We start from the raw sequence: 115,343 nt of genomic DNA on the forward strand, positions 1-115,343 counted from the left end.
AGGTTCCTGCATAGTTTCGTTTCTCCACGTCATTTCATGGTACGGCTCAGCGGGCTAATTGTCAGTGGTTTAAATAAAAATGGCCTGCCCCATCAAGAACGAGGGATAAGCCAATAAAAAGTGCCATTAAAGGCTGAGGGGAAGCGGGGTCGAGCGTGCGAGAACAGAGGAGCCGACCGAAAGCACGCAACGCTACCTTCGACTTTTGGGCGTATATAAAGCCTACCCGCTGAAGCAGATAGGCCCGTAAAAAGTGCCCTTGAAAGGATTCGAACCTTCGACTTCTTGCTCCGGAGGCAAGCGCTCTATCCACTGAGCTACAAGGGCTGACATATGAAATTTTGGTGACCGCCTTGGTGCCTCGACCGAAAACTAGGCGTTTCAGCCGCATACGGCGCACAAGCGAACCTCTATATCCTATCAGATGTTGCTAGAATATGTAGCTATGACTCCCGAAGAATTATCAGCAGCAATTGCTCAAGAACTCGATAAAACTATCGCATCCGGTCAGCTTACCCTCGCAGATAACGCAGAGCTTCCCCTCGCGCGCGTGGAACGCCCGAAATCTCGCGAACACGGTGACTGGGCGACTAATATTGCGCTGCAGCTCGCCAAGAAAGTTGGCAAGAATCCTCGCGAAGTAGCAGCCGTTCTTGCCGATAAAATTGCCTCAATTCCGGGAGTTTCAACGGTAGATATTGCCGGTCCAGGCTTCCTCAATATAACCCTGGATGCGGCTGCGGCAGGCACCCTCGCCGCCACCATCGTCGAAACTGGAAAAACATACGGAACCAGCGATAAATTCGCGGGAAAAACCATTAACCTTGAATTCGTCTCGGCTAACCCCACCGGCCCCATCCACTTGGGTGGAACCCGCTGGGCGGCCGTAGGTGATGCGCTCGCCAATATCCTCGAAGCCGAGGGCGCAAATGTGGTGCGCGAATACTACTTCAACGATCACGGCACTCAAATTGATCGGTTCGTAAACTCGCTTCTTGCTGCAGCCAAGGGAGAGCCTACCCCTGAAGACGGCTATGCGGGCGCCTATATTACCGATATCAAAGATCAGATTCTCGCCCAACGCCCAGACGCGCTCGACGCCGAAAACCCCGCAGAAGTTTTCCGTGAAATCGGAACCGAGCTTATGTTCACACAGATTAAAGAGTCTCTGCACCGTTTCGGTACCGACTTTGATGTCTTCTTCCACGAAAACTCGGTATTTGAATCTGGCGAGGCCGACCGCATCATTGAGCAGATGAAACAGGATGGTCAGCTTTTTGAATCCGAGGGCGCGTGGTGGATGCGCACCACCGATTACGGCGATGATAAAGACCGGGTGGTCATTAAATCGGATGGTAATCACGCCTATGTTGCTGGAGATATTGCGTATTTCCGCAATAAAATGACTCGTCCTGAGAACCCTGCGGACATAGCCATCTATATGCTTGGTGCAGACCATAGCGGCTACGTGGGACGACTCAAGGCTATCGCTCAAATCTTGGGGTACCGGACCGAGCAGATTGAGGTCATGATTGGGCAGCTGGTGAACCTTGTCAAGGACGGCAAACACGTGCGTATGTCGAAGCGCGCCGGTAATGTCGTCACCCTTGAAGACCTTGTAGAGGCTGTGGGTGTGGATGCGGCACGTTACGAACTGATCCGCTACTCGGTAGACAGCACAATTGATATCGATCTTGATCTGCTGGTGCAGAAGAGCAGCGATAACCCTGTCTATTATGTGCAGTATGCGCATGCCCGCACTGCGGCTGTAGAACGTAATGCCATTGATGCTGGCGTGCATCTTGCCGATGGTGTGGACACAGGGCTTCTGAATACGCCCGCAGATACTGAGCTTCTTGCAGTGCTGGGGCAATACCCGGCAACCGTGCGTACCGCAGCGGAATTCTACGAACCGCACCGCGTGAGCCGTTATCTGGAAAATCTTGCGGCGGCCTACCACAGCTGGTACGGCCTCTCGCGCGTGGCTCCGAAGGGCGATGAGCCAGTGACTGATCTGCACCGTACCCGTTTGCTTCTCAACAATGCAACACGTCAGGTACTCGCCAACGGATTGGGTCTGCTGGGGGTCACCGCCCCCGAGCGTATGTAACGCCGAACCGACCGGAAGCCGCGTACCCGCCAAGACGATGACGGGGTACGCGGCTTTTATTTATTGGTTTATCCGCTATCTGAACACCACCTATGAGCAGCATCGTGACGGCGAGGCGTTCCGATATAGTGGTGATGGGATCACGAATCTGTGACCGTGACACAAGACCCGAGGACTTCTGCATGAGCGACGCACAATCCCTGTACGCCCCCGAATGGCTTACCTGCCCCGAACATCCGGCTGAGCTGAACCGTACCATCTGGACGGACTCATTTCAGCGTAATCATGGGGGAGAGCTAACTATTGACGGCATTGCAGCGAGTGAGCTTGTCAAAAAGTTTGATACTCCGCAGTACGTATTTTCGGAAGATACATTCCGAGCTAGGGCACGCGGGTACCGCCAGGCATTCGAGGATGCTTTCGCCCGGCATGGCGCGCAGGTGAGTGTCTACTACGCGGGAAAATCATTCCTGTGCACGTCCGTGGCGCGGTGGGCGTATGAGGAAGGTTTGTGTCTTGATACGGCATCGGGTGGGGAACTGGCGATTGCCCTGCGGGCGCAGGTTCCCGGGCAAAATATTGCGCTGCACGGTAATAACAAGTCGTATGACGAGATTAAGCGCGCTATTAAACACGGGGTAGGGCGTGTTGCGGCAGATTCCGTTGACGAGCTTAAACTCATCGCGGATGTACACGCCGAACTGAACGCAGAACGCGCCGCAACGGGGCAGGAGCCGTATCCGGCGGTTCCCGTGCTCATCCGGATTACACCCGGTGTGCACGCCTCCACCCACGAATCTATTGCCACGGCGCATGAGGATCAGAAGTTTGGGATGTCGCTTCAGCCGGGAACTGCACGTCTTGCCGGGCTGGAGGCCGACGAACTTGAGTATTGGTCAACCACCGAGGATGAATCCTACGCGATGCTCGCCGCCGGTATTCTTGCCGCCACGGATTCCCTGGAATTTCGGGGTATTCACTGCCATATAGGGTCGCAGATTTTTGAGGCGCAGGGTTTTGAGCAGGCGGCAGATACTGCCCTCACTTTTATGCATGCTGTGAACCAGAAATACGGTCTTAGCCTGCCGGAGCTTGACCTGGGCGGCGGCTACGGTATCGGTTATACCGAGGCCGATACCCCGCGCAGTATTGAGCAGATTACTGTCTCGATTGCGGATGCAGTCGCGGCAACCTGCGTACGTCTTGGCCTGGCGATTCCGCATATGTCTTTTGAACCTGGCCGCTCGATTTCAGGCCCCTCAGGGGTGACGCTTTACACCGTCGGCACCATCAAAAACGTGAGTATTGAGGACGAGCATGGTCAGATTCGAGTGCGCCGGTATGTCTCGGTGGACGGCGGTATGAGCGATAATGCGCGCCCGGTGCTCTATGACGCCGACTACACGGTTACCCTGGCGAACCGCGCCCCGGCGGGAGAGCAGGTGCTTTCACGTGTGGTAGGTAAACACTGCGAATCGGGTGATATTGTGGTGCGGTATTGCTATCTTCCCGCCGATCTTTGTGCGGGGGATATTCTCGCGGTGCCAGCTACCGGTGCGTACTGTTATGTGCTGGGGTCGAACTATAACTACCTGAGCCGTCCGCCGGTTATTGCTACGTCGGCGGGGGAGGCGGCGTATCCTATTATTCGTCGACAAAGCGAAAATGAGATGCTTGCTCTAGACACGGGTTTCTAGTACGGGCACTGAATCTTTTCCGCATGATGACACCGCATGGCGCATGTTTGGGGAAGAAGCTGCACGTAATATAACGACACCCCCGTAAATGGCGGTAATGTTGGCGTCTTGACCGCGTCCAGGCGCCGCTCTCTTGATACAGTTGATGATGACGTCGCCCGTTCGTACAGGCGCGTTCACCACTCGGTCAAAATGTAGGAGATAACGTGACTGACACCATTAAGGTTGCTCTGCTCGGCGCTGGGAACGTTGGTTCTCAGGTAGCGCGTATTTTTAGTGAGGATAGCGCGGTTCTCAAAGAACGTATAGGGGCACCTGTTGAGCTGATCGGTATAGCCGTGCGTGATACTGCGGCTAAACGCCACTGGGATGCCGACCCAGGGCTGTATGCCACCGACGCAGACGCCTTGATTGACGCTGCCGACGTGGTGATCGAGCTGACCGGCGGTATTGAACCTGCACGAACCCGCATTCTGCGTGCTCTAGAATCTGGTAAATCGGTGGTTTCGGGCAATAAAGCGCTTCTGGCAAAACATGGTGTTGAGCTTCAGGCTGCTGCCGATAAGTCTGGCGCACAGCTTTCTTATGAGGCAGCGGTCGCCGGTGCAATTCCGATTTTGCGTCCCCTGCGTGATTCTTTGGCAGGCGATACCGTCACACGTGTGCTGGGCATTATGAACGGCACCACCAACTACATTCTGGATCAGATGGATACCACCGGCGCAACCTTTGCCGATGCACTCAAAGACGCCCAGGAACTCGGCTATGCCGAAGCAGACCCTACCGCTGACGTTGAAGGTCATGATGCCGCATCAAAGGCTGCTATTGTAGCCTCATTAGCGTTCCACTCTGATTTCACCATTGATGACGTTCACATAGAGGGTATTACCGCCGTAAGCGCCGATGACGTTGCCGCCGCAGATGCCGACGGCTACGTGATTAAACTCCTGGCCATTTGTGAGCGCGACGGTGACGGAGTCAATATCCGTGTGGCTCCTACGCTTATTCCGCGGCAGCATCCACTGGCAGGTGTTCATGGCGCATTTAATGCCGTGTTTGTACAGGCACAGAACGCAGGCGAGCTGATGTTCTATGGCCCTGGTGCTGGCGGAGCACCGACTGCTTCCGCCGTTCTGGGTGATTTTGTGTCGTTAGCGCGCCGTCTGGTATTGGGTGGTCCGGGTGTCCCCGAGTCCTCTTACGCGCAGCTGCCTGCTACCGGATTGGGCGACATTATCTCCCGCTACTCGGTAGGCATGCTGGTTGATGACAAATTGGGCGTGCTCGCAAATATTGCTCGTATTTTCGCCGAACACGGTATTTCGGTGGATTCTTTGCGTCAATCTACTCCGCGGGATGGCGCCGCACAGATTCGCCTGGTGACGCACTCTGCCAAAGACTCTGACTTGCGCCGCGCGATCGCGGTGATCGACGGTTTAGATACTGTGCGTGAGATTATTTCCGTGATTCGCGTCGAGTCCGGTAAATAGATCAGGAAGACTAGAATTTCAGCGCGGAAATTCTCAAGTCCGCGCGAGTAAAACCATCAGCAGAAAGTAGGAGAATCCCATGGCACATGTGTGGCAGGGCGTCATTAACGAATACCGCGATCGTCTTCCGTTCGGGGACGAGGTAAAACCGGTAACTCTAGGCGAAGGCGGAACCCCGCTGATTCACGCACCGGCGCTGTCAGCGCAGACTGGCAATACGGTATACCTCAAATTCGAGGGGATGAACCCCACCGGATCTTTCAAAGACCGTGGCATGACGAGCGCTATTACCGCCGCTAAACGCGAAGGTGCGAAGGCTGTTGTGTGCGCTTCGACCGGTAATACTTCAGCGTCGGCAGCGGCATATGCGCTTCAAGCGGGGATGCGTTGCGCGGTACTCGTGCCGGACGGTAAGATTTCGATGGGTAAACTATCGCAGGCCATCGCCCACGGTGCCGATATTATTCAGATTGACGGAAACTTCGATAACTGCCTCGAAATTGCCCGTAAACTCAGCGAGAATTACCCAGTATTCTTGGTGAACTCGGTGAACCCCTACCGCATTGAGGGGCAGAAGACCGGTTCTTTTGAGGTCGTCGACACTCTGGGAGACGCCCCCGATTACCACTTGCTCCCGGTAGGTAACGCGGGCAATATTACCGCTTATTGGAAGGGATACAAGGAGTATTCCGAGCCTTATACGAACCGTGACGGCAAGGTTCTAGAGCCGGTTACCACCAAGCGACCTATCATGTGGGGTTTCCAAGCAGCTGGCGCGGCTCCGATTGTTGCAGGGCACCCGATTGACACTCCCGAAACGATTGCGACCGCAATTCGCATCGGCAACCCTGCCTCGTGGGAGAAAGCTGAGGCGGCACGTGATGAATCCGGCGGCGTGATTGAAGCTGTCACCGATGAGGAGATTCTTGAGGCGCACCGCTGGCTCTCTTCCCGCGAGGGCGTTTTCGTTGAGCCCGCTTCAGCTGCTGGTGTTGCGGGTCTGCTCAAGAAACATCGCGCGGGTGAGGCTCCCGAGGGCAAGACCATTGTCATTACGGTTACGGGTCACGGTTTGAAGGACTCGCAGTGGGCGTTGGAACCGGTCAACGGTGCGAAGGTTGAACCGACTAAGGCAGCCTTCGATGTTGTGGCTGTGGCAGATATTCTTGACCTGAACTAACCACCCGATAGCCTGTTAACCGATAGGTCGATGCGCCCTTGTCCGAGAAAATTTTCTTGGGCAAGGGCGTCTTATTCTGTCCGTAACCCGCTCAATGCTAGGATAAATTCTCGTAAAGTAAGTGACATTAGTGTTGTTCCACCGATTGAACAGCACAGTATGCGCTCCTAACATCCACATGCACCCGAGGTTTCCATGTCGAATTCCGATACCCCTATCACATGCGCAGATATTCCTGTCGGTAAAACCGTCACCGTCAAGGTTCCGGCATCAAGTGCTAACCTCGGGCCCGGCTACGATACTTTAGGCTTGGCTTTAGGATTTTATGATGAACTTAGGGTTGAGCGTATTTCTGAAGGTTTAGAGTTTGAGCTTTCAGGCGAGGGCAGCGAGGCCGTACCGCGCGATGAAACCCATCTGGTGATTCAGGCGATGCGTTCCACTTTTGAGAAGGTCGGACTTCATGATTTCCCAGCCCTCAGGCTGACGGCACACAATCGTATTCCGCATTCACGTGGCATGGGCTCATCTGCCTCCGCTATTGTTGCGGGCGTTGCGGCGGCCTCCGGGCTGCTTCCCGAGCACGCTCAATTGAGTCGTGACCAGATTCTTCAAGTAGCTTCAGACCTTGAAGGACACCCCGATAATGTGGCGCCTTCGGTGTATGGTTCGCTGTCAATATCCTGGGGCGAACTGGGGAACTGGCGCTCGCTGGTCGTACCGGTTCATTCTGCCGTTGTACCTATCGTAGCGGTGCCCGATTATGAAGTTTCTACAAAACTTGCGCGTTCGCTTATTCCTGCCGAGATTCCGCATGAGCAGGCTGCGGCAAACTCAGGTCGTGCCGCTTTATTGATTCAAGCCCTTTCGCAGGCACCGGAGTATCTTATGGATGCAACCGTGGACTATCTGCATCAGGGCTACCGTATTCCTGCGATGCAGCCGAGTGCGGCGCTGGTCGCCTATCTGCGTGATCGGCAGCTTCCCGCCGTAATTTCGGGGGCCGGGCCTACCGTATTAACCTTCTCCCGTAGCTGTGAAGAAGTCGCAGCAGCACAGCGAGCGATCGCTGAGTTTGAGGCTACTCATGAGGGAAGCGAATATGAGGGGCGTCGCCTGTCATGGCGCGTCATGCCCCTTGAAATCGATGCAGAAGGTGTTATAGTTACACAGTAAGGTGTTTTTCACCTGACATGGTTTGTCGTGTTTATTTTATCTCCCGGTCGCACGAAGAACCGCCACATCCGGGAATGGAAAGTATTTTCTTTGAACCACGTCTTTTTGTGTGTTCGCGTATGCTTCTTCTTCCGTGGGGAGCTCGCGAGGAAATATTTTTCTGTGGTTATGTATTTTTTGCCTCACTTCGCAAGGACTTTGCCGTTTCTTGACCTCACGTAACGACGGTTCAAAAGTGAGTGCCTCGGATATATATGAGGCAGTATAGCGTAGCGCGATACCGCGCAGTATGTGGTATGTAGTTTCTACACTGTACGCATGATGAGAAAAACCCGATCCTCAATTCTGAGAGGATTTTCTGGGTGTCCCTGACTAAAAGGATAAATCGTTTGGCAAAGAACATTGTCGTGATCGAGGATAATGGCACCGGTTCCGGTGACGCTTTCTCCGAATTCAGCGGCTTGAAGGTCGCACAGCTTCGTACTCTCGCTCAGCAGCTCGGTATTCGTGGATACCTGAAAATGAAGAAGGCTGAGCTTGTGGAAGCGTTAACCCTGCATCAGCGCGGCGGCACCACCGAAGGTGCCGAGGCTGCCTCGACTCAAGAAAGCACGAAAACTTCTAAAAACACTCGCTCAAAGTCGCAAGATTCTCAAGCGCAGGATGAGACTCCGGCACAGAAGCGCGCGCGTAGTCGCAAGGCCGCTAAGGCAGCTTCTGAAGAAGCCGCTAAACCTGATGAGGCTTCCTTAACAAAGAAATCTTCCGAAGAAGCAGCATCTGGCGAGAGTACCGAGACCCCCGAGCACGAGGAACGTACCACTCGCCGCACTCGAAATTCACGATCTCGGAAAGACCGTGAAGCTAAGAACGGTCGCGGTCCCCAAGAGGGTAAGAATGCGGATTTGCCTCCCTTAGATGTGAAAGCAGAACTGGCTTCTGAAAGCATCGGTTCGCGTTCTGCACAGCGTGATCTTCCCGAGAATTCCGCCGATTTGAAAGCCACAACTTCGGACGGCTCTACTACCCTGGACTCCATTACGGCGGCTCTGGATATGACTTTCGGCTCTGAACCTGAGAAGCCGACTAAACGTACACGCACACGCGAGCGGAATAACCGTCGTAAGGGCGAAGAAGAGGCCGAAGAGCGCACTAGCCGCCGTAACAAGCGTGACCGTTCTGAGAAGAATGAGCGTTCCGAGAAAAACGATCAACGATTCGAAAAACAGAATCAGAATCGTGAGGAGCGCACTAGCCGCCGCAATAAGCGTGACCGCTATGAAAAGAACGATCGTCGTAACCGTCGTGGGGACTCCGATGAGCCTCAGGTGAATGAGGACGACGTACTGGCACCGATTTCCGGTGTCCTCGATATCCTCGATAATTATGCTTTTGTGCGCACCTCCGGCTATCTGCCTGGTCCGAACGATGTCTATGTATCCCTGGCTCAGGTTAAGCGTTACCACATGCGTAAGGGTGACCATATTCTGGGCGCTATTCGCGTGCCGCGCGAGGGAGAACAAAACTCGCGCCAGCGTTTCAACGCGCTTGTGAAAGTTGAGGCTATTAATGGGCAGCCTGTGGAAGAAGCTTCCAGCCGTCGTGAGTTCTCGAAACTTACCCCGCTGTATCCCAAGGAACGTCTGCGCCTAGAGACCACCCCGAAGAAACTGGGTACCCGTGTTGTTGATCTGGTATCTCCGATCGGTAAAGGTCAGCGCGGTCTGATCGTTTCGCCGCCAAAGGCCGGTAAAACCCTTATGCTGCAATCGATCGCGAACGCTATTACTGCCAACAACCCTGAGGTTTACCTCATGATGGTTTTGGTGGATGAACGCCCTGAAGAAGTAACCGACATGCAGCGCACGGTCTCCGGCGAGGTTATAGCTTCAACCTTCGACCGTCCTGCTGAGGATCACACCACCGTTGCTGAGTTGGCTATCGAACGCGCTAAGCGCATGGTTGAGCTGGGTTACGATGTGGTTGTGCTGCTGGATTCCATGACTCGCTTGGGGCGTGCCTACAACCTGGCGGCTCCCGCCTCCGGACGTATTCTCTCCGGCGGTGTTGATTCTGCCGCTCTGTACCCACCGAAGAAATTCTTCGGTGCCGCTCGTAACATCGAAGAAGGTGGCTCGCTTACTATTCTGGCGACGGCTCTGGTAGAGACCGGCTCGAAGATGGATGAAGTTATCTTCGAAGAGTTCAAGGGTACCGGTAATATGGAACTGCGTCTGTCACGTCAGCTCGCGGATAAGCGTATTTTCCCGGCGGTGGATATTAACGCCTCCGGCACACGCCGCGAAGAGAATCTGCTCTCTCCGGACGAAGTTAAGATTATGTGGGGTCTGCGCCGTGCTCTGGCTGGTATGGAACCCGAGCAGGCTCTAAATATTCTTACGAACCAGCTTCGGAAGACTGAGAGCAACGTTGAATTCTTGCTGACCGTTCAGAAGAATGGGCTGCGCCTTGTGGATTAGCAAGGTAACCGTCTCGTAGCGGTTATCGCACAGCATTGTTCGCCCCGTACCGCCCAAAAGATTGTGCGGTACGGGGTGTGCGGTGCCTAGACCCTGTAATAATGAGTGAAGATATACGCGAGTCCCGAAAATCGGCGCGTATACAAAGGTAAGAGAGCAAAAATGTTTGAGTCTATCCAGGTGCTCCTTGACGAGCACACTGAGCTTCAGGAGCAGCTGGCTGACCCCGCCGTTCAGGCAAATCAGGGGAAGGCTCGCCGCGTGGGGCGGCGTTATGCGGAACTCACCGGTATCGTGACCGCATATAACAAATACAAGTCCCTGGCGGATGACTTAGAAGCGGCGCGTGAAATGGCCTCAGAGGACCCTGATTTTGCGGCTGAGATTCCTACTCTTGAGGCCGAGCTTGAAGAAGCCCAAGAGAGGCTACGCCGTCTTTTGATCCCTCGTGATCCTGATGATGGTCGCAACGTTATTCTTGAGGTCAAAGCGGGCGCGGGCGGCGATGAGGCGGCTCTTTTCGCAGGTGATCTTTTGCGCATGTATCTGCGTTATGCCGAGCATAAGGGCTGGAAGACTGAGGTTATTTCCTCCACCAGTACCGATGTGGGTGGGTACAAGGATGCCCAGATAGCAATCAAGGGAGCCTCCAACGAACCTGCCGAAGGCGTATGGGCACACATGAAATATGAAGGCGGCGTGCACCGAGTTCAGCGTGTTCCCGCGACTGAATCGCAGGGGCGCATTCACACGTCGGCTGCGGGCGTGCTCGTATTTCCTGAGGTTGATGAACCCGAAGAGATCGAGATCAGTCAGAACGACCTGAAGATTGATGTTTACCGTTCTTCCGGTCCCGGCGGACAGTCTGTGAATACAACCGACTCTGCCGTGCGTATTACTCACCTTCCTACGGGCATTGTTGTGGCTATGCAGAATGAGAAATCACAGCTGCAGAACCGCGAAGCTGCAATGCGCGTGCTGCGTGCCCGTTTGCTGGCGCATCAGCAGGAGCAGATCGACGCTGAGAACGCCGCGCATCGTGCCTCTCAGGTGCGTACGATGGACCGTTCGGAACGCATACGTACCTACAACTTCCCCGAGAACCGTATTGCCGACCACCGTACCGGATACAAAGCATATAACTTAGACGCGGTTTTGGACGGCGACCTTGATCCAGTTGTGCAGTCTGCCATCGAAATGGATGAGGCTCACCGGCTGGAACAGGTTGGCCAAGAGCAGGAATAATCCGAGGCAACGCAGAAGTGACAGGATTACGGGTCACCCCAACAGCACACCGCGGCGAAGGGCTTGATGAAGCCTTGCGCCGCGGTGCTGACGTACTGCGTCGCGCTGGGATAGAACAATATCGGGCAGACGCCGAACTTCTTGCCGCATATCTGTTAGATACGGATTCTCAAGGTATTCAGGGCGGTAGCTACGGGAAAACCCATGTAACTCGTGCGGACGTGCAGCGGTTCGCCCTGATGGGGCGTAGGATTACGCCACAAGATTCAGTACGCTATATGGAACTGCTAGAGCGCAGAGCTCAGCGCGTTCCGCTGCAGCATATTACGGGGGTCGCACCTTTTTATCACCTGGAGATGAAGGTAGGTCCGGGCGTTTTTATCCCCCGTCCTGAAACTGAGCTTCTAGTGGAGGAAGCTCTGCGGGTCTTGGCGACATACGAGTCTAACGCTCGCCCTCGCGTCGTGGATTTATGCACGGGATCCGGGGCAATCGCCGCAGCGATTAAAGAAGAGAATCCTCAAGCGGAAGTTTTTGCGGTTGAACTTTCTGAGCAGGCTCTCCTTTGGGCACGCAAGAATCTTGATCCTCAGAACGTACATCTTATTCCGGGCGATATTCGTACCTCGCTTGAAGACCTGCCCGGATACTTTGACTTGGTGCTTTCAAACCCTCCGTATATTCCTTCCCACAGCAAACCCCAGGCTCCTGAAGTCGCCGAGTATGACCCGCAGATGGCGCTTTATGGCGGGGGAGAAGAGGGCATGGAAATTCCTCGGGAGGTAATCGCTCGGGCTCATTATCTTTTGCGTCCCGGCGGTTTCTTTATGATGGAGCATGATGATTCACAAGAGATCCGCGTGGCTGAGACATTGGCGGCACAGGGGTTTGTGAGCATATACTCAATCCAAGATTTGAACGGCAAACCCAGACACACTGCGGGATATAAACCCCGGTAGAGAGCGGTATATTCGGGCGTGACCACTCGCTTATTGCGTAACCTTGTCACACCATCCACCGCCTCGTACCAAAACATGAGAGAATAAGGCACGTGAACGCAAAGCTGTACCCAGTAACGACTGATACCGAGACCACGGAGGCCGTCGAAGCCGCTCGTGAGGCATTGAATGCCCACGAAACTATCGTGATTCCTACCGATACCGTCTACGGCATCGCCTGTGATGCTTTCTCGCATCAGGGCGTTTCGAAGCTTCTGGCTGATAAAGGCCGTTCCCGTACCATGCCTCCGCCTGTGCTGATATTCGACCTTGCAGCTCTTGCGGGCGTTGCTGACGAAATCCCCAACGATGTATATGATTTGGGCAATAAGTTTTGGCCCGGAGCTCTAACGATTATTCTGTATTCCTATCCATCGCTGACGTGGGATTTGGGCGAAACTCAAGGGACGGTTGCCGTACGTGTGCCCGACGATAAGTTTGCGCTCAAGCTTCTGACTGAGCACGGTCCATTGGCGGTGTCTTCGGCTAACAAGACAGGACAGCCTGCGGCAGCTAATGCCGAAGAAGCGCTTAATCAGCTGGGTGAGGACGTCACGCTTGTTGTGGACGATGGCCCTCGTCCTGCACCGCAGGAAGACGGAAGCGTTGGCGATAGCAAGCCGTCCACAATTCTGGACTGTACTTCGACCCCTTATGTTGTGGTTCGTGAAGGTGCTATTACCGTTGAAGAGCTTCGTGAGGTTGTGCCTTCAATCGTGACCCGTAGCGAGCTCAATGCTCGTAACGATGAGAAAGATAAGCAAGAAACCTCCACTCAAGAAGATACTGAGCAGAAACCTACCGGTCAGGAAGACCTTGATGAAGCATATGACCAGTGGGACGCAGAGCATTCCGGCAGCGGCAAAGAACCGGAACGGGCAGCATCACCAGTAGCCGGTTCCATTGCAGATATGTTGTTGGGCGCCGTTAATACCGCAACCTCGCTTGCTGCCGATAAAAAGCCTGAGGTTGATCAAAAACGTTCGCGCGGCTACCGCAACAACACACCTCAGCCGGTCAAGACAGCGCAGGCTCCGGTTAAGCCGGTATCGACGGATGCTGCTCGCGCCCTTGTGCACGGCGAGGCGAAATCAGAATCTTAGAGGGCAGATAATTCTCACAAAAAAAATACTGTTATTCAAAAATGGGTGAGGGAATCGAGATACTAACTCTCGAATCCCTCACCGTTGCTTATTCTGTGTAGAAAAGTGTAAGGGCCTGTAGCTAGGCGTTCTTAAACCGCTTATCTTTCTTTTTACCGAGTGCAGTATGGGCATTGCGCAGCACTTCACGCACTCGCGGCTCGGGTAGAAGACCATTTTCACGAGCCCAGGAATCGTCGAGTTCTTGTCCAAACCACATGAGCTCGATTTTGCGAACGGAACCTTGGAACCTATCATTCATCATTTCGGAGACCGTATACCCGGTCTTAACCGCCAGATGGCACAGCCATTCAGGCAGGTGCACGGGCTTGCGGCGACCGGCATCCGTCATGGTAGAGGCTACCGTCTCGCCTTCCCACGGCTGCAGCACAATAGAGGGCAGCTCACCCTTAAAGGAGCCGACTTTAACCACAAATTCAGCCAGTGCATATGAGCTCGATACGGGGGATTTGCGGGTTCCTGCACCTGCTACAGAAGCTAACGGGGAAGAGGCTATTTTGGCGAAGACCTCGGTAGTGCGGCGCCCGCGCCCCTGCACGCTGGTGGCACGCAGGATGCACAGCTCAACAGATTCAGAGGCTTCGCCATGCGAGGCCTCGTGGAACCTATCTTGCAAGTCTAAAAGGGCTTCTTCACCCAAGGCTTTTGAAAAGGAGTATGCGCTGAAGGGAGCTGTGTATTCGCTCGCATCAAGAACAGATTTTGCGCCCTGAACTGCTGCCGAACTGAGGTGAATAACTCGGCGTACTCCGGTACGGTGTGCTGCTATAGCGATAACCGCCGGTAACAGAGCATTAGCACCCACTAGCGCAGGTACGTCTTGCATATTGGGGGCAGCAAGACCTGCTGCGTTAACAACAACCTGAGCCCCGGCAAACGCATCCGCTAGGGAATCGATGATGCCTTCAAGGAGCTGAGCTTCTTCGATAATAGTTCTTGAGTCGAGTGTTCGGGTTGCTAAACGGGGTGCCTCAATGGGATCTACGCTGATTCCTTCGGCATTTAGTCGTGCCACGATGGACGACCCCACGAAGCCACTTGCACCGATAACTTTCCATTTAGACTCGGACACGTCTTTTCACCTTTCTCACCCCAAACTGTTACGGAGTGTGTATTTCAACTTTCGCATATTCGGTGGTGTTTAAGAAACAGAAATAACGTTTTAGAGTAGTACTTCAGGGCAGAAGAGAGCTAAAGCATAGTCGTGGCACAGGAGCACGTGGCGGAGCTAACTTTTTGGTCTCTAGTCGAAACTGAAGCTGGAACGTAATGTTTAGCTATAGAGCTTTCGACGGGTAGAATAGCTATCTTGGGATGTCTCATATATCCGTGTGTTTATAGGTCCGCCTGAAAAGTGCGTGCTGGGGGAGGAAGCGTCGATGCCTGATGAGAGCGAAAACTCGGTGAGTGCGCCTGTCTGCGGTGTGGCACAGCTCGGTAGGCCGCGTGTTGTAGCGGTTGTTGTGACCTATAATCGTCAAGATTTATTACCCATTACCCTTGCAGGTATCGCCGCAGGACAGGTTGTGCCGGACGCTGTTGTCGTGGTTGATAACGCCTCTACCGACGGCACGGCCGAGTATCTAAAAAATCTAAGCTATTCGCTTCCGCTCGATGTCATCACATTGTCTCAGAATATGGGAGGTGCGGGTGGATTCGCCGTTGGAATCGATCGAGCGTTAGCGCGCCACAATCCAGATCTTGTGTGGGTTATGGATGATGACACTGAACCAACCGAAAACACCCTGCATGAGTCTGTTCAAGCGTGGGAATCATATTCGCCGGACCGCAGCCGTCGTCCCGCCTTGATAGCTTCACGGGTTGTGTGGACCAATGGGGAAGACCATCCCATGAATACGATGCGCACTATGTTCGGTGCTGGCTCTGGGCGGCATCGTCGTGCACAAGCGGTGGGGGGTCGGCCTATACGCAGCGCCTCCTTTGTATCTTTGGTGATGGACGCTCAAGTTATTCGTCAGAATGGCGGCCTACCGATTGCGGATTTTTTTATCTGGAATGATGATTTTGAATTTTCGACCCGTCTTGCACATCATCGAGATGCCATTGCTGTACCCGCCTCGGTGGCTCGTCATCATACGAAAACTTTTGGGACGACGAATGCGAAGCCAGGTCCGCGGTTTTATAACGATGTTCGCAATAAATTGTGGGTTTTTACGCGAGCTCGTACTCTCAGCCCGCTTGAGAAGTTGTTATATGGCGGGTCGGTAGCAAGACTTTGGGCTTCGACAGTTCTGCGTACGGACGAAAAATCTATCTATTTGGGTTATTTCCTGGGGGGCATCAAGGATGCGCTGCATGCCCCTCGCCTTAATCGTGATGTGCTTCGTGGAGTTTATGACCTTGAATTTCCAGGGCATTATGGTACTCAAGAAAACCATGATTCCTTTGGTGCACCACATTCTCAGGCGGAGTTCTCTGTTCTGATGAGTGTTTACGCTCGGGAATCTGCTGATCATGTGGAGGCGGCTATTGCCTCGAACGCTCAGCATCAGACCCTTCGGCCTGCTGAACTGGTTTTGGTTCAGGATGGTCCGTTGCCTTCTGAAGTGCGCGAGGTCATTGACCGTTGGGTCGAACGTAGCAGGGCGGGGGAATGCGCTCCTATCGTCACAGTCAAACTGCCTCAGAATGTGGGTCTTGCCGCTGCACTCAACGAGGGGCTGAATGCTTGTTCTTACGGCATCGTTGCCCGAGCGGACTCTGACGATATTTCGGAGCCAGACCGATTTGCAACCCTAATTCCGGCGCTTATCGAGAGCGACTGTGCGGTGATGGGCTCTGCCATGTACGAAGTTGATGCGCAGAATACCACAGTAGAGGCTACCCGCCAGACGGTAACTGACGCATCTCGGTTGGCTGACATGATGCCTTCGCGCAATCCCCTGTACCACCCAACGGTGGCTTTCTACAAAGACGTTGTTCAACGTTTAGGCGGGTATGAATATGTACCAGGGGCCGAAGACTGGTGGCTGTGGTCGCGGGTTATCTCAGCCGGTTATAAGATTGGTAATGTGCCTGAGCCATTAGTCCGTTATCGTGTGGGTGCAGGTGCCTACACACGGCGGGGCGGACTTAACGCTTGGAAGCAGGATTGGGCGATTCAACGTCGACTATATACCGGGCACGCGATCTCAAAGCTCGGGTGGATTAAGAATATGAGCGTTCGAACGGCGTACCGGTTTATTCCGGAGAGTACGCGCCGTAAGGCATTTCGAGCGCTCACCGATATACGACCTAGTAGGAATGTAGAGAACAGTTTGCAGGGGAAGGACGCATAAGTGGAGAACTATCCCACGACTCAGCCGATTGCGGTGGTGGATCGCCAACGCCCCTACACCCCTAAAAGCTGGTGGCTTCTCGTTCAGATTGCATTAGATTCCGTAGCCTGGATTATAGGGCTTGTTATCGCGTTTATGCTACGATACAGCCTGCTTCTGAACCAGAATTCTGTCTTTGATGTGATTGATCTTCAAAGCGTGGCGCTCAGTATGGGGTTTGCGATTATTCTGCAGATTCTTGTGGGCTACGGTATGAAGGTGTACCGAGGTCTGTATTCTTACGGTTCTTTCGAGGAAGTCTGGCGTACGGGCGCAACCGTAGGTATCGTCTCGGTGGCGCTTTTCCTCTTCAGCTACGTAGATGAAACTCTAGGACTAGTACATGTGCCTCATGGTGTGCCGCCTATTTCGGTGGGTATTACATTGCTATTCATGGCGGCGATGCGCATGGTTAAGCGTATTTATGTTGAGCATAAGACTTTGCGTAATCTTGATGGTGAGCCTGTTATCGTCTATGGCGCCGGGTTTACGGGTCGCACAGTTATCGAAGCTCTTATGCATGATGACTCTGCATATATGCGGCCTGTTGCGGTGGTGGATGATAACCCTCAGCTACGCGGTATTAATATTCACAATGTGCCGGTTTATAACACCGGTAAAGAGCTGGATGCGGTCATCAGGCGCTATGCCCCTAAAAAAATGATCGTCGCTATCACCAACATGCCGCATGATCGTTTCGACCGGGTCTGGGCACGCATGCAAAAACATGGAGTCGAAGTAACTCGTGTAGCGAGCGCCAGCGAAAAGCTCTTCGGCAACAACGTGGTAGAAACCGACGATAACGAGCTCATGAAGCTTATCCGCGGTGAAATCAACTACGATGTCGATACTGAAGTTTTGCGCAGCTACCTTCAAGGTAAGCGGGTCTTGGTGACCGGTGCAGGAGGATCTATTGGTTCTGAGCTATGCCGTCAGATCCACGAATACGACCCTGAGCTGCTCATGATGCTCGATCGTGACGAAACCCTGCTGATGGAAACAAAGCTCTCGATCACTGGCGAGTCCAGCCTGGATGATGAGCGTATTATTCTCGCGGATATTCGTGAGGGGGAAAACCTGCGTAATATCTTCCTTGAACGAAAACCGCAAGTGGTTTTCCACGCCGCAGCTTTGAAGCATGTTTCTGCACTGGAGGCATACCCTGAGGAAGCATGGAAAACAAATTCGCTGGGCACCCTTAACGTTTTATATGCTGCACAAGCGGCGGATGTTGAAACGTTTGTGAATGTTTCAACAGATAAAGCTGCAGATCCTAAGACCGCTTTGGGGCAGTCAAAACGAACCGCTGAATGCTTAACCTCGTGGTTTGGACAGCAGACAGGGAAGACTTATGTATCGGTTCGATTCGGTAACGTTTTTGGCTCGCGCGGCTCTATCAAACCTCTGTTTACGCAGCAGATTCTCAACGGCGGTCCCATTACACTTACTGATGAGAACGCTACCCGATACTTTATGCTCATCACGGATGCTTGCCTGCTGGTGATGCTGGCAGGGGCTATTGGTCATCCGGGTGAAGTTATGGTGCTTGATATGGGTGAGCCTGTATTTATCTACGATGTTGCACATGAGATGCGTAAAGCCTATGAACGTTACGATGTTGATATTGTAGTGACCGGTCTGCGTCCTGGCGAAAAATTGGATGAAACCCTCTTTGGTGCTAATGAGCAACACACTCGAAGCACTCAAAACAAGTTTATTTCTCACTCGACGGCACCAGCTCTCAACCCTGAGGATTTGGATTATGATCAGTGGATTCAGAATTATGAAGCGCATCGTTCTTATGAGCGTCATGGATTTACCCGCGTAGTAGATCCGCGTCAGGGTCGTCTTCTGGAAGAACACAGGGACTGAATAGTGAACGATGAAATTTTGCCCCGTTAACGTCTACATAGGCGTGTACTACGTGATGAATTCGTCTTGTAGAACCAGCAGCGGGGAAGTAGAATCCCAAATTACACCCTGTTACGAGGTTTTACCGTCTAGAGGAGAGACATGAACCAGGCATCTCTGGTGCTTATACTAGCGTTTGTGTTGGGAGCGCTTCTGCCTTTTGCGGTACGCCCCCTGTTGCACGCGCTAAATATGGTTGATATACCCAATGAGCGTTCCTCGCATACGATTCCGACGTACCGGGGCATGGGGCTGGCAACCGCTAATGCTACCTGTTTGAGCTTCGCGGTCGCTACCCTCATGGGGTGGACTGTAAATCTCCCCATCTCGTTAACTTTTTTGGCAGGCGGCGGTCTTGCTTTGCTTTTGGGATGGACCGAAGATGTCTACGGAGTCAGCGTTGCCAAGCGTGCCGGGATGCAGCTTGTTATAGGACTCGGTATTGCGCTTTCTCTCGCTATTATTCAAGAGGCATCATTGCTGTGGGTTCCTGTAGCAGGGATCTTTATTGCGGGGTATATAAACGTTACAAACTTTATGGACGGCATCAACGGTATCTCCGGATGCCATGGGCTGGTTGCTGGGCTTGCCTACGCCTATATGGGTGGCGTAAGTAGTTTGCCGTGGATGACGATAGGCGGTCTGGCAATTGCAGGTGCCTATACGGCTTTCCTACCTTGGAATTTACGCACGGGTCACAATGTTTTCCTAGGTGATGCTGGGTCTTATTTCCTGGGTGCCTCTCTTGGAACAATTGCCGTTGGTGCTTTCTATGCTGGAATTCCGTTCCTTGCGTCGATAGCCCCGCTTCTGGTTTATCTTGCAGATTCTGCGATGACTCTTATACGTCGTATGGCTGCTGGGGAGCAGTGGTACAAACCGCATCGAACCCATGTGTATCAGCGTCTGACTGACGTCGGATTGGGACATATCAGCGCAACAATTATGGTGAGTTCTGCGACTGCGATTGTATGGGCTTTTGTACTCTTTGCCTCAGATCTTTTCCTAACAGGTGCCTTTTTCGCTGGTGTTGGCGTTCTTGCCCTTGCTGTAGCTGTCATTGTTTTATACCTGCGACTTCCCGAACTACTGGATACGCGTCTGCAGCCTGCCGAGCAGAGGCACGCTAATTCCAAGCAGAATATTGCAGATCTGAACGCAGAGACGCACTCTGTGAGCGAGCAGAAGTCTGAGGGTTCACAGGAGTGAAACAACGGCGGCTAAATTCGATTCGGAGGGCTCTGTGGAACCCAAAATTTATCTATGGTATAGGTAAGAAAGACAATAAGCAAAATAGGGTGCAAGGCTTTTCCTGGGGGCTTTTAGCCTATCGCGAGACCATAATGTCTGCACTGGTTTTAGTTCTTTGTTTACCGATTCTGGGAATCATATTGGGCATTCGCGGGTCGGCGGGATTTATGGTTGGGTTTCTGGTAGTCTATATATGTTTCACCATGGGCGTAGCAACTGCTTTGGGGGCACACCGTATAAAGATTGGGATTCCTCAGGCTTTGCTTGTAAGTTATGTGGTGAAGGTGTTACTCATGGCGATGGTGCTTTTACTAGTACCTATGCCAGAGGCACTTAAACACGGTTGGACGCTTGGTGGTGCCGTCATAGGAGCGGTACTGTGGTTAAGTGTCGAGGCTGTAACCATTATGAATTCAAGGATTTTGTACTTCGATCCTGAGTCTTAGCACACACAAAGGCTTACTCAGAAGTAGATAGGGAAATTTTTGACCGATTCTGAGAAGAAATGGTGGGACGGAGATAAGAAACTCCGTACCACAGGAGAACTGGTATCCGGCGGTGGATTATCCGGCGGCGTGATGTCTGTTTTGTATCTTATTATTGGCATGGCTTTTTGGGGATTGGTCGGCTTTGGAGCTGACTGGCTCCTCAATACCCGGTGGTTTGTATGGGTTGGTGTTCTGATAGGTGCTTGCGGAGGCATCTACCTGGTATATCTGCATACGAGTCGCTCTAAATAAATAGCCTAAAAATTTTAGGTTTTGCACACATTCCATCCAGTTAGTTGAGCATAGTTTTGCACCAGCAAGTAGCCAGCTAACGGCAAGAAAGGACTTGCTTTGAACGAGAACGGGTCTGTACTCGCAGAAGGCTATACGCCGCCGACACCGGCCGATATGCATCTGCCTGACTTCTTCCAGGTTGATTCTCTTGGGTTCGGCTTTGGTAAACAGATGCTGCTCGTCATCCTGTCTGTCGTAGTCGTTTCCCTATTCTTTATGATGGCTGCACGCAAGCGTGCAATGGTTCCGGGTAAAGCCCAGTTCATTGCAGAATCAGGCTATCTCTTCACCCGTAATTCACTTGGCAAAGACCTGATTGGCGCACAGCATTTCAAGCCTTTCGTGCCCCTGCTCTTTACTTCTTTCTTCTTTATTCTGATTAATAACCTTTACGGTTCAATTCCCCTTATTCAACTTCCTTCTTTTTCTCACCCAGGCAGTGCATATGCATTGGCTATCGTCGGCTACCTTACCTGGGTTGGCGTAGGTATCAAGCGCAAGGGACTGGTTGGATTTTTTAAAGATCTGACGATGCCCTCCGGAGTTCCGGGGTGGGTGTACGTTATTTTGGTGCCGATTGAGTTCCTCTCGAACCTTATTATTCGTCCCGTGACCCACGCGCTTCGTCTTTTCGCTACGATGTTCGGCGGTCACATGGCAATGATGGTGGCAGCATCCCTAACTCAGTTCCTAGTGATGAGCGTCGGCGGGGCTGCAGCTTTGGGCGGTATCGCCTCTGGGGCGTTGGGTCTATTCCTCTACTTCCTGGAACTGATGATTCAGGTAATCCAGGCTTATGTCTTCACACTGCTCCTCGCGGTATACCTGCAAGGGTCAGTTTCCGAAGGACATTAAAAATAATAGGTTTTCGTAACTGGCTATCCAGTTGCGAAGAAAGCAACCCGTTTTACGGGTCGAATACACATAAGTAGCTCTGTAACTTCGGTATTTTCACTGAAGCACACACTGTTGAAAGGAATCAACATGAACGTTATTGGTTACGGCCTCGCAGCTATTGGTGGCGGCATCGGCGTGGGTCTAATCTTCGCTGCCTACATGACGAGCGTTGCACGTCAGCCCGAGTCCCAGCGTACCCTGCAGCCAATGCTGTTCATGGGTTTTGCGGTGGTTGAGGCTCTGGCGATTCTGGGCCTCGTTCTGGCATTCATCATCTAAGCTCAGATATAGCTGTTAACGAACCAACCTAAAGAACAGGAAATCCCTCAATGACTTATCTGGCAGAAGGAGGGGGCGCAGAGCACAGCTCTAACCCTCTAATTCCCAATCTCTGGGAATTGGGCATCACCGTCGTTGGGTTCGTGATTCTCTATTTCATCGTTCATAAATACGTTGTCCCGGCGTTCGAGAAGATCTACCAGGACCGTAAAGAAGCAATCGAGGGTGGTCTTGCCAAAGCTGAGAAAGCTCAGGCGGAGGCCGCAGCGGCTCGCGAAGAGTACAACCAGCAGCTTGAAAACGCTCGTTTGGAAGCTCAGAAGATTCGCGAGGAAGCGCGTACCGAAGGCGAATCAATTATCGCAGCGGCTCGAGAACGCGCAACCGTTGAGGCTCAGCGTATTACTGATAATGCGCAGAAGACTATCGAGGCTGAGCGCCTAGCTGCTTCAGTATCTCTTCGTCATGAAGTTGGTACTTTGGCGACTACTCTTGCAGGAAAGATTGTGGGCGAAGCCCTTGACGATGATGAGCGATCGGCCCGCGTGGTAGATCGTTTTCTTGCTGACCTTGAAACCGAGCAACAGAACGCAGGTGCAACTCGGTAATGGCAGGAGTATCTACTGAATCACTGAGCAAGGTGGAAGCGGTTCTTGAAGCCAACGCTTCGTTGAACCCACTCAACCTAGCTAGCGAGCTTTTCGCCGTGGTCGATGTACTTGACCACGATGGCGGTTTACGCCGTGGTTTGACCGACTCTTCGCGTGAAGGGAAGGATCGAGAAAATATTGCACAGGCTATTTTTAGCGGCAAAATTTCTTCTCAAGCACTCAAGGTGCTGACTACGGCGGTAGCACTGCGTTGGTCTCAAGAGCGTGATCTTGCAGACGCGCTTGAGAAGGCTGCGGTACTCGCATCCATCGCATCCGCTCAGTCTCGTGGTGGTGCTGATGCCCTTGAAGAGGTTACCAACGAGTTGCTGACGTTTGTGCGCAACGTTGATGGTACCCCCGAAGCGCAAGCGGCGCTGTCCGACAATTTGGCAAGCAAAGAAGCAAAGAAGAAGCTCGCTGTAGCATTAGGCGGTCCAGCCGTCACTGCGGAAGGCGTACTTCTCTTGGAACGAATTGGTAGCGAATCCCGTGGTCACCATGCCGCTCGCCTCGCTGATGAATTCGTGGAAATCATCGTCACGCGACAGAACCGTTACATCGCAAAGGTGACTTCTGCAGTAGCGCTGTCGCAGGCACAGCTTGAACGCCTGAGCCGGACCTTGAACAAGATCTATAATCGTCAGCTTAAACTCGACGTATCTATAGATACAGCTGTTCTAGGCGGTATGCGCGTACAGATTGGAGATGAGGTTATCGACGGAACCGTTGGTACCCGTCTTGATGATCTTGAACGTGACCTTCAAGCATAGAGATTAGCTGAACATTTCTGCGATACGTCGCAACGGTGATTTAGAAGATACCTTGGGAAGCAGACAAATTTTTAGAATATTGTTCCTTCCCACGAAGCAAGTTTCGGTTGTTCCGAGAGGTGCAACCATAATTAGGAGAGCAGGGACATAAGATGGCCGATTTGACCATCAACGCCGATGATGTCCGTAACGCGCTGAACGAATTTGCAGCGTCTTACGAACCCGGCAACGTGGAACGTGTTGAAGTGGGGCGCGTTGTAGCAGCCTCCGATGGTATTGCGCGCGTCGAGGGTTTGCCCTCGGTGATGGCGAACGAACTACTTCGTTTTGAGGATGGCACCCTTGGCCTCGCGCAAAACCTTGATACCCGCGATATTGGCGTCATTATTCTGGGCGACTTTACCGGTATCGAAGAGGGACAGCCAGTTCACCGTACCGGTGAGGTGCTTTCGGTCCCGGTAGGCGATGCTTACCTCGGTCGTGTAGTCGACCCACTAGGTAATCCTATTGACGATCTGGGTCCTATTAAGGACGAAGGGCGCCGTGCTCTTGAACTGCAGGCACCTGGTGTAACGCAGCGTAAGTCTGTGCATGAGCCCCTACAGACCGGTCTGAAAGCTATTGACGCTATGATCCCGATCGGTCGAGGGCAGCGTCAGCTTATTATTGGTGACCGTCAGACCGGTAAAACCGCGATTGCAGTCGATACGATTCTGAACCAGAAGGCTAACTGGGAAACTGGTGACCCCAGTAAGCAGGTTCGTTGTGTTTACGTGGCAGTTGGACAGAAGGCCTCCACCATTGCTGCTGTTCGACACACCCTTGAAACCAGGGGAGCGTTGGAATACACCACGATCGTTGCTGCCCCCGCATCTGACGCAGCAGGCTTTAAATACTTGGCTCCCTACACCGGTTCTGCCATTGGTCAGCACTGGATGTATGGCGGAAAGCACGTCCTGATTATCTTTGATGATCTTTCAAAACAGGCAGAAGCATACCGCGCCGTGTCGCTATTGCTTCGCCGTCCGCCAGGGCGTGAAGCATACCCCGGTGACGTTTTCTACCTGCACTCTCGTCTATTGGAGCGTTGCGCTAAGCTCTCTGATGAGTTGGGCGCAGGGTCGATGACCGGTTTCCCCATTATCGAAACCAAGGCAAATGACGTTTCTGCCTTCATCCCGACCAACGTCATTTCTATCACTGACGGTCAGATCTTCCTACAGTCCGATCTGTTCAACGCTAACCAGCGCCCCGCCGTTGATGTTGGTATTTCCGTCTCTCGTGTGGGTGGTGCAGCGCAGACCAAGGCTATGAAGAAGGTCTCCGGTACTTTGAAACTGGACCTTGCTCAGTACCGTGCTATGGAAGCGTTCGCAATGTTCGCCTCCGATCTCGACGATGCTTCCAAGGCACAGCTGACTCGCGGCGCCCGTCTTACCGAGCTGCTTCGCCAGCCGCAGTACACCCCGTATGCGGTAGAAGAGCAGGTTGTCTCCATCTGGGCAGGTACCAATGGTTACCTTGATGATCTTGAGGTTTCTGACGTTCTCCGCTTCGAGGCAGAGTTCATTGACTATCTGCGTCACCGGACCTCGGTGTTGAGTGATATTGCCGCATCCGGCAAGCTTGAGGATGAAACCCTAGATGCCTTGAAAGCTGCCGTTGCAGATTTCAAGAAGGGATTCCGCTCGGAGGGTACAAGTCACCTTGTTGATGCAGGTCATGAGGAGCATAAAGCGGCTCAGGATCGTGACATCACTCAGGAAACCATCGGTTAGCGATTAGTCCTAGGTGTTAGCCCCGCTCTGAACTTTCAGAGTTATGGGCGGGGCAGATGTCCAGGAGAAAGGAAGCTCTATGGGAGCCCAGATTAGGGTTTACCGACAGAAAATTGCTTCGACATCGTCTATGCAGAAGATCTTCAAGGCGATGGAGATGATCGCGACCTCCCGTATTAACAAGGCGCGTCGGAGCGCTCAAACCACGGGTCCTTACGCAAACGCATTGACCCGCGTTGTGACTGCTTTGGCAACGCAACAGTCCGTGCAGCATCCTCTGATCCATCGTCCTGATACATTCGGCAAGCATGAGCATAAGCGCTCTGCAGTCTTGGTGATGACGAGTGATCGCGGTCTTGCAGGTTCGTATTCGTCGTCTGTGCTGAAGAAAACAGAGGAGCTTATCGAGAGGCTACGCGGCGAGGGGCGCGAAATACAGCTGTACTTGGTGGGGCGTAAAGCGAAGTCTTATTTTGAATTCCGGGAACGTCCCTATGAACGTGCTTGGGAAGGACACACCGATAATCCGCATATTGATACCGCAGTTGAGATTCGCGATGTGTTCTTGGAGGAGTACGAAAAGGGACATGAAAACGGCGGGGTAGACGATCTGCATATCGTATACACCGAATTCAAGTCCATGGTGACTCAAGAGACCAAGATTCTTCGTTTGCTTCCCATCCACGTGGCAGAAGCAACTAAATTGGGCGAGGAAATCGTACCTGACGAAGAACTGTCTTCGGCCGATTATCAGCAACCCGCATCCTTTGAATTTGAGCCTTCTCCTCAGGAAGTGTTGGATGCGCTGCTACCGCGTTATATCGCTTCTCGTATCTTCGCATGCCTGCTCCAAGCCGCTGCAAGTGAACTTGCGTCGCGTCAGCGTGCGATGAAGACTGCGGGCGATAACGCTGAGACTCTGATCAAGAAGTACACTCGACTGATGAACAACGCTCGTCAGGCCGAGATTACTCAGGAGCTCTCTGAGATTGTGGGCGGCGCAGACGCTCTCGCCTCCTCTTAAGAACACTGCTAACTCGAAGCTATCTACTTTCAACTTTTCAAGGTAAGTGAGAAACATGACTACTACCACCACCCAGGGCGCGACGGGTCGTATTGCCCGCGTGATTGGCCCCGTGGTTGACGTTGAGTTCCCCGCTGGTCAGGTGCCGGATATCTACAATGCGCTGACCACTGAACTCACCCTCGACGGGAAAACCTACACCATCACCTTTGAGACTGCTCAGCATTTGGGTGATTCGATTGTTCGTGCCATCTCTATGCAACAGACCGACGGTCTTGTGCGTGGGCAGGCTGTCCTAGATACCGGGGCTCCTATCGCTGTACCCGTGGGCGATGGCGTGAAGGGGCATCTCTTCAACGTTCTTGGTAACGCACTAGATGTACCGAACTCCGATATCGATGCTGACGCATACTGGCCTATTCACCGCGCCGCTCCCGGCTTCGCAGAGCTAGAGGGATCGACCGAGATGCTAGAGACTGGTATTAAATCTATCGACCTGCTCACCCCTTACATTAAGGGTGGTAAGATCGGTCTGTTCGGTGGTGCTGGCGTTGGTAAGACAGTGCTGATTCAGGAAATGATTACCCGTGTGGCGCGCAACTTCGGTGGTACCTCGGTGTTCACCGGCGTTGGTGAGCGTACCCGTGAAGGTAACGACCTGTGGGTTGAGATGGAAGAAGCAGGGGTTTTGAAAGATACTGCCCTTGTCTTCGGACAGATGGATGAACCCCCGGGAACTCGTCTGCGTGTGGCACTCACCGGCTTGACTATGGCGGAATACTTCCGCGATGTGAAGAACCAGGATGTGCTGCTCTTTATCGATAACATCTTCCGCTTTACTCAGGCAGGTTCTGAAGTTTCGACTTTGCTCGGCCGTATGCCCTCTGCTGTTGGCTACCAACCTAACCTGGCGGATGAAATGGGTCTGCTTCAGGAACGCATTACCTCGACTCGCGGTCACTCCATTACTTCAATGCAGGCAATCTACGTTCCTGCAGACGATTACACCGACCCTGCACCGGCGACAACCTTCGCACACTTGGACGCGACTACCGAGCTTTCGCGTGAGATTGCATCGCGCGGTCTGTACCCGGCAATTGACCCGTTGACCTCGACCTCTCGTATTCTTGATCCGCAGTACATTGGGCAGGAACATTACGACACGGCTATTCGCGTGAAGGCTATCCTGCAGGAAAACAAGGACCTTCAGGATATTATCGCGATTCTGGGTGTTGATGAGCTTTCTGAGGAGCAGAAGGTCGTTGTTTCACGTGCACGCCGCATTGAGCAATTCCTTTCACAGAACACCTATACCGCAAAGCAGTTCACTGGCGTTGAAGGATCCACTGTTCCGTTGAAGGATACCATCGAATCATTCCAGATGATCTGCAATGGCGATGTAGACCATATTCCTGAGCAGGCGTTCTACAACATCGGTGGCATGGATGACGTGATGCGTCAGTACGAGGAAATCAAGGCACAGACCGGAGCCAAGTAATTATGGCACTAACAGTTGAAGTTGTTTCTCGCGAAAACGTTGTGTGGACTGGTGAAGCCTCCTATGTACGGGTACGTACTATGAACGGCGATTTGGGCATTTATCCCGGACTCATCCCCACCTGTGCGCTTCTTGCGGAGGACGGAGAACTTCTGATTCGACCCGTCAATGGTGGTGAACTCACCACGCGTTTGCATGATGGGTTCTTGACCGTCTCAAACGATAAGGTAACGATCGCGGCAAAGCATGCCGAGATCGCTACCCCTACGACGGATAAGAAGTAAACCGTTAATAAGGTAAAAGCCGGTACAACCAATTGTTGGTTGCACCGGCTTTTACCTTCCCGAATACTTGAGTTTTAGAGTCGCGAAGATCTCTACAGCGCATAAATGTTGGCTTAGAAAAGCCGATCTGCAGCGTCGTCGATACCGCGCATCGCATCGTAATCGAGAGAGATGCAGCGAATACCGCGATCTTCGGCAAGAGTCCGTGCCTGGGGCTTGATCTTTTGTGCAGCAAAAACACCCTTGACGGGTGCCAGCCGCGGGTCGCGGTTGAGCAGATCGAGGTACCGAGTAAGCTGTTCAACCCCGTCAATATCACCCACGCGCTTGAGCTCTACAGCAATACTGATACCGTTGGAATCTTTCGCCATAATATCCACGGGCCCAATGGCCGTAGGGTATTCACGGCGTACTAGAGAGTAACCCTTGCCGAGTGTTTCAATCTGTTCTGCAAGAAGACGCTGCAGATCGGCCTCTACACCGTCTTTGATGAGTCCGGGATCGGATCCTAAATCATGGGCGTGTTCATGGATAACTTCGTACACGCATATGAGAAGGCGGTCATCACTTTTAGCGGCTTGTACCGTCCACAACTGCTGTACATCCGTATCAAGATCTTCACGGGTGCTTTCTGGAATTTCGTCATAGTCTGCGACAAGGAGAGAGCATGGCGGGCTCATCCAGTTTAGCGGCTTATAGGAACCACCATCGGAATGGATAAGCACAGAACCGTCATTCTTCACCATAAGTAAGCGGGTAGCACGGGGGAGATGGGCACGCAAACGCCCTTCGTAATCAACAGAACAGTCAGCTATAACGATACGCACCCCATCTACTCTACCGAGGAAGAGTATGACATGCCAGCTGTAGAAACCGCTGACTGACGCATCATAGCGGATAAAAGATGGGTAACCGCATTGCGCAGTCAGACTGAACGCTAGAATAGAAAGCATGGCACGCAAGAATCACCCCGGTAAACGTTCCTCGGGCACAACCTCCAACAAATGGACGCGGTCTGCACCCGGTGGACGTGATATATCTCGTATTCTTGACCCGGCGCCGCGTATTGAACGTGACCGTTTTGGTGATTGGCTGGTGCAATACGTTCCCGCCGTAAATGCTCTGAAAACCTATACGTGCCCGGAATGTAACTGTCCAATTCCGCCAAGAACAGCGCATCTTGTTGTATGGCAAGAAAGCCATACACTGGGGCGTTCTCGTGCTATTGATGAGCGCCGCCACTGGCACCAACATTGTTGGCGTACCAGACGCGCTTAGAACTATTACAAAATCGGAATACCTATCGTGGGCGCGAAGACCTGTTAGAACGAAGAAAGTGACACTATGGCGACTGAAGAGTCCTCTGGAAAACTCCGAGAGTTTGATCCCTCACGGTATGTTTTCACCCAATCTGATCAGCCTGTTCTCATTAAATCTCGCACAGTACTTCCTGCACGCCGTGAAAACTTTGAGGTTACAACTGCTGACGGAAAACGCCTTGTGGGTGAACTGGCACTTCCCGAAGGGGAAATTAAAGCTACTCTCGTGACTTTTCACCCGCTTCCAACGCACGGCGGATATATGGATTCGCATGTGTACAAGAAGGCTTCATTCCGTCTACCAGCGCTTGCAAATATTGCGGTTCTGCGGTTCAACACCCGTGGTACTTCTTCGATCCGCGGTACAAGTGAGGGCGTGTTTGACGGAGGATTTGCCGAGAAAAAAGATTTTGACGCGATCTTAAAATATGCCGTAGAACGCCAGCTGCCGAATATCTGGTTAATTGGGTGGTCTTTCGGTACAGAACTTGTGCTCAAGTATGCCCCAAAACATGCATCAGAATTTGTGGGGGCTATTCTGCTTTCTCCGCCTCTGCACCGAGTGCATCCCGCTGAACTGGACGAATGGAATAAAATCTCAAATCCGCTCTATGCCTTTATCCCGGAGTTTGACGATTATCTACGCCCCGCCGAAGCGCGCGAGCGTTTTAAATCAATAGCCCGCACTCAGGTCGTGCCTTTTGAGAACTGTAAACACCTTTGGGTGGGTGAAAAGTCGGTAAACAGCGTGATCAACGCCCTTGTCTCTGTGGTGACGGGTCAGCAGACCACACTTCCTACCGAATACAACGGCCCGGTCGCAGAAGAGATTACTGAACCATAATCTGTCTCTACTCCGTCTATACGAAGGATGCGCCTGCCGCTTTTCTCAACGGCGGGCGCATCCTTATATTTCTAAGAAAAGGGTTTTACCGATGGTCTTGGCGGGGAATAAAGACTTCCTTCACCAGAATCAGTAATGATGCGGCAACAGGAATCGCGATAAGCGCGCCCAAGACGCCCCACAGTGCACCGCCTGCAGCGACAGCGATAATAGCGAAACCGCCGGGAACCGAAACAGCCTTTGACATAATACGCGGCGAAATTACGTACGCCTCGATCTGCAGGTAAATGAAATAGGCGATCGCGAATGTGACAGACATTTGCCAGCCTTGCGTCAGAAGAATGAGAGACACCAGAACAAGCGCCGCTACGCCGCCAACCAATGGGATGAAGGCCAAAATCAAGACGAACACAGCCACAAGTTGAGGGAATGAGAACCCCAAGATAATCATGGTGATAAGCGCAAAGGTTGCGTTGAGAACAGCGACAACTCCCTGCCCCATCACATAGTTACCAACGGCACCCGTGATACGTTCGGTAAGTTCCTCAACACGTTCCCGCTTGGAAGCCGGAGCCAAACGCGACCCCCACGCCTTAATAGTGCGCATTGATGAGAGGAAATAGAGCGAGAGGAACAGCACAATAATAGTGCCGGTCAAAATCTGCGCAATTGTGGAACCCGCAGTAATTAGGTTGCTCATGAATCCGCCGACCGCAGAGCTTGATGTAAGAGACTCTAGGAACTTTGGAACGTTGTTATTAACCCAGTCGTTAACATGCAGAACGTCATCAATGCGTTTGAAAGTATCAGAATCGATGAAATCCTGATAAATAGCGGGTGCCCGATAGACAAAGCTGCTGGCCTGTGCGCTGATAATAGGCACAATCCACACCACAAGTCCGCTAATGATGGCTGCGAAGGAAAGAACCACAATCACCACACCGGCACCGCGTTTAACGCCGAAACTCTCAAGTTTACGAACAATGGGGTCAAGCCCAAGCGCGATGAAGATAGCGCCAGTGACCCAGCCGACAAGCGCGCCGACATTGGTAAAAGCGTAGTAAGCCAGCAGGGCCAGACCAACACCAACCGTCGTCAGGAAACCGAAAGATACAGGATTATGCAGCGGTGAGCTTTTCTCATAAATATGAAGTTCAGAAGCCTCATCGACTTTTGGAGCGATACGGGGAGGAAGAGAGGCTTTGCGGCGTTGTGAGCGTGCCTGACTGATGCTATCGGTCAAATCGCTGATGGTACCCGTAATATGTGAAGTCAGGGATTCGCGCTTTGTAGACGATGCGGAACCGTCCTGTTCAAACATGTGTTCTTCTTGCTCCGGCTTTTTCCGCGGAACCCGGGGAACTGGGGGAGGAGTCTGCTGGGCTTGCGGATTCGAGCTATCGGACATAGTCTGCCTTTCATAAAGCTTACCTGGCTATTCTACCGGGCATCTCTGAAAACTGTATGCGCTCGCAACATTCTTGAGGCAGAAAGCTACCGAGTAAGCCTATCTGAAATTTCGCGCACCTCGAACGATTGCCGAGAATCCTGTAAAACAGCGGGTCGCGCGGGATAATTAGGGAGTACGTTAAATTTCTCTGAGGCTCGCAAAGGATTCTCGATGACAATTCCTCCCACCCCGAACCAACTGCCAACAAACCCCCAAAGCTCAGCAGAACAAATTCCCGCGTCGGTACGTAGCGCTCCAGTGCTTGGCGGTCACGATATCAGTACTTCTACACCCACTGCAGCACAAAGCAATTCGGCGAAAAGCTGGCGTTTCGATGTTGCAACACCTGAAGATTTTCAGAAGTACGTACAACTGTCTACTCAAGGTGCCGTGATCTTTGGGCTATATGCCCCGCATTCTCCAGCGTCGCTTGAAATGCTAGACGCCGTCGAAAACCTAGTCAATGCGGCGGAAGGTGCGATGCTGCTTGCCGCCGTCGATATTACGAAACTTCCGGAGGCTGCCCAAGCGTTTGGCATGGACGGCGTACCGGCAAGTGTGGCCGTTATCGCCGGTCGCCCGGCCCCTCTTTATAACGGTCAGATTAGCCCGCAGGATCTTTCAGAAATGTTGAAACAGGTCTTGCAGCTTGCCGTGCAGTATCAGCTTCCCGGTGGGTTTGAACCTGCACCTTCAGAGGAAGAGAAGACGCTGCCGCCTCTGCACGCTAAAGCTTTGCAGGCCCTTGACGAACGCGACTATGAAGGAGCACGAGCCGCCTATCGCGAGGCTTTGACAGAGAACCCGGGTGACCATGATGCTAAAGTTGGGCTTGCTCAGGTTGATTTATTAGCTCGTGTGGCAGATTTGGATCTTGCCCAAGAGCGTGAAGCAGCTGCATCCGATGCTCTCAATATTGAGGCTGCCTTTAACGTTGCCGATCTTGACGTTATAGGCGGGCATGTTGAAGATGCCTACGCACGACTGTTGCGACTTTTTAAATCTGTTTCTCCGGAAGATAAGACCCGAGTACGTGAGCGTCTTGTGCAGCTCTTTGATGTTGTGGGTGCTACAGACCCGCGGACAGTTAAAGCACGAGCTGAGCTGACGACGGCAATTTTCTAGACCCCATAGAAGAGAAAATAAGGCGGGATGTGTGTATCTTATGGTGCATCCCGCCTTATCTACACCTTCAACGTGAGGTTCATAGAAAATACTCTAGTCATCCTTATAGTTCATGCTTTAAAAAGTTTTAGAGAATTATTGATGATATAAGCCCAAGATATGGTTCTGAAGTATTCCCAAACTGGTACCGTTGTGTGTATGAAAGAACACAATTCTGTGCCTGGGACGGCACCTGAGGACTACGGCTATTCACCAGAGAATACACAAGCTGGTACACCGGCGTATGATGCTGGGTGGTCAATGACCGAACAGAGTTATGTAAACGCGCAGCCGGGGAGCTTGCCTCAAGTCACCCGTGAGGCTCTTAGTCACCAACCTGGTGCGCACCTTGTTAATGCCATCGAAATTCATGGTTTGACGAAGGCGTTCGGCATGACTGTTGCCGTTAATCGCATTAATCTTTCCATTCCTACCGGCTCTTTTTACGGTCTGGTAGGGCGCAACGGTGCCGGTAAGACGACGACTATCTCAATGGTTTCGGGTATGCTGCAGCCCACCGAAGGCGTGGCATTGGTTAAGGGAACCGATATGTGGCAGAACCCTTTGGAAGCCAAAAAGCACTTGGGTGTTCTGCCGGATGGCGTGCACCTTTTCGATAAACTCACAGGTGAACAGCTTATTACCTATTCGGGGTACCTGCACGGTCTCGAACGTGACACTGTTGCCGAACGTACCAAGGATCTTCTGCAGGCTATGGATTTAACCGATGCAGCAGGTCGCGCGGTCGCCGACTATTCAGCAGGTATGACTAAGAAGATCGCCCTCGCAGCAGCGCTGATTCATGCCCCTTCAGTCTTGATCTTGGATGAGCCCTTTGAAGCGGTTGATCCGGTTTCAGCGGCTAATATTCAGGATATCCTCAAAGGATTCGTCGCCTCAGGCGGAACAGTTATTCTCTCATCGCATGTCATGGACTTGGTGCAGCGTTTATGCGATCACGTCGCCATTATGGATGAGGGACGGATTCTCGCTGCGGGTACGGTTGATGAGGTGCGTGGGGAATCTACTTTGGAAGAACGTTTCATACAGCTCGTGGGCGGACGCACCACCTCGGAAGGACTGTCATGGTTGCGCACCTCGTCTCACTAAAATGGCGGTATGTGCTTGCCTCGCTCAAACGTAGTGTGTGGGCGATTATTGGTATTGCTTTTGGCGCCCTGTACCTGCTTGGCGTACTGACTGGTTTGGGATTCACTTACGTTGGTTTAGGGATTGATGGTAGTTTAGATGGTCCTGCACTCGCCCTATTCCTCGGGTTTCTTGTATCTCTTGGCTGGGCTCTTATCCCCATTGTCTGGACTGGCCTAGACGGAACCCTTGATGAAAGCCGCTTCGTGTTATTCCCGCTAGAGGCTAAGACGCTGCAGAAGGGGCAATTTTTCGGTGGGTTTATAGGTCTTCCAGGTATAGCGACGATTATCCTAATCCTTCTGGGAACCCTTGGATTTATTGGTAATCCTGTGGGACTAGCAGCCTATCTGCTGAGCATAGTGTTGGGGCTGGCTTTGCTGATGACAGTGGCGCGCCTTGCCAATCAGCTTGGCGTTTATTTGAATGCTAACCCCCGTATTGATCTTATCTTCAAGATTATTCTGGGCGTGCTGTTGGTAAGCTCGGGCTTCATATTCAGTGGAGCTATGTTCTATGTGATAGATCATTTCCAGGAGATCACTCAGAAAGTTCAATGGTTGGGGTATACGCCTTTCGGGTCCGCTTTTGCGATTGCATACCATGTGGCGGCGGGTAACTGGGCTCTAGCAGGTCTAAGTCTGGTACTTTCCCTCATATACCTGGGTGGTGCTTGGGTATTGTGGGGTCGTAGCCTCGAACGCTCAATGCGTAATGTCAGCGGTGAACAAAAACGGGGCAAGGCTAAGAACCTGACGGCAGGAGATATTGGTATTTTTGCGAGGTTCCCAAACACTGGTTGGGGTGCTGTGGCTGCACGTACCATTCATAGCTACTTCAAAGATACGCGCATGACTTTGCTGATCGTCATGACTGCCATGCTCTATGTACTCTTTGCTCTCGTGATGCCGCTCTTCACGAGCAGCATGGGGTCTCGTGTTGCGACGACGGGAATCCAGCTCGCTAATTCCGGGGCTGGACCTGAAACGCTCTTTGGCTTCTGGGTTTATTTCTGCAATGTCTTCACAGGATTCTACATAGCGTATATGGTCTCGTACGATAACACGGCTTTTAGTCTGCACGTGCTCTCGCCTCTGTGTGGGCGTGATGATAGGCTCGGGCGTGCACTCGGACATTCCATCGTAATGCTGCCAATCGTCGTGGTGATGTCCTTTATTATGTGCGCTGTCCACGGGCTTATAGCCTATTACCCGGTCGTGCTTTTGCATCAGCTGGGAGTCTACGCAGGAACCGTAGGGTTCGGATTGATGCTTGATACAGTGCTTTCACCACCGGTCGCGCCTCCTGGAGCCAACCCCTTCAAAACGCCTAAACAGCCAGACGGCTTTGCGAAGCAGCTTTTGCTGATGGGCAGCATGATTATCTGCATGCTAATCGCTCTTCCCGGTGGGATTGGCTCGTTCATCTACATGGTCGGCGGCAAGGACGACATGGTGCTGATTATCTCTGGCGTTATCCAGCTGGTTATCGGTGCTGCACTATTCATTATCGGAGTTTCTGCAGGGGGTAAACTCTACGATCGCCATAGCTCGATGATGCTTCAGCGGGTTGCAAAGTTCAATACGAACTAGAACCTATAGAGAATATGGGGGGCGGCGTTATGGGACAGTTACACGTATGTTTCCAAGCGTCGCCCTTGTTCTCTATGGAATAACTCGGCATCCCTTCCCGTTGTTACACTAGTCTCTACAATAGAACTAATAGCACTAAGACGGCGAGAGCATACTTGGAGGAGAGAACATGAGCTCCATTGAAGGCGTTGAAGATCCCTTTGGCCCCGAGACGGCGGGCGGTACAGCACTACTTGAGCGGGAAGAAACCCAGCTTTCTGAGCCGGGCGACCATGAACGCTTCTCGCACTACGTGCGTAAGGAAAAAATCATGGAATCCGCCCTTACCGGTGAGCCCGTTCGCGCGCTGTGCGGTAAGGTGTGGACTCCTGGACGCGATCCCCAGAAATTCCCAGTCTGCCCAACCTGCAAAGAAATCTACGAGGGTCTTAAGCCTGGTAAAGATAATTCGGATAACGGCGACAAATAACCGAAGTTTCGCTCCGGAATCTGAAGAGTATGTGCCTGCATCCCCATCATGGGAGCGCAAGCACATACTCTATTTTTGGGCTCAAACAGACTTCGCGTCGGGCAAAATAATTGCGCGAACCCTCGCGGACGTATCACGACACGGTGGTAGAATTTATAATCTGTGTTTCTGTAGGGGCCTTTGTACACAGGAAATACTGAATCAAAGGTAAACCAGAGAAAATATGGGGGAGAAGAGCATGAGCGAGTACGAAGAACCTACATTATTTGACAGTATGGTTAAGCCAAAGCTCTCCCCGGCATACCCTGACCGTGCACCCTGGGGTACTTCCGTCAGTCTGCGTGCCTGGCAGGCCGAGGCGATGAAAAAATATTTTGAGACGAACCCTCGGGACTTTATGGCTGTAGCAACCCCTGGTGCGGGCAAGACAACCTTTGCTCTCACCTTGGCACGCGAACTCTTCGATCGCGGGGTTGTGCGAAAACTTACCGTGGTAGCACCCACCGACCACCTCAAGAAACAGTGGGCGGATGCCGCTGCTAAGGTCGGTATTCCGATCGATCCTAATTTCAAAAACGCCGATGTTCACGTTGGACGCCAATACAAAGGCGTAGCGCTCACATATTCGCAGGTTGCTAATAAGCCGCAGCTACACGCCCGAAATACCGAAAATGACAAGACTCTTGTTATTTTCGACGAAATCCACCATGCAGGTGATGCTTTATCTTGGGGCGATGGTCTGCGTGAAGCTTTCGATGAGGCCACACGTCGCCTTGCGCTGACCGGTACACCATTCCGATCTGATGCCTCACCTATTCCATTTGTTACCTATGAGCAAGACCATGAAGGTATTCGTCGATCGCGAGCCGATTACTCCTATGGTTATGGCCCCGCACTGAAAGACCACGTGGTGCGGCCAGTTATCTTCATGGCATATTCCGGACAAATGCGCTGGAGGACCTCTGCCGGAGAAGAAATGGCGGCGAATCTAGGGGAAGGATTCACTAAAGATATTACCGCCCAGGCATGGCGCACCGCACTTGATCCTCAGGGTGAGTGGATTCCCACTGTGCTCTCTGCGGCCGATAAACGACTCACCGAAGTGCGCCGCGCTGTTCCCGACGCGGGAGCGCTCGTCATCGCAACTGACCATGCCGACGCCAAAGCCTATGCCGAAAAACTGCACAAGATTACGGGGGAGAAGCCGACCGTAGTACTTTCTGACGATCGTGAAGCATCCGCTAAAATCGACGATTTTCGTGAAAGCAACAAGCGGTGGATGGTCGCGGTACGCATGGTGTCCGAAGGGGTGGACGTACCCCGCTTGGCGGTGGGTGTGTATGCTACCAGCACCAGCACACCTCTCTTCTTCGCACAGGCGATTGGCCGTTTTGTACGCGCCCGTAAACGTGGGGAAACCGCATCTGTCTTTCTGCCGTCTGTGCCGCAGCTGATGATGCTTGCCAACGATATGGAAGTTGAGCGTGACCACGCCCTCGACCGCCATACCACCGACGACGATATCGATCCAATGGCTGAAGGGCTGGACGATGAAGCGCTCGAAGAAGCAAACCGCGAGGAACGCGCTTCCGAACAACTAACGCGCGGTAAATTCGAGGCGATTGGTTCGCAAGCTTCCTTCCACGGCGTGCTCTTCGATGGCTCCGAATTTTCGTCAGGTGGTCTGGAGATCGGTTCGGAAGAAGAACAAGACTTCCTCGGTATTCCCGGTTTGCTGGACGCCGACCAGGTGGGTACTCTGCTTCGTGCACGCCAGCGTGAACACGCATCCCGCCGCCCAGCGACAGCAGCTCCCGCGATTGTGGACCACCGCCAGCTCAAAGAGATGCGCAATAAACTGGCGAAAAACGTGGCAGCCTGGTCTATCCGTTCAGGCAAACCACACGGCGTTATCCATAATGAGCTGCGTAAAATTTGCGGTGGTCCCGCAGTTGCACAGGCATCCGCGGAGCAAATTCAGGCTCGCCTGGATAAATTGGCGGATTGGTTCGTGGGCAGGAGCTTGTAGAATAATCTCTCCCCTGGCTAAAGCGCTTCTGTGACGGTAATACCGTCATCCTCCATGTCGGCGATAACATCATCCAGTTTGTCTTCATGAACCGGCGCCGTGAGGTCAATCAGAACGCGAGTTTCGTACCCGGCGTCTACTGCATCCTTTGCCGTCGCTAGTACACAGAAGTCGGTCGCGATCCCGACAATATCAACATCTTTAACATCATGTTCGTCGAGCCAATCGGCGAGCGGGGTGTTAGGTGCCTCATCTTCCAACGATGCTTCGGGATCGTGCTCACCGGTCATCACGGAATCTTCGGCAGCTTGAAGACCCTCGAAGCCCGAATATGCCGCCTCATACTTGCCTTTGCGGAAATATGCTTCGATATAGTCGGTATCAAGATTCGGGTGAATCTCTGCCCCTTCGGTGTTGGCGACGCAGTGTACGGGCCAGGAATTCACATAATCTGGATTTTCTGAGAAATGATCGCCCGGATCAATGTGCCAGTCTTGAGTTGCCACAATGGCATCGTACTGGTGGTGGTGTTCCTCAACGTATTCGCTAATTAGCGATGCCACGTTGGCGCCTTGCTGTGTTGCAAGGGCTCCGCCAGGGCAGAAATCATTTTGAACATCGACAATAATAAGCGCTTTTGCCATGTGTATAGTCCCTTTCTTGGCAATATCTGGATGGGCTGTGGCTAGATAAATTCGGTGGGAATAACGGGTTCGCCTTCTGAAAGGCGACGAGCGGATTCGGGAAGTTCCGCTAGGGATGCGCTATGTCGTTTGGTTGCGGTGCGTACCGCCTCCTCGCCAGTAAAACCGGGCAGGAGCTCGCCAGAAACCACAAAATCGCGAATAAGATCGCGAGTATTTTCGAGGGCAGCGGGATTGTTCCCCGTTCCGATAAGCTCAGCAGTAGCGATGCCCAAGGAATTGTGGCGGCGCGCAGCTTGCTTTGCACCACCTAGAGAACGTTTGCCAGCAGAGGTTTTAGCGACGGGTTCCAGCTCGCCAGCAGTATTTTCACGTTCCACCAGCTTGTACACCATTGCAGAGGTAGGGGCACCGGAACCGGTTACCAGCCTGGTGCCCACACCATAAGAATCTACCGGCGCGGCGGCTAAGGAAGCGATAGCATATTCATCAAGATCACTTGTCACTGTAATCTTGGTGTTGTGGTTGCCCAAAGAATCGAGAAGTTCACGCACGCGCTGCGCCGATGCTACCAGATCACCTGAGTCTAGGCGGATTCCGCCGAGCTCTTCGCCCGCGAGTTCCACGCCAAGGCGTACCGCATTCTCGACATCATAGGTATCAGCAAGAAGGGTCGTGCGTGCCCCTAACGATTGCAGTTGCGCTTCAAAGGCTTCACGCTCAGAGTCGTAAAGAAGGGTAAAGGCGTGGGCGCTGGTACCGAGAGTGTGAAGCCCATAGCGCCTGCCCGCTTCCAGGTTAGATGTTGCAGTGAAGCCTGCAATAGCAGCGGCACGTGCCGCCGATACAGCGGCACGTTCGTGCGCACGGCGCGAGCCCATCTCAATACAGGGACGGTGGCCCGCCGCCGCAGTCATACGTGATGCTGCAGAGGCAACAGCTGAATCATAGTTCAAGATAGACAACAGGTAGGTTTCTAAGACGCAGGCTTCTGCGAAAGTTGCTTCGACCTGTACAACGGGGGAGTGCGGAAAGAAAATCTCTCCCTCGACATAGCCTCGAATATTGCCGGTAAACCTAAAGTTCTCAAGGTATTTTAGGGTTTGCGCATTCACAACATTGCGAGAGGCTAGAAAAGATAGATCTTCGTCATCGAAGCGGAAAGACTGAAGCCCTTCGAGAAAGCGTCCTGTACCTGCGAGCACGCCGTAGCGGCGGCCCGCGGGCAAGCGACGTGTAAAGACTTCAAAGGTGCAGCGGCGATGCGCAGTTCCAGAGGCGAGCGCTGCCTGGAGCATCGTAAGTTCGTAATGGTCGGTTAGAAGCGAGGTAGTTGCCATATGTCTCATTTTAGTTGTCTGTTAGGCAGGTTACTACCTTTACGGGATGTGTTGTCCGCGACATAATGTAAATTTGACTTTAATATATTTATGATTATTTGAACGGAATCAATCCCGCAGGAACAAAGCCCCCACGAGTATAATCTTATGCATGACCAACAAGCTCACCCATCTTTCCAACCACACTGTGACGGCTGTTCTTGCGACCGATACTCTAGATGCCACTGAGCTTGATGCGACGATTGACGAAAATCTTGAAACGCAGACGCCGTGGCAGGTAATCGTCTGGAACGATCCCGTTAATCTTATGACCTATGTTTCCTATGTTTTTCGCGCTCATTTCGGGTTTAGCCGTCGTCGTGCCGAGAAACTGATGCTCCAGGTGCACAATAATGGCAAGGCTGTTGTGTTCACCGGTAGTCGTGAGGATGCGGAAAAGCATACCCAGGCCATGCACGCGTGGGGTTTGATGGCGAGCTTTGAAAAGGCGGAGAACTAATTTATGGCGCAGGGTTTTCGACATACACCGCATGGCTATGCCGCTCGATTTGAGAAGGCTGAATTTGATCTTATTCGAGATCTAGCTGAAGACGTGATTGCTCTTCTGGAATCTCCGGATTCGGAAAATCATGATCCTCTTGAAGCTCTCATCGGTATTGTCGAGAATCCCAGCATCCCAGACGATCCAGCGGTGGCACGAGTACTGCCGGCTGGAAGTAGCGATCCTGAGGCAGCGCTGGAATATCGCCGGTACACCGAACAGGATTTACGCGCCACGAAGGTGGCAAATCTGAGTCTCCTCGCTTTCGATATTGAAGCGGGAGACATTGTGCTTAGTGATGAGCACGCGCATGCGTGGGCGTCTGCACTTAACGATATCCGTTTAGTCTTGGGAAGCCGTTTAGACATTATCGATGAAGAACGTGCAGACCAGGTGCACCATCTCACGGACTGGTCAAAGGTTGAGAACGATGACGATTATTTGGCGGTCGTGTACAACTTCGTGACCTGGGTACAGGACTCGCTTATGGTTGCGATGCTCGATTCGATGGAAACCCCACAGTCTTAGAAACGTGCTGCTCAGAGGCAAGGTAAACGCATCGCACGATGCCCTCCAGATTAACGGATCCAGTACCGCATGCGATATGAAACATCACTGCCCGAACCTTGATGTGGCTCATCCTATAGGGTGGTTTAGGACTCAGAGACGGCTATCTAGAACAGGACAGTATCTGTAACACCTTAGAATGAAAATAAAGTACATCATATGCTGAAGGACAACAGGTAAAGTTCGTGAGTGATAACTTAGATACCTCAAATCCATATCGTACCCGCACCCCGTGGGGAACCCCCGCGCCACCGGCTGGTCCAACATCAAGCGCACCCATCGGAGTTTTTGACTCCGGGGTAGGTGGTCTGACCGTTGCGCGCGCTATTATGGATCAGTTGCCGCATGAGCGCATTATTTATGTAGGCGACACCGCTCATGGACCCTACGGCCCGCTCAAAATTGCTGAGGTTCGTGCCAATGCTCTGCGCATTATGGACGAGCTTGTTGATTCCGGTGTAAAAATGCTGGTTATTGCGTGCAATACTGCCTCTGCCGCCGTGCTTCGGGATGCGCGCGAACGCTACACCCGCCACTACGGTATTCCCGTGATTGAGGTAATTCAGCCCGCCGCGCGTCGAGCACTAGCCGCGACCCGCAACCGTAAGATCGGGGTTATCGCCACAGAGGCAACGGTAACCTCACGCGCTTACGAAGATACATTTGCGATTGCCCCGAACCTTATGGTGCAGTCTATCGCATGTCCTCGATTCGTCGAGTTCGTGGAGAAGGGCGTGACATCCGGACCCGAACTTTTGCGTACTGCCGAAGAATATCTGCAGCCCCTTAAAGGTTCGGGAGTAGACACGCTGGTACTTGGCTGCACTCACTACCCTTTGCTGACGGGCATTATTTCCTACATCATGGGGGAGGACGTAACTCTTGTTTCTTCGGCAGATGAGACTGCCAAAGACGTTTATCGGGCACTTCTTACCGAGAATATTGAGAACCCTGACCTTGAAACGAATCCGCATCATGAATTCTTAGCGACCGGCGAATCTGAGACTTTCGAGAACCTAGCGCGCAGGTTCTTGGGTCCAGAAGTTCACAATGTGCGGCACACGGCATCTGTGGCAGAACGATTCCCCACGGGCTCTTTGGCGGCTCTTCCCGCACCAGCAGGCAGCGAAAAGGCCACTACGAAAGACTCCAACTCCGAAGAAGCCTCAGGACTGCCTTCCGTCACGATCGACTCAAGTCTTGCTGCTTTCACACACACCGAATAGGAAACACCCCGTATGCGCTTGACGATTATCGGCTGTACCGGCTCGTTTCCCGGACCAAATTCTCCGGCGAGCTGTTATCTGCTCTCAGCAACCGACTATGCTGGGCGCACGTGGCGTGTGCTCATGGATATGGGCAACGGCTCCCTAGGCGTACTTCAACGGTATATTGACCTAGCTGAGATTGACGCTATCCTGATATCGCATCTTCACCCTGACCACTGTATTGACCTCTCCGGTTTGCATGTCGCCGTGAAATGGGATCCCCGAGGCTGGCCCAAAGGTAGGATTCCTCTCTACGGACCTGCCGCCATTAACGAATATCTTTCGGCAACGCACGGGCTTGACCCAGACCCGGGCATGAGTACCGAGTTTGAATATCATACTTGGGACGAAGGGCATAAAGTCGAAATTGGACCTTTCACGGTCGAGCCATTCAGGGTACTCCACCCCGCTAAAGACCCTTACGCCCTGCGTATTACCTGCAATAGCCGGGACGGCAGAACACTTTTTGCATACTCCGGTGATACCGATACATGCGATGGGCTCATCAAAGCTGCCCGCGGTGCCGATCTTTTCCTGTGCGAAGCGGCGTATCAAGAAGGACGTGACGATGCGTTGCGCGGTATTCACCTGACCGGTAAGCGCGCCGGTGAAGCAGCCCAAGAAGCCGGGGTACGCAACCTTTTGTTAACGCATCTGCCCGTGTGGAACGACCCCGATATCGCCCGTGCCGAGGCACAAAGTGCATTCGACGGGCCGGTAGGCGTCGCCGAGGTTGCAGCAAGCTATCGCGTGCATCCTAGGCCAGCACCCACGCATCCGCCAACCTCAACCCTGAACGTTATCGAACTGCTCGATCCACCTATGTCAAACATATCTCTTCCACCGGAAGAAGAGTAGGAGAACTATGACTTCTGTAGCCCGTGCCGACGGTCGTGCCCTCAACGAACTGCGCCCCATCACCATCACTCGCGGATGGTCAAACCAAGCCGAAGGTTCGGCGCTGATAGAGTTCGGCGATACCCGGGTGCTGTGCACCGCATCCTTTACGGAAGGGGTGCCGCGCTGGCTTAAAGGAGAAGGAAAAGGCTGGGTGACCGCAGAATACGCTATGCTTCCGCGCGCTACAGGAACCCGGTCTTCGCGCGAATCCGTCAAGGGGAAAATTGGCGGTCGTACACACGAAATTTCCCGTCTTATTGGGCGATCCCTACGTGCCGTTATCGATATGAACGCGCTGGGGGAGAACACTATCGTTCTGGATTGCGATGTGCTTCAGGCAGATGGCGGAACCCGTACCGCTTCGATCACGGGTGCCTATGTAGCGCTCGCCGATTCTATCGCGTGGGCACAGCGTAATGGTCTGCTTTCACTCGGTGCTACGCCTTTGAAAGACTCTGTGTCAGCTATTTCCGTGGGTATTATCGACGGTACTCCCATGCTTGATTTGCCCTATACCGAGGACGTGCGCGCTGAAACTGATATGAACGTGGTCGTGACCGGATCCGGGAAATTTGTGGAGGTTCAGGGTACGGCAGAAGGCGCACCGTTTGACCGTGATGAGCTGAATGCTTTGCTCGACCTTGCTTTAGAAGGCACCGCCGAACTTGCTCGGATACAGCGTGAATCTCTTGAAGAGGGGTAATACTTTTATGGTTAAGGTTGTCTTAGCGAGTCGCAATCAAGGTAAGCTGCGCGAACTTCGCGAAATTTTGCGTAACCGTATTGTTGGGCTGAACGTGGATACCGATGTGGTCGATGCCGCCAGCATCAATGCCCCCGATGTTCCAGAGACCGGGGTAACATTTGCCGAGAATTCATTGCTCAAGGCGCGTGCCGTGGCAGAATCTACAGGGTGTATCGCTATTGCCGATGATTCGGGTCTTTCCGTTGAGGTTCTTCACGGCGCTCCCGGCATTTTTTCGGCGCGCTGGGCGGGGGAGCATGGGGACGATACCGCGAACCTCACCCTTCTTTTGGAGCAACTTCGCGATATTAGCGATGAACATCGTGCCGCTAAATTCTGCTGTGCCGCCTCCCTCGCTGTTCCTTCAGCGCTCGGTGGGTATGAAGCAGTTGAGTACGGCGAGCTTCCTGGAACACTTTTGCATGCACCGCAGGGGGACGGCGGGTTTGGGTATGATCCTATTATGATGCCGGTGGAGCTTAACGGTGACAACGCGCTTTATGATGGAGCCTATGCGGACCAGTCGTGTGCCCAGATTCCGGCGGAGATCAAAAATTCAATAAGTCACCGGGCGCGTGCCTTTGAAGCATTAGTTCCGCATCTGCAGCAAGCTCTTGAGCATAAATAATCATGCGTCCTACGAGGTTCTTTCATAAAGACACATGATCGGAGTGTTTTAGCACATCAATCGGGTATGTACGACATCTTCTGAAGAAAGAACGTTGCGGTCATCTCTTTCTCAGCTTCGACCGTGAAGATCGTATAAAACGATTCTGGTACAAGGCACAATGGTAAGTAATATATACGGCAACAGATATGCTTTGAGGCCCTGATGATTGTTCTCTTTGCTGTAATGATTATTCTGCTGATTCCCGCGCTGTGGGCATACTCTTATATCTGGCGCGGGCTCAATCGGCGTGTTATCGCCGCTGTTAAAGTAGTTGATCCAGTGATAACTCTCGGGCCCTATGCCATGGGATGCTGGGGGTTCTTAACAGCATGGGTGGGCATCAATATCTGGGCGACAGGTACCGCAGCACTGGTTGGAAGTATCGTAACTCTGAGCGGCGCAGCTTTATGCTTTCTCTGGGCAGGGTTTTGGGTCTTGATGCACTGTTTGGGCGGGCAAACCCCCGGTAAACGGCCCCTTTGGTGGCGCGAAGCAGTTGCCGCAAAATACGCATGGCGCAATCTGGAAAGGATGCCCGCCTACTTCGGTGGACGCACCAGCATTCTTCCGGTGCAGAACCCGCGCATCGTCAAACCCTATTCAGGATCATGGACTCGACCGGTGGGAGCAACTCTGGAAGGTTATCTGCCGGATGGAAAATCCCGTGAGGGTTTTGACGAATATGGGCGGCCTATGCCCCGTATGTACCCTGTAGGACCGGAACCAACTATTTTTGAAGTTGCACGCTGGGGCAAATCGGTAAGCGCCGATAGGTTACTTTACACTTTTCTGCCTACAGCACCCTTTGAACGGTTACGTTTGGCCGGTACTATTCGCGGTCCGTTCACATTTGCGGGAGAAGTTCCTCATGGAGCCGTCACCAAATGGCCGCGTCGTTCCGGCGCAAACCGCGCTTTTGGGAACTACGCCAAGCTGGGGGACATCACGGAACGTCGGGTAGAGCTCTTGATTGACCACCGCCTTATCGCGGCTTTGCAGACAACCCGTGAATGCTATGAGCGCCGACATAGCTGGATGCTCGCGTTCACCGATATTATGCCCAATGATCTTCTTTATTCCACAACCGACGATGGGTTCTTGCAGATTACCTTCGGTACCGTTGCTGAGGGGTACGAAGAACCTTGGGTTTTTATCTCGACACAGAAAGATACCCCACGACTTCGCCGTCAAGTAGCGCGCGCCATGCGTGTGCGTAAGATCCTGAAGCAGACAAGCGCCGAGCTGATGGACTGGTACTTTGTGCCTAAGATCAGCGAATTTCCGCACGGTCCTGTGACTAACGAACTGCCGGAAGAGTTCTATTTCTCGTCTAATATTATGGTGACTAATAGGCATGAAAGCTCGGCGCGGGCGACCGGCGAAATGCATTAGAAACTTCAAGGGTACGACTTCCTTCGTGAAGAGGAAACCGTACCCTTGGTAATTTACTGGCGGATGTCACGCCCTCGGGAATCTCGCCCTAAAGTCGTGACGTCTGGTCGTCCCACAACAAGATGCCTTCAAGCCCTTTGAGTTTTTCTTCGTGGGCACGTCCGTGGTGACCGCAGAAGAACAGCTCGCCCCCGGAAGGCAAGACCGCACGAATATATGCCTGAGAACCACACACATCGCAACGATCGTGGGAATTCAACGTACGCGAATCAACAGATTCGAGAGTTGCATGAGCATTCACTGAAAATCTCCCTTACTGAAGTTCTCATAGGTTCCTAGAATTGTCGTAACTCTATCCAACCACATATACCCTCGGTGCCGTACTTTCGCCCTGACCCTTTCGCTCTCAGCGTCTAGGGTGGGCTACACATGAAATCGCTACATCGTTCGTAACGAGGGTAAACACAAGTTACCTGCGGTGCACGATAGAATAGACTTACGAAGAAAACCATTTCGAAAGGGAACATCTTGGCTGCATCGAACTATACTGCCCGACACCTCTCGGTTCTCGAAGGTCTTGAAGCGGTGCGTAAGCGCCCGGGCATGTATATTGGTTCGACCGATTCCCGCGGTCTTATGCACTGCCTCTGGGAGATTATTGATAACTCTGTTGATGAGGCTCTTGCCGGTTACGGACAGTCAATTCAGATCATTCTCTACCGAGACGGTTCTGTTGAAGTACAGGACGACGGTCGCGGTATCCCTACCGATGTTGAGCCTCGAACCGGGCTTTCCGGGCTAGAGGTGGTTTTCACGAAACTCCATGCTGGCGGCAAATTTGGCGGCGGATCGTACACGGCATCGGGCGGTCTGCACGGTGTGGGCGCCTCGGTGGTGAACGCGCTTTCATCACGTCTTGACGTTCAGGTAGATCGCGGGTCAAAAACCTATCAAATGTCCTTTCGACATGGGCTACCGGGCGTGTTCGATTCCGGGCGCACTCCTAAGCCTGAAGACTCTTTTACTCCTGCAGATGAGAAACATCCTGCGCTTCAGATCGTAGGGCGCGCCAAGCGTGGTGTAACTGGAACCAGAGTACGGTATTGGGCTGATCCGCAGATTTTTACCCCGGATGCGCGTTTTAGCTACGAGGATTTGGTGGCACGTGCCCGCCAAACTTCATTCCTTATTCCCGGGCTGCGCATTGCTATTCGAGACGAGCGGCGCATCCCTGGAACTCCGGGGGAGTTCGGCCCTTACGAAGAGGTCTTTCAGCATGACGGCGGCATTAGCGAATTTGTTGAATTCCTGGCCCATGACTCTGCCGTGACTGATATTTGGCGTTTTAGCGGCAGAGGCTCTTTTACGGAAACCGTACCCGTTCTAGGCTCGGATGGGCGCTCTAAGCTCACCGAAGTTGACCGTGAGTGCGAGGTTGATATTGCTCTGCGCTGGGGCATTGGTTACGAGACGACAATCCGCAGCTTCGTCAATATTATTGCCACGCCCAAAGGCGGCACCCACTCCACGGGGTTTGAACAAGGACTTCTCAAAACATTCCGCAAGCATCTTGCCGACAACGCTCGAAAGTTTAAGGTTGGCAACGACAAGATCGAGAAAGACGATGCGCTCGCCGGTCTTACCGCCGTGCTGACGGTGCGTCTTGCGGAGCCTCAATTCGAGGGGCAGACAAAGGAAATTCTGGGAACACCGGCTGTGCGGCAGATCGTCTCTAAAGTAGTTGGTGATCAGCTCAAGGCTCGGCTGAACTCTACGGCACGCGCCGAGAAAGCACAGGCTGCAGCTCTGTGTGAAAAAGTTGTGTCTGAGATGAAAACCCGCATCTCAGCACGTATTCACAAGGAAACTCAGAGGCGCAAAACTGCCTTGGAATCTTCCTCAATGCCAACAAAACTTGTGGACTGCCGGTCAACAAACGTAGAGCATTCTGAGCTGTTTATTGTGGAGGGTGACTCTGCACTGGGTACCGCCCGCTTGGCGCGATCCTCGGCCTATCAGGCGCTTCTACCGATTCGCGGCAAGATTCTGAACACTCAGCGTGCCTCGGTAACGGATATGCTGGCGAACGCCGAATGCGCGGCCCTAATCCAGGTAATTGGTGCCGGTTCTGGGCGTACATTCGAGCTGGAGGCGGCACGCTACAGCAAAGTCATCATGATGACCGATGCCGATGTTGACGGTGCTCATATTCGTACCCTGCTTCTTACTCTCATGTACCGGTATATGCGCCCGCTCATCGAAGACGGTCGTGTATATGCGGCTGTACCACCACTGCATCGTGTAGAGGTTATTAACCGAGGTAAACCGAACGAGATGGTGTATACCTATTCAGAACGTCAGCTGCATGAACTGCTGAGCCAGCTGCAGGCTGAGGGTAAGGGCTATAAAGAGCCCATTCAGCGCTATAAAGGTTTGGGTGAGATGGATGCCGACCAACTTGCCGAAACTACGATGGACCCCCGGCATCGTATGCTACGCCGCATCCGAATTGAAGACGCGGAGGCAGCTGAGAAGGCTTTCTCGCTCCTGATGGGAGCGGAGGTTGCTCCGCGTAAGGAATTTATTATTGCTGGTGCGCATCAGCTCGATCAGGACAATATTGATATTTAGTTTGCACCTGTGAACAATCTGACACAGGGGAGTTGAAACCTCTTTTTGACAGATTTTTGACGCTGCAAGTATTGGTGATTATACTCACTGTGTCCTTCTTCATAAATCATGCATGACTATAACAAAAAGGTGTCTCTCCTCATAATTTTTTTGGGGGGGGGGAGTCACCTAAGTGCGTGTAAACTGCTGACCCTAGATTTATTGGAAAGTTTTAGGAAAGGCATCACCAAGGCGTGATGCTTATCTTGAAGTTTCTCCCAATATCTACGGGTCAAAGCACATAAAAATCAATAATTGTGTTAACTACCTTTATAGGTTCGTCAAGCCATGCACACCTGAGTGTAAAACTTGCCTGGTTCATGCCGTTTTTAAAACGCGTTACCTTACCTATGTAAGACATCCTGAGATATGTGCACCTGACTTTCGGAGGTGTGCTACGCTCCCGGGCGTGTCTGCCAACAGTAGACTTTACACATTTTAGAAAAGGATCATGTACATGGATCCCCTTGACATTGGGCGGTGGCAGTTCGGTATCACGACCGTCTACCACTTCTTTATGGTGCCCCTAACCCTCGGCTTGGGTATGGTCGTCACCTTCCTGTACCTGCGCTATATCTTCACGAAAAAAGACGAATACAAACGTATGACGAAGTTCTGGGGAAAGCTCTACCTCATCAACTTCGCAATGGGTGTGGCAACCGGTTTAGTGCAGGAATTCCAGTTTGGTATGGCTTGGAGTGAATACTCGCGTTTTGTGGGTGACGTCTTTGGTGCGCCGCTAGCTATGGAAGGTCTTTTTGCCTTCTTTATCGAATCAACCTTCCTGGGGCTTTGGATCTTTGGATGGGACAAACTCAAGCCCAAAGTTCACGCCCTATGCCTCTTCATGGCGGTTCTCGGTTCTTGGGTATCCGCATACTTTATTCTGGTGGCAAACTCCTGGATGCAGCATCCGGTAGGCGTTGAAATGGTCGATGGCCGTCCCCGCATGACTGATATTTGGGCTGTTCTCACAAATAACACCGCGCTTCTTACCTTCCCCCACGTGATCTTTGGCGCCATTCAGGTCGCCGGTGGGTTCCTGGTCGGTATTTCCTGGTATAAGCTCTGGCGCCGACGCCGTGACGGCATTGACATTGTAGAGAATGGCAAGGTTGTAGTAGGAGATGCCGAAGTTGGCGGTCGTGATAAGACCGACTACAAGGTTTGGTTCCGTTCCCTGCGCATCGGCGCGATTGTGGGTCTCATCGGGTTCTCTGGTGTGGCTCTTAGCGGTCACGCTCAAGCTCAGCTCATGATTCATCAGCAGCCCCTTAAAATGGCGGCTGCCGAGGCGGCATGCCATGACGGCACCGGTTTCTCGGTTCTTTCTATATCTTCTCTGGGGTCTCAAGACTGCGATAAGGTGCAGGCAGTGCTTGAGGTTCCCGGTGCACTCTCATTCCTGGCCCACGAAGATTTCACCACCGAGGTCAAGGGTGTGAAAACCCTCATGCCTGAATACGAAGCTAAATACGGTACGCATCTGGCGGATAACCCCCTCTACGGTGAGCGTGCCGGGCAGAAGATCAACTATTTGCCCCTTATGGAAGTCACCTATTATGGATTCCGCGGCATGATCACGCTTGGTGGTATTGGTGCACTTTCGTACGTCTACGTACTATGGGTTACTCGTAAAAAAGGAACCGGTACTGTTCCCGAAGCCAAGTGGCTGAAAACCCTGGCTTTGTGGGGAATTTGGGCTCCCTTCTTCGGCAACGCCCTCGGTTGGATCTTCACTGAAATGGGACGCCAGCCCTTTGTGGTGGCGCCCAACCCTGAGGGTGACCCGTCCATCCTCATGTTCACGGCGGCAGCGGTTTCTCCGGGTGTGAGCGGCGAAGAGATACTATTCTCACTCATCGCCCTAGGAACGGTATATGGCATCCTGATGGTGGTCGAAATTTACCTGCTGACTAAATATATAAAGGCTGGCGTGGTAGCCGCTATGCCCGAACTCGTGCGTTCTGAACACGAGCAGGACGGTGAAAAGAGCGGTCACGATAAGCGCGATGTCTTGGAGTTCGCCTACTAGGCGGGTAAGGATTCTCAACGATGACCTTCGACTTTAATATCTTTGCCGGGCAGCCACTGCTGCCAACCATCTGGTTCGTCGCTATCGGTATTTTCTGGATTGGCTACCTTATCCTCGACAGTTTCGATTTGGGCGTAGGCATGCTCATGAGCGTCTTCGCCAAAAACGAGAAAGAGCGACGCCTGCTTCTGAACACGATCGGTCCCGTATGGGATGGTAACGAAGTCTGGCTCGTTACCGGTGGTGCTGCTACCTTCGCGGCGTTTCCGTTATGGTACGCATCCCTCTTCTCGGCACTATATATTCCGTTAACGTTCGTGTTGCTAGCACTGATCTTCCGCGTGATCGCTATTGAGTATCGCGGCAAGAAAAACGATGAACGATGGATTCGCGGTTGGACTATCGCTCTCTCGCTATCATCATTCTTTATCGCTTTACTGGTAGGTGCGCTTCTTGCGCTGACCTCCATTGGCTTACCAATTAATGCCAACGGTGACCGTGTAGGCGGTGCCTTCGCTTGGGCCTCCTGGCCCGTGCTTCTAGGCGGTCTCTCTCTTGTAGGGTTTGCCCTCGTGCAAGGACTTGCCTTTGTTGCCTTGAAAACCGATGGAGATATACGCCACCGCGCACGCACCGCCCTGGTGCGTTGGCTTCCGCTTCTGCTTTTGCCTATCGTGCTCTGGGTACTGTACATGCAGGTTACAACCGGTAACGGTATTTCCTGGCTATGCACTATTCTTGCCGTATTTGCAGTGCTCTTCGCGTGGATAAGCGCCCGAAGCTCACGCGAAGGCCGTGCCTTCGCAGGTCTGAGCTTCTTCATGGCTTTTGGTGCGCTGGCGATTTTCACCGCTCTTTTCCCCAACGTACTACCTTCAACCTTGGACGCGGCTCATTCGCTCACCATTGCAAACGCCTCAAGCTCGGAGTACACACTTGGAGTTATGAGCGTTGTGAGTGGATTTGGATTGCCCGTTATTATCGTGTACCAAATCTGGACATACTGGGTGTTCCGCAAGCGTTTGCGCGTTGAAAATATCCCTGATGCCCACGATGCTAGCGAGCTGGTGACGCACCCGAACAGGGTGTCATAGCCAAGAATGTACCCGGTAATCGGGAGGGTACAGAAGTATTTCCGGTGCTTTCAGCAACATATGAAGGCACCGAAAATACTTTAAAACCGAAAGCAGACAAGCCCGTCACCAGTGTCTAAACTAGGAAACACACCGGAGAAAATATCCACACTCACTTTAGCGGTAGGGAAGGAACGAGACGTGAGCCCACGCGCCAATAAAACACAGCGCAACAACGATAAACGTCCTCCGTTAGGACCAGACGCCCGTAAAAACCTAGGGGTTTTCGGGCTTATCACCGGGATACACACACTGGCAACCGTGATCTTCAGCGCGGCGCTCGCATCCCTCATTGCCCGGGCAGCCCACGCCGGATTTACCGCACTCACCGCCGAGCACGAGCATCTAAAGGCCGCCAGCGATCCAGAAACCTATCGCGCTCTCATCGAATTCTCGGGTGACTCACAAGCGAAACTCGACAGTACCAATGGATGGCTTCTAGGGCTAGGCAATCTTCTTGGCACTGGAAACGCCATAACATGGGGGCTAATCGTTACGGCGCTGATAGCGCTTGCTGTACGTGCAGGCGCCGATTACGCGCTGTCCGTAAGTGCTCAGCGTGCAGCCGTAGGAGCTAAAGCAAGTATCCGCCAAAAACTTGTGCACCGTGTCTTAGCCACAGGAGGGGCAGACACCCCTGAAGGTACAGGCGCAACCGCCGTTCTGCTGGCGCGGGGGCTGAACGCTCTCGATGATTACTACACTAAAACCCTAACCGCCTTTGTCTCGGTCGCCGTAGTGCCCGTTCTGCTGTGGTTTATTGTGCTCTCATTGGATATCACAAGTGCCCTCATCCTAGCGTGCACCCTGCCGCTTATTCCGATCTTCATGGTACTTATCGGTAAAACCACACGTGAAGATACCGCCGCTGCTCAAGCCGAGCTGCACCGTCTATCAGACCATATTCTTGAACTCATCCGTGGGCTGCCCGTATTGATCGGGCTGGGGCGTGAACGTGTACAAACTCGTGCTCTTAGGAAGCTGGGTGAACAATACCGCGAACGTACCATGCAGACGCTTCGCAGCGCATTTATGTCTTCGCTCGCTTTAGAACTTATCACGACCATCTCGGTGGCACTGATCGCCGTGCTTATTGGCGTGCGCCTGGTACAGGGCACACTCGGACTCGATACCGCAATCCTTGTACTCCTGCTGGCTCCTGAATGCTACCAGCCTTTGCGTGATGTCGGCGCAGCCTACCACCAGTCTGAAGACGGCATAGCCGCACTTCGGTCTGTACGTACAGTCCTTGATACTCCCGTACCAGAAGCCTCTGTGAGCGTATCCTGCGAGAAGACATCGGTGGATCTCAAGAATCTTGCGATTGAGAACCTCTCGGTCACATACCCCGGACGTACACAGATCTTAGACTCAGTAAACCTGAATATTCCACGTACTTCGAAGCGCCCAAGCGCGGCAGGAAAACAGCGCGGAGCGTTAGTAGGCATTCTGGGACCATCAGGAAGTGGTAAATCAACGCTCCTCGGAGTACTTTCCGGGAGCGTCCGCGACGGACTGGTACCAACCGGCGCATCCGAACCGATTAAAGTAACTGGCCGCATTATAGGTGCCGGAAACACCCTGAGTATTCCGCAGAATCCTATTTTCGCCGCCCCCACGGTCCTGCACGAGATGGCGCTCTATGCCTTCAGCACCGATCGTAGCGAAGAGGACTATGCGGCTAAACTTCTCACGGGGGAAACACAGATACGCCCCTCAGATCGTGAACGCCTAGAGAACTATCTGTGGAAGCTCGGGCTCGAAAACCTGAGCGAGCTCAGCCCCGAATCGCTCAGCGCGGGTCAAGCGCGCAGGTTGGCGTGCGCCCGCATCTTAGCTCGCATTGATGCCCTCCACCGTGCAGCCGATCACCATCAAAATCTCCAGATTACCGTTCTGGTAGATGAGCCTACCGCCCACCTGGATGCACACGCCGCCCACCTTGTAACTCAGTCCCTGGACGCGCTCGCAGAACGCGGAGTAACCGTTCTAATCGTGACCCATGAAACGGAACTTACCGAGTACTGCGATAGTGTGGTGCGGGCATCGGTGGTAGTCGAGGGAGCGCATGCGGAACCATCGCATGAGCAGACATATCGGTGGAATATCGCCCGGAACGAGGCACCTAAGATTATCCCGACTGCAGACCAGCAGAAGCAGGACTCAGCCGATACCTTTGCTGAGCATCGCCCAACGTTACACAACGCTCCTGAAAAGATGGTTCGAGAAAACACAGAACATGCTGTCGGAGTCGTGAAAACCCTCAAAACACTGCGGAATCTTACGGGACTAGGCATATTACAGGGACTGCCGCCGGTAATTCTTGCCGCTCTCACCTCCCTTGCCGCAATTTCTCTGACCGCGCTCTCAGGATGGCTTATCGTGCGTGCAGCCGAAGGCCCAGCCATGATGTTCCTTATGGTAGCTATCGTGGGCGTGCGCTTCTTTGGGCTAGGGCGTGCCTGTGCTCGATATGCCGAGCGTTTGCTCACACATGCCAAAGTCTTAACCGCAGCGAATACTCTGCGTGTACGCGCGTGGACCGGTGCCTATCTTGATATTGGCAGTGTGCGTGCCCTACTTCGCGGTGACGCCCTGCTGGAAAGGCTTATTGGCGGAATAGATGAGCTACGCGACAGCATTCCGCGTGTTCTTATTCCACCTGCCGCACATATACTTGTGATGGTAACAGCCCTAATAACCACAATTGTTGTGCTACCTCAGGCTATTGTTCCTGTAGCGCTCGCAGCCTTGACATCAACAATTCTTGTGCCATGGGTTGTTACGCGCGCGGACGCTCACGCTGAGGAAACCACACGGGAAAGTACTGCGGAGCTTCTGCGTTTAGGCACCGGTGTGCTGAGCGCCGCAGAAGATATTCGTGCTAACGGGGTTGCGCCGAGCATCGAGATTGCTACAACACATTTGAATGACCACAATGTCGTCGCATTGACTCGCACCTCGTATGCCCAAGGTCTTGGTAGGGCGCTTGTGACCCTGAGCTGGTTCGGAGCAGCACTGTGGTGCGCAATTATTGCGTATCCGTTAGCGATATCGGGAACGGTAGGTGCCCCAGAATCTGCCGCCGTAGTTCTCATGTGTACGGCAATGATAGAAAGTTCCGTGCAGCATATAGAAGCGGTGCGTTCCTGGTCTTCTTTCGCCACCCTGTTGGCACAGATTGCTCCCGGTATTGCGGACGAAAATAGTGTTTCAGACCTTGAGGAACAGGATACATCTCATGTTGGGTGTATTCGCGAACCTCAGGGGCAGGAACCTGCTCTTGAACTTGTTGATGCTGCCGCTCGGTGGCCGAGCATGGACAAGCCTGTTTTTGAGCATCTCAACGCTACGGCGCATAACGGAAAGTGGACGGGAATTACCGGTCCCTCAGGTTCGGGTAAGAGCACCGTGCTGGCGACTCTTTTGGGGTTCCTGCCGTTGGAAGCTGGCGAAATTCGCTCCTACGGAAAAGCGCTGGGGAACGATCAGCTTCGAGGGTATGCGGCATGGTGCCCGCAGGCTGCGCATATTTTTGAATCTACTCTTGAAGGCAATTTACTCTTGGCACGCGATCGTGCTGATCACCCGAGCGAAGAACAAATGATAAGGGTCCTGCAACGTGTAGGTTTGGGGGAGTGGTACAGCACCCTGCCGGAAGGTCTGCACACCCGTGTTGGTGCTGGTGGCGGGTTCCTGTCGGGAGGCCAGCGGCAGCGTCTTGCGGTGGCTCGTGCCCTGCTCGTGGAATCTCCGGTACTTTTGCTGGATGAGCCTACCGCGCATTTGGATTCTGAATCAGCTGCGGCGCTTATGGCTGATCTGGACACGGCAACTCGCACCGGTGGAACGGCAACGGTTTTGGTCTCGCACCGCCCTGAAGACATTGCCCGCTGCGATGCGGTTGTTACATTGGAATAGGTCTATACATGACGTTGTGAGGGGCTCAAGAAATGTTAGAACCCGTTTTAGACGTCTTGAGAAGCGTAAGCTTTTGGAAGGATGAAGCCTACGCTCTATGTACGTCAAGCCAGTTAGATTGCTTTTACCATAATCAGACAGGGAGTATCTTCGCCCCACAGGTCTGTCTCTTCAAGAGGCAAAAACCCTACAGCTTTATAGAAATTTCGGGTGCGTTGGTACGGTTCGTTGAAAAAAGATTCCCCAAGCGTCTTAACCTGTATCAGCCTGATACCACGGTTACGTGCCTCCTTTTGAAATGCACTTATTAGGGAAGTGCCAATTCCGTATCCGTGAAAGGCGGCATCTACTGCCAGCAAATGAATTTCTGCCTCAACCGGGTAGTGCTGGGTGATCAGCATGATACCCACAACTTCGTGGGTTTCCGGATGGGTTACCGTCCACGTTTCCAGTCGTTCAGCAGCATGTATGTATTCGGTATTGGACTCTTCACGTCCAAACCATTCAGGCAGGGTCTTGAGGATACGTGCCACCGCTTGAGGGTTGTGAGCGGTTTGAGCTGCAGGGGGCCAGGGGATAGTCATGACTTTTTCCTTTGCTAGGCTGAGCTTGTACGTATTTCCGCCTCAGATGATGGAGGGCATCATGATTGACGAAACGATGAAAACACTTACCGAAGAATTGATTTCGCGCGGTACCAGCTACGATATTGATTTTCTGAAGCGGGTGTATGCCGATGACCTAAAATTTGTGCGGATTCTACCGGATAATACCGTGCAGATTCTCTCGAAACAGGACAACATCGATTTCTTTCAAACCCTCAAAGACAGCGGCGCCGCTCCCCTGAACACAGCGCACACCATACTTTTTGCAGATTCTGACGGTGAAACTGGAACTATTGTGCTCAAACGCAGGATGAGTCAGGGAGCGCAGGAGCGGGATTTTCTATTCACTATCACCTGGAAAAAGCGCAGCGAAAACTGGCAGATTGTTCAAGAAATTGTGGCGGTACTGAGCGATTAAACAGCGTGCGCCTTAAAAGCAGGTTGCGGTGATAATACCTCACCGCAACCGTTGTTGAACTATTAGGAATCTTCGTCGTTCAGATACGACTGAGCCACCTCATAGAGCTCAGGAAAATCTGGGGAAACACGTTTCCAAGCCTCAAAAGCCTGGTCATTGTGCCCCATCTGCTGGTACAAAACGCCTAAATTCAGCTGTGCTCGCGCATACTGATCGGGAACACTGGCAGGTATTTTCTGATAGGTACTTAGAGCCGTGGTCAGGTTACCATGCAGGTGCAGGAGCACGGCGCTATTGAACTGTGCCATGGAATAGTGCAGAACATCTATTTTAGGAACTTTGCTGTATGCCGCTAAAGCAGACTCATCCTGCTCTAAAGCCTCGTGCACAGATCCGATATTGTACTGTGCTACGGCATAGGGCTGAGTCTCACTTTCGGGAACCTTCTGCCATGCCTTAATGGCCTGCTCATGCTGGCCTTGACCGTCGTAGACAATGCCTATATTCACATGCGCGATGGCGTATTGATCGGGAACACTTTCAGGTACTTTCTCCCACGCTTCACATGCCTGATCGAGCAGACCCTGTTCGTAGTATTGTGCGCCAAGATCTACCTGTTCCTGGGCGTAGCGTTGCATCTCTGCATGAGGCTGATCGACCATGATTTCCTTTCCTGCACCAGGTGTTGATAAGCACCTAATTTTGCCGGGGCTTACCCTCAAGCAAAAACTGTTTTCTCTAACTATACGGGAAGGAGTCTCAGCGCGAAGATAAGCGCATCCTTCATATCCTAACCGCCGAAGGGATTCAGGCTAGGCACAGCGTTCAGACGGCAACAGATTTCTGCATCAGGATATCCGTCTGCTGATCGTTACCCAGCTGAAAAATATGCGTACCGAAGGCGGTGAACCCGTTTTTCTCGTAGAAGCGCAGGGCTCGATGATTATGCTCCCACACCCCTAGCCACACATAGCTTGCCTTTCGGTCTTCTGCCACACTCATGGCGTGATGGTAGAGGGCCTGCCCAACACCGTTTCCGTGATAGTTGCTCAGCACGTAGATACGCTCAATTTCGAGCGCGTCCGCCGCCTGCGGTTCGGTTTGTGCGTGTGCAGTATTGAGCTTGAGGTAACCCACGACGTGCCCGTTTACCTCGGCAACGTAGAAGAACGAATCAGGGTTGCTGAGTTCCCGGGCGAGCTGATCTTCTGAGAACCGTTCCGCAAGGTAGCGATCCATATCTTCGGCTTTGTTAGCCTCTGAAAATGTTTCGGTAAACGTATCACGGGCAATGCCGCGCAAAATCGGAACATCGCTGATAGTGAGGGGAGTAATCCTCACGTTATCTTAGCCTTCCTGCTTTTGCCCGCTGTCCTGCTTCTTCTGTTCGGAGGGTTTTTCTTGGTGTTCGGCGCTCCCGTCCTGCTGCTCGGTTTCGCCGCTATCCTTGGCTTTTTCCTGGTTCTCGGCGATGATACTCAGGTTGGTTTGTGCCATCTCGTACTGCTCCGCAGCAGACTCGGGAATATTCTTCCAGACGGCAACTGCCTCGTCCGTTTCACCCAGTTTGTAGTAGGCACCGCCAATATTGAATTGGGCTTTGTAGAAGTGCTCAGAAGCATCCTTGGGAACACGTTCCCACGCCACTAGGGCATCGTCGATATTGCCCTGTTCTTCGTAGATAAGTCCGGTATTGTATTGGGCTACGGCGTAGGGCTCAGAGGCGCTCGCAGGAATACGTTCCCAAGCCTCGACTGCTTTCGTTGGTTTACCCTGCTCCACATAGGAAGTACCGATATTGTACTGTGCCGAAGCGTAACGTTCCGGTAAGCTCTCGGGTACACGCTCCCACGCGGCAATAGCCTGTTCTAGCTTTCCTTGGCTGTCGTACACCATGCCCAGATTCATCTGCGCGGTCGCGTACTGTTCGGGAATGTCGGCAGAAACGGTCTCCCAAAGTTCGAGAGCCTGCTCTGTCTTGCCTTGGTTGTAATAGGTTACGCCCAAGTTGTTGAGAGCCATCGCGTACTGGTCAGGAACGGTGCTGGGTACCTGCTGGTAGGCTTCAGAAGCCTGTTCGGCTTTACCCTGCCCTTCATAAAGCACGCCCAGGTTGTTGAGTGCTTTCGCGTATTTTGCCGGGGCTGCATCGGGGACGTTCTTGTAGGCTTCAGTGGCCTCATCCATTTTGCCCTGCTGTGCGTATGTGGCACCCAGGTTGTATTGCGCGTGCGCATAAAGATTAGTGACATCCTTGGGAACACGCTGGTAAGCTTCGACAGCTTCATCAACGTTGTTTTGCTGCGCGTAGGTTACACCCAGGTTGAACTGCGCCATTGCGTACTGCTTTGGGGCAGCAGAGGGAATGTTCTTCCACGCTTCAAGAGCCTTATCAGTTTCGCCCTGTTTAATATAGGCAGAGGCAAGGTTATTGTGCGCCTTGGCGTACAGTTCGGGAACATCTTTGGGAATGCGGTTCCAGGCTTCGACCGCCTGCTCTACCTTGCCCTGGTCTCGGTAAACGATACCGAGATTGTTTTGAGCTGTTGCGTAGGCTTGCGGATTCTCGTCGGCAGAAATCGTGCCCAGCACGTCGATAGCTTTATCGAAAGCACCAGCTTTGTAGTGCTCCTTGCTCAGGTTAAGACGCTCCTGCACGGTCATCTGCTCTAACGGGTTCTCTGCTTCGGTCACGGTGATCTCCATAGGCGGTGTCTGTGGAATTTCGGGCAGGGAACAAGACTCTGCCTGAAACGCATATATATAAGAGTAACGGTGTGCAACCTCTGTGTGAAGTTTGACGCCCCCGTAGAAAGATGAAGATTAGAATAAGTTTTTGCGGGTAGACATCATGTTTTCAGGTGGAGGAAGACCCCTTGTGCAGGCTCCCTACTCCTTTATCCCTTATTCCTAAACGGGTTCTGGGAGATACGAACCTTGTCGTCGTTGTCTTCTTTATCCAACAGGATGCGGAAGAAATCTTGGTCCTTCGCTGCACCAGGAGAGAGCCAAATTTTATCGATATGTTGTGGCAGTACATGCTCCTCATACTCGACGTACATTTTCTGTTCCTCACGGTTGCTGTGAATCTTCTCGTCACGGAACTGAGTAATATACATAATGCGGCATTCCTGCTCCTCCTGGAAAGCAATATGTTTCACCAGATACTGCAAGGGGAGAAGAATAAACCGGACGGCTTCAAGAATTTTCTGTTTCTCGTCTTTATCGCATTTATTGTATGGGTGATTTTTATCTGTAAATATTGAATTAAGTATTTGTGAGATAGATTTAATTTTATTATTTTCGTTGCTAACAGAGTTATTGTCATTATTTCCTTTGTTTAACAAGTGTGTTTCGACATCTTCCTCTTCGTTATTTCCTTTGTTAAATAAGTGTGTTTCGACATCTTCCTCTTTTGTTGAAATTGATTTATAATATTTTCCCCATTTCCCTTTTGCATCTGCGTCTTCATTGTGTTCGCGATAGAAAGTGGATTTATCGCGTTGAGCTAGAGTCCAATACCCGGTCTCAGGGTCTAGATAAATACAGCGGTAGAGTGTGGATTTACCTATTAATTGTTTCTTATTGTCACCCTCCGTTTTCCCTGTTTCATTGGACTTATTCTGTTCCGATTTACTAGATAGGTCTGTCGAAGGGCCAGCTATAAACTCTAATGTATCTGCCTGATTGCTAAAAAACCCTTTGTTGAATACCAAGCTAACGCCTGTTGCTTCCCGACCATTCTCTTTCCCGTAGAGACGAAACTGGTTAAGGTTGTCATGGTTAAAAGTGAAACAACTAATAAATGTTGCAGTATCATTTGTATGTATAGTTTCTCGGATACCTTGCTGATTCCAATAACCATTTAGAACTAGCCCTTCCATTGGGTCATTGACTCCACGGATGGTGCTGAACCGGAAATTTGACGGTTCTTTATCGTTATTGTTTTTCTTGTCTTCAAATAGATCAAAAGCTATTTGTGGTCGAGTATAGTGCGCAACTTTTGACTCAAATGCTGGGATTATCTGAAGATATTTTAGGACTTCGTCGGTATTGTCAGCTACGGTATGAAGATTTTTCCTTACTTCCACAGGGCATTTAAGAATCTTGAATCCGCGTTCAGATTTATAGTATGAGAAATCACACACATGATTGTACGCTTCGTGTGATTGTTCCTCTGTCTCTTTATCTAATGAGTAAACCTCCCCGAGACAGAGCTGTGCCCGTGCGTAGACTGTGAGACCGTTCTGGAGGCGAACCTTTGACCAGGCGTCAATGGCTTCAGCCAGTTTGTCTTGGATATGGTAGGCAAATCCAAGACCGATTTGTGCCCATGCATAGACTTCGCCGTTGCTGTCAGGACGGATCTTTGACCATACTTCGATAGCATCCTCAATCGGGTTTTCCCGATCTTTATCATAATAATAGGTTTTGCCAAGGTTGAACTGCGCCCGTGCGTAGATGTTGAGATTGTGCTCAGGGCCAATGTGTAACCACGTATTAATAGCCTTGTTGGAGTCCCCATTGGCCTTGTATGCGAGTCCTAGACCGTATTGCGCCTCTGCGTATGTAAGTGAGTATTCAGCGGGATCAATCGTTTGTAGAAGGGCAATTGCCTCATCAAATTTGCCCTCATTGTAGTAGCTTCTTCCAAGTTCAAGCCGTTCTTGGGCGGTCATCTGTTCTAGAGACTTATTTGGTTCGGTCATGCCTGTTTCTCCTTGACGCCTTAGTGGGAAAAATTCTAGGTCTCGCCTAAAACTTCACATTAAAAGGTAGCAGCGTTGCCCCTTGTCTGCGCAGGAGCAACGCTGTGGGCAGCTAGTGTTTATTCACCAGAGCAAGGTTACGTTGTGCTTCGGCGTAGGACTGCGGGTCGTCCTCTTCAAGAACACGGTTCCACGCGGTCACGGCCTCATCAAGAGACCCGTTGTTATAGTGGGCGATGCCCATGTTGAGCTGTGCCACAGCATATATGTAAGGGCTGTCGCTGCGCAGAACCCTGTTCCGGGCGGCAAAAGAATCGTCAAATAGCTCTTTGTCTTCGTATGCGCTGCCCAGGTTGTTTTGTGCTGCGGCGTACGCTTCGGGGTTGTCCTCCCGGCGCACGTTACGCCACACGGCGATCGCCTCATCAAGCTGCCCTAGCGGGGCGTAGGTGAGGCCCATGCTCAGCTGTGCCCGAGCGTAAACTGAGGGGTTGTCATCATGGCGCACCCTTCCCCACGCGGCGATCGCCTCATCTATCCGCCCTTGATTCTTGCACGTAGAACCAATGTTGAACTGCGCCTGGGCGTAGGTTTCTGCGTCTACCTCGCGAAGCACACCTTCCCACCCTTGAAGGGCATCATCGATCTTGCCCATAAGCTTATAGGTGTTGCCAAGGTTGAACTGTGCGTTAGTGTACGCTTCGGGGCTGTCGTTAAGCTGCACATTCCCGAACGCGGCGGCGGCATCATCAAGACGCCTCATAGTTTGATAGACGGTGCCAAGGTTGTTCTGCGCCCACGCGTAGGATTCCGGGTTGTCTTCACGAACAACACGGCTGAACGCGGCAACAGCATCGTCAAGCCGCCCCATGTTCTTATAGAGAATACCTGCGCTGTTCTGCGCCGAAGCGTAGGCTACAGGGTTATCGTGGCGATGGACATTGTTGTAGGCGGTCATCGCTTCACGAAGATTTCCCGCATCCTCGTAGACGTCACCTAGAAAGTACTGCGCCCAAGAGTACGCCCCAGGATTTTCACTTGCTGAAACCGTAGCGAGGATATGAACGGCGTCATTCAGCCTGCCCGCGTCGAGGTATTCTACACCAAGGTCAAGCCGTTCTTGGGCGGTCATCTGCTCCAGGGGCTTATTCGGTTCGGTCATGCCTGCCTATCCTTAATGCTGCGGTAGAAAAAATCCAGGTTTCACCTAAAACTTCACATTAAAAGGTAGCAGCGTTGCCTTAACTTGCATGGAAGCAACACTGCTACCTGCAACAACGGATGAAAATAGCAGCGACCCAACTAAAAAGGCTAGAACAACTTTTCCCCGTCAGACGCCATTTTTGCTTGCTCGGTGATAGCCGCATAGTTGGGGCCTACCGCGCCGATCGCCTGGGTAAGGGGCACACCCGAGCCGTCACGTGAACCGTGCTCGGTTGGCAAGGAGCGTGCCACACCGCCCGGCGTGCCAGCCTTTGCGGGGCCAACGCCAACCCACGCCAGTGCCAGCTTCGATTCTCCCGTCAAGAAACGATGCGCCCGCACGCCACCGGTCGCGCGACCCTTCTGTGGGTACTCCGCTAGGGGAGTGACCTTCGCGCTTGCCATACCGTCCTGACCATTCGTGACGGTCACAACCTCTGCGGCAGAATCCGGGGCGGTCACGCCGAGCGCAATTACCGCATCCTGCGCGCCCAACTTAATACCGGCGATACCGCCGCCCGCGCGGCCCTGCGGGCGAACCTTAGCCGCATCGAAGGTCAGGAGTTTCGCTTCCTGGGTGACTAACGTTAGGGCATTATCGTCGGAAGAGCACACGGTTGCGGCAATAATCGTATCCTTTGGTTTGAGCTTGATAACATCCCACTCCGTCTGGTTCAGCGGATACTCCGGGTTCACGCGCTTAATCACGCCGTTCGCCGTTGCCAGTGCAAGTACCTCATTCAACGGCACAAGCCCCACCAGCTTCTCGCCCTTTGCTAGGGCAACAACCTCGGTAGCTTTGACGCCCGTGGTCAATACGGGAGTTCCCGAAGAATCATCGAACACCACCAAATCCATGACCGACAGGCGCACCATGCGCCCCGTAGAGGTCACCGCACCAATCTCGCCCCGCGCCGTCGTAGGAACAATAGAGGTGAAGACGTCATGTTTAATACGTTTGCCCGGATCAACCAGAGCCTCACGCATTGGTTTACCCACCGTGCGCCCCATTATGCCGGATGCCGTCAGCAGCACCCAACAGGGCTCATCGGCAATTTCAAGTGCCAACCCGAGGCTCTTCTTCGCCTTTGAGGCCCCGTTTGAGACAGCCTCAATCGCGGACTGCATATCGTCTTTCGTCTTCAAAACAGTACGGCGATCGTTGCCGTATTTCTCGGCAACCTCGGCAAGCTCGTCAGATACCAGCTCACGCAGCGCAGAATCGGAACCCAAAATACGTTCCAGTTCAGCAATCTCCTGGCGCAACTTATCACGCTCAGCCTCAAGCTCAATGCGGGAATACTTCGTAAGCTGGCGCAGGCGCAGCTCAAGAATATAGTTCGCCTGAACCTCCGTCAGATCGAAGACCGCCATCAGCTTCTCGCGAGCCTGCGCGGTTTCATCCGAAGACCGAATAATCTCAATAACTTCGTCAATATCGACAATGGCAATCAACAGACCATCCACCAAGTGCAGACGATCCTTATGCTTACCCAGACGGAATTCGGTGCGGCGGCGCACCACCGACAGACGATGATCGATATACACCCGCAGAAGATCAAGCAGCCCCAAGGTCTGCGGCTGCCCATTCACCAGCGCCACATTATTAATGCCGAAGGAATCCTCCAACGGCGTGTGCTTATATAGTGAAGCCAGCACAGCCTGCGGATTAAAACCGTTCTTAATCTCAATAACAAGGCGCAACCCGTGTTTGCGGTCGGTCAAATCGACCACATCAGAAATACCGGTCAGTTTCTTGGCGTTAACGCCGTCCTTGATCTTTTCAATAACCTTTTCGGGGCCCACCATATACGGCAGTTCAGTCACCACAATGCCCTGTTTACGGGGGGTCACCTGCTCAATAGAGACCTTGGCACGGGTCTTGAATGTGCCGCGCCCGCTTTCGTAGGCATCCTTAATACCGCTCAATCCCACAATCGTGCCGCCGCTGGGCAGATCGGGGCCGGGAATGAACTTCATAACCTCTTTGAGCGTGGCATCAGGATGCGCAATCAAATGCCGCGTACCCGCAATAACCTCGCGCAGGTTATGCGGAGCCATGTTCGTTGCCATACCCACCGCGATGCCGGTCGTACCATTGACCAACAGGTTAGGGAACGCCGCTGGCAGCACGCCCGGCTGCATGAATTGGTTATCGTAGTTCGGCACAAAATCTACAACGTCTTCGTCAAGATCCGCAGTCAGCGCCGTCGCTGCGGGGGCCATACGTGCCTCTGTATAGCGGGCAGCCGCCGGGCCGTCGTCAAGCGAACCAAAGTTACCGTGCCCATCCACCAATGGCAGGCGCATCGCAAAAGACTGCGCCAAACGCACCATCGCATCGTAAATAGCGGCATCGCCGTGCGGGTGCAGCTTACCCATGACCTCGCCGGTCACACGGGCGCTCTTCACATGCCCCTTATCCGGGCGCAGCCCCATCTGCTGCATCATGTAGAGGATGCGCCGCTGCACCGGTTTCAGCCCGTCGCGCGCATCTGGCAGAGCACGCGAATAAATAACCGAGTAGGAGTACTCCAAAAAGCTGGATTCCATCTCGGCAGAGACATCAATATCGACAATATTTTCGACAATATCAACCGGGTAATCTTCAACGGCGGACTTGCTGCGGCGTGCCATTTCTCTCCTTGAGGCGCACAATAATGCGCCCAATGTGGGGTGGGCGTATTCGTAATTCTATTCTACAGGTAGCTTAGAAAAATCCGCCCAAATGCCCGTCAAAGTAGCACAGGCGGTATGTAAAGCACTAAGGTATAAACTACAGTGTCTAACAACGGCACCACACATGCGCACACGAACCTGCCTTATTACCTATGACCCTAAGGAGTCTTCATGACAGCGACCGCATATGATCCGCGGGAAAAGCTCACGGCCGATATCGAGCGTGCAGGTTTCTACCCAGATCTAGTGCGTGACATCGTTGATGAAGCCCTTGCCGGTTTAGAACCAGAATCCCATTTTGTGCAGGTTGAAACGCATTTCAGCCATAATAATTTGCATCGCCATATCACGGTTTTAGTTGTTAGTGGATCTTTGCTGATTCTAGCGCATTTAGACGACCAGCACCTTGAAGAAGAAGGGCAGCAGACCGTAGCACATGTGGGCGTTGAAGCGGTTAAGCTGAGTTCTCTGCGTGCCGTCACTATTAATTACGGGTACGATAATCCGCAGGCATATAAGCCCGGAACGGTCCCCACCGAACTTTCGATGCAGATAGCATGGACGGGTTCGCTACACCTGGAACTGGCACCCGCTACCTGCCCCGATCCGCACTGCACCGCAGATCACGGGTACAGTGGTGACGCCAGCCGAGAAGATTTAGCATTGCGCGTCTCGGCAACAGCGGACGGCCCCGAAGCTATCCTTCAAGCGCAGCAGTTTGCCCGCGCCCTACACCGTGCACATATTCAGGTGAGCGAAAGCCGCTGATATGTCTGAATACTTCGATTACGCTGGAAATCCGGTGCCCCCGCCACCCGCCTATGGAAGCAACAGCGTGGCAGATGTTTTTGAATCGGCAGCATCATTGGTAGCGCAAAGAAGCTTACCGCGTGCTCAGCACCCATTAGATGATGAACCAGGTTTCAGCCTGGACGCAGACCCGCTCAACCTGGCACAACGACTAACTGAAGCTGGGGCTGACCCAAACGGATTCCGTAATATCTGCCTGATTATGGTCGATGGTTTGGGAGAACAACTGCTGCAAAGCTACGGATCTTATGCGCCTTATCTAAAGAAAACAGTCTTTTTAGGGGCATTGGATGCGGCATTCCCCACCACGACTGCAGCGTCGTTGGGTTCGCTGGGCACCGCCTCCGCGCCGGGGGCTCATGGGATTGCTGGCTATGAGGTTCGCAACCCCACGACGAATACCGTGATGAACCATCTTTCGGGGTGGGATAAGAATGTTGATCCGCACGCCTGGCAACCCCTGCCCACCGTGTTCGAGCGGTACTGTACCGATAGGCGCGTGGTGACGATTTCACTGGAGAAATACCGGGGGAGCGGACTCACCGAAGCAAACTTGCGCGGCGGCGAATTTGTGGGCGCAGCCGACTATAACGCTCGTATCACTTATGCCTGCGAACTTCTGGCCTCGCGCACACCGACCTTGATATACCTTTACTGGGGAGAGCTTGATCAAGCGGGGCATCGCTACGGTGCGGGAAGTAACGAATGGCTTGAACAACTTGAAGAACTTAACCTGGCACTGCGTCGCCTTGCCGAACGTTCCCCGGCGTGGGCTGGTATTTTCCTCACGGCCGATCACGGCATGGTAAATGTTCCGCAGGAAAACCGCATCGACTATTCGGCGACCAAAGAACTACTGGAAAATGTCGCTATGACGGCAGGGGAACCGCGAGCAGTGCAGCTCTATCTGCACGATACTTCACCGGATGCCCGTCGCCAGAGCGCACAATGTTGGGTTCGGCACTGGGGTGAGCATGCTTGGGTGCTAGATTCGCATGACCTGTATGAGCGGGTCTACTACGGCACGGTAATTCGTGATGCAGCGCGAGAACGAATTGGCGATCTGATCGTTTGCGCTCGTGATGATTATGCGCTCTACGATATGCGCCGCCAGAAGGAACGCGCACTTGCCATGGTGGGGCAGCACGGTTCGCTGACCGATGCGGAGCGTCTTATTCCTCTGCGGTATCTGCCGACCTCGTAACGTCAAGGACGACAGACTAACTTGTCTGTGTCTTCAGGAATCCTAGTAAGAAATTACTACTATTTACGCCCGCCGAAAAGGATATCGTCCCATGCAGGAATGCTTCGGCGCTGCTTCTTCGAAGAACTGGTCTTGTTCCCATCACGATTGTTTTGGTGATGCTCACCTTTGGGCTCCGAAGTGTGATGAGCATGCTCGGGCGTCGAAGGAGCAGAGTCGTCGCTGTCATGCTCATCAACGGGTTCAACTGACTGCGGGGTATCCGGTTCAGGCTCATACACTTCCGGCTCTTCCACCACGGGAGTAACCGGGCGTACCGAGCGGGCGCGTTCGAGAAGCTCATTGAGTTTACGTTCGTCACGGCTTTCGCCCTTCAAAGAAGAGGTAGGCGCATTAACGTGTACCGGAGTCGTATGAGTAGTCACAAGCCGCTGCTGCACCGGGGCGGTTGCCTCCGAATGCTCTTCGTGCTCTTCATCTTCGCCGTCCAAAGAAGTTTTCTTAGCCGCGGCCGCCACCGCAGCCGGGCTTCCCATCAGGAAGTATGCTGCCTCATTTGATGCGTACAACCCTTGATTAGCCGGATTGTAGGTCCAACGAGCGGGGAACCGCACCTTCTCAGACAAGTTCGCGCGTGCCTCGTCGGAGAGCGCAAAGTCGGCTTCAACCCGCCACTGCCCGTTTTCTTTCTGCCTAGTCTCCCAATCCTGGGTGGCATCCTCAAAACCGTGCTGGTGCGCAATCTCGGCAATACGAGCCGCGAGAGTGACAGGAATTTGCCCTATGCCAGAAGCTGAATCACGCCGTCCCACTTTCACGTTTTGAGCGGCGCGAATAATGTGCGAGCGCTCCGCCACGATAGGCCACTCGTACCTGCGCACGCGCTCCGGTTCCCAGCCGGACTCTTCAGCAATTTCTTCTACACTGGCACCCTGTCGGAAACGAGTTTGAATATCACGTGGACCGAAAGACCCCTTAGTACCTCGCCCGCGAAGCGGCTGGATGCGTCGTGCCTTAGTGATGCTTGTGCGCAGATTCGCGTCAATTGGAAGGAGAAACCTAGTGCCGTCAGCAGACTCAAGCACCAGATTTTCACCGTCATCATGTACGCCAATCAGACGCAATTCAAGCATAAGAACCTCCAAATTCATGGGTGGGGCAACACCACAACCATGCCGTTATGCCGGTTTAAAAACATAAAGTTACCTACCAAGGGTACCGTGAGAGCCGCAAAAAACGGTAGTAAAACCCCCAAAACATCGTGAAAAAATCCTAAATTGATACCTTCCAAGAGGCCTTTATGACGGCTAAAAGTTCACTAACTGCGTCCCGATTAGACAAAATGGGTATCAATAGTGAACAATACCTGCATGCCGCCGTCGCATAACACGCCGATATGTGATGGGGTACTACCTATTTAGACCACCGTGGGCGGTAGGATTTCAGCCCACCAAAAACGACGGAGCGTGATAGTTTGGCAACTGATTACGATGCACCCCGCAAGCAGGATGACGAACAGAACGAAGAATCCTACGAAGAGCTGAACGCGCACCGTTCGGAGATGCAGTCCGGGGCGGTGGATGAGGATGAGAATACCGCGGCAGAAAGTTTTGAGCTGCCCGGTGCAGATCTCTCCAATGAAGAGCTCAACGTAGTGGTTCTGCCCGCACAGGAAGACGAATTCACCTGCGCATCCTGCTTCCTGGTTCGTCACCGCTCGCAGATTGCGCGTGAAGAAGACGGTCTGCTGTACTGCGTAGAATGCGAAGGATAAGAAGCTAAACCATACGACTCAAGGGCGGTTTCCTCAGGGAGACCGCCCTTTTAGCTGCAAAGAAAACTAGCCGTTTAGAATCTCGGCTATTTTTTCGGGATTACGGGTTGAAGCAATCCAATAGGGGGTTGGATCGGCAGGGTCGGTAATATCGAGGCGGATTTTTGGTGTAATCCAGCCGCGAAAACACATATATGCGCGCCCATCAAGGTCGGGACCAGCCGCAATACGGGCCTGTTCGCCACGAAATGCGTGTGTTTCACCCACATAAGCACGCTCAATACTTGCTCGCCCCACACGAACCCAATCCTGCGATATCTCGATAGTGGGCGCGGAGAAATATAAAATCCACCCGAGAAGAAGCGTAACAACGACAGCAGCAATAATACCCACCGGAATACCAATAGGAGCGCCCACCAGGTAAGATGCACCCCCGGCACACAGCGTGAGAAACCACATGCCAGGTCCAGGAGAAAGACGCTCATAATAGAGCGTATGAGGTGACGAAGAAGCCATCGTAATAGTCCTTCTAATCTTGTTGGGTACCTGTTCAGATGGCGTCTAGAAAATAGAGTGTGTGCACCATCTGGGCAGAAAATCATATTCAACATTCTAACCGAGGTTATTTTCTGCGCACTCCAGCACCGTGCAGTACTTATGTGAAACTCCTGTACGCTAAGGGGACAGAGATGACGTAGCCCCGTATGTTCGGTAGAGTGAAAGACATGATTAATCCCATTGATGTCCAGATTAAGATGCTTGATGCAGAGCTCCCAGCACCGTCTTACACCAATCCTGGTGATGCGGGCGCAGACCTGCGTTCACGAGTAGATTTTGCACTGGCGCCTGGAGAGAGAGCACTTGTACCTACCGGTATTGCTATTGCTCTTCCTGAAGGATATGTAGGGTTGGTGCATCCGCGTTCGGGGCTTGCTACTAAACACGGCATCACAATTGTTAACGCACCGGGAACTGTCGATTCTGGGTATCGCGGTGAACTTATGGTGACGCTATTGAATACGGATCGTGCAAAGTCTTTCCAAATCAAGCGTGGTGATCGTATTGCCCAGCTTGTCATTCAGCGTTATGAACACGCTAATTTTGTGGTGGTAGAGAACCTTGACGAAACCGAACGAGGATCTCAGGGATTCGGCTCAAGCGGCTTGAAATAATCTTTTACCGCGTAATTCGGCAGATAATAGACTTTAATCGCACAAAGAAATATACAATATCTGCATACAATATGAGACGCACTAACATCTACCAGTAAGGGATATTCAGTGTTTGGTTTTGGCAAGAAAAGCTCTGACGATGAGCGTAAGAAAGCAGAAGAGAAAACTACTAAGGTTACTTCTAAAGACTCCAATAAAGAAGATGCTGAGCTAACCAAAGCTAAGTCTAAGTCCAGCTTTAACAAGGTCGATCGTGATGATGAAGAGCCCGAGGTAGTTATCTACGACCGTTCTGAAGGCCCCCACGATATTGGTGAGGTTGATGATACCGAAGAATACATCGACCTTGGTGCTCTATATATTAAGATGCTTGACGGCCTAAATCTGCGTCTTGAGATGGACGAAGGTACGGGAGCTGTAATTGCCGCAACCTGTATTCGTGCTGGTGGAACCCTCCAGATTCAGGCGTTCGCAGCGCCTCGTAGTACTGGCATATGGGATGATATTCGGCATGATCTTGCCGAGTCTGTAGCATCGCAGGGTGGAACCGCCGAAATGTATACGGGTGAGTTCGGCGCCGAGATGCTAACCCGCCTTCCCGCTACGACTGAGGACGGGAAACGAGGGGAGCGCATCGCACGATTCGTTGGCGTCGATGGCCCTCGATGGTTCTTACGCGGTGTTATTTCTGGCGAGGCCGTTCTAGGCAATGAAGAAGCTGCTGAAGCGATCGAAGAGGTCTTCCGTACCGCTATTGTCAATCGTGGCGACGACCCCCGCCCGCCACGTGAGCTATTACCCATGACGATGCCGGAACAGATATATACCTTAGACGACTCAGATGATGAAGAGCAGGAACCTGAGGAGCAGGAGAGTAGTCGAGAGACTGAAACGAAGAAAAAGAAGAACGAGGATAAACGCGAACTACGCCCAATGCCTCGTCGTGGACCCGAGATTACAGAGATTGGGTAATGCCGCGCATAGATAACAGCCACGCTGCCCCCGGTTCGGGGACTTCTTCTCAAGTTGAGGCGGAGTACCCCGAACGTTTTCGTGTTCGCTTAGCCGGCCGTATCGATCAGGTGTGGATTCCTGCTGTTCACGATAAACCTCTCTACCAAGCAGAACTTATCGTGGCGAAATCAAAGCCGCTTCAATGGGCCAGTCCTCTAGCTCTGATTGGTATGCCCATTGTTGAGCCTCCTGGCGAAGACTTTGACGATGAGCAGGAAGACTCGCAGAATGCTGAGACCGCTATTTCTGATGGAGACCAACAACAATCGGTTCTGGGGAAGAACCCCATGACGGAGAGTTTAGAAGTGCGGTTCCCCTCACGTCCGCCGTTTTCTGTAGGAGAAAGAGTAACCCTTATTTGGCATGGGCAGCGTATGGTTTCTGGTTTATTGGCAGGGTGCCTGCTGCGGTGCTCTGGGGTTATCTCAACGCACACGTACCCGCCCGTGATGTACAACCCCCGATACGAGATTGTTCCCCAATACTTCTTAGATAAGGATCCGCGACGTGGTTAATACTCCACATGACCCTCAGCATTTGAATAACCAGTATGCCTCTGATGCCCAGAGTGCAGAGACAAACTCGATATCGGGGCAAGAGCCATTAGGTAAGAGCCTGGGTGCTTCTTTGGGCGGCAATATCCGCCGTACAGAGTCAGGTCATGTGGATGTGCTCCATGCAATTGGCGGGTGGCGTGGACTCGTAGAAACCTCTCTGCCTTCATTACTCTTCCTTATCTTCTTCACGGTCACCAAAGATTTAAACTTGGCATTAGTTATCGCGGTGGCAGCTGCAGGTATTTTTACCGTGCTGCGCCTTATACAGCGCAGTAAACTCATACCTGCGGTGTCGGGTATTGTGGGTGTTGCAATTTGTGCTTTCACTGCTTTTCGCACAGGGAACGCTGCCGACTACTATTTGCCGGGGTTTTGGACAAACGGCATTTACAGTGTTGCGTTCATAGCTTCGATTATCGTGGGTTGGCCTCTGGCGGGACTCATTTTCGGGTATATCAGAGGAGAGCAGCTTACCTGGCGACAGAAACCCGAACGTTTGAAAGCCTATAAGCTGGCAACGTGGATTATGGCGGCTGTCTTGCTGTTGCGACTTGCGATCCAAATACCGCTTTACTATATGAACGCTACCGAAGTCTTAGGTGCTATGCGCATCGTTATGGGGCTGCCTCTGTACGCGGCGGGTATCTGGCTGGCGTGGCGAGTATCTGATCCGGCTGAAACATCATAGGTAAGTGCCACTGGGCACATATTGCTATAGGCTCAGAAGACAAACGACCTGCGTAAGCAAAAGGACGCTATAACCCGCTCCTATATTTCGCGCGTTTCAGCTGAGAAATAGCTCGTTTTCGTTGGTGCTCTAGGAGGGGAGAGAGATAATCTAGGCGAAGAGCGCCCGAATCTGATCTTCTCCGTCAAGCGTTGTGATGAAGAAAAGTTCGTCGCCGCCCTCAATAACAACATCGGCGGAAGGGGCCACCGGAACGCCATCGCGCAAGATGGCGGTGAGTACCGTATCGGTCGGCCACTGCACATGGTCTATCCTATAGCCAATCACAGGATGATCGAGCGGTACCGTATACGCCGCCAACGTCGCCCCGCCGGCCTGAAGCGTAAGCAAACGCACCACATCGCCCACCTCGACGGCTTCCTCCACGAGAGCCGTCATCAAACGCGGAGTGGAAACTGCCACATCCACGCCCCAGGCATCATCGAAAAGCCACTCGTTCCGGGGATTATTCACACGCGCTACCGTGCGTTGTACACCAAACTCGCTGCGGCACAGCAGAGATACCATCAGATTAACTTTGTCGTCACCGGTCGCGGCAACAATTACATCAGCGGTATTCGGGTGAACCTGGCGCAAAACAGATAGCTCACAGGCGTCACCAATATGCCAGCGCATCCCCGGCAGGTCGGTACGTTTTTTCATCTCAGGCTTGGAATCAATAATAGTGACCGTGTGCCCATTCGCCTTGAGTTCCTTAGCGATAGATGCTCCCACGGAACCGGCCCCAACAATAAGTACCTTCATGTTATAAGCTCCTTATGCTTTCGGGCGACGGCGATCGCCGGGGTGCTGCGCCGGGTCTATCGGCTTCGCATGGAACCAATCCAGCCGCGGATCGGTACTGTACTCGACGTCTTCATCAGTACGAGGCGACCGCGAAAGAATCCGAGAGACTTCGTTAATATCGTCCGTGCGCATCATAATGTGTACGGTATCTCCCTGCTGATAGGCGGTATCTGGGCGTGGCAGCATGCCTTCACCGAATCGGGTAATGTAGGCGATGCGCACCCCGGCAGCACGCTCAATATCCACGAGTGCATGACCTGCCCATTGTTCATGCAGTGGAATCTCAGTAAGCATGAGCCTGCCCGATGGCTCCCGAAAATCCCCCTTGAGTGCCTGCTCCGGTAACAGACGACGAAGCACCTGATCCGTTGACCACCGAACGGCGGCTACCGTGGGAATACCTAGACGCTGAAAGAATTCAGCACGATTTGGGTCGTAGACTCGGGCAACAACATTTTTTACTTTGAAAGTCTCACGCGCCACGCGGGCGGCAATAATATTTGAATTATCTCCCGAAGATACAGCAGCAAAAGCGTACGCGTCCGAAATACCCGCCTGTTTGAGCGTTTCTTGGTCAAAACCGACACCAGTCACCAACTGCCCGCTGAACCCTTTACGCAAGGGCTGGAAAGCTCGCTCATCTTGATCGATAACGGCTACCGTATGCCCCGAAGCCTCTAGAGTACGGGCAAGCATAACTCCCACACGACCAGAACCCATAATGACGAAATGGGGCATGTGCTTTCCTCCTCAACAGACGACCGGTTTTCCTGTTAAGTGTACCGAGTAAGACCTCTAAACGCCCGATGACCTGCGAAACACGCGGCAAATAAAATTGAGCTTTACCCCGCAGGCGGATAGCCTTAAACCTGTGAAATATCGTTGGGAAAAAATTCGCAGCGCCTTCACCGGTAAGCCGGTAGATTCGCGTCAAGTAGCGGCCATGTCGCTGCCTAAGCGTTTTGCCCTACCCCTTTTCGGCTCTGACGGTATTTCATCTGTCGCATACGCCGCCGACGAGATTATTCTGATGCTCGCCGTTGCGGGTAACGCAGCCATTGTCTATGCCCCTTGGGTTGGGTTAGCGGTCGCCGTCGTAGGTCTTATGATCGTAGGAACCTACCGATACAACATTAATCAGGTTGCTGCTGAAGGCGATTTTGAACTAGTGCACCGGCGGTTGGGCAGTAAACCCGCCGTTATTTTGGGAGCCTCGGTACTTCTTGATTTCGTGCTTACGGTTGCCGTTTCCATGTCGTCGGCTGCAACATTCCTGGTGGCACTTTACCCAGAATTACAAGATCATCGCAGCGCCATCGCAATACTGCTCATCATTATTTTGACCGTAGTGTCTCTGCGCGGTCTACAACTCATGGGAAAGATAGCACACTGGCCGCTCTATATTTTCCTCGCGATCCTAGGCGTTACGCTGTGCATTGGAATTATCAAATCCTGGATGGGTGTGCTTGCTAAAGCAGAATCGGCAAACTACTCGGTACTCCCCGAAAACGTCGATTCACAGCTGATTGGCATAGCGTTCTTCTTTTTGATCTCACGGTCTTTTTCAGCGGGTGCCGTTGCGCTCTCCGGAGTTTCCACGATCTCAAACTCCGTGCGTTTCTTCCGGCACCCCAAAAAACATAATGCCGCCCTCACCCTCATGATTATGGGTACCATAACGGGTGTGCTTCTCGTCAGCATACTTTACATAGCCCAAGTTACCGGCGTTACTATGGTGCATGACACCACACAATATTTGTTGATTGAGGGGCGCGCGCCGGGCGAATTCTTCCACCAGAAACCCGCGCTCTATCAGATAGCACTCGCTATCTATGATGGTGCCCCGCTCATACCTCAGCTGCTTGTTTTTGCCACCGTTGCAGTGCTGACCATAGCGTCTTTTACAGCTTTTATTGGTTTTCCGTTGAGTTCATCTGCTCTCGCTGATCGCAGGTATCTGCCAGTTCAGCTACGGAGTATCAACTCTGTGGGCCTCTACCGTAACGGGGTTCTCCTGCTGGCCGTTATGGCAACATGTCTAACGTTGCTTTTTGGCTCGGATATTTTCTCGCTCATTCAGCTCTATCTCGTGGGTATGTTCCTCTCGATGCTGCTCACTCAAGGATCGGTAGTGAGCTACCGCATCCGAAAACTGCGCATTACACTGGCATTTACTTCGCGCCGACACCTGATCCGTGACTTAGCCGTCAGTATCATCGGGGTTATCGTGACCGCCGCTGTACTCATTACTGTTGTTGTCACTAAGTTCATGGCAGGTGCCTGGCTTTCGCTTCTTATAATCGCTACCTTGTTCGGGGGCATGATGATAACCCGTAAACACTACGATGCCGTCATCAAAGCAGCAGAAATACCATATGAAGATCTAGAAACCGCCGATCTATCCTCGCTGCCTTCACGGGTGCACGCCATTGTTTACACGAAGGACCTCAACAAACCCGTGCTTCGTGCCCTAGCCTATGCGCGCGCATCCCATCCTTCAACGCTGGAAGCTCTGACCGTTAATAACGACCAGGCCACTCTTGACGATGTGAAGACTCGCTGGGATCGCATGCGGATTCCTGTACGACTCTCGGTGATTGACTCACCCTACCGCGATACCGTCCAAGCCGTACATAACTATGTGCGCCGTATTCAGAACAATACATCGCGGGATGTTATTGCTGTTTACATTCCAGAGTTTGTTCCGGAACATTGGTGGCAGCGCCTCATTCATCCGCGAACTGTCAAACAGCTTAAGAAAGTTTTAGAGCAAGAACCTAATGTTATTCTTGTGACTGTTCCGTGGAGCATTCATGAGAATGCAACGCCCATTGATACCGAGGACATTGATACCTCCGTTCACTCCCATAAAAACGATACGATGTATCGGGGCTCAACCCACACAGAAGAAACGTGATATTCCATGAGAACCCTTGAGATTTTCTCATGCTTATGGCAGGGTTGAACGGTTATTTAAAAATAAGCGGTGTAGAATGCTTCACATCAGAATTCTGTAAGGAGAAGACGCGTGAACACCCCTGAAACCAGCACAGTACGTGACTCCGGTGCGGATAACGCTACCTCGGAGCAGGGGTACACTATAGGCGATCTAATCCAGGTAACCTGTGAGACACCCGCCCACGGAGGTGCACTCGTTGCACGTACGCACGCCGGGGTCGTTTTCGTACGGCACGGTGTAGTGGGTGAAGAAGCCCAAGTTCGGATTACCGCAATAGGCCCAAAAAACCGTTTCTACTTTGCAGATGTTGTAGCCGTCAAAGTGCCTGCACCAGTGCGCCGTAAGCATCCCTGGGCGCAGGCAGATGCCCTCAAAACCCCCGAAGAACGTCAGAAACTCACCGGCATAGCAGAGCTTCTTGGTGGGATGGAATATGGACACCTAGAACCCTCTGAACAACGGCGTTACAAAGCCGAGATCGTACGAACTCAGCTTCATCGCCTAGGCGGCATCCCTCTAGAATCACCACTCTTAACAAACCTTATCGTTGAGTCTATGCCTAATCGAGACCTTGTCGAAGGCGACCTCTCCTGGCGATCTCGTATACGGTACACCACCGCTAAAAGCATTGAAGACGGTACCACGTATTGGCGCATCGGCATGTACCCCTACCACAGCTCGCAACCGGTACCCGTCGTTGATTTTCCCCTCGTGGCACGCGAATTACGTGATCTAGAACTTCACAAGCTCAACCTGCGGGGCGTTCGAGAACTGGAAGCAACACTGTCTTCACGTGGGCGTATTCTGCTCCAATTCATGGTTGACCCCCGGTTTGAGACAACCCATGTCGCCAAAGAGATTGAAAGGCAGTGCATCCAGCTTTGGGGCGAGCTTGCTAAGCGTAAAATCTCGCTTTTCTTCACCCCCTATAGCGGATCGAAAGCAAAACCGAGCAAGCGTTCGGGGCAGCCCAGCGTGCATAGCCCTTATCGGCGTGTGCGTCAGGGAGATATACTCCTTGGCGGTGGGTTACGTTCCGTAACCGAAGAAGTAAGTTTTGGTCCGCGAAGGTTCAGCTATCAGGTTTCCGCAGGTGGCTTCTGGCAGATTCACCGCTGTGCCCCCTCAACTCTCATGGGCACCATGTTAACCATGCTCCGCCCAACCTTAGGCGAATGCGCCCTCGACCTATACGCCGGTGCTGGGCTATTTACAGCAGCGCTCGCGGATGCTGTCGGATCAGAAGGAACGGTTATCAGCGTTGAAGGTTCCCCGGTAACGCACCGTGATGCGCGTTCCAACTTCGCGCCGGATGGTCCTTCCCGAAGCGATAACTCCAAGGAAACCCGTGTTGAGGTTATTCGCGGAGACGTTGCACAAAGCCTTCAAGATCTTAAAGCAGCACATAGCCTTGGTCAGATACCTACCCCGGATGCCGTGGTACTTGACCCATCTCGTGAAGGGGCAAACCGCAAAGTTTTGGAACGCCTCAACGAACTCAAACCCGGGCGCATTCTATATGTGGCATGTGATCCTGCAGCCTTAGGACGCGATACAGCTATTTTGCGTGAACTAGGCTGGGATCTCGTACAGGTACGGGCATTTGATATGTACCCTAATACGCATCATGTTGAGACGCTCGCTCTTTTTCACCGTGCGCCTGCGCGTATTCGTCCAGCGCGTCTGTCAAAACGTCATAAGTAAATTCTCGTAGAGACAGCAAAACTGTATGTACCTAAGATGGCGAACACGGTAACCATGACTTTTTTCGGCAACCTTCAAATGGGTATATATAACCTAACCCGTTAGAATTTAACTGTTAGACCTAGAGGTACATTGTTGACCTCAACCGTGCAGAAGGAGAGTGTATGTCTGCTGAGAACGAGGCGAACAAGGAATCCTCAGGGCTCTTGTCCGATATTCGTGAACCTCGGGATTTGCGCCCCCTCAACTACGATCAGCTGCGTGAACTCGCTGAAGAGATCCGTCAGTTTATCGTAACGAATGTTTCTGCAACGGGTGGTCATTTAGGCCCCAATCTTGGCGTTGTTGAGCTGACTCTTGGTATCCACCGTATTTTTGATTCGCCCCACGATTCTATTCTCTTTGATACAGGGCATCAGTCCTATGTACACAAGCTAGTGACCGGTCGTCACGCCTTTGACACCCTGCGCCAAAAGGGTGGGTTGTCGGGGTACCCGGATCGTGGCGAGTCTGAACACGATATTATTCAGTCCTCGCACGCTTCATCATCAATTTCCTGGGCTGATGGTATTTCACGCGCCTACGCTCTCAACGGAGAAAATGACCGCTATACGGTGGTTTTAATCGGTGATGGTGCGTTGACCGGAGGCATGGCCTGGGAAGCCGTGAATAATATCGCCGCTGACCGTAGTCGTAAAGTCGTTATTGTAGTCAATGACAATGGTCGATCGTATGCGCCTACTATTGGCGGTTTTGCTAACCAGCTGACGGCACTTAAGCACGAGGTGCAGCAGCAGGTTGACCGTATGCGTCTTGACCATCGATATGATCGGGCGCTTGATGCTATGCGCCGTGGTCTGCAGCGTGGCGGCCCGCTGGGGCAGATGATTTACCGGGGGCTGCACGGTATGAAGGTCGGTATTAAGGACGTTGTGGTCCCCAAGGGTATTTTTGAAGACCTCGGCATGAAATATGTTGGTCCAATTGATGGGCACGATCAAGAAGCTGTTGAGACCGCCTTGCGTGCCGCTAAGAACTACGGCGGACCGGTGATTGTGCACGCTATCACAGAGAAAGGGCACGGCTACGCTCCGGCACGTGCGAATGATGATGACCAATTCCATGCGGTAGGACGGATTGATCCTCTTACCGGTAAGCCTGTCTCAACCAGCACCGAAGAGTCATGGACGAGTGTTTTCGGTCGTGAGATCAAACAGATCGCGGATGAACGCGAAGACATTGTAGGCATTACCGGTGCCATGCTCATTCCTGTTGGCCTACGTGAATTCGCGCAAGCGCATCCGAACAGAGTCATTGATGTTGGTATCGCAGAACAGCACGCCGTTGCGATGAGTGCGGGCTTGGCATACGGCGGTATGCACCCTGTGGTGGCACTCTATGCAACATTCTTAAACCGTGGCTTCGACCAGCTCTTGATGGATGTTGCTCTTCACAAGGCGGGCGTGACTCTGGTTCTTGACCGCTCCGGCATTACTGGACCTGACGGTGCAAGTCACCACGGCATGTGGGACTTATCGCTTCTGCAGTTTATTCCTGGATTAAACTTGGCAGCCCCACGCGATGCTGCGACGCTTCGTGAAGCGCTTCGTGAAGCCGTTGCTATTGATGATGCACCGACCGTTGTCAGGTACCCAAAGGGGTCGGTGGGTGAAGATATCGCTGCCCTGGAACGCCGCTCTGACGGGGTGGATGTGCTGACCCGCACCGGGCGGCCGCATCCTGAAACTGGGCAGCGCGATGTGCTGTTTGTTGCCGTTGGCGCTATGGCACGGGTAGCGCTCGAAGTGTCTGAGTGCCTTGCCGAGCAGGGCATTCATTCGACGGTGATTGATCCGCGATGGGTTATGCCGGTCCCGCATTCGGTGGTGGATTTTGCACGAGACCACCGCATCGTTGTGACTCTCGAAGATGGTGTGCGTGCGGGCGGTGTGGGTTCACGCATTCGCCAAGAGATGCGTGCGGCTGGCGTGGACACGGCGTTGAGTGAGCTCGGCTTACCGGCAGAATTTATACCGCATGCGTCACGTGAGGAAATCCTGGAAGATGTTGGTTTGTGCTCGGAAACCATTACTGCCGATATTCTCGCCCAGCTCGCAGGCGATAAGGTACCCTTCGCACGTGAGGAAGGACAAAAGCCTCGGCATACTCAGTAATTTTTTGTGGTGATTGACCGAGTGCAAAAAATAAAACGTTGGGGTGTGTAGATTTTCACACACCCCAACGTTTTTATTGACATGAAATCTAGACGTTAAAAACTAACGTGCCGCCAATACTAATGCGTGAAAGATACCTAGCCCCCAACAATGATCCTACCGTCTTTCACCTCTGCCTTATAGGATTTTAACGGTGACTCGGCCGGTCCGCCTTTGACTGAGCCATCGGCGAGCGCAAACTGAGAACCGTGGCATGGGCACACAATTTGGCTGTTGTTTTGTACGTTGAGTTGGCATCCTTGGTGGGTGCAGGTGGAGCTAAAAGCCTTGAAGACACCGTCTTCAGGTTGAGAGACGATAACGGTAACGCCGCCTTTGGTAAGTTTCGCCGCTTTGCCGACGGGTACCTCCGAAGCTGCCGCAATATCGGTGGGGAATTCTGGCTCGGCAGCACCTTTACCGCCACCACCGCCACCACCGCTGGAACCTTCGGCACAGGCGCTTAAAGCAAGAGCCCCTGCGGTAGCTGTGGCCCCCGCTACGAGTGCATTTCGGCGCGAAAGTTTATGCTCCAGCTCCTGAACGCTCTGAGAGTTTGGCTCGTGCGCAGAAATTTCTAATTGTGCGCACGAACAGGTGCACGATGGTACTTCGTTCATCGTTCCTCCTTGAATTCTCCGGTGTGTGATGCTGAGGCGACCGTACCTGTGGGATAGCTGCGTGTCGCTCTCTTATAAATCTAGAGGATAAGTCGTATGCACGCGAATAAGCCGTTTTGTTGTGTGGCGTGCGCCTACATATTTTTCTTGGGTTGAGAGATCCATGTGTTAAGGCATTAGCCAAGGTGTCGCTGGAAAACTTCATGAAGATTCGGGGCGAGGATTTCAATCTGCCACGGGCGCACATCATGCGAGCGAAGAGCCTCAAGAAGGGCCTCTTGAGAGTAAGGCTCGGGCGGATCCCAGCACAGACGCCGTATACAATCAGCACTGATAATATTCTGTGCTGGAATATTGAGCCGCTCTGACTCCCGTTGTACTATCTTCCGCACTTCGCTAAGAATCTCTAGTGAAATAGGGCGTTTCGTTTCCCAAGCCTTAAGCGGGGGAGGGGCGGTTGCCGGAATGGTGTAGGGCGCCGGGTTCTCCCCCCGAGAAGCTGATACTATCGCACGCACCCAGCGGGGACCTTCACGTTTCAACAGTCGAGTACGGAACCCCGGAATCGCCATGATAGCTGGTACATTACGAGGCATTTTCTGCGCAGCCTCAACGAGCGCGGCATCTGAGAGTAAAGCCTTAGAATCTATATCTTTCTTCTGCGCTAATTTATCGCGCTCGAACCAAAGATTCCGCAGGGCTGTTAGTTGCGGTATGGACCGGAGCGTGTTCCGTCCCTTCGTTTTCCTCCACCGTTCGGCTTTCTTCGCAGCAGGGTCAGCGGGCGGCAGCGAACAGAGATAGGCAAATTCCTGGCGGGCATACTCAAGTTTTCCCTGGTCTTCTAAAACTTCTTCCAAGGCATCGCGTAAATCTGCCAGTACATCAACATCAAGGCATGCATAGTTCAGCCAAGACTCTGGCAAAGGACGTTGTGACCAGTCTTCTTGGGAGTGCTTTTTCTCAAGTTTGTACCCCAGAAGCTCTTCGACAACAGCTCCCAGGTTCACCCGTTCCAGGCCCGCTAAACGTGCACCGAGCTCGGTATCAAAGAGAAGACGCGGTCGCATTCCAAGAAGATCCAGACTTGGAAAATCCTGGGTTGCCGCGTGAATAATCCATTCGGCATCTGCTAGAGCATCGTTGATGATCCTAAGGTCAGAAAAAGCTTCGGGATCGATCAGGTAGAGCTTATCTTCGCGTTTCAGCTGCACCAAAAAAGCCCTGATCCCGTACCGTATACCCTGTGCGCGTTCCGTATCGACTGCAACCGGACCGGATGCAGCACGCAAAGATTCAGCAGCACGTTCAAGCGCCCTCTCCGTGTTGATAATGGAGGGGACCGGAACTGACGGGGTAGTTAGCGGAATAACATCAGGAACTGTGAAATCAGCAGGTAATCCGAGCATAGGTGGGAGTTTGATAGGCTCGGTACTCGGGCTGAGACTCATCTGAAAGTGGTTCCTTGAATATCCGTTTCTGGTAGCTCCCTCGACGGGGCTGAAAACAATAACTCCACCATTCTACCCGTTGCCGCTGTGCGTTACATTTTTCTTCAAATATACCGAACCGGCACCGGGCTAACAGCAGTATTGTCTCGTAAATAGCTCTAGCTTACGACTTCTGCGGTTCCAATGTGAGACAGACAGAATTGATGCAATACCGCAGATCAGTCGGAGTATCGTATCCTTCGCCTTCAAACACGTGACCCAGATGCGAATCGCAGGCGGCGCAACGTACCTCTACTCGGCGCATCCCTAACGTGGTGTCTTCCAGATACCGCACACGATCTTCGGCGAGTGGAGCGAAGAAAGAGGGCCAGCCGCAGTGCGACTCAAACTTCTCAGCAGAGCGGAAAAGCTCAGTCCCACAGGCTCGGCACGAATATACACCCTCGGTTTTCGTATCCCAGTATTCGCCGGTGAAAGCACGTTCGGTGCCTCCTTCACGCAGTACCGCGTACTCTTCGGGCTTGAGAACTTCACGCCAATTCTTCGCAATTTTACCGACACCCGGTAGTGAATTTCCCACTGCTACTCCTTCAAATCTTCTCTTATGAGCTGTCGTCGTTATAACGGTGCTGGCTCGGGTTTTGTTCCCGATGGTACAGGTCCGTGACCCCAATCGGTAACGGGCAAGATTAAGCCGTTTATCCGCACCTCGTAGCTGCTGCGCTGGTGCATCCCCAAACGTTAAGCCGCTGCCACCGACGCCCGGTTGTGGGTATGAACAACAGCAAATACTTGCTGATGCCCAGCATCCGCAAGCTCACCCATTACCTGCTGGACGGCGCGGGTGGCGATGTCCTACCCCAGAAAGCGCACCCAAGCCGCCAAGCCAGCTCAATCTCTCCAACTGGGCCCCAATCATTCAACCACCGGTGGGCTCCGGTGAAACCAGCCACCTCACCGTTGGCCAGCACCGTGTAGAGGCAGAAACCTTCCCGCTCGTATTCGGTGCGAACCCACACCACCATATCCTCATAGTGGGCGAGTGAATCTGCGGGGCGCCCCAAATACTCCATGACGCGCGTATCCCTGAACAGCGTCGTATACCATTCGGCGGCGTCCTCCGCCGTGGGGGCCTGCAGCTCAAGGCACGGCGGCTCAGGCTCGAAGAGGTGCATAGCTGCCGTCGGTGAGTTTAAGCAAGTCGGCGGGGGAGAGTTCAATATCAAGCCCGCGTTTACCGCCAGAGACCAAGATAGTTTGATACTGTTCGGCGCTCGCATCTAAGAGTGTGGGGGAAGGAGTTTTCTGTCCTAACGGCGAAATACCGCCCACCACATAGCCGGTGCGGCGCTCGGCAATCTTCGGATCGCACATAGAGGCATTCTTCCAACCAAGGGCGTGTGCCGCCGCTTTCAGGTTTAGCTGCCCGCTCACCGGCACAATCGCCACCGCAAAATCTTTGTCATGAACAATAAGAAGCGTTTTAAATACTTGCTCAGGATTGGCGCCAAGTTTCTGCGCGGCCTCCAACCCAAAGGAGGTTTCTCCCTCCACATGCTCGTATTCACGAATCTCAAAAGGAGTCTTAGTTTCCTTCAAGAGCGCGACCGCAGCGGTGGAGGCACCTTTCTTGCCGCCTTTATTCTTTTTAGCCATGAAGACTATTCTACGAAAACGTGAGCTGAACCCCTAAGGTATGTATCACCTTTACCTGCGTAGGGATGGAGTGCCTGCAAGCGTTAGGCTACACAACGTTTTCCAGCATAGCGGGTTTCTGACTAGGAGAATTAGCCGATTCATCTTCAACTGAGATACCAAAGTCGGTGACCGTACTCAGATCGTGCTCTGTCATGGTTGTGATCCCGGCACCACGGCCAGCAGAATTGAGGATTCCAGATCCTACAATATTGCTCTGAGCATCGTAAAACCAGAGTTTATAGACCTTTCCTTCGGGCAGCGCAGGCAGATTTGTCGTTGAAACACCCGCCATGTTGTGGGAAGGGGAGTACATGACCGATACTGGCATACCGTTGACTTTACCTTGGGCCATTGAAAGGTCAGGAGCCATGCTGATTTGCTCGACGATCGACTGGTCGCCGGGTCGTGCAGTTGCCGGATGCGCTGGGGTCGAAGAGGACACCCTCGCGGCTTGTAGCTCCTGGGAGGTATGTTCTAGTTGCTGATGCTGCGCGAAACCCCATATGCCCAGACCAGCAGCGATAATAATACTTGCCGCAGCCGTCATGCGAGATGGTGAGAATTTACCCTGAGCCCCGAACCAACGCCGTTTAGCTCGTGCATAAGCGGAATCCTCTGAGTCTGCGATAGCTTGAGCGTTGTCTGCATTATCTGATGCAAAGTAACCTTCGGAACCGGCATGATCACTCTTATACTCGGCATTCACGTCATCTGTACCTAGCTCATTAGCTGGCTGGATTTGCTCGGTATGCGCAACCTGCGCCATCACACGATCTTTAAGCTCAGCGGACGGCTCTTGCGGAGTGAGCGAAGTACCAAAAACCTCAGAGAGGACCGCAGCATCGGCCTTAGCATCTTCGCGTTCGTGTTTGGGGGTCCACGATTCAAACGCTATACGTTGCGTTGGTGAAAGCGTGTGGAGGGCGTAGTCGAGTTTATCGGGGAAATCTTCGGGATAGTCTTTAGTGCTCACGGGTGCCCTCCAATCGTTCACGTAGTTTCTGCATGCCAGCGCGCATGCGGGTTTTGACAGTTCCTAGAGGAATGCCCGTTTCATCGGAGATCTCGCGCTGTGATTTACCTCCGAAATATGCCATGGTGAGCAGCTGGGCTTGTTCGCGTGGAATACCAGATAGAGCATGGTGAATCTCCTCCGTATCCATAAAAGCAGCTATTGCATCATCAACGTGATGATAAGATTCGCGATATTCCTCAAGACCGCGTGTGAAATCACGTTCTGTGGAGGCTGCAACGGAGCGCACCCGATCAACCGCACGGCGGTGAGCAATAGTTGCAGCCCACGACAACACAGTACCCCGTTCTGCACGGTATAAAGGCGCTTTTTGCCATATTTCTAGAAAAACTTCTTGAGTAACTTCTTCCGCATGCGTTCGGTTATGAAGAATGCGGTTAATAAGCGCGTACAGACGCGGAACAAGCGCATCGTATAGAGCTTCAAAACAATGTTCGTTTCCTGCGGCAGCACACTCCATCAACGCAGTTAAGCGCTGATATTCCTGAGGAATTTGGGTGGCTTTTTGAGCTTCTTGATACGCCGAAGTCACCTGACGATCCAAAAAAGTCATGGTCATATCATCTCACGCCCTATGATGACATTGATTATTGTGTCGGTGATAAGCGAAGTTTAGGTATGTTTTACACCCTAGAAAATATTCCAGGGTGTAAAACAGCATACCGGCAAAATATTACTTCGACATGGCGGAAGCCGAAGGAGACATCATGGCGTCTTTGTTTTCCATCTTGCCTCCTTTGTCACCGTCCATCTTGTTGTCATCATGCTTCATGCTGTCATGATCTCCCTGCATTTTATCGCCGTCCATCTTGCCGTGGTCGCCATCCATCTTGTCCCCAGACATGGCAGACTGGCTCGGCATAGCTGAAGGCGACATCATAGCGTCTGAACTCATCATGGCAGAAGAAGAGGGGGTGGATGATGCAGAAGAGCTCGACGATGCGCTTGGCGATGAGTTCTGATCAGAAGCGTTAGAAGAACATGCAGAAACACCAGCAACGAGGGCTAGAGAAACAGCTGCAAAAGACGCAGTGCGAAGAATAACGGACATACGTAACTCCAATCTTATATCGGCACAGGTAACGCGGGGGAGCGCCCGTACCATTGCAAAATATTCAGAATCCTAAACTGGACTCATTAGGTATTCGGAACATTCAGCCCGCTCGGATTGCAAAACCTCAGAAAATTTTTTAAGTGATGTATCTGACTACCTCTCGCAACACCTTGAGAAAAACATCCATGAGCTTGAATATTGCGCAGTAAAAGGTCTCATCAAGACTCTGCCAATTGTGCAGGCATCGCTATAAAAATAATTTCAACCAAACCGAAACCGCAGTTCGTTCCGAATATAACCATGACAACACGTGAGGCAGCATCGCCTCGCATTACCAATCCATGAGGAAAATAACTATGCTGTTATCGCTCATCATCCTAGGCATACTCGGTGGTCTTATCACTGGGATCTCGCCCTGCATCCTGCCTATCTTGCCCGTTATTCTCGTCACTGGCGGTGCAGATTCAGCGCGCACTGCATCCACCGAATTTGGACAAACAGGCATAGCAAAAGATTCTGCGGACAATGTGCAAGCCTTATTCTCGCGCAGAAGCGCAGTTCTCGGAAACGCAGCTCCAGCACCCATACAGCGTACTGCATCACGCTGGCGTCCCTATCAAGTTGTAGGCGGACTCGTTCTGAGCTTCAGCCTCTTTACCCTGCTCGGTTCGGTTATTCTTGCTGCCCTGCACTTGCCGCAAGATACGCTGAGGATTTTAGGTATCACCTTCCTCATTATTGTTGGGCTGAGCATGCTTATACCCCCGTTGGAGCGCCTGCTTGAAAAACCTTTCGCGAAATTCTCAAAACTCGGAGCGAAACGCAGCACCACACGTGGCGGCTTCCTCATGGGGCTTGCTCTCGGTCTCGTCTATGTGCCCTGTGCGGGTCCGGTTCTTGCAGCTATTACCCTTGCTGGCGCAACCGGAAACATCGGTATCGAAACTGTAGCACTCACCCTATCTTTTGCTTTCGGAACAGCTATTCCGCTGTTGATCTTTGCTCTTGCGGGGCGAAGCATTGCAGAACGAGTTAAGACGTTCCGCACCCACCAGCGTGGAGTGCGCACCGCCTCGGGTGTACTCTTGATCGCTCTTTCAATCGGACTAGTATTCAACGTTCCCGCCCAGCTGCAGCGCGCAATTCCGAATTATACGGAAGGGATTGAGCAGACTATCAGTCAAGATACGCAGAATAATATTATTTCTTCTTCCACCGGTGGGTCGATAAGCTCGTGCCGACCCGATGAAGAAAAATTGCAGGACTGCGGCTCTGCCCCGGAATTAGCAGGTGGCACGGGTAACTTCAACACTGAGAATCAGCCAAGTCTCGCTCATATGCGTGGAAAGGTTACACTCGTTGATTTTTGGGCATACTCGTGCATTAACTGTCAGAGGACGGCACCGCACCTGAATGAGCTCTACGCCAAATACCATGATTATGGTCTAGAAATAGTGGGAGTACACACGCCGGAATATGCGTTCGAGCACGAAGGTAAGAATGTCCAGGCAGGCATTGAGAACCTAGGTATTAAATACCCGGTAGTTCAAGACAACGACTATGCTATTTGGCGTGCTTACAGCAACCGCTATTGGCCTGCACACTATCTCATTGATAGTGAAGGTAAACTTCGTGCTGTTCACTATGGTGAAGGTGGGCATAAGGTGACCGAGGCACAGGTACGCGAACTTCTCAAAGCCGCAAATCCACAAGTGCAGCTTCCAGACCCTATTCACAAGGATGATGCACAAGAGGAAACACAAAACGCGCATGATGCGCGAACCCCTGAAACGTATCTGGGCTCTAAACGCGCAATGTACTTTGCGGGGCAAGAAAGCTACTCTAACGGAACCCGAACCTTCAAACCAGCAGATCGTCTAGCTGTTGACCAATACGACCTCAACGGTACGTGGTCTATAACCCCCGAACGTATTGAGCCTCAAGGAAACGATGGTACTTTGCGGATTAACTATCGTGCCCACGGAGCGCAGGTTGTTGCCGGCGGCAGCGGTACCATCGAAGTGCGGCGCAATGGTACAACGGAAAAGATTCACGTAGACGGCGCTCCCAACGCCCACCACATTGTGCGCGGCGATGAGCAAAGTAGCGGAGTTATTGAGCTCAAGGTCTCGCCCGGAGTGCAGCTGTACTCGCTCACCTTCTCATAAGTCTCTGCCGAATCTCACACAGAATTCACCCCTGACGACTAAACCCGGGACTGTGTTTTCAAGGCTTTAGATCACACATGACTAAAACCACGTAAAACGCATAGTCCCGGGTTTTACTGCGTTTTTACCGTATCTGTCCCCCAGGGAGAGAGCACTCCGAGTACCGGGCTGCGGCAAGCTCAGCACATCCGTACTAAACTTAAGACAAGTAACATAGACGTCACTCAGAAAGTTATATCGTGCCCGTCACCTACGAACACCTTACCGAACGTATCCCAAACGTCTCAGCAGAAGAGCTTCTCGCTGGATTTCGTCCCTCAGAACGATTCGGTGAAGTGTCATTCGACAGCTATATTCCCGATCCAAACCAGCCCTCCCAAGCTGAAGCAGTACAAAAACTCAAAACCTTCGGCGATAAAATCAACAAAGGAGGAAATTCCGGCGGGTTCTTCGGCAAACTTTTTGGCGGTAAAAAGAAAGACTCCGCAAAATCCGGGCTCTATTTAGACGGCGGCTTCGGTGTTGGGAAAACCCACCTTCTAGCCTCCCTATGGCACTATGTTGACGGACCCAAAGCCTTCGGTACCTTCGTCGAATACACCAACCTGGTTGGTGCCCTCACCTTCCGCAAAACCGTAGAAGCGCTCAGTGGGTACAAGCTCGTCTGCATTGACGAATTCGAGCTTGACGACCCCGGCGATACTGTCCTCATGTCCCGCTTGATGCGCGAACTCGCAGATGCGGGCGTCAAACTCGTAGCAACCTCCAACACTCTGCCCGGTGCCCTCGGCGAAGGACGCTTTGCCGCCGAAGACTTCAAACGTGAAATCCAAGTACTTGCCGAACAATTCGAAGTACACCGTGTGGATGGTGAAGACTTCCGTCATCGCGGTCTTCCAGCTGCACCGGAACCCATAACTCCCGACGCGTTCGACGCTAAGGTCGAGGAAGTATTCGATGGAAAAACCGTGGGTATCGATACTTTCTCAGAGCTTGTTGAACACCTAGCGAAAGTGCACCCTTCCCGTTACCGCCAGTTTATCGACGGTCTGCAGGGTATCGCTTGGCGCGATGTACACCCGATTACCGAGCAAGCGGTAGCGCTGCGCTTTGTTGTGCTCGCTGACCGTCTTTACGACAAAGACCTGCCGATCGTCTCATCCGGTGTGCCCTTCGACCAGGTCTTCACCCCCGAAATGCTCGCTGGCGGTTACCAGAAGAAGTACTTCCGTGCTGTCTCGCGTCTGACGGCGCTCGCTCGTGAAGGCTTGCTAGGGGAATCAGAGGCTTAGATTTCGGCATTGCGGTATAGCGAAGTGCTGTGCTTGATATTTGCGACCTTGTTTGTGTAGAAGGTCGTCAGGTTTTTGGTGCTGACGCTCGGCCTAAAAAGTGTGGCAAAAGATTTGGCAAACGACGAAAAAACCCGTATAGTATTTATCTGTCAGTGCGACGGGTAAAGCCTGTTGTTGATGCTTGAAAAGCACCTGATAAGCGGTTGTAGCTCAGTTGGTAGAGCACCACCTTGCCAAGGTGGATGTCGCGAGTTCAAGTCTCGTCAACCGCTCGTAGGACTCCTAGAGTTCGAACTCATCTCGCGAGAGATGTATGCGGTGAGGTGGTCGAGTGGTTAGGCAGCGGCCTGCAAAGCCGTGTACGCGGGTTCGAATCCCGTCCTCACCTCGCAACAACACATTGATGTTGTAGGCGCGATTGGCGCAGCGGTAGCGCGCTTCCCTGACACGGAAGAGGTCACTGGTTCGAACCCAGTATCGCGCACAAGTAAAAAGTCCCGGTTCTTAGAGAACCGGGACTTTTATGCTGCTTATAAATCTTCTTTAGTCATCAGAAATTTGAATAGCTTCAAGGCCTAGCTCAGGAGAGTAACGAAGAAGATAATCGACGAGCTTCACCTCGTAGAAACCGGAATCCTGTAGCTCAAAAGGCAAAATTAGCTCACCGGCAAGCATAAAGCTTTTCTGCCACGAGTCAATGCGCTCGTCTTCTAACTCCTCAATGGCAGCATCAAAGCGGAGTTGTCCATTAACCCTGTTCTTTGGAGAATCCGAGTATTGGTAGGGCAGACGTATAGCTGATGCTAATAACTCGAAGGCTAGGGGCTTTGTGGGCTCCTCTGGATCCTTTGCATTGTGCCAGTCAATATCCTGGTTTTTCCGTGTAGCGCTGGGAATCGTACGGTAGCGGTCAATGTAGCCGTCTCCATCGCGTTCAACCACTATCGCAATCACCTCAAGAGAAGCGTCACTATCGCGTACACGTGCCTCACCAATTTGGTCTTCTGAGAGTGTTCCGTTTTTGGTGTTGATGTAATTATTCATCACATCAGCCATCACTGTTTGGGTTTGCGCACCTGGATGTTTCAGTAAGTAGGATTGCGCCCTATGCTCAGCGGTTTCCCGGTTCTTATTGAATTCTTCGCATGCTTCCTGGTATGCATCGTTCCAAGCATCAGGGTACTTTGGAGTATCTTCGTATGCTTTCTGAACAAGCTCGCTCATATCCGCCGGAATGCGCAGAGCTTTGCCGTCAAAATAGGGGAGTAACTGCGCATAACTGCTGAGCAGGATAGCGGGCTCGTAGACCGAACGTGAACCTTTGGGGAACTCGGGGACTTGAGTTTCAGAACCAAAAATTTCAACACCACGAACGTAGCAGATGGGTGAGCGATACTCGGAAGGTCGTTCTGAGTCATCACGCTCATGACGGTGCAGGCGGCCTAGCCTTTGAAGTACTAAATCTACCGGGGCGAAGTCGGTCACCATGACATCAAAGTCGAGGTCGAGAGACTGCTCGATAACCTGTGTTCCCACCACGATTAAACGTTCTGGGCGGCCATCACCTCGGTGAGCGCCTTTACCGAGCTGCGAAACTAAATCAGCTTCTTTCTCCGCACGATGTTTAGAGGTAAAACGGGAATGGGTCAACATTACGTCAGTGCCAAATTTTGTTCGAAGATGCTCGTAAACGTTTTGAGCCCGACCCACCGTATTACAGATAACTGCGGCACAGCCGTGCTCGCTTTCTAAGGGTTCCAGCACTTTATCAAAGTCGGTGAACTCGTCACCTATCTGACGAATGGAGATTGTTACCTGCTCTTCGGGGGCAGTTACCTGCCATTTACGTGGCGTGTAACCATCCTCGGCTGTGAGCGTATAAATAACTGGATAATCTAGGTCGAGAGAAGGCTCGGTAACATTCTCTGAGTCGAAATCATCAAAATCCCATTCAGTAGAATCCTGAATTTCAAGACCTTCCGCGTAACTTTCCATCAAAGAGGTGCGAACATGTGCAGGTAGAGTAGCCGACATGAGAATAACGGGTGCGTTCATCTGACCCAACCAATGGAGTGCCTCCTTGAGATAAACACCCATATAGGCATCATAAGCGTGCACCTCGTCAATGATGACGACTTTAGAACCTAACCCAAGGTGGCGAAGCATCACATGGCGTGACTGTAGAGCCATCATAAGAATCTGGTCGATAGTACACACAACGAAGGTCGAAAGAATGCCGCGTTTCCGACCGCCTATCCAACTGTGACGTGCTACTGAAGTATTAGGGCGTATACTCTGTTTCCCTTCAACGTCGGCTTCTGAATCGAAGATATCAGCTCGTTGTAGGTAGCGGAAGGAATCTTGCTGTTGGTTTTTCGCATGGCCTAAAAACATAGTGTGCGGTTCAGAACCTCCAGCAGGCCCTTGCGCCCATGCTTTGACCCGATCAAAAAGTGCGTTTGATGTCACCTGAGTAGGGGCAGCAAAAGCAAGCCCGCTGCGTCCTGTTTCTTGGGCTAGAATTTCGGCAGCGATGAGTCCAGCCTCAGTTTTACCTTGTCCCATAGGGGCTTCAATGCACATCATGCCGCCGCCCTTCATCGAACGTGCGGCTTCGACAACAACTTCTTGCATAGGTCGCAGAGTGGGATTTTCCCAACTAAACCGTGAACTGTACAGATCGGAAGTATCACTGTTTTCAATATGAGCAGCCCAGGGATGTTCGAGTCCGAGAGCTTCCCAGCCTTGATTTAGGCGCCCATGTTGTGCCTCAACACTAAATGTGCCCATGGGGAAATACTCGGGATTAGACGCGATCCAATCCGCCATAATTACCAGGCCAGTGAGATAAAGCTGTACGGAAACAGGGATTTTGGTTCCTGACATGAGTTTCTTAAGAACCTGATCTGCGCCGGTTTGCTCCAGTGTCATCTCGAAAAGCTCTTGCCATGCTTGATGCCACTTATCGTTAAGCCCCTCAAAAATTGCACAAGCACGTCCGGTTTCTGGAACATATTCTGCAGGCACGCCATGGTGAGCACCAGCAATACTTGCAATTGTTTTGGCAGTCTCTACATCGTCTGTGTAACGTTCAGTAAGCAGCTTGATAATGATGCTCTGGCTATAGGTTGAGTGAGGGCATCGGGTTCCTGCAGGTGGTGTTGTGAGGTGAAGAGGAAAATTAAACTTGTGTTCTTCAATCCTATCTCGAAATACGCGGAGCTCTTCTTTGCCACGTGAATCTAACTGCCCCGCAAACTCTGGTGTCGCTTTGCCCATATCGTGGGTGGCGGCAACCCAACAGGCGAAAGACTTGGCCTCATTCTGTGTGAGGTTGAGTAACTCCATGATGCGCTGTTTAGCACCAGGGGAGAGCCACTTATCCCAAAGCTCAGCAGCTACAGATCCTGCATCCGTCATATGCTGCGGTAGGGAAAGGCCAACACTTGGGCTTTCTTCCGAACCGGTTTTTGCCCAGAGAGATGATGCTTCTGCCGAGGCAAGCTGGCTGGGACGGGTGAAATCTTTGACTATCATTCTGACTCCTGATCAGTTAGACTTATAAGCCATTGTTCCCGCGAGGCGAGAAGCGCGGGATGAGCCTTTTGTACGGTTCCTTCTTAAAATGTTCCCCAGACAAGCAGGAGAAGAGATTGAGTACTTCTGGTAGTACTGAACCAGTCGGAGAGAGGAAGACAGATACCCCACCAAATCCAAAACGGTGGCTGCTTTTGTGGACTCTAGCGACGGTTCAGTTCATTATTTTTCTTGACGCCACCATTGTTAATGTGGCTTTGCCGTCTATCGGCAGAGACTTGCAGATGTCCAGTAATCAGTTGACGTGGGTAGTCAATGGATATCTGCTGGCTGCTGGTAGCTTGCTCCTTCTAGGAGGGAGAATCGGCGACATCGTTGGGCGCAGAAAGACTTTTGTTGTAGGAGCGCTAATGTTCGGAGTTGCCTCCATGGTCGCTGTTGCTTCTACATCCGGTTCTATTTTGTTGGTTGGAAGGGTTCTTCAAGGGGTCGGCGAAGCTTTAGCGGCACCAGCCGCGTTGGGGATTATTGCCTTAACGTTTACTGACCCTAAAGAGCTGCAAAAAGCGTACGGAATTTGGGGAGGACTGTCAGGCCTTGGGGCCGTTGCGGGCGTCTTGCTAGGCGGTGTTATTACAGAATTTATTAGCTGGCGCTGGATTTTTGGCATTAATATTCCTCTAGCGATAATACCCGCGTTGATGATCTTCGTTCTTGTGGATGAATCCAAGATGCGTGGGAAGACTTCAGACGGTCCATTGAGTGCCCTTCTCCTGGCTGGAGGAACTGTGTCTTTGGTTTACGGAATTCTTCAAGTGCCAGTCCTTGGCATCAGCGCTGCATCGACATGGGTTCCACTTAGCGCCGGTTTGATTCTCTTGTTCTTCTTTTTCGCTCTGCAAGCTCGTTCGTCCACCCCGCTATTACCACTTAGCTTCCTCGGCGACCGTGTTAGGGGATCCGGGTATCTTGGTCTTGGACTACTAAACGCGGCTACTAGTGGCATGTTCTTCCTGGTAGCTATTTACATGCAGAATATCTTGGGGTATTCCCCTCTGCAGAATGGCCTGGCCTGGATACCTTACTGCGTATTCTTCCTCGCCGGGATTCAGCTAACTATCTCCCAGATGCCAAAGCAGGGTGCAAAGATAATGATGATAACGGGTCTTTTTATTGCAGCATTAGGCATGGCTTTTCTGGCTGCTCGGCCGTTCGGAATCGGCTTCTGGGAGGGTCTGCTTCCTGGTCTGATTCTGGTCGGAATGGGGGGAGGAATGACTTTCCCGGCGGCGCAAACCACCGCAATGGATGGCCTGTCAATGCAGGACGCAGGGCTCGGGTCAGGGGTTACAACCACGATTGGGCAGATTGGTCAAGTAGTAGGTTTGGCAGTTTTGACGTCCATCGCTTTGGGGACGGATCAAGGAAGTGAGCTGGTCGCCAGCGGAGTAGGAAAGGCGATGTTTGTTTCAGCGGTCATCCTTTCTATCGCAGCCGTAACTGTAGGATTCACCTTGAGAGGAAACCGAGCCGATGTCGGTAAAGTTCCTGCATAAAATTTCCCCAAGTCGCCACGGTTCTGTAGCATTGCTTTTCCCCGCCGCCGGGCGCGGTTCAGTAGCCTACCTTGGTAAAATCGACTTACCGCTCGAATTATCAGTGGTCGTCTTGCCGGGGCGTGAACGAAGAATGGGAGAAACACCGGCTACGAGAATGGATGAGGTTACAGGTCAGATTTGCGACGAAATAGATTCTATTTATCCGGAGCGCGAGGTGATTCTTCAAGGACATAGTCTCGGTGCTTATGTGGGGCACGCTGTTGCAGCTGAGCTAGAGAAACGCGGTCGTAAAGCTGCGGCTTTAGGGGTGGCAGGTGCGGAGGCCCCTATTCAAGCTCCTCCATCGCCCAAACACGATCTTAGCGATGAGATGTTTATCAGCGCAGTTGAAGAACTAGGAGGTACGCCTCCAGAGCTCTTCGCCGATCCAGTTCTGCGTAAGCTTTTTCTTCCGACTTTGCGTGCGGACTTTGCCCTGGCAGAGACGTATTCGCCTGGAGATGCAAAAGTAAGCTGTCCTATTTTCGCGAGTTATGGATTCGACGACATGAACGTAAATCCGCTTAATGTAGAAAAGTGGAAATACTTGACGAGTGCGAACTTTATAAGCCAAGGCTTTGATGGAGATCACTTCTATCAGGACAGTCATATTAACGGCATCCTGCGAATTACCGCGGACTTAGGTGACGTCGCGAAAACCAATTGGATTCTCTGAAGCCATTTCAGAATTTAAGATTGAGGCTTTCTCATCAGGTTTTGTGTGGTTGAGGTGGAGGACGGTGAGTGCGAGTTGGTAGATGGTTGTGTCCGGCATCGGTGCGTGGGCGTGAGGTGGTGTAGCGACGTACTACTCGTTGGGTGTGGATCAGGTTGTAGGTTTTATCACAGTCGCTAAGATTTGGGTCTTTTGCTGGGTTCTAACATATCCACCTGCGCCTTGTACCCCTTATCAGCTAGTACCAATGGGCAATCAGTTGTGGCTTGTAGCACCGGGAGGGGGTGTTGACGAGCTGCTGTAAGATCGTGGGTTGATCCTGGGGTTACCTGTGAAACCCATATCGGGTATCCGGTGGAATCTGTGATGACTTGAACATTACCTCCGAAGGCTTTGTGTTTACTAAGAGTACCATAGGTGACGACGGTTTTTGGATTGCGTTGAGCGATACGATCAGTGTGGATGAGGGTGCCGTCTAGGCAGATAAAAGGTTGTTTTCTGTGGTGAGGTTTTTAAGCACGTGGGCAGGCGTGGGTGATTTTTCTGCTACCACATCCAGTGCTTCGTGGATACACCGGTAACCAGTTGCTGGAGATACTTTCGCATCCCTGGCAATCGTAGTGATATTAGTACCGTCTTTGAGTCAGCGTAGCAGCATGATTGTTTGCTTCCAGCAGCTGGCTGCGCGTTGCCAGGGGCGTTGATCGTTTTTCTTCCGGTGGGCTTTCAGCTAGGCGCTGATGGTGTGAGCGGTGGAAATTGGAGCCTCTAAAGTGGCAGGATAGAAGAGCACGCGGGATGTTTCTATCAGCATGGTTTTCAACCAAAAATCAGCTTTCAGAAAGGACATCCCGCGTGCCCTGTGTTACGACACACCCACCACACCCCAAAAACCACAGGGTATAAAACCACACAAATTATCCTGATGAGAAAACCTCAACGTAGTAGAATTATTTTCAATAGGAGGGATAATGCACGTAGTTTTCTACAGAAACCTAAATCTCGGGCACTCAGGCTCGCCGAACCGCGAGCAGTTGGAGACAGCTTTGCTTGATGCTGGCGCCAAGCGCGTGAGGTCCTTTCAAACAAACGGAACTGTTTTGATAGAAGCAAACAATCCGGCTGACGTCGTTGCGAAAGCTGAAAGGGGAATTCGCGACGCAAGTGGATATGAAGACGCTGCGTTCGTACGGAATTTAGCAGATTTAGAGAAGCTTCTAGCCTTAGGAGTTTTCGAAAAGTATCCTTCCCCCAGGACTTACAGAGAGACTGTAACCTTTTTCAAGGGAGACCGAACTCCTTCCTGGCCGCTTCCATGGACTAACCACAAAGACGACGTAGACGTGCTTTTTGTGGACGACGGAATAGCTTTAAGCCTTATCCGAAAGCCAAGAAATTCTGCCGGCAGCCCTACATACGAGATCGAACGTGAAATTGGCGGCATAGCTACAACTAGGAACCGGGGAACTCTTGAGCGTTTGTTAAAGGCTGCTTCACAATGGGGGTGAGCTTTTTCACCACTTCCGACGCTAGTGGAAACGTCTGACTGCGATATACAAGCGATGCGATCGTGACACAGGCTGTCAAAGACAGCATAACTCGAGATCTCCTTGAGTGGAGAGGCATTCTCCTGCTCATGATGAATAAATCATGGAAAGTAGGACTGAAATTCAATCGTAGCCAACCCAAGTCGCATAGTGCTATGTAAAGACAACTTCTGCGATAGCATAGTTGTGGAGAACTTCTTCGGGAACTCGCAGGCCACGATGTATCAGGGTGAGCGCTTAACCAATGCGGGCGACTCGTGAAGCGTGGACGAGTACTGTTTTTAACACTATGTTTTCCAACTCCAACAAATACTGAGTGACTTGACCCCGATGCGATATCAGCGATCAAGCCTCGAAGCCCTTACAAACCATATCTAAACCAGCGCTGCTTTCATGGGCCAGTTCATTATTGCGGGGACTTAGATTGTTTTGCCGCTTGAACGGACCTTTCCCGGTTTGAAAGTTACAGGCAGAGACTTTAGCCGATGTACTGTAATGGAATTAATCCAAGTAAGCTCGCTGGGATCGACAGATAGTCTCAGATCCTCAAGTCGGTCAAGTGTTTTCCTTAGAGCTACTTTTCCTTCCAGTCGAGCTAGGGGGCACCAATGCAGAAATGGATAGACTTGCCGAAACTCATGTGAGGGTTCGGGCTGCGGGTCGTATCGAGGTGGGCTGGGCAAGTGAATATCTTCTCATCATAGTTGGCGGTGGGGAGTGCGATTGCTACGTGTTCACCTGGAGCAATGTTTGCACCACAGATGGATGTGGCTTCCTTTGCAAACCGGTAGGTAATGGCGGAAACAGGTGAGTCGAACCGAAGAAGTTCTTCCACTAACAAGGAGGTCGATTCCTCATCTTTGTTCGAAATTGCATAGTCCAACTGCTCCTTATTCTGGAGCAGAGCGGACAGTCCATTGGCTAGCAGATTGACGGTAGTTTCATATCCTGCAGACAAGAATAAGAATGCATTTGATCGAGCTTCAAGGTCTGTTAGGCTGCCTTCTTTTACTGCTTGGGCCATTACAGACATCAGATCGTCCTCTGGCTTCTTCATGCGTTGATCCAGCATTTTGCCTGAAAATTCAAAGAACCACTCGCCCGCCTGCTGAATGTCAGATTGATCTTGCCCGTTTCCTACCCCTGTAATCACAGAAGCTTTCGCCTCAAAAACCGACTGGTCTTCTTCAGGCACCCCCAAAATCTTGCTGATTACGGCAATAGGGAGTGGAAGGGCAATTGTCTGAATAAAGTCTGTCTCGCCCGATTCAATAAAGGCATCGATAAGGCCATCAACGAAGTCATTCATCCAAGGACGAAGTTTCTCAACGCTGCCTCGAGTAAAGGACGGATTCAATACTGCCTTCATTCTGCTATGGTCATCCCCGTCTGCAAATAGAATATGTTCAGACAATGGAAAATCTCCTGCAAGAGATAAGTAGGGGCGAATTGCCGGATCCGCTTCGAGGGCGTTTCGAACCAGTTGTTTGCTCGATAGCACCGCTTCCACTGCTTCCTGCCCCACAGCCAACCAGCTCGGCATTCCGTCAGGCAGAACTACCCGGACACAACCATGTGTTATGCCTGTCTTCTTGTAGATTGTGTCTGCCGATGCAAAGTCACCGTCTCCTAGCTGGACTATAGCTTTGTTTTGCATGCTTTCCCTTTCGGTCCTGCTGTTTATTTGCATTCGGAGTTTCTCAAGTGCTGGTTAGGAGAGGGGAGGGCGCAATGAATTTCTTTTAACCTACTTTTATCGGCTACCTGGAAAATTCAACCAGTAGAACACGTCCTCTAGAAAAGGAAAACAATGGACAACAAGTTGAATCCAGATAATACGAAGGCCTCCGCTTGCCGCATTTACGACACACTTATCGGTGGGGTGAATCTGCAAGAGATAGACAAGAAGTACTACGACACACTTCTTGAGATCAGCCCTGGAACCCCTCACCCGCGGGGATGAGCCCAGATGGGTCAGTCTCTAGAATGATGACCTTACATGTTCCCCGCACCCGCGGGGATGAGCCCAGATGGGTCAGTCTCTAGAATGATGACCTTACATGTTCCCCGCACCCGCGGGGATGAGCCCTTTGCAGGCACGGAGGTAAAACCATTGAGTTCATGTTCCCCGCACCCGCGGGGATGAGCCCTGAGAATCAACCACAGTAGCCGCCTGCTCACGATGTTCCCCGCACCCGCGGGGATGAGCTCGTCGAGCCGTGGGTACCGGGGTACCTGAACGCATGTTCCCCGCACCCGCGGGGATGAGCCCTACACCAGCAAGCTCGCGCAATGCTGTTTTTAATGTTCCCCGCACCCGCGGGGATGAGCCCTACACCAGCAAGCTCGCGCAATGCTGTTTTTAATGTTCCCCGCACCCGCGGGGATGAGCCGAACCCTGAAGAAGCAGCTGCCACACTCTCGCTGTTTTCCCCGCACCTGCGGGGATAATTCTTCAACCCTATGAGGAATACTCCCTTAAATCTAGTGATGCATATCATGCTTATTGGAGTTGGTGGGGTATTCCCTTAACTGTATAGTTATATATGTTGTTCGGGCGGGTCCCGAAAAAGCAGTCCGGCCCCATCGTATAGCGGCCTAGTACTCCGCCCTCTCACGGCGGCAACACCGGTTCAAATCCGGTTGGGGTCACACTAGGGAAAAGAGAATTCCCCGGTTCGCCTGAACCGGGGAATTCTCTTTATCTTTATAAATGCCAAGAGGTCAGGATTTTCTAAAAGGCACTTATATAACCTTTTCGGCAAAACCTAACCCGCTCGCCTCATAACGTGAATAACCAGAAACGGGGGAGCAGCCTACTTATTCTCCCCGCCCGCACTCGCAGACCCTGGCGCACTAGCAGGAGCACGGTGCACCATACGCCACGTTCCCTCAAGATAATGAGCCGTCACCTGGCCCGAGACGACACCGCTCGGCACCTTAAAAACCTCAGGAAGCGGCTGCGAACGGTTCGTCGTCTTCGTATACACCGCAGACTCCCGATTAACCTTCATCGTTGTCTTCCAGGTATAAAATCCGTTCTTCTCATCCTTCGTTGGGTGATCTGTATCCAAAGACATCGTCAACGGGTTCTGCACGCCAGTCACCCAGCCAGTCTCTGAAGCGTACATATCCTGCATGAAATCAGCAATAGTTGTGTAATCGCCCGTATGATCAATATTCGTGAAATAGTTACCGTCACCCGTCAAAAGCATATAATTCAAAGTCGCGAGCCAGTAGGTTACAAAGGCATGTAGACCCTCAACCGAATCCTCACGCAATTTCACGGGTTCCACCGGAACAGGCACATGCTGCGCCGGATGCTCCTGCGTGCCGGGCTCAAAGTCACCAGACGATCTGTAGTTCTCCAACTTCAACTCGCCCTTAAAACTAGGACCAGAAGGGGTAGCAGATGCAGAAGCAGCCGAATGTGATGGCGATGTAGCCTTGGCAGATGCGCTAGCACTTGGCGCCGCATCCTTGTTCTGCGACGAGCACGCGGTAAAAGTAGCTATAAAACCGGCACCTACAACAGTGAAAGCGCCACGACGCGACATTGAGCTCATGAGAAACCTTCCCATCAAAAAACGTTTCCGCCTGCGCGAAAAACTTCACAAGAATAGAACGTAAAAATATATACGTTCTCTATAAAATCTACCGATAAAACCCTAGCACACCTAAAATGTGTGGAGATCTCTAAGGTGCCTTAGTGCCACCGGGCGAAGCCTGCGAACCGTCGTCCTTGAGCATACGCCATGCCCCATTCTCATATTGAGTTATTACCGAGACCCTAGACCCAGACTGCATAAGGTCATTAAGGGGGTAAGTCTCCTGAGTCTGCGAATTATAGATTTCAGTACCTTCACCAAACTCAACGGTAGCAATCCACATATACGATGTTTCACTCCGCGGATTCTTCACCGGTTTTGCAGAGTTGAGTGAAATTTTCATGGGATGCTGTTCCCCAAGAACCCACACTACACCGCTGTCGTACAAGGCTTTATAAAAATCAATACTTTCGGTGTAATCGTCAGCCGGATCAGCTTTACGCAACAGAGCACCGTCACCCGTTAAGTAAAGATAATTTTGTGCCTCAACCCAGAATGCAATGAATGAGTACATGCCGTCCACAGACTCTTCATGCATATTTTCTGGTTCCACAGGAGCCGGTACGTTCTCGGCCTTATGCTCGCGGGTGCCCGGTTTGAACTCACCTTTAGAATCGTATTTCTCTAGTTTTACAGGTCCTTGATAGTTCTTTCCGGAACTTTGCAGACCCTCCGATGCTGATGGGGAAGCCCCCGCCGCCGAAGCTGCGCTCTCAGCAGATGCGGTACCGCCGGGCGATGGAGAAGCATCATTACTTGCCGGCTGAACCTTTGGCGCACAGGCAGTAACCGTTGCCGCTGCGAGACCTGTACCGGTCAAATACACAGCTTGGCGACGTGAAACTAGAGTCATGATGCCCTTTCAAATCTGTACTAATTCCATCATAACGTCATCCTGCATGTGAAACATGGAAAATTTCTATTTCTCAAGGATAGATTTATGGGGGTTTAAACTCTCCGTGGGAATAATAATGGTCTGATCTGTATTTAGCCTTTCAAAAGATGAGCATATTGTTTGCGTACTTTCGCTACCTTAGGCCCAACTACTACGGAACAGTACCCCTGATATGGGTTCTTCGCGTAGTAATCCTGGTGGTACGCTTCTGCTTCCCAAAACTCAGTCAGCGGTTTAATCTCGGTGACAACTGGGGCGTCGAAGAATGACTGAGCTCGCTCTTTCGCAGCCTCAAATGCAGCCTTCTGTTCGTCAGAGGAATACAGCAGCACGGAACGGTACTGCGAACCACGGTCGGCACCTTGCTGATCCCAGCTTGTCGCATCGTGTGCGGAGAAGAAAATATCCAAAATCGCGTCTTCACCTATAACCGATTCATCAAAATCAACCCGGACAACCTCGTGATGCCCAGTCGTTCCCGAGCATACAGACCGATAATCAGGGTTTTGGGTGTGCCCGCCCGCATACCCGCATACGCTTGCTTTCACACCCTGGAACTGCCGAAAAACAGCGTCAATACACCAAAAACAACCGCCACCAACAACAAAGCTTTTCATAAGACCTCTCCCACAGATAGATGTACATTTCTTTACAGCGTAGCTGTATCAACTATTATTCCCCGTCCTACCTGAGGTCTGCTACAGGACGTGTAATAGCTCGTCTTTCTGCTGCTAGATGCCACAATAGAATCATGACAACACCTACGCTATCCCACATTGTTGATACTTTTCATGGCCTGTATCCGCCGCACCTTGCCGCTAGCTGGGATTCTTCCGGGCTAGTTTGTGGGCGTTTACAGGCACCCGTCGAACATGTGCATTTTGCGGTTGATGCCATATCAGCAACCGCCCAAGAAGCCGTAAATCTTGGGGCCGGTCTTCTTATTACTCACCACCCGCTTCTTTTGCGTGGTACCAGCTTCATACCCGACTCCGATTACAAAGGCAACGTGCTCCATACCCTCATTGAAGGTGGATGTGGCCTGCTCGGTGCGCACACCAATGCTGATGCCGCCGTCGCCGGTGTCAACGAGGCTCTCTGTGAAGCGCTTAATCTGCAAGGATGCGAACCGCTGACTGATCAGCAGCAACAGGAACTTGCAGGTGAGGAATACTGCGTTGGAACAGGTCGTGTAGGTGTTCTTGCCCGTTCTCTTACATTGCAGGAACTCTCTGAAGAACTAGCTGCTGCTCTTCCTGCAACAGCGGGTGGGCTGCGCGTTGCGGGATCCCCACAAAAACTTATTCGTCGTGTTGCTCTCTGCGGAGGCGCCGGTGACTCGTTATTTGATGCCGTGCGGGCGTCTGAAGCAGATGTCTATATCACCGCAGATTTACGGCATCACCCCGCCAGCGAGTTCCGTGAACAAGAACTTGTGCGAGGTACTGATACTGCGCTTATTGACTGCTCGCATGCTGCAAGTGAATCTTTATGGTTGAACCGTGCCGCAGAACGTCTGCAAGAAACCCTAGCGGACCAGGGATACAGTATTGAAATTTCGGTATCCTCGCTAAATACCGACCCCTGGGATTTTCATGTAGATACCGGACCAATCGCTGGTTCAGCAAGCACACCTCGCTAAAATATTCAGAGCAGCTCGACGGGACTTCTAAAATAAATGTGAGAAAAATTTATATTTTGTAGCATTACTATTTTTTCCTGAATAGTATTTTGGTGATAATGCAACGGTTATCAATAAGATATAAGTATGGCGTGCCCCTTATTGTATTAGGAGCACGCCATACTTTTCTAAAATCCGATTGTTAATGTTTCATATGTGCATAACGATAAATAAACGCCGCCATTGCTTCACGTGAAATAGGCTCATAGGGATGGAAAGAACCATCTGACCACCCGGTCGTAATATCTGTGCTGCGAAGCCAGGTAATCTCTTTATAGAAAGGCTCGTCTGGGCTCAAATCCCAGAAAGGAGAGACAGCAGGTGCCTCGAACTGAGGGCTGCCCGCAAAGCGGTAGAAGAACGCCGCCATAGCATTACGATCTACCAGGTCATGCGGGCGGAAAGTTCCATCAGACCAGCCAGTGGTAAGACCCTGCTGATGGAACCAGACCATTTCCTTGTACCACATATCGTTAGGAGAAACGTCTGTGAAAGGTGACTTTTCGGGAAGGTCAACTTGCGGGGAGCCTGCCAGGCGATAGAAATAAACAGCTATACCCGAACGCTCAATATAATCTTTCGGGTGGTATGTGCTATCGGGGTAACCAATCGTGATTTTACGGTTAAAAAGCCAAGTAATCTCATTATAAAAAGCAGAAGATTCAGGAACGTCAATAAAACGTTTCTGGGGCGAAACGGTCTGCGGAGTTGCGTTACCTTCCACCTGATTTAGGGTCGAGAGATCTTCCTGTGCAATAACGGCAGGCTGCCCCTGAGAATCGGTGGTTTGGGGTTGCTGAGTCTCTGCAAAGACGGGGGTGCTAGGCGCAAGAGTAGCGCCAACTAGGGTAAGCGAGCATATAGTTGTGGGAGCTTTACGAAGTTTAAAAGTGAAAGACATACAATAATCCATCATGGCTAGTGCGATATGACTCCCTACAATGTACCAGGGATGTCATATATGGTAAAGGATCTTCGAAGATATTTATAAAACTGTTATAAACCTTGTGGGAAAATTCTCTGGACACATTCTTAGAAAATGTGCCGGGTATGCAGAATCTATTTCCTCCACACTTCGAAATTAAGAACAACAGTTCTTTCTCAGGGTGTTGATAGCGGGAGAATTCTCGTAGATACCAGAAGAGTACACACTATATTCACACCTGAAAAATCTATTCACGGATAAGAAGGGTCAGTGTTCCTGCTTTCTTGGGTGTCGGTAAGGTACATTCAAGTTCCCAATCGCGGTCAAGCGCCTCCAAGAATTCTGAAATGCCCGCTGTGCCTTCAAAAGGTCGCTCAGCAAGGGTATGAGTGATCACGTAACGCGCTAACTTTCCGCGATAATGCTTTGCCATATGTGAGACAACCTTGCGTGAACCATCTTCTGCAACGCGTTCAACACGAACCGCTAATGTCTGGGCTGACGGCGATACCCACGATTTTGCGTAAGCGCTGGAGCGGCAGTCAAGAATGAGCTGCCCCTGCGCGTATGCGGTCAAAGCATTCCCCAAAACTCCGCGCCAATATGTAGCCAGAGTACCTATAGCGCCAAGCTTGGTTCCCATAGACAGCCGATACGCAGGAATATGATCCTCAAGTTGCACCACACCCCATAAAGCAGATGAAATAAGAACGGACTTCTGAGCCAACTCCCGTTCATCGGGGGAGAAACTGGCGTAATCCAGCGCCTCAAAGAGCACGCCCGTATAGACTTTAGCCGCCGGATGAGCAGGTTCCTCCACTAACCGCGTGTTTCGTTCAATCTCCGCCGTGAGTGAGGCACCCACCCCGAGGATATCTAGAGCGTCTTCCTGAGCGGAAACTCGCATGAGTTCTTCCAACACATCTTCACGTTCGGTTGTGAGCTCTGGAAACGATAACTCGGCAAGATTAACTGGTGCGTGTGTGCGAGGCGCAGGGGTCTTACCCTCAGAAGGAGGCAGAAGAATCAGCATGCTTCTTATTCTACCGGGCAGAAATAGAGCAGCGATAATAACTCCGCTAGAATAGAAGGCTGAAGCAGGGTGCCTGGGCAATCGCGAGATACGTCTTCTGAGGGGTATATCGAGGAAAGTCCGGGCTCCACAGCACAGCATGGTGGATAACATCCACTCGGGGTAACCCGCAGGCTAGTGCCACAGAAAGTAAACCGCCTCATCGAGGTAAGGGTGAAAGGGTGGTGTAAGAGACCACCAGTGTGCGCGGTGACGTGCTCAGCTCGGTAAACCCCATGCGGAGCAAGGCCAAACAGAACACGCCATGACAGGGTAGTGCGCCCGAGCCAGCGGCGCGTGTTCGGGTAGGCTGCTTGATGCTTATGGCAACATAAGTCCTAGATAGATGATTGCCTTAGGTACGTAGCTTTTAGAAGCGGTACTGATGACAGAACCCGGCTTATAGGGCACCCTGCTTCTCATGATGCTCGTATACAATAACGGTGCGCCTAATTCTGTGTATCAAGAGTCAGGCGCACCGGCAGTGTAGATGATTTTATGTTTTTAATGTCCAAACGGGTCAGGATCTACACCGGGCATCCAACTATTACCCTCAACAGTCCAGCCTTCGCGTTTAACAACTTTCTTCATGCGAGAGGTCCATTTTTTATTAAGACGATTCACATATAGTTTTCCATCAAGATGGTCGGTCTCGTGCTGCATACAGCGGGCAAACCAACCGGTTGCCTCAAACCTGAGCGGATTGCCTTCGACATCAAATCCATTGACAGTAACCCACTCAGCACGTTTGAGAGGAAAACCGTAGCCTGGGAACGAAAGACACCCTTCTTCTTCGTCATGGGGGTCGGGCTCTGCTGCGGACACCTTGCCGAGAGTCAGCCTGGGATTAACAATGCACCCGCGGGCAGGAACACCATCTTCATTTTCCATCTGATAGGTAAAAACTCGTAAACCTACACCGATTTGAGGAGCCGCGAGACCCACTCCGTGGGCTGCATCCATAGTTTCATACATATCGGTAACAAGAGCTTTGAACTCATCGTCAAAGGCCGTGACCGGAGCAGCCGGGCGGTGCAAAACGGGATTGCCATAAATAACAACAGGGCGAATAGCCACAGATAAATCCTTCGTTCTCGAAATCACAAGGTAAAGAGTTATTGATAGAGTATATTGGCGTCTACTCAGCGAGTAGGTCAAATCCTATGCTATCGCGTAGAAGCTCATTTGTACCCCCAAAAATAGGCAGTAGCCGTGCCGCGAGGAACGCTTGGGCTGCAGGATGCTCATTAATATAGCCATAGCCGCCGAAAAGCTGCAGACACCGATCGGTAATTGTGCAGGCTTTTTCAGAGGCAAAGACCTTGGCTTTAGCGGCGTCCTCAGCGGTAAGCTCCCCAGCGTTAAAAGCCGCTATAGCGCGTGCCACGTAGAGTTCGGAAAGTTCTGTATTCATGAGAGCATTAGCTAGTTCAAAACGGGTATTCTGAAAATCTGCCACACGAGACCCAAAAACCTTACGTTCTTTTACATACTCTAGTGTGGCGTTGAGAGTAGTCCTGCTGATAACGGCGGACGCAGCGGCAATCGCTAAACGCGCTTGGGGCAGATGCTGTTTGATATAGGTCAAGCCTTGACCGGGCTCACCGATAAGGTTCTCAGCGGGAACACGTACATTCTCGAAGAATAGTTCGGCAGTATCTGAGGCCCGAATACCCATCTTGTCGAGCTGCCGTCCCGGGGTGTAACCTTCAGATTTTTCGACGAAGAAGAGGGAAAATGAATCCTCAGAAGCACGTTCGGAGGAACCATCAGTGCGGGCCAACACGAGAGCTGCATCCCCCGAAATACCGGATCCGATAAACGTCTTCTGCCCGTTGAGAAGGTAAGAGTTCTCATCACGTACTGCGGATGTGCGGCATGCCCGCAGGTCGGATCCTGCACCTGGTTCTGTAAAAGCACATGAAGTTACAAGGTCACCGCTTACCATTTGGGGTAGCCAACGTTCCTTTTGCTCATGTGTACCGTATGCGAGTAAATAGGGGAGCACCAGATCCTGTTGAAGATGCACTGCGAGCGCAAACCCATATCCTCCAACGGTTGCGAGTTCTTGGGTTAGAACTAATTGATACTCGTAATCGGGCAGCTGGGCTCCGCCAAATTCTTCGGGGACCGCAAGTCCTAGTACTCCTGCTTCTCCGGCGGCTTGCCATATTGAGCGAGGCATAATGTGTGCTTGTTCCCATTCGGGGTAGTGAGGGGTTATTTCGTGTGCTACGAATTCACGGACTGCTTCTCGGAACAGTTCATGGTCTTCAGAAAATGTCAGAGTTGATTGCACAGAAAATCCTCTTTCCTCAGGGGAATAAAACATATAAATTCTAGTAGGTAAAGCTATAGGGCCGCTATGGAGATTACCATAACGACCCTAATGACGGGGTGATCGACGGGGGTTGAACCCGCGACCTCCTGGACCACAACCAGGCGCTCTGCCAACTGAGCTACGACCACCATGTACATCATGCGGTTTCCCGCGCGATTGCAACGGATACTACTCTACATGAGTTCGATAACTTGTGACAAATCAATTCAAGGTGATACGCGGCACGCTATATGCGGTTTTTAGAAGTTGTGGTGTTGAATTCTAGAAGGGCGCCATTTCAGATATTTGATCGCTTTGTTTCTCATGCTCAAAACTATTTGTAGGTTCTGAAGATTGGTGAACAGTCTGGTGCGTATCTGTAGATGCTGAAACAGTGTTTTTGGGTTGTGAAAATTCCCGTTGAGGTGAAGATGCTGTTCCTCGTGGTCCAGCTTCTTGAAGGGTGCGGTTTGGGTATTGCTGTGTACTCGATGGTTGTGGGGGAGCGGCATGGCCGTCCTGCGATACATCCTTCTGAATCGGGTTTGTTGCGTCATTCTGAGTGCGGGATTGCGTGCCGCTGTGCTCTACAGTGCGTGAGAATGTGCTGGTGCCGAAGGTAAGGTCAAGACCGATACTGCTGGCATCAACTTCGACGGATGCACCTTGAGAACCATCTTCGCGTTGCCACTGTTGTGTGCGAACGCGCCCGGTGAGGAGTACGGGACTTCCCACTGTGAGGGAGGCAGCAATATTTTGTGCCAGCTTGCGGTAGGCGCAGACAGTGTACCAGCTTGTTTGTCCCTCGCGCCAGGAGTTTGTTGCTGAGTCAAACCAGCGTGGCGTGCTTGCAAATCTAAAATTGACGACTGGAATTCCGGTCGGAAGTGTGCGTAGCTGTGGGGCGGTTGCGGTAAACCCGCGTAGGATAACAGTATCAGCCATGATAGAGCTCCCTGAAATGTTAGGCGGTGTGTTAATCAGATAATGTGCATCCCCTGTCAGAGTGGGGCGCGGTTTTTCTAGTGTGCCTCAATGTAGTGTGATAAAGAGAGCGTTGTATGTGCACCTGTGGATAGCCTATCTGAACGGGACAAGAATTCTGATCCTGTGGATGAACAAGAGAGGCGAACAAGAGAGGCGGGGAACTTCTGATACGTGTCACAATATTGGTAAAGAAAACCCTTTACCTCTGGATTTCTTTCTAGCTCTATAAACCCCTATCCTTGTAGTGCAATACCGGTGAATCCGGTTTTAGCATGAGATTTTTCTCATTCGTAAGCTTTATGAGCGCACTGAATCTAACAGCATATCTATGCCGCAGACGTACTGGAGAACATCGTGACAAAGTCTAAAAGGCCTCCTACGCCGAATCTTCGCGATTTTAAGAAGATTGCCGATGTCGACCCGCGCAAGATTTTGCCTCCAGATATGGATCCTAAGAACAAGCGTTTTCTCTATACTGCTTTGGCTATTCTTGTGATCATCGTGCTGATTATTGCCGTTATCTATATTGGGCGGCATAGCCAAGGCGGGCTGTTGGGCAACCCTAGTGCCTCATCTTCTGCTACAGGGGACGGCGAAGAGCAGAACGTCAAAACTGAGTCTCTGGAAGAGGTCAAGAACCCGCATGATGCGGTTGATCCAGCCACAGCATATGCACCTAACTTATCGACGGCGAAGAAGGAGCTTGCTGCCCTGCCTGTGAAAGAGCGGGCATCAAAAGCCGGATATACACGTGAGCAATTTGGTGCTGCCTGGGACGATGTCGATCATAATGGATGTAATACTCGTGATGATATTTTGCGTCGTGATTTAACAAATATTCGTTTCAAAGCGGGAACTCGTGCTTGCACTGTACAAACCGGAACTCTTGACGATCCTTATACCGGCAGGACAATCGAATTTAAACGAGGTAAGAAGTCTTCAAGTGCCGTTCAGATCGACCATGTGGTGGCGCTTTCGAATGCGTGGCAGACCGGAGCTCAAGATATTGGCGAGGAAAAACGTCGTGAGCTCGCGAACGACCCCGAGAACCTGGTAGCAGCAGATGGTCCGGCAAATATGCAGAAATCTGATGCCGATGCTTCTGATTGGCTTCCTGGCAATACGGCCTACCGATGCACATATGTGGCGCGGCAGGTGCATGTAAAAACAAAGTATCAGCTATGGGTCACTGCCGATGAAAAACGCGCTATGGAGAACGTGCTGAACTCGTGTAAAGACACAAACCCTGTGAAGAAATAAAGGTACATATCTGTTAGCGACGATGCGCAGGTGGTTACGGGGTTATCGGTACAAGCACGAGCGCCGCTCCCTCAATCTGAGGGAACGGCGCTCGTGTGTACGGGTACCCCAGGAGGGAATCGAACCCCCGACCAAGAGATTAGAAGGCTCCTGCTCTATCCTCTGAGCTACTGAGGCATGCATTTCACTGTCTTCGATATCGGTGTGAAATACATTTATAGAGTACACCGAAAAGTCACATTATGGTAAACGAACTCGAAAAATGACACAAATTTATGGAAAAAATCCTGAATCGCCATAGCCTGGTTCCGCACCATGACAGGGGTTTATGCCCAAGTATCCGCCGAGCTTAATGTTTTTGTAATATTTGACGGGTGCGCCGCGCACGGAGCCTTTCACGTGTCTGAGGGAAGAGCTGCCACCACATCCGTGTGATAGTTCGCTTTACCTGATGTGGGTGGAAGCTCAAGTACACCATACGTCGTGTTGCCGGGTCTAACGCCATCAGATAGACGATATAGGCCAGACAGATCAAAATGGCGATAAGACGCGCCATTCCCTGGTTGAAATCGTTCAGATATGGTGAGATGTACAGCTGATCGCATACCGCATACGCCATAAAGAACAAGGTTGTCACGAAGTACCACATTAGTTGGAAATGAGAGCGCAGACCTGTCGCGGCAATCATAGGAACAGCCCAGAGAATATACCATGACTGAATCATCGGGCTGAAAAAGAGCATGGCGAGAATCGCGAGACCTGCGTACCGCACCACATTACGGTATCGACCGACAAATGCGAAGCTTAACGCGCTCAGGATGCCTAGAAGTTTGCCAATATTCTCAAGAATTTTCTTGACAGCATCGAAGGAATCACCGTGCGCGAAAAGCCCGATAAAACCGATCACCAAGCCAATGGGAGTGTACCAAATGTACTGACCGCCCGTAGTAGAGAGCGCGCTGACCCAACCGAAACCAAGGTCGCTTATATAACCTAAAATAGCGAGCTCGGCAAGAAGAATAATTCCTGAGATAAACCAGATAGTGAATTTGCGTACCCAGCTGGCGTTATTACCTGCCCACAGCAAGCCAACAAAGGGGAGTACCACAAGCGCTAGAGGCTTCACCCCGACGCCGAAAGTCACCATCGTAACGCCAAGAACGCCACCATAGACATTGGGGTACCGCTTCGCAAAGTAGAGACCTGCAAGCATAAACATGGTCATCAAGGAATCGTTGTGACCACTCGCTATGAAAGAAGCTATGAACAGGGGATTAGCGCCTACCTGCCAGAGCGCTCGCGTTTGATTATATTTGTAAAGCTGTGCGAGTTTTACGACAAAGAACAAAATGCCGACAACGGCGAGGACACTGACAAAACGAAACAAGAAAATGGCGAGATCGATATTTCCATCGACGATTCGAGCGATGAATTCTTCGATTTTGAGTGAGATAGGCCCGTAGGGCGGAGGAGACTCAGCCCATTGCGGGTCCGCACCATTTTGCATGAAGTTCGCTATCTCAGAAACCCCCTGTTTATAGGGGTTCAGTCCGTGAGCCATAACCATGCCCTGCCCATAGTAGGAAAACATGTCGCGGCTGTAAATAGTAAGAGCAAAAACCTGGGGCAGTGACCAGCAGGTAACAATTGCGATCATCCACCTGAGCGAAGAATTATTCCAGGTACCCATCTTCTGATAGATACGCAGCCACTCACGGCACATAATCATGGCACCTAGCGAAAGCGCGATAATACAAACGATTACCCACGAAACTTCATAACGTATAGTGCGTATCAGATTGTTGCGCCAAAAACCTGAGCTATCTGCAATCCAACCAACGCCGTATGAGCTGAGAGTGATAAGAATAGAGCCAAAGGCACCCAGCAGTAGCGTGCGAAGACGGTTACTGTCAATGTACTTTTGCAGACGCGGCGACGTTGCGGTGGGCTTTGTAAAAAATCTTGACCGCCACTGCATATACCGCGTTTTCATGCGTTAGGAATCCCTTCCACTAGGGGTTTTAGCTCTACATCCAATACGCTCTCCATAATACCCGAGCACCTTCATTGTCTCCTGTGTGAAACCCACAAGACTACCGTTCTTCGCACGTGTTTTAGGTCGCGTGTGGAGAAGGTTTAATTCTCATATAGGTCACAATCAGACTTTTTAGGGCGGTAGATACAGAAAAATAAGAAAGCTATGAACTGCTGTAGCTGGGAGAGTACGTAGAAAATCTGTAGAGTTAAAGCGTGAGTATTTCAAGTGAACGTATTGTATGGATTGACTGCGAAATGACCGGGCTCGATCTTACACAGGATGCACTGATTGAAATAGGTGTTCTTGTGACGGATTCTGACCTCAATATTTTGGGTGAAGGCGTGGAGCTCGTGATCAAACCCGGTTCTGAGGCACCCGCTGGCGCTCTCGAGAACATGAATAGCTATGTGCGAAATATGCATGAGTCTTCGGGGCTGCTAGAGGACCTTGAACACGGCGTATCTATGCATGAAGCGCAGGAAGCAGTTCTTAAATACGTCAAGAAGTATGTTCCTGTAGCGGGCAAAGCGCAGTTGGGCGGAAATTCAGTCGGCATGGATAAACGCTTTTTGGAGCGCGATATGCCAGATCTTATGAAGCATTTGCACTACCGCGTAATTGATGTATCGACGATCAAAGAACTCGCTGCTCGCTGGTACCCGGCTGCTCGTCATAATGCGCCAGTTAAGACCGGAAACCACCGTGCTCTTGGAGATATCAAAGACTCGATTGATGAACTCAAATACTACCGTCGCGCAATTTTTGTTCCAGATGCGCCGGATGCGATTACCGCAGCTCGTATAGCTCGCGACGTAGAAGTGGAACGTCAGACTCTTGAAAAGGCGTAAGAGATACGCCCTCTTAGGCTCTGAAAACGTGCTTCGATAGAAGCTCGTAGTTGCCCACCGCTACGGCATCTGCCATAATAAAAAACTGTGTTTGCACTGGGCACGCCCCTGCCGTAGGGGGAAGAGCGACCATAACAGTGCGGACCTTAGAACATCAATCATGTTCTAAGTTAATAGAACTTCTATCCACCTCTTGGGCGATAGATTTAATCGAGTCTATTTGACCTGCGGCAGATGACTCAGGAGAGCAACACATGCAAACTCTTGATTTCCTCGACAAGAAGTCCCTTCGTGACGACATTCCCGAATTTGCACCCGGCGACACCCTGAATGTTCATGTGAACATCGTTGAGGGTAAGAACCGCCGTGTTCAGGTTTTCAAAGGTTTTGTTGTTGGACGCCAGGGTGCTGGTATTCGCGAAACCTTCACTGTACGTAAGATTTCCTTCGGTGTTGGTGTTGAGCGTACTTTTCCGGTGCACTCCCCGGTAATTGAGAAGATTGAGCTTGTTAGCCGCGGCGATGTTCGCCGTGCCAAGCTATACTACATGCGTGATCGCCACGGTAAGGCAGCTCGTATCCGCGAGAAGCGCGAGTTCTAAGACATATCAAGGTCTTATACATATGGAGTTAGCCGAATCTTCGGCAGAACCTCAGATGAGGCGTCATTCCGTTAGGGGATGGCGCCTTGTTCTTGTGGCTTGCGCTCTTGCACTATGCATTATGCTGGGTATCCGTACCTTTATAGCGGATGTTTACTATATTCCATCTGACTCTATGGAGCCTACCTATATGCCCGGGGATCGTGTTTTAGTCTCGAAGCTGTCTGATAGCTCCCACATACATCGAGGTGATATTGTCGTTTTCGATGGTACCGGGTCACTGTCGCCTTATAAATCAGGGGACGGGTTCTGGAACGACCCAGTAAAACACACCGGGCAGTGGTTGGGTCTAGCTCCTACAGAAACCGTTTATATCAAACGAGTGATTGCACTCGAGGGTGATACCGTATCCTGCTGTACCGACCAAGGCGAGATAACTCTCAACGGAGAGCCTCTAGACGAGCCTTATATCTACCCACAAGACTCACCTTCAACCACAAAATTTAACGTTTTAGTACCGCGCGGACGCATGTGGGTCATGGGCGATCACCGCTCGGTATCAGTTGACTCTAGGTCTTTACTAGGAGCACCTGGTGGAGGGCTAATCCGAACCGATAAGATTATTGGAACCGTGGATTTTCGTCTCCATTTTTGACATCTGTGTATGTCTACAGGCGTAAAACCCTCAAATAAACTGCATTTGAAGGGCAGACACCTATACAATAGCTAAGAACCATTCGCCCCTAGAAAGGTCTTCGATATGGCTAACCAGTACGGCTCATCACGTTCATCACGCGATGAGAACTCCGTCCCAGCTAACTATCAGCCGCGGAGTCGCCGTGAGCGCCGGGAGCTTGAAGAGCGCCTGGTCTATGAAGAACAAGAACAGTCGTACATTGAGTCGCAAGAAGATCCAGAGGGCGAGTATACGGATTATGCTTATGAAGACGAGCAGGATGTGTATGAACCGGAAGAATACGATGCCTCAGAGCATATGGAATACCCGGAATATGAGGAAGAACCAGTAGATTTCGAGGAAGCCTCAGCTGAATATGACGATTATCCTTCCGAATATGATGGTAATGATGAGGCAGAATATACGGAAGAGATAGAAGCTGATGAGGAAGAACTGGAGACAGAGCCCGCTCCAGCTCTCAGCGCTAAAGAAGAAAAGAAGCGAAGGAAAAAAGAGAAACAGGCTTTGACCCTCAAACAGGCGCAAGCCGAGGGACGAGTAAGCGAATGGGCTTGGACTCAAGTTCGTGAAACAGGCACGATCATCCTTTATGCTCTGATTATCGCTTTCGTTATTAAAACATTCCTGATTCGCGGCTTTTACATTCCCTCAGGGTCTATGGAAAATACTCTGCAGGTTAACGATCGGGTCTTCATCAACGTTGCCGGGTCGTATTTCAATGACCCCAAACGTGGTGATGTTGTTGTCTTCAAAGACTCACAGGGCTGGATTCCCTCAGGGCAGAAGAGCTCCAACCCCATTTCCGATGGACTTACCTTTGTTGGTATCCTACCCGACACATCCTCAAACTACCTGGTGAAACGAGTTATCGGTCTGCCTGGTGATACGGTAGAAAGTGATGGCAGCGGAAAGATCAAGGTTAACGGTGTTGAGATCACGGAACCCTATCTACACCCCGGGTCAAACCCCTCAGACATTCCCTTTAAGGTGACGGTACCCGAAGGAAAGTATTTTATGATGGGTGACCACCGTGATAACTCTGCCGACTCCAGGTTTCACATTGCCGATGGGCACGCCTTCATCCCACGAGATGACATAGCGGGAACAGTTTTCGTGATTGCCTGGCCGCTGAACCACTTCGGAATGTTGGATGACGAAAAGAAGGTCTTCGACTCGGTCCCTAACCCGTAATTGACCAGTGTGAACATATTGCCCATCCACGAGGTGGAATAGGAAGAAAATCCTATTCCACCTCGTACCTATAAAACGGGTGTACCTCATATACACGATGTTTATATAAGCGATACCAAGCCTCTCGTCTGTTGATATTTT

Annotated in this window: 99 protein-coding genes, 7 tRNA genes, 1 other RNA gene and 1 CRISPR repeat array; of the genes, 67 read left to right on the top strand and 40 right to left on the bottom strand. The window is 51.9% G+C overall.

Translation table 11 applies throughout. From position 1 onward, the window contains the following. Window positions 1-254 precede the first annotated feature (254 nt). A tRNA-Arg gene (locus HMPREF2756_RS07545) sits at window positions 255-327 on the bottom strand. Window positions 328-445: 118 nt separating this feature from the next. Here HMPREF2756_RS07545 and argS point away from each other — a divergent pair. The 9 genes from argS to HMPREF2756_RS07590 all read left to right on the top strand — a co-directional run bounded on the left by argS (window position 446) and on the right by HMPREF2756_RS07590 (window position 13,479). After that, entirely contained in the window at window positions 446-2,110 is a 1,665-nt protein-coding gene (gene argS, locus HMPREF2756_RS07550; RefSeq protein WP_210393543.1) for an arginine--tRNA ligase, read from the top strand. A gap of 182 nt (window positions 2,111-2,292) precedes the next feature. Next, the gene (gene lysA / locus HMPREF2756_RS07555; protein ID WP_070619943.1) at window positions 2,293-3,807 is read left to right on the top strand and encodes a diaminopimelate decarboxylase; all 1,515 of its coding nucleotides are present in this window, start codon (window positions 2,293-2,295) and stop codon (window positions 3,805-3,807) included. 206 nt (window positions 3,808-4,013) lie between these two features. Next, a complete protein-coding gene (locus HMPREF2756_RS07560; protein ID WP_070619945.1) occupies window positions 4,014-5,297 on the top strand; it encodes a homoserine dehydrogenase in 1,284 nt (427 codons plus the stop codon). A gap of 79 nt (window positions 5,298-5,376) precedes the next feature. Beyond that, complete coding sequence (gene thrC, locus HMPREF2756_RS07565; RefSeq protein ID WP_070619949.1) at window positions 5,377-6,477, top strand: threonine synthase; 1,101 nt, start codon at window positions 5,377-5,379, stop codon at window positions 6,475-6,477. Window positions 6,478-6,672: 195 nt separating this feature from the next. Then, entirely contained in the window at window positions 6,673-7,653 is a 981-nt protein-coding gene (gene thrB / locus HMPREF2756_RS07570) for a homoserine kinase (protein ID WP_070619952.1), read from the top strand. A gap of 389 nt (window positions 7,654-8,042) precedes the next feature. After that, window positions 8,043-10,133 carry a transcription termination factor Rho gene (rho, locus tag HMPREF2756_RS07575; RefSeq protein ID WP_070619954.1) on the top strand — a complete coding sequence of 697 codons (2,091 nt, stop codon included), beginning with the start codon at window positions 8,043-8,045 and terminating at the stop codon, window positions 10,131-10,133. Between the two features lie 162 nt (window positions 10,134-10,295). After that, window positions 10,296-11,378, top strand: coding sequence for a peptide chain release factor 1 (gene prfA, locus HMPREF2756_RS07580; RefSeq protein WP_070619957.1), 1,083 nt, complete (start codon window positions 10,296-10,298; stop codon window positions 11,376-11,378). Between the two features lie 17 nt (window positions 11,379-11,395). Then, window positions 11,396-12,337, top strand: a complete 942-nt coding sequence (gene prmC, locus HMPREF2756_RS07585; protein ID WP_070619960.1) for a peptide chain release factor N(5)-glutamine methyltransferase — start codon at window positions 11,396-11,398, stop codon at window positions 12,335-12,337. Window positions 12,338-12,429: 92 nt separating this feature from the next. Beyond that, window positions 12,430-13,479, top strand: a complete 1,050-nt coding sequence (locus HMPREF2756_RS07590) for an L-threonylcarbamoyladenylate synthase (protein WP_048780200.1) — start codon at window positions 12,430-12,432, stop codon at window positions 13,477-13,479. A gap of 121 nt (window positions 13,480-13,600) precedes the next feature. Here the strand turns inward: HMPREF2756_RS07590 and HMPREF2756_RS07595 are convergent, their stop codons facing one another. Continuing rightward, window positions 13,601-14,611, bottom strand: a complete 1,011-nt coding sequence (locus HMPREF2756_RS07595) for an NAD-dependent epimerase/dehydratase family protein (RefSeq protein WP_070619963.1) — start codon at window positions 14,609-14,611, stop codon at window positions 13,601-13,603. A gap of 307 nt (window positions 14,612-14,918) precedes the next feature. Here HMPREF2756_RS07595 and HMPREF2756_RS07600 point away from each other — a divergent pair, with 307 nt between their 5' ends. The 13 genes from HMPREF2756_RS07600 (at window position 14,919) to HMPREF2756_RS07660 (ending at window position 28,004) form a co-directional block, all read left to right on the top strand. Next, window positions 14,919-16,838 carry a glycosyltransferase gene (locus tag HMPREF2756_RS07600; protein WP_246825889.1) on the top strand — a complete coding sequence of 640 codons (1,920 nt, stop codon included), beginning with the start codon at window positions 14,919-14,921 and terminating at the stop codon, window positions 16,836-16,838. Then, the gene (locus HMPREF2756_RS07605) at window positions 16,839-18,749 is read left to right on the top strand and encodes a polysaccharide biosynthesis protein (protein ID WP_070619966.1); all 1,911 of its coding nucleotides are present in this window, start codon (window positions 16,839-16,841) and stop codon (window positions 18,747-18,749) included. A 141-nt stretch (window positions 18,750-18,890) separates the two neighbouring features. Beyond that, window positions 18,891-19,997: an MraY family glycosyltransferase gene (locus tag HMPREF2756_RS07610; protein WP_070619969.1), complete on the top strand. Its 1,107-nt coding sequence runs from the start codon at window positions 18,891-18,893 to the stop codon at window positions 19,995-19,997. Between the two features lie 134 nt (window positions 19,998-20,131). Next, complete coding sequence (locus HMPREF2756_RS07615) at window positions 20,132-20,485, top strand: hypothetical protein (RefSeq protein WP_239664734.1); 354 nt, start codon at window positions 20,132-20,134, stop codon at window positions 20,483-20,485. Window positions 20,486-20,524: 39 nt separating this feature from the next. Next, window positions 20,525-20,779: a DUF2339 domain-containing protein gene (locus tag HMPREF2756_RS07620; protein ID WP_048751857.1), complete on the top strand. Its 255-nt coding sequence runs from the start codon at window positions 20,525-20,527 to the stop codon at window positions 20,777-20,779. 99 nt (window positions 20,780-20,878) lie between these two features. Continuing rightward, window positions 20,879-21,676 carry a F0F1 ATP synthase subunit A gene (atpB, locus tag HMPREF2756_RS07625; protein ID WP_004004435.1) on the top strand — a complete coding sequence of 266 codons (798 nt, stop codon included), beginning with the start codon at window positions 20,879-20,881 and terminating at the stop codon, window positions 21,674-21,676. A 129-nt stretch (window positions 21,677-21,805) separates the two neighbouring features. Next, complete coding sequence (gene atpE, locus HMPREF2756_RS07630; RefSeq protein WP_004004436.1) at window positions 21,806-21,997, top strand: ATP synthase F0 subunit C; 192 nt, start codon at window positions 21,806-21,808, stop codon at window positions 21,995-21,997. 50 nt (window positions 21,998-22,047) lie between these two features. Next, the gene (locus tag HMPREF2756_RS07635; protein ID WP_013398885.1) at window positions 22,048-22,605 is read left to right on the top strand and encodes a F0F1 ATP synthase subunit B; all 558 of its coding nucleotides are present in this window, start codon (window positions 22,048-22,050) and stop codon (window positions 22,603-22,605) included. Further along, the gene (locus HMPREF2756_RS07640) at window positions 22,605-23,420 is read left to right on the top strand and encodes a F0F1 ATP synthase subunit delta (protein ID WP_013398886.1); all 816 of its coding nucleotides are present in this window, start codon (window positions 22,605-22,607) and stop codon (window positions 23,418-23,420) included. Before HMPREF2756_RS07635 ends, HMPREF2756_RS07640 begins: the two co-directional genes overlap by 1 nt. 152 nt (window positions 23,421-23,572) lie before the next feature. Beyond that, the gene (gene atpA, locus HMPREF2756_RS07645) at window positions 23,573-25,198 is read left to right on the top strand and encodes a F0F1 ATP synthase subunit alpha (RefSeq protein ID WP_037230835.1); all 1,626 of its coding nucleotides are present in this window, start codon (window positions 23,573-23,575) and stop codon (window positions 25,196-25,198) included. Window positions 25,199-25,277: 79 nt separating this feature from the next. Then, entirely contained in the window at window positions 25,278-26,222 is a 945-nt protein-coding gene (locus HMPREF2756_RS07650; protein ID WP_037230839.1) for a F0F1 ATP synthase subunit gamma, read from the top strand. A 55-nt stretch (window positions 26,223-26,277) separates the two neighbouring features. After that, window positions 26,278-27,720 (top strand): F0F1 ATP synthase subunit beta, encoded by a 1,443-nt coding sequence (gene atpD / locus HMPREF2756_RS07655; RefSeq protein ID WP_013398888.1) that lies wholly within the window; start codon window positions 26,278-26,280, stop codon window positions 27,718-27,720. A gap of 2 nt (window positions 27,721-27,722) precedes the next feature. Continuing rightward, window positions 27,723-28,004 (top strand): F0F1 ATP synthase subunit epsilon, encoded by a 282-nt coding sequence (locus HMPREF2756_RS07660; RefSeq protein WP_070619975.1) that lies wholly within the window; start codon window positions 27,723-27,725, stop codon window positions 28,002-28,004. Between the two features lie 113 nt (window positions 28,005-28,117). Here HMPREF2756_RS07660 and nucS read toward each other — a convergent pair whose 3' ends face one another. Next, complete coding sequence (nucS, locus tag HMPREF2756_RS07665; RefSeq protein WP_070621038.1) at window positions 28,118-28,831, bottom strand: endonuclease NucS; 714 nt, start codon at window positions 28,829-28,831, stop codon at window positions 28,118-28,120. A 124-nt stretch (window positions 28,832-28,955) separates the two neighbouring features. Between nucS and HMPREF2756_RS07670 the strand changes: the two genes are divergently transcribed. Both HMPREF2756_RS07670 and HMPREF2756_RS07675 read left to right on the top strand, forming a co-directional pair. Further along, window positions 28,956-29,282 carry an ATP/GTP-binding protein gene (locus tag HMPREF2756_RS07670; protein ID WP_070619978.1) on the top strand — a complete coding sequence of 109 codons (327 nt, stop codon included), beginning with the start codon at window positions 28,956-28,958 and terminating at the stop codon, window positions 29,280-29,282. Window positions 29,283-29,348: 66 nt separating this feature from the next. After that, entirely contained in the window at window positions 29,349-30,167 is an 819-nt protein-coding gene (locus HMPREF2756_RS07675; protein ID WP_070619980.1) for an alpha/beta hydrolase, read from the top strand. An 85-nt stretch (window positions 30,168-30,252) separates the two neighbouring features. Here the strand turns inward: HMPREF2756_RS07675 and HMPREF2756_RS07680 are convergent, their stop codons facing one another. After that, window positions 30,253-31,488 (bottom strand): AI-2E family transporter, encoded by a 1,236-nt coding sequence (locus HMPREF2756_RS07680; protein ID WP_070619983.1) that lies wholly within the window; start codon window positions 31,486-31,488, stop codon window positions 30,253-30,255. Between the two features lie 300 nt (window positions 31,489-31,788). On the opposite strand from HMPREF2756_RS07680, the gene HMPREF2756_RS07685 reads away from it, so the two are divergent. The 5 genes from HMPREF2756_RS07685 to HMPREF2756_RS07705 all read left to right on the top strand — a co-directional run bounded on the left by HMPREF2756_RS07685 (window position 31,789) and on the right by HMPREF2756_RS07705 (window position 38,020). Beyond that, a complete protein-coding gene (locus HMPREF2756_RS07685; protein ID WP_070619986.1) occupies window positions 31,789-32,742 on the top strand; it encodes a co-chaperone YbbN in 954 nt (317 codons plus the stop codon). 300 nt (window positions 32,743-33,042) lie between these two features. Further along, window positions 33,043-33,891: an ABC transporter ATP-binding protein gene (locus tag HMPREF2756_RS07690; protein ID WP_070621040.1), complete on the top strand. Its 849-nt coding sequence runs from the start codon at window positions 33,043-33,045 to the stop codon at window positions 33,889-33,891. After that, entirely contained in the window at window positions 33,867-35,522 is a 1,656-nt protein-coding gene (locus HMPREF2756_RS07695; protein WP_070619988.1) for a transporter, read from the top strand. Before HMPREF2756_RS07690 ends, HMPREF2756_RS07695 begins: the two co-directional genes overlap by 25 nt. A gap of 169 nt (window positions 35,523-35,691) precedes the next feature. Further along, window positions 35,692-35,991 (top strand): DUF3039 domain-containing protein, encoded by a 300-nt coding sequence (locus HMPREF2756_RS07700; RefSeq protein WP_070619990.1) that lies wholly within the window; start codon window positions 35,692-35,694, stop codon window positions 35,989-35,991. A 238-nt stretch (window positions 35,992-36,229) separates the two neighbouring features. After that, window positions 36,230-38,020, top strand: coding sequence for a DEAD/DEAH box helicase (locus HMPREF2756_RS07705; RefSeq protein ID WP_070449552.1), 1,791 nt, complete (start codon window positions 36,230-36,232; stop codon window positions 38,018-38,020). Between the two features lie 17 nt (window positions 38,021-38,037). Here the strand turns inward: HMPREF2756_RS07705 and HMPREF2756_RS07710 are convergent, their stop codons facing one another. Continuing rightward, window positions 38,038-38,664 (bottom strand): isochorismatase family protein, encoded by a 627-nt coding sequence (locus HMPREF2756_RS07710; protein ID WP_070523551.1) that lies wholly within the window; start codon window positions 38,662-38,664, stop codon window positions 38,038-38,040. Between the two features lie 41 nt (window positions 38,665-38,705). Then, window positions 38,706-40,013, bottom strand: a complete 1,308-nt coding sequence (locus tag HMPREF2756_RS07715) for a nicotinate phosphoribosyltransferase (RefSeq protein WP_305793909.1) — start codon at window positions 40,011-40,013, stop codon at window positions 38,706-38,708. Between the two features lie 142 nt (window positions 40,014-40,155). Here HMPREF2756_RS07715 and clpS point away from each other — a divergent pair, with 142 nt between their 5' ends. From clpS to HMPREF2756_RS07750, 7 genes are all read left to right on the top strand, one after another. Further along, window positions 40,156-40,503 carry an ATP-dependent Clp protease adapter ClpS gene (gene clpS / locus HMPREF2756_RS07720; protein ID WP_013398899.1) on the top strand — a complete coding sequence of 116 codons (348 nt, stop codon included), beginning with the start codon at window positions 40,156-40,158 and terminating at the stop codon, window positions 40,501-40,503. A 3-nt stretch (window positions 40,504-40,506) separates the two neighbouring features. Next, the gene (locus HMPREF2756_RS07725) at window positions 40,507-41,073 is read left to right on the top strand and encodes a DUF2017 domain-containing protein (protein WP_013398900.1); all 567 of its coding nucleotides are present in this window, start codon (window positions 40,507-40,509) and stop codon (window positions 41,071-41,073) included. A gap of 224 nt (window positions 41,074-41,297) precedes the next feature. After that, window positions 41,298-42,338, top strand: a complete 1,041-nt coding sequence (gene murI / locus HMPREF2756_RS07730) for a glutamate racemase (protein ID WP_070619999.1) — start codon at window positions 41,298-41,300, stop codon at window positions 42,336-42,338. Between the two features lie 12 nt (window positions 42,339-42,350). After that, a complete protein-coding gene (locus HMPREF2756_RS07735; RefSeq protein ID WP_070449564.1) occupies window positions 42,351-43,238 on the top strand; it encodes an MBL fold metallo-hydrolase in 888 nt (295 codons plus the stop codon). A 7-nt stretch (window positions 43,239-43,245) separates the two neighbouring features. Then, complete coding sequence (rph, locus tag HMPREF2756_RS07740; RefSeq protein WP_070620002.1) at window positions 43,246-43,983, top strand: ribonuclease PH; 738 nt, start codon at window positions 43,246-43,248, stop codon at window positions 43,981-43,983. A 7-nt stretch (window positions 43,984-43,990) separates the two neighbouring features. Next, window positions 43,991-44,653 (top strand): non-canonical purine NTP pyrophosphatase, encoded by a 663-nt coding sequence (locus HMPREF2756_RS07745; RefSeq protein WP_070620005.1) that lies wholly within the window; start codon window positions 43,991-43,993, stop codon window positions 44,651-44,653. A 204-nt stretch (window positions 44,654-44,857) separates the two neighbouring features. After that, entirely contained in the window at window positions 44,858-46,087 is a 1,230-nt protein-coding gene (locus HMPREF2756_RS07750) for a peptidase E (protein ID WP_070620008.1), read from the top strand. Window positions 46,088-46,175: 88 nt separating this feature from the next. Here the strand turns inward: HMPREF2756_RS07750 and HMPREF2756_RS07755 are convergent, their stop codons facing one another. Continuing rightward, complete coding sequence (locus tag HMPREF2756_RS07755; protein ID WP_048752616.1) at window positions 46,176-46,388, bottom strand: DUF7455 domain-containing protein; 213 nt, start codon at window positions 46,386-46,388, stop codon at window positions 46,176-46,178. A 227-nt stretch (window positions 46,389-46,615) separates the two neighbouring features. On the opposite strand from HMPREF2756_RS07755, the gene HMPREF2756_RS07760 reads away from it, so the two are divergent. The 4 genes from HMPREF2756_RS07760 (at window position 46,616) to cydC (ending at window position 55,846) form a co-directional block, all read left to right on the top strand. Continuing rightward, window positions 46,616-48,718: a DNA gyrase/topoisomerase IV subunit B gene (locus HMPREF2756_RS07760; protein WP_070620010.1), complete on the top strand. Its 2,103-nt coding sequence runs from the start codon at window positions 46,616-46,618 to the stop codon at window positions 48,716-48,718. 496 nt (window positions 48,719-49,214) lie between these two features. After that, window positions 49,215-50,792, top strand: a complete 1,578-nt coding sequence (locus HMPREF2756_RS07765) for a cytochrome ubiquinol oxidase subunit I (protein WP_070620014.1) — start codon at window positions 49,215-49,217, stop codon at window positions 50,790-50,792. Window positions 50,793-50,812: 20 nt separating this feature from the next. After that, the gene (gene cydB, locus HMPREF2756_RS07770) at window positions 50,813-51,886 is read left to right on the top strand and encodes a cytochrome d ubiquinol oxidase subunit II (protein WP_070620017.1); all 1,074 of its coding nucleotides are present in this window, start codon (window positions 50,813-50,815) and stop codon (window positions 51,884-51,886) included. A gap of 180 nt (window positions 51,887-52,066) precedes the next feature. Then, window positions 52,067-55,846, top strand: a complete 3,780-nt coding sequence (gene cydC, locus HMPREF2756_RS07775; RefSeq protein WP_246825890.1) for a thiol reductant ABC exporter subunit CydC — start codon at window positions 52,067-52,069, stop codon at window positions 55,844-55,846. Window positions 55,847-55,959: 113 nt separating this feature from the next. Here cydC and HMPREF2756_RS07780 read toward each other — a convergent pair whose 3' ends face one another. Further along, complete coding sequence (locus HMPREF2756_RS07780) at window positions 55,960-56,430, bottom strand: GNAT family N-acetyltransferase (protein ID WP_070620019.1); 471 nt, start codon at window positions 56,428-56,430, stop codon at window positions 55,960-55,962. Between the two features lie 61 nt (window positions 56,431-56,491). Between HMPREF2756_RS07780 and HMPREF2756_RS07785 the strand changes: the two genes are divergently transcribed. After that, window positions 56,492-56,869 carry a nuclear transport factor 2 family protein gene (locus HMPREF2756_RS07785; protein ID WP_070621045.1) on the top strand — a complete coding sequence of 126 codons (378 nt, stop codon included), beginning with the start codon at window positions 56,492-56,494 and terminating at the stop codon, window positions 56,867-56,869. Window positions 56,870-56,931: 62 nt separating this feature from the next. On the opposite strand, the gene HMPREF2756_RS07790 is transcribed toward HMPREF2756_RS07785, so the two are convergent. From HMPREF2756_RS07790 to HMPREF2756_RS07815, 6 genes are all read right to left on the bottom strand, one after another. Further along, a complete protein-coding gene (locus HMPREF2756_RS07790; protein ID WP_004004469.1) occupies window positions 56,932-57,531 on the bottom strand; it encodes a tetratricopeptide repeat protein in 600 nt (199 codons plus the stop codon). 163 nt (window positions 57,532-57,694) lie between these two features. After that, window positions 57,695-58,210 (bottom strand): GNAT family N-acetyltransferase, encoded by a 516-nt coding sequence (locus HMPREF2756_RS07795; RefSeq protein WP_070620022.1) that lies wholly within the window; start codon window positions 58,208-58,210, stop codon window positions 57,695-57,697. 6 nt (window positions 58,211-58,216) lie between these two features. Continuing rightward, on the bottom strand, window positions 58,217-59,563 hold the full coding sequence (locus HMPREF2756_RS07800) for a tetratricopeptide repeat protein (RefSeq protein WP_246825891.1): 1,347 nt from the start codon (window positions 59,561-59,563) through the stop codon (window positions 58,217-58,219). Window positions 59,564-59,766: 203 nt separating this feature from the next. Next, window positions 59,767-61,578 (bottom strand): tetratricopeptide repeat protein, encoded by a 1,812-nt coding sequence (locus HMPREF2756_RS07805; protein ID WP_070620028.1) that lies wholly within the window; start codon window positions 61,576-61,578, stop codon window positions 59,767-59,769. 112 nt (window positions 61,579-61,690) lie between these two features. Beyond that, window positions 61,691-62,740 carry a tetratricopeptide repeat protein gene (locus tag HMPREF2756_RS07810; RefSeq protein ID WP_070620031.1) on the bottom strand — a complete coding sequence of 350 codons (1,050 nt, stop codon included), beginning with the start codon at window positions 62,738-62,740 and terminating at the stop codon, window positions 61,691-61,693. Between the two features lie 149 nt (window positions 62,741-62,889). Further along, complete coding sequence (locus HMPREF2756_RS07815) at window positions 62,890-65,418, bottom strand: DNA gyrase/topoisomerase IV subunit A (protein ID WP_070620034.1); 2,529 nt, start codon at window positions 65,416-65,418, stop codon at window positions 62,890-62,892. Window positions 65,419-65,631: 213 nt separating this feature from the next. Between HMPREF2756_RS07815 and HMPREF2756_RS07820 the strand changes: the two genes are divergently transcribed. Continuing rightward, window positions 65,632-66,228, top strand: a complete 597-nt coding sequence (locus HMPREF2756_RS07820) for a DUF5998 family protein (protein ID WP_070620036.1) — start codon at window positions 65,632-65,634, stop codon at window positions 66,226-66,228. Window position 66,229: 1 nt separating this feature from the next. Beyond that, window positions 66,230-67,474, top strand: a complete 1,245-nt coding sequence (locus HMPREF2756_RS07825; protein ID WP_070620038.1) for an alkaline phosphatase family protein — start codon at window positions 66,230-66,232, stop codon at window positions 67,472-67,474. A 59-nt stretch (window positions 67,475-67,533) separates the two neighbouring features. On the opposite strand, the gene sepH is transcribed toward HMPREF2756_RS07825, so the two are convergent. Next, a complete protein-coding gene (sepH, locus tag HMPREF2756_RS07830; RefSeq protein WP_070620043.1) occupies window positions 67,534-68,625 on the bottom strand; it encodes a septation protein SepH in 1,092 nt (363 codons plus the stop codon). Window positions 68,626-68,948: 323 nt separating this feature from the next. Between sepH and HMPREF2756_RS07835 the strand changes: the two genes are divergently transcribed. Further along, complete coding sequence (locus HMPREF2756_RS07835) at window positions 68,949-69,248, top strand: DUF4193 domain-containing protein (RefSeq protein ID WP_004004482.1); 300 nt, start codon at window positions 68,949-68,951, stop codon at window positions 69,246-69,248. A gap of 66 nt (window positions 69,249-69,314) precedes the next feature. Here the strand turns inward: HMPREF2756_RS07835 and HMPREF2756_RS07840 are convergent, their stop codons facing one another. After that, a complete protein-coding gene (locus HMPREF2756_RS07840; RefSeq protein ID WP_004004483.1) occupies window positions 69,315-69,764 on the bottom strand; it encodes a DUF3093 domain-containing protein in 450 nt (149 codons plus the stop codon). A gap of 209 nt (window positions 69,765-69,973) precedes the next feature. Here HMPREF2756_RS07840 and dut point away from each other — a divergent pair, with 209 nt between their 5' ends. The 4 genes from dut to HMPREF2756_RS07860 all read left to right on the top strand — a co-directional run bounded on the left by dut (window position 69,974) and on the right by HMPREF2756_RS07860 (window position 72,679). Then, on the top strand, window positions 69,974-70,420 hold the full coding sequence (dut, locus tag HMPREF2756_RS07845) for a dUTP diphosphatase (RefSeq protein ID WP_238382320.1): 447 nt from the start codon (window positions 69,974-69,976) through the stop codon (window positions 70,418-70,420). A gap of 108 nt (window positions 70,421-70,528) precedes the next feature. Then, window positions 70,529-71,392 carry a DUF3710 domain-containing protein gene (locus HMPREF2756_RS07850; RefSeq protein WP_048751593.1) on the top strand — a complete coding sequence of 288 codons (864 nt, stop codon included), beginning with the start codon at window positions 70,529-70,531 and terminating at the stop codon, window positions 71,390-71,392. After that, window positions 71,392-71,949, top strand: coding sequence for a single stranded DNA-binding domain-containing protein (locus HMPREF2756_RS07855; protein WP_070620045.1), 558 nt, complete (start codon window positions 71,392-71,394; stop codon window positions 71,947-71,949). The genes HMPREF2756_RS07850 and HMPREF2756_RS07855 overlap by 1 nt, the downstream gene beginning before the upstream one ends. Beyond that, on the top strand, window positions 71,942-72,679 hold the full coding sequence (locus tag HMPREF2756_RS07860; protein ID WP_070535190.1) for a DUF3159 domain-containing protein: 738 nt from the start codon (window positions 71,942-71,944) through the stop codon (window positions 72,677-72,679). The genes HMPREF2756_RS07855 and HMPREF2756_RS07860 overlap by 8 nt, the downstream gene beginning before the upstream one ends. A gap of 150 nt (window positions 72,680-72,829) precedes the next feature. On the opposite strand, the gene HMPREF2756_RS07865 is transcribed toward HMPREF2756_RS07860, so the two are convergent. Both HMPREF2756_RS07865 and HMPREF2756_RS07870 read right to left on the bottom strand, forming a co-directional pair. After that, window positions 72,830-73,483, bottom strand: a complete 654-nt coding sequence (locus HMPREF2756_RS07865) for a potassium channel family protein (RefSeq protein ID WP_048779153.1) — start codon at window positions 73,481-73,483, stop codon at window positions 72,830-72,832. Window positions 73,484-73,495: 12 nt separating this feature from the next. Then, window positions 73,496-74,263, bottom strand: coding sequence for a potassium channel family protein (locus tag HMPREF2756_RS07870; protein WP_048751600.1), 768 nt, complete (start codon window positions 74,261-74,263; stop codon window positions 73,496-73,498). Window positions 74,264-74,360: 97 nt separating this feature from the next. On the opposite strand from HMPREF2756_RS07870, the gene HMPREF2756_RS07875 reads away from it, so the two are divergent. The 3 genes from HMPREF2756_RS07875 to dxs all read left to right on the top strand — a co-directional run bounded on the left by HMPREF2756_RS07875 (window position 74,361) and on the right by dxs (window position 80,362). Continuing rightward, a complete protein-coding gene (locus tag HMPREF2756_RS07875) occupies window positions 74,361-76,442 on the top strand; it encodes an APC family permease (protein ID WP_070620048.1) in 2,082 nt (693 codons plus the stop codon). 111 nt (window positions 76,443-76,553) lie between these two features. Beyond that, window positions 76,554-78,188 (top strand): class I SAM-dependent RNA methyltransferase, encoded by a 1,635-nt coding sequence (locus HMPREF2756_RS07880; protein ID WP_070620051.1) that lies wholly within the window; start codon window positions 76,554-76,556, stop codon window positions 78,186-78,188. Between the two features lie 164 nt (window positions 78,189-78,352). Beyond that, window positions 78,353-80,362, top strand: a complete 2,010-nt coding sequence (dxs, locus tag HMPREF2756_RS07885; protein ID WP_070620053.1) for a 1-deoxy-D-xylulose-5-phosphate synthase — start codon at window positions 78,353-78,355, stop codon at window positions 80,360-80,362. Window positions 80,363-80,499: 137 nt separating this feature from the next. Here dxs and HMPREF2756_RS07890 read toward each other — a convergent pair whose 3' ends face one another. From HMPREF2756_RS07890 to HMPREF2756_RS07925, 8 genes are all read right to left on the bottom strand, one after another. Then, window positions 80,500-81,021 (bottom strand): Rieske (2Fe-2S) protein, encoded by a 522-nt coding sequence (locus tag HMPREF2756_RS07890; protein WP_070620056.1) that lies wholly within the window; start codon window positions 81,019-81,021, stop codon window positions 80,500-80,502. A gap of 176 nt (window positions 81,022-81,197) precedes the next feature. Then, window positions 81,198-82,472 carry an HRDC domain-containing protein gene (locus HMPREF2756_RS07895; protein WP_070620058.1) on the bottom strand — a complete coding sequence of 425 codons (1,275 nt, stop codon included), beginning with the start codon at window positions 82,470-82,472 and terminating at the stop codon, window positions 81,198-81,200. 163 nt (window positions 82,473-82,635) lie between these two features. Further along, window positions 82,636-83,052 (bottom strand): peptide-methionine (R)-S-oxide reductase MsrB, encoded by a 417-nt coding sequence (msrB, locus tag HMPREF2756_RS07900; RefSeq protein WP_013398933.1) that lies wholly within the window; start codon window positions 83,050-83,052, stop codon window positions 82,636-82,638. Window positions 83,053-83,296: 244 nt separating this feature from the next. After that, complete coding sequence (locus HMPREF2756_RS11545) at window positions 83,297-83,647, bottom strand: GNAT family N-acetyltransferase (protein WP_246825893.1); 351 nt, start codon at window positions 83,645-83,647, stop codon at window positions 83,297-83,299. Next, entirely contained in the window at window positions 83,628-84,128 is a 501-nt protein-coding gene (ybaK, locus tag HMPREF2756_RS07910; RefSeq protein ID WP_070620062.1) for a Cys-tRNA(Pro) deacylase, read from the bottom strand. The genes HMPREF2756_RS11545 and ybaK overlap by 20 nt, the downstream gene beginning before the upstream one ends. Window positions 84,129-84,216: 88 nt before the next feature. Next, on the bottom strand, window positions 84,217-85,143 hold the full coding sequence (locus tag HMPREF2756_RS07915) for an anti-sigma factor (RefSeq protein WP_070620072.1): 927 nt from the start codon (window positions 85,141-85,143) through the stop codon (window positions 84,217-84,219). Then, window positions 85,133-85,756, bottom strand: a complete 624-nt coding sequence (locus HMPREF2756_RS07920; RefSeq protein ID WP_239664679.1) for a sigma-70 family RNA polymerase sigma factor — start codon at window positions 85,754-85,756, stop codon at window positions 85,133-85,135. Before HMPREF2756_RS07920 ends, HMPREF2756_RS07915 begins: the two co-directional genes overlap by 11 nt. 120 nt (window positions 85,757-85,876) lie before the next feature. Beyond that, complete coding sequence (locus HMPREF2756_RS07925) at window positions 85,877-86,254, bottom strand: hypothetical protein (protein ID WP_013398938.1); 378 nt, start codon at window positions 86,252-86,254, stop codon at window positions 85,877-85,879. A gap of 359 nt (window positions 86,255-86,613) precedes the next feature. On the opposite strand from HMPREF2756_RS07925, the gene HMPREF2756_RS07930 reads away from it, so the two are divergent. The 5 genes from HMPREF2756_RS07930 to HMPREF2756_RS07950 all read left to right on the top strand — a co-directional run bounded on the left by HMPREF2756_RS07930 (window position 86,614) and on the right by HMPREF2756_RS07950 (window position 90,204). Further along, the gene (locus HMPREF2756_RS07930) at window positions 86,614-88,425 is read left to right on the top strand and encodes a cytochrome c biogenesis protein DipZ (RefSeq protein ID WP_070620077.1); all 1,812 of its coding nucleotides are present in this window, start codon (window positions 86,614-86,616) and stop codon (window positions 88,423-88,425) included. 239 nt (window positions 88,426-88,664) lie between these two features. Next, entirely contained in the window at window positions 88,665-89,717 is a 1,053-nt protein-coding gene (gene zapE / locus HMPREF2756_RS07935) for a cell division protein ZapE (RefSeq protein WP_070620080.1), read from the top strand. Between the two features lie 202 nt (window positions 89,718-89,919). Then, a tRNA-Gly gene (locus HMPREF2756_RS07940) sits at window positions 89,920-89,992 on the top strand. 45 nt (window positions 89,993-90,037) lie between these two features. Then, window positions 90,038-90,108 (top strand) — tRNA-Cys (locus tag HMPREF2756_RS07945). 24 nt (window positions 90,109-90,132) lie between these two features. Then, window positions 90,133-90,204 (top strand) — tRNA-Val (locus tag HMPREF2756_RS07950). 59 nt (window positions 90,205-90,263) lie between these two features. Here HMPREF2756_RS07950 and HMPREF2756_RS07955 read toward each other — a convergent pair. Continuing rightward, window positions 90,264-93,257, bottom strand: a complete 2,994-nt coding sequence (locus tag HMPREF2756_RS07955) for a CRISPR-associated helicase/endonuclease Cas3 (protein ID WP_070620083.1) — start codon at window positions 93,255-93,257, stop codon at window positions 90,264-90,266. A gap of 59 nt (window positions 93,258-93,316) precedes the next feature. On the opposite strand from HMPREF2756_RS07955, the gene HMPREF2756_RS07960 reads away from it, so the two are divergent. After that, window positions 93,317-94,813, top strand: coding sequence for an MFS transporter (locus HMPREF2756_RS07960; RefSeq protein ID WP_070620087.1), 1,497 nt, complete (start codon window positions 93,317-93,319; stop codon window positions 94,811-94,813). Next, window positions 94,791-95,531 carry a thioesterase II family protein gene (locus tag HMPREF2756_RS07965; RefSeq protein ID WP_070620089.1) on the top strand — a complete coding sequence of 247 codons (741 nt, stop codon included), beginning with the start codon at window positions 94,791-94,793 and terminating at the stop codon, window positions 95,529-95,531. The genes HMPREF2756_RS07960 and HMPREF2756_RS07965 overlap by 23 nt, the downstream gene beginning before the upstream one ends. Window positions 95,532-95,707: 176 nt before the next feature. Here HMPREF2756_RS07965 and HMPREF2756_RS11620 read toward each other — a convergent pair whose 3' ends face one another. Further along, window positions 95,708-96,016 (bottom strand): transposase family protein, encoded by a 309-nt coding sequence (locus HMPREF2756_RS11620; protein WP_083301699.1) that lies wholly within the window; start codon window positions 96,014-96,016, stop codon window positions 95,708-95,710. Window positions 96,017-96,502: 486 nt separating this feature from the next. On the opposite strand from HMPREF2756_RS11620, the gene HMPREF2756_RS07970 reads away from it, so the two are divergent. Then, entirely contained in the window at window positions 96,503-97,039 is a 537-nt protein-coding gene (locus tag HMPREF2756_RS07970) for a DUF1697 domain-containing protein (protein ID WP_070620092.1), read from the top strand. 634 nt (window positions 97,040-97,673) lie between these two features. On the opposite strand, the gene HMPREF2756_RS07975 is transcribed toward HMPREF2756_RS07970, so the two are convergent. Beyond that, window positions 97,674-98,735, bottom strand: a complete 1,062-nt coding sequence (locus HMPREF2756_RS07975; protein ID WP_141747844.1) for a cytochrome P450 family protein — start codon at window positions 98,733-98,735, stop codon at window positions 97,674-97,676. Between the two features lie 281 nt (window positions 98,736-99,016). After that, window positions 99,017-99,533: direct repeats of the CRISPR family, unit length 29 nt; unit sequence ATGTTCCCCGCACCCGCGGGGATGAGCCC. Window positions 99,534-99,657: 124 nt separating this feature from the next. Between HMPREF2756_RS07975 and HMPREF2756_RS07980 the strand changes: the two genes are divergently transcribed. Beyond that, window positions 99,658-99,730: transfer RNA gene (locus HMPREF2756_RS07980), tRNA-Glu, on the top strand. Between the two features lie 164 nt (window positions 99,731-99,894). On the opposite strand, the gene HMPREF2756_RS07985 is transcribed toward HMPREF2756_RS07980, so the two are convergent. The 3 genes from HMPREF2756_RS07985 to msrA form a co-directional block, all read right to left on the bottom strand. Next, window positions 99,895-100,644, bottom strand: coding sequence for a DUF6318 family protein (locus HMPREF2756_RS07985; RefSeq protein WP_246825894.1), 750 nt, complete (start codon window positions 100,642-100,644; stop codon window positions 99,895-99,897). A 130-nt stretch (window positions 100,645-100,774) separates the two neighbouring features. After that, window positions 100,775-101,539: a DUF6318 family protein gene (locus HMPREF2756_RS07990; protein WP_070620101.1), complete on the bottom strand. Its 765-nt coding sequence runs from the start codon at window positions 101,537-101,539 to the stop codon at window positions 100,775-100,777. Window positions 101,540-101,673: 134 nt separating this feature from the next. Further along, window positions 101,674-102,198, bottom strand: a complete 525-nt coding sequence (msrA, locus tag HMPREF2756_RS07995; protein ID WP_070620104.1) for a peptide-methionine (S)-S-oxide reductase MsrA — start codon at window positions 102,196-102,198, stop codon at window positions 101,674-101,676. 134 nt (window positions 102,199-102,332) lie between these two features. On the opposite strand from msrA, the gene HMPREF2756_RS08000 reads away from it, so the two are divergent. Next, entirely contained in the window at window positions 102,333-103,223 is an 891-nt protein-coding gene (locus HMPREF2756_RS08000; protein WP_070620107.1) for a Nif3-like dinuclear metal center hexameric protein, read from the top strand. Window positions 103,224-103,404: 181 nt separating this feature from the next. On the opposite strand, the gene HMPREF2756_RS08005 is transcribed toward HMPREF2756_RS08000, so the two are convergent. Further along, window positions 103,405-104,163, bottom strand: coding sequence for an S-layer homology domain-containing protein (locus tag HMPREF2756_RS08005; protein ID WP_238382316.1), 759 nt, complete (start codon window positions 104,161-104,163; stop codon window positions 103,405-103,407). Between the two features lie 271 nt (window positions 104,164-104,434). Then, window positions 104,435-105,220: a YaaA family protein gene (locus tag HMPREF2756_RS08010; protein WP_070620110.1), complete on the bottom strand. Its 786-nt coding sequence runs from the start codon at window positions 105,218-105,220 to the stop codon at window positions 104,435-104,437. Window positions 105,221-105,285: 65 nt separating this feature from the next. Here HMPREF2756_RS08010 and rnpB point away from each other — a divergent pair. After that, an RNA gene (gene rnpB, locus HMPREF2756_RS08015) (RNase P RNA component class A) lies at window positions 105,286-105,678 on the top strand. Window positions 105,679-105,763: 85 nt separating this feature from the next. Here the strand turns inward: rnpB and def are convergent. From def to HMPREF2756_RS08035, 4 genes are all read right to left on the bottom strand, one after another. Further along, window positions 105,764-106,336, bottom strand: coding sequence for a peptide deformylase (gene def, locus HMPREF2756_RS08020; RefSeq protein WP_070523667.1), 573 nt, complete (start codon window positions 106,334-106,336; stop codon window positions 105,764-105,766). A gap of 61 nt (window positions 106,337-106,397) precedes the next feature. Beyond that, on the bottom strand, window positions 106,398-107,591 hold the full coding sequence (locus HMPREF2756_RS08025) for an acyl-CoA dehydrogenase family protein (RefSeq protein WP_070620113.1): 1,194 nt from the start codon (window positions 107,589-107,591) through the stop codon (window positions 106,398-106,400). A 64-nt stretch (window positions 107,592-107,655) separates the two neighbouring features. Next, window positions 107,656-107,728 (bottom strand) — tRNA-His (locus HMPREF2756_RS08030). A 133-nt stretch (window positions 107,729-107,861) separates the two neighbouring features. Continuing rightward, window positions 107,862-108,524 (bottom strand): single-stranded DNA-binding protein, encoded by a 663-nt coding sequence (locus HMPREF2756_RS08035; RefSeq protein WP_070620116.1) that lies wholly within the window; start codon window positions 108,522-108,524, stop codon window positions 107,862-107,864. Window positions 108,525-108,920: 396 nt separating this feature from the next. On the opposite strand from HMPREF2756_RS08035, the gene HMPREF2756_RS08040 reads away from it, so the two are divergent. Continuing rightward, a complete protein-coding gene (locus HMPREF2756_RS08040; protein ID WP_070620118.1) occupies window positions 108,921-109,826 on the top strand; it encodes an HNH endonuclease family protein in 906 nt (301 codons plus the stop codon). A 104-nt stretch (window positions 109,827-109,930) separates the two neighbouring features. Here the strand turns inward: HMPREF2756_RS08040 and HMPREF2756_RS08045 are convergent. After that, window positions 109,931-110,003 (bottom strand) — tRNA-Arg (locus tag HMPREF2756_RS08045). A gap of 172 nt (window positions 110,004-110,175) precedes the next feature. Beyond that, the gene (mptB, locus tag HMPREF2756_RS08050) at window positions 110,176-111,819 is read right to left on the bottom strand and encodes a polyprenol phosphomannose-dependent alpha 1,6 mannosyltransferase MptB (RefSeq protein WP_070620121.1); all 1,644 of its coding nucleotides are present in this window, start codon (window positions 111,817-111,819) and stop codon (window positions 110,176-110,178) included. Between the two features lie 257 nt (window positions 111,820-112,076). Between mptB and orn the strand changes: the two genes are divergently transcribed. The 4 genes from orn to lepB (HMPREF2756_RS08070) all read left to right on the top strand — a co-directional run bounded on the left by orn (window position 112,077) and on the right by lepB (HMPREF2756_RS08070) (window position 115,202). Beyond that, window positions 112,077-112,712, top strand: a complete 636-nt coding sequence (gene orn / locus HMPREF2756_RS08055; RefSeq protein ID WP_048779816.1) for an oligoribonuclease — start codon at window positions 112,077-112,079, stop codon at window positions 112,710-112,712. Window positions 112,713-112,966: 254 nt separating this feature from the next. Continuing rightward, window positions 112,967-113,314 (top strand): 50S ribosomal protein L19, encoded by a 348-nt coding sequence (gene rplS / locus HMPREF2756_RS08060; RefSeq protein ID WP_004004530.1) that lies wholly within the window; start codon window positions 112,967-112,969, stop codon window positions 113,312-113,314. Window positions 113,315-113,369: 55 nt separating this feature from the next. Further along, window positions 113,370-113,969 carry a signal peptidase I gene (gene lepB / locus HMPREF2756_RS08065; protein ID WP_256388188.1) on the top strand — a complete coding sequence of 200 codons (600 nt, stop codon included), beginning with the start codon at window positions 113,370-113,372 and terminating at the stop codon, window positions 113,967-113,969. Between the two features lie 105 nt (window positions 113,970-114,074). After that, window positions 114,075-115,202: a signal peptidase I gene (gene lepB / locus HMPREF2756_RS08070; protein WP_070620127.1), complete on the top strand. Its 1,128-nt coding sequence runs from the start codon at window positions 114,075-114,077 to the stop codon at window positions 115,200-115,202. The last annotated feature ends 141 nt before the right edge of the window (window positions 115,203-115,343 follow it).

Source organism: Rothia sp. HMSC067H10 (assembly GCF_001810635.1).
Taxonomy (GTDB): Bacteria; Actinomycetota; Actinomycetes; order Actinomycetales; family Micrococcaceae; genus Rothia; species Rothia dentocariosa.

Excerpts from the sequence above, each read along its gene's own strand:
- argS (WP_210393543.1), top strand. The coding sequence starts at position 446 with ATGACTCCCGAAGAATTATCAGCAGCAATTGCTCAAGAACTCGATAAA.
- lysA (WP_070619943.1), top strand. The coding sequence starts at position 2,293 with ATGAGCGACGCACAATCCCTGTACGCCCCCGAATGGCTTACCTGCCCC.
- thrC (WP_070619949.1), top strand. The coding sequence starts at position 5,377 with ATGGCACATGTGTGGCAGGGCGTCATTAACGAATACCGCGATCGTCTT.
- thrB (WP_070619952.1), top strand. The coding sequence starts at position 6,673 with ATGTCGAATTCCGATACCCCTATCACATGCGCAGATATTCCTGTCGGT.
- prfA (WP_070619957.1), top strand. The coding sequence starts at position 10,296 with ATGTTTGAGTCTATCCAGGTGCTCCTTGACGAGCACACTGAGCTTCAG.
- HMPREF2756_RS07600 (WP_246825889.1), top strand. The coding sequence starts at position 14,919 with ATGCCTGATGAGAGCGAAAACTCGGTGAGTGCGCCTGTCTGCGGTGTG.
- HMPREF2756_RS07610 (WP_070619969.1), top strand. The coding sequence starts at position 18,891 with ATGAACCAGGCATCTCTGGTGCTTATACTAGCGTTTGTGTTGGGAGCG.
- HMPREF2756_RS07615 (WP_239664734.1), top strand. The coding sequence starts at position 20,132 with ATGTCTGCACTGGTTTTAGTTCTTTGTTTACCGATTCTGGGAATCATA.
- atpE (WP_004004436.1), top strand. The coding sequence starts at position 21,806 with ATGAACGTTATTGGTTACGGCCTCGCAGCTATTGGTGGCGGCATCGGC.
- HMPREF2756_RS07635 (WP_013398885.1), top strand. The coding sequence starts at position 22,048 with ATGACTTATCTGGCAGAAGGAGGGGGCGCAGAGCACAGCTCTAACCCT.
- HMPREF2756_RS07640 (WP_013398886.1), top strand. The coding sequence starts at position 22,605 with ATGGCAGGAGTATCTACTGAATCACTGAGCAAGGTGGAAGCGGTTCTT.
- atpA (WP_037230835.1), top strand. The coding sequence starts at position 23,573 with ATGGCCGATTTGACCATCAACGCCGATGATGTCCGTAACGCGCTGAAC.
- HMPREF2756_RS07650 (WP_037230839.1), top strand. The coding sequence starts at position 25,278 with ATGGGAGCCCAGATTAGGGTTTACCGACAGAAAATTGCTTCGACATCG.
- atpD (WP_013398888.1), top strand. The coding sequence starts at position 26,278 with ATGACTACTACCACCACCCAGGGCGCGACGGGTCGTATTGCCCGCGTG.
- HMPREF2756_RS07660 (WP_070619975.1), top strand. The coding sequence starts at position 27,723 with ATGGCACTAACAGTTGAAGTTGTTTCTCGCGAAAACGTTGTGTGGACT.
- HMPREF2756_RS07670 (WP_070619978.1), top strand. The coding sequence starts at position 28,956 with ATGGCACGCAAGAATCACCCCGGTAAACGTTCCTCGGGCACAACCTCC.
- HMPREF2756_RS07675 (WP_070619980.1), top strand. The coding sequence starts at position 29,349 with ATGGCGACTGAAGAGTCCTCTGGAAAACTCCGAGAGTTTGATCCCTCA.
- HMPREF2756_RS07680 (WP_070619983.1), bottom strand. The coding sequence starts at position 31,488 with ATGTTTGAACAGGACGGTTCCGCATCGTCTACAAAGCGCGAATCCCTG.
- HMPREF2756_RS07685 (WP_070619986.1), top strand. The coding sequence starts at position 31,789 with ATGACAATTCCTCCCACCCCGAACCAACTGCCAACAAACCCCCAAAGC.
- HMPREF2756_RS07690 (WP_070621040.1), top strand. The coding sequence starts at position 33,043 with ATGACCGAACAGAGTTATGTAAACGCGCAGCCGGGGAGCTTGCCTCAA.
- HMPREF2756_RS07695 (WP_070619988.1), top strand. The coding sequence starts at position 33,867 with ATGGTTGCGCACCTCGTCTCACTAAAATGGCGGTATGTGCTTGCCTCG.
- HMPREF2756_RS07700 (WP_070619990.1), top strand. The coding sequence starts at position 35,692 with ATGAGCTCCATTGAAGGCGTTGAAGATCCCTTTGGCCCCGAGACGGCG.
- HMPREF2756_RS07705 (WP_070449552.1), top strand. The coding sequence starts at position 36,230 with ATGAGCGAGTACGAAGAACCTACATTATTTGACAGTATGGTTAAGCCA.
- HMPREF2756_RS07710 (WP_070523551.1), bottom strand. The coding sequence starts at position 38,664 with ATGGCAAAAGCGCTTATTATTGTCGATGTTCAAAATGATTTCTGCCCT.
- HMPREF2756_RS07715 (WP_305793909.1), bottom strand. The coding sequence starts at position 40,013 with ATGAGACATATGGCAACTACCTCGCTTCTAACCGACCATTACGAACTT.
- clpS (WP_013398899.1), top strand. The coding sequence starts at position 40,156 with ATGACCAACAAGCTCACCCATCTTTCCAACCACACTGTGACGGCTGTT.
- HMPREF2756_RS07725 (WP_013398900.1), top strand. The coding sequence starts at position 40,507 with ATGGCGCAGGGTTTTCGACATACACCGCATGGCTATGCCGCTCGATTT.
- HMPREF2756_RS07735 (WP_070449564.1), top strand. The coding sequence starts at position 42,351 with ATGCGCTTGACGATTATCGGCTGTACCGGCTCGTTTCCCGGACCAAAT.
- rph (WP_070620002.1), top strand. The coding sequence starts at position 43,246 with ATGACTTCTGTAGCCCGTGCCGACGGTCGTGCCCTCAACGAACTGCGC.
- HMPREF2756_RS07745 (WP_070620005.1), top strand. The coding sequence starts at position 43,991 with ATGGTTAAGGTTGTCTTAGCGAGTCGCAATCAAGGTAAGCTGCGCGAA.
- HMPREF2756_RS07750 (WP_070620008.1), top strand. The coding sequence starts at position 44,858 with ATGATTGTTCTCTTTGCTGTAATGATTATTCTGCTGATTCCCGCGCTG.
- HMPREF2756_RS07765 (WP_070620014.1), top strand. The coding sequence starts at position 49,215 with ATGGATCCCCTTGACATTGGGCGGTGGCAGTTCGGTATCACGACCGTC.
- cydB (WP_070620017.1), top strand. The coding sequence starts at position 50,813 with ATGACCTTCGACTTTAATATCTTTGCCGGGCAGCCACTGCTGCCAACC.
- HMPREF2756_RS07780 (WP_070620019.1), bottom strand. The coding sequence starts at position 56,430 with ATGACTATCCCCTGGCCCCCTGCAGCTCAAACCGCTCACAACCCTCAA.
- HMPREF2756_RS07785 (WP_070621045.1), top strand. The coding sequence starts at position 56,492 with ATGATTGACGAAACGATGAAAACACTTACCGAAGAATTGATTTCGCGC.
- HMPREF2756_RS07790 (WP_004004469.1), bottom strand. The coding sequence starts at position 57,531 with ATGGTCGATCAGCCTCATGCAGAGATGCAACGCTACGCCCAGGAACAG.
- HMPREF2756_RS07805 (WP_070620028.1), bottom strand. The coding sequence starts at position 61,578 with ATGACCGAACCAAATAAGTCTCTAGAACAGATGACCGCCCAAGAACGG.
- HMPREF2756_RS07810 (WP_070620031.1), bottom strand. The coding sequence starts at position 62,740 with ATGACCGAACCGAATAAGCCCCTGGAGCAGATGACCGCCCAAGAACGG.
- HMPREF2756_RS07815 (WP_070620034.1), bottom strand. The coding sequence starts at position 65,418 with ATGGCACGCCGCAGCAAGTCCGCCGTTGAAGATTACCCGGTTGATATT.
- HMPREF2756_RS07820 (WP_070620036.1), top strand. The coding sequence starts at position 65,632 with ATGACAGCGACCGCATATGATCCGCGGGAAAAGCTCACGGCCGATATC.
- HMPREF2756_RS07825 (WP_070620038.1), top strand. The coding sequence starts at position 66,230 with ATGTCTGAATACTTCGATTACGCTGGAAATCCGGTGCCCCCGCCACCC.
- sepH (WP_070620043.1), bottom strand. The coding sequence starts at position 68,625 with ATGAATTTGGAGGTTCTTATGCTTGAATTGCGTCTGATTGGCGTACAT.
- HMPREF2756_RS07840 (WP_004004483.1), bottom strand. The coding sequence starts at position 69,764 with ATGGCTTCTTCGTCACCTCATACGCTCTATTATGAGCGTCTTTCTCCT.
- dut (WP_238382320.1), top strand. The coding sequence starts at position 69,974 with ATGATTAATCCCATTGATGTCCAGATTAAGATGCTTGATGCAGAGCTC.
- HMPREF2756_RS07855 (WP_070620045.1), top strand. The coding sequence starts at position 71,392 with ATGCCGCGCATAGATAACAGCCACGCTGCCCCCGGTTCGGGGACTTCT.
- HMPREF2756_RS07865 (WP_048779153.1), bottom strand. The coding sequence starts at position 73,483 with ATGAAGGTACTTATTGTTGGGGCCGGTTCCGTGGGAGCATCTATCGCT.
- HMPREF2756_RS07870 (WP_048751600.1), bottom strand. The coding sequence starts at position 74,263 with ATGCCCCATTTCGTCATTATGGGTTCTGGTCGTGTGGGAGTTATGCTT.
- dxs (WP_070620053.1), top strand. The coding sequence starts at position 78,353 with ATGTCTGCTGAGAACGAGGCGAACAAGGAATCCTCAGGGCTCTTGTCC.
- HMPREF2756_RS07890 (WP_070620056.1), bottom strand. The coding sequence starts at position 81,021 with ATGAACGAAGTACCATCGTGCACCTGTTCGTGCGCACAATTAGAAATT.
- HMPREF2756_RS07895 (WP_070620058.1), bottom strand. The coding sequence starts at position 82,472 with ATGAGTCTCAGCCCGAGTACCGAGCCTATCAAACTCCCACCTATGCTC.
- HMPREF2756_RS11545 (WP_246825893.1), bottom strand. The coding sequence starts at position 83,647 with ATGCACCTCTTCGAGCCTGAGCCGCCGTGCCTTGAGCTGCAGGCCCCC.
- ybaK (WP_070620062.1), bottom strand. The coding sequence starts at position 84,128 with ATGGCTAAAAAGAATAAAGGCGGCAAGAAAGGTGCCTCCACCGCTGCG.
- HMPREF2756_RS07920 (WP_239664679.1), bottom strand. The coding sequence starts at position 85,756 with ATGACTTTTTTGGATCGTCAGGTGACTTCGGCGTATCAAGAAGCTCAA.
- HMPREF2756_RS07925 (WP_013398938.1), bottom strand. The coding sequence starts at position 86,254 with ATGTCCGTTATTCTTCGCACTGCGTCTTTTGCAGCTGTTTCTCTAGCC.
- HMPREF2756_RS07930 (WP_070620077.1), top strand. The coding sequence starts at position 86,614 with ATGCTGTTATCGCTCATCATCCTAGGCATACTCGGTGGTCTTATCACT.
- HMPREF2756_RS07955 (WP_070620083.1), bottom strand. The coding sequence starts at position 93,257 with ATGATAGTCAAAGATTTCACCCGTCCCAGCCAGCTTGCCTCGGCAGAA.
- HMPREF2756_RS07960 (WP_070620087.1), top strand. The coding sequence starts at position 93,317 with ATGAGCCTTTTGTACGGTTCCTTCTTAAAATGTTCCCCAGACAAGCAG.
- HMPREF2756_RS07965 (WP_070620089.1), top strand. The coding sequence starts at position 94,791 with ATGTCGGTAAAGTTCCTGCATAAAATTTCCCCAAGTCGCCACGGTTCT.
- HMPREF2756_RS07970 (WP_070620092.1), top strand. The coding sequence starts at position 96,503 with ATGCACGTAGTTTTCTACAGAAACCTAAATCTCGGGCACTCAGGCTCG.
- HMPREF2756_RS07975 (WP_141747844.1), bottom strand. The coding sequence starts at position 98,735 with ATGCAAAACAAAGCTATAGTCCAGCTAGGAGACGGTGACTTTGCATCG.
- HMPREF2756_RS07985 (WP_246825894.1), bottom strand. The coding sequence starts at position 100,644 with ATGAGCTCAATGTCGCGTCGTGGCGCTTTCACTGTTGTAGGTGCCGGT.
- HMPREF2756_RS07990 (WP_070620101.1), bottom strand. The coding sequence starts at position 101,539 with ATGACTCTAGTTTCACGTCGCCAAGCTGTGTATTTGACCGGTACAGGT.
- msrA (WP_070620104.1), bottom strand. The coding sequence starts at position 102,198 with ATGAAAAGCTTTGTTGTTGGTGGCGGTTGTTTTTGGTGTATTGACGCT.
- HMPREF2756_RS08000 (WP_070620107.1), top strand. The coding sequence starts at position 102,333 with ATGACAACACCTACGCTATCCCACATTGTTGATACTTTTCATGGCCTG.
- HMPREF2756_RS08005 (WP_238382316.1), bottom strand. The coding sequence starts at position 104,163 with ATGTCTTTCACTTTTAAACTTCGTAAAGCTCCCACAACTATATGCTCG.
- HMPREF2756_RS08010 (WP_070620110.1), bottom strand. The coding sequence starts at position 105,220 with ATGCTGATTCTTCTGCCTCCTTCTGAGGGTAAGACCCCTGCGCCTCGC.
- HMPREF2756_RS08025 (WP_070620113.1), bottom strand. The coding sequence starts at position 107,591 with ATGTTTTATTCCCCTGAGGAAAGAGGATTTTCTGTGCAATCAACTCTG.
- HMPREF2756_RS08035 (WP_070620116.1), bottom strand. The coding sequence starts at position 108,524 with ATGGCTGATACTGTTATCCTACGCGGGTTTACCGCAACCGCCCCACAG.
- mptB (WP_070620121.1), bottom strand. The coding sequence starts at position 111,819 with ATGAAAACGCGGTATATGCAGTGGCGGTCAAGATTTTTTACAAAGCCC.
- rplS (WP_004004530.1), top strand. The coding sequence starts at position 112,967 with ATGCAAACTCTTGATTTCCTCGACAAGAAGTCCCTTCGTGACGACATT.
- lepB (WP_256388188.1), top strand. The coding sequence starts at position 113,370 with ATGAGGCGTCATTCCGTTAGGGGATGGCGCCTTGTTCTTGTGGCTTGC.
- lepB (WP_070620127.1), top strand. The coding sequence starts at position 114,075 with ATGGCTAACCAGTACGGCTCATCACGTTCATCACGCGATGAGAACTCC.